Origin of the sequence: Xanthomonas bromi (assembly GCF_900092025.1) — a bacterium.
Taxonomy (GTDB): Bacteria; Pseudomonadota; Gammaproteobacteria; order Xanthomonadales; family Xanthomonadaceae; genus Xanthomonas; species Xanthomonas bromi.
Map to the genome: position 1 here is coordinate 1 of NZ_FLTX01000013.1, position 115,343 is coordinate 115,343.

At 65.6% G+C, this 115,343-nt stretch carries 94 protein-coding genes, 2 other RNA genes and 6 pseudogenes (1 of these 102 running past the window's edge); 56 read left to right on the forward strand and 46 right to left on the reverse strand.

The genetic code is table 11. The features are described 5' to 3' along the window. A partial coding sequence (locus XBLMG947_RS05100) for an acetate--CoA ligase (protein ID WP_065466692.1) occupies positions 1-1,422 on the reverse strand: 1,422 nt, incomplete at its 3' end. Between the two features lie 296 nt (positions 1,423-1,718). Between XBLMG947_RS05100 and XBLMG947_RS05110 the strand changes: the two are divergent. The 3 genes and pseudogenes from XBLMG947_RS05110 to XBLMG947_RS05120 all read left to right on the forward strand — a co-directional run bounded on the left by XBLMG947_RS05110 (position 1,719) and on the right by XBLMG947_RS05120 (position 5,204). Then, positions 1,719-3,093 (forward strand): annotated as a pseudogene (locus XBLMG947_RS05110) (DcaP family trimeric outer membrane transporter). A gap of 69 nt (positions 3,094-3,162) precedes the next feature. Then, a complete protein-coding gene (locus tag XBLMG947_RS05115) occupies positions 3,163-3,480 on the forward strand; it encodes a DUF485 domain-containing protein (protein WP_065466694.1) in 318 nt (105 codons plus the stop codon). Next, a complete protein-coding gene (locus XBLMG947_RS05120; RefSeq protein WP_065466695.1) occupies positions 3,477-5,204 on the forward strand; it encodes a cation acetate symporter in 1,728 nt (575 codons plus the stop codon). The genes XBLMG947_RS05115 and XBLMG947_RS05120 overlap by 4 nt, the downstream gene beginning before the upstream one ends. Before the next feature lie 267 nt (positions 5,205-5,471). On the opposite strand, the gene XBLMG947_RS05125 is transcribed toward XBLMG947_RS05120, so the two are convergent. Next, on the reverse strand, positions 5,472-6,617 hold the full coding sequence (locus tag XBLMG947_RS05125) for an ROK family transcriptional regulator (protein ID WP_065466696.1): 1,146 nt from the start codon (positions 6,615-6,617) through the stop codon (positions 5,472-5,474). Positions 6,618-7,034: 417 nt separating this feature from the next. Between XBLMG947_RS05125 and xth the strand changes: the two genes are divergently transcribed. Together xth and XBLMG947_RS05135 are read left to right on the forward strand one after the other, a co-directional pair. Further along, a complete protein-coding gene (gene xth, locus XBLMG947_RS05130; RefSeq protein ID WP_065466697.1) occupies positions 7,035-7,814 on the forward strand; it encodes an exodeoxyribonuclease III in 780 nt (259 codons plus the stop codon). Further along, positions 7,811-8,248 (forward strand): GFA family protein, encoded by a 438-nt coding sequence (locus tag XBLMG947_RS05135; protein WP_065466698.1) that lies wholly within the window; start codon positions 7,811-7,813, stop codon positions 8,246-8,248. The genes xth and XBLMG947_RS05135 overlap by 4 nt, the downstream gene beginning before the upstream one ends. A 61-nt stretch (positions 8,249-8,309) precedes the next feature. On the opposite strand, the gene XBLMG947_RS05140 is transcribed toward XBLMG947_RS05135, so the two are convergent. Further along, positions 8,310-8,561 carry a GlsB/YeaQ/YmgE family stress response membrane protein gene (locus tag XBLMG947_RS05140; RefSeq protein WP_065466699.1) on the reverse strand — a complete coding sequence of 84 codons (252 nt, stop codon included), beginning with the start codon at positions 8,559-8,561 and terminating at the stop codon, positions 8,310-8,312. A gap of 126 nt (positions 8,562-8,687) precedes the next feature. On the opposite strand from XBLMG947_RS05140, the gene XBLMG947_RS05150 reads away from it, so the two are divergent. Continuing rightward, a complete protein-coding gene (locus tag XBLMG947_RS05150) occupies positions 8,688-9,284 on the forward strand; it encodes a 4'-phosphopantetheinyl transferase family protein (RefSeq protein ID WP_065466701.1) in 597 nt (198 codons plus the stop codon). A gap of 18 nt (positions 9,285-9,302) precedes the next feature. Here the strand turns inward: XBLMG947_RS05150 and XBLMG947_RS05155 are convergent, their stop codons facing one another. After that, positions 9,303-10,874 carry an alkaline phosphatase D family protein gene (locus tag XBLMG947_RS05155; protein WP_065466702.1) on the reverse strand — a complete coding sequence of 524 codons (1,572 nt, stop codon included), beginning with the start codon at positions 10,872-10,874 and terminating at the stop codon, positions 9,303-9,305. Between the two features lie 314 nt (positions 10,875-11,188). Continuing rightward, positions 11,189-12,817 carry an alkaline phosphatase D family protein gene (locus tag XBLMG947_RS05160; RefSeq protein ID WP_065466703.1) on the reverse strand — a complete coding sequence of 543 codons (1,629 nt, stop codon included), beginning with the start codon at positions 12,815-12,817 and terminating at the stop codon, positions 11,189-11,191. A 225-nt stretch (positions 12,818-13,042) separates the two neighbouring features. On the opposite strand from XBLMG947_RS05160, the gene rsmG reads away from it, so the two are divergent. Both rsmG and XBLMG947_RS05170 read left to right on the forward strand, forming a co-directional pair. Further along, on the forward strand, positions 13,043-13,681 hold the full coding sequence (gene rsmG / locus XBLMG947_RS05165; RefSeq protein WP_065466704.1) for a 16S rRNA (guanine(527)-N(7))-methyltransferase RsmG: 639 nt from the start codon (positions 13,043-13,045) through the stop codon (positions 13,679-13,681). 308 nt (positions 13,682-13,989) lie between these two features. Then, complete coding sequence (locus XBLMG947_RS05170; RefSeq protein WP_065466705.1) at positions 13,990-15,789, forward strand: DUF885 domain-containing protein; 1,800 nt, start codon at positions 13,990-13,992, stop codon at positions 15,787-15,789. Between the two features lie 80 nt (positions 15,790-15,869). Here the strand turns inward: XBLMG947_RS05170 and XBLMG947_RS05175 are convergent, their stop codons facing one another. From XBLMG947_RS05175 to XBLMG947_RS21125, 3 genes and pseudogenes are all read right to left on the reverse strand, one after another. Next, positions 15,870-16,382, reverse strand: coding sequence for a hypothetical protein (locus XBLMG947_RS05175; RefSeq protein ID WP_065466706.1), 513 nt, complete (start codon positions 16,380-16,382; stop codon positions 15,870-15,872). A 22-nt stretch (positions 16,383-16,404) separates the two neighbouring features. Then, a complete protein-coding gene (locus tag XBLMG947_RS24015; protein ID WP_306345524.1) occupies positions 16,405-16,935 on the reverse strand; it encodes an XVIPCD domain-containing protein in 531 nt (176 codons plus the stop codon). 36 nt (positions 16,936-16,971) lie between these two features. After that, positions 16,972-17,337, reverse strand: a pseudogene (locus XBLMG947_RS21125) (hypothetical protein); the annotation flags it as partial. A 297-nt stretch (positions 17,338-17,634) separates the two neighbouring features. On the opposite strand from XBLMG947_RS21125, the gene rpmB reads away from it, so the two are divergent. Continuing rightward, the gene (rpmB, locus tag XBLMG947_RS05185; protein ID WP_002809459.1) at positions 17,635-17,871 is read left to right on the forward strand and encodes a 50S ribosomal protein L28; all 237 of its coding nucleotides are present in this window, start codon (positions 17,635-17,637) and stop codon (positions 17,869-17,871) included. Positions 17,872-17,884: 13 nt separating this feature from the next. After that, positions 17,885-18,052: a 50S ribosomal protein L33 gene (gene rpmG, locus XBLMG947_RS05190; RefSeq protein ID WP_002809462.1), complete on the forward strand. Its 168-nt coding sequence runs from the start codon at positions 17,885-17,887 to the stop codon at positions 18,050-18,052. 429 nt (positions 18,053-18,481) lie between these two features. Here rpmG and XBLMG947_RS05195 read toward each other — a convergent pair whose 3' ends face one another. The 3 genes from XBLMG947_RS05195 to XBLMG947_RS05205 all read right to left on the reverse strand — a co-directional run bounded on the left by XBLMG947_RS05195 (position 18,482) and on the right by XBLMG947_RS05205 (position 21,452). Next, positions 18,482-19,504: an amidohydrolase family protein gene (locus XBLMG947_RS05195; RefSeq protein ID WP_065466708.1), complete on the reverse strand. Its 1,023-nt coding sequence runs from the start codon at positions 19,502-19,504 to the stop codon at positions 18,482-18,484. Positions 19,505-19,732: 228 nt separating this feature from the next. After that, a complete protein-coding gene (locus tag XBLMG947_RS05200; RefSeq protein ID WP_065466709.1) occupies positions 19,733-20,788 on the reverse strand; it encodes a 4-oxalomesaconate tautomerase in 1,056 nt (351 codons plus the stop codon). Beyond that, entirely contained in the window at positions 20,781-21,452 is a 672-nt protein-coding gene (locus XBLMG947_RS05205; protein ID WP_065466710.1) for a 4-carboxy-4-hydroxy-2-oxoadipate aldolase/oxaloacetate decarboxylase, read from the reverse strand. The genes XBLMG947_RS05200 and XBLMG947_RS05205 overlap by 8 nt, the downstream gene beginning before the upstream one ends. A gap of 101 nt (positions 21,453-21,553) precedes the next feature. On the opposite strand from XBLMG947_RS05205, the gene XBLMG947_RS05210 reads away from it, so the two are divergent. Both XBLMG947_RS05210 and cls read left to right on the forward strand, forming a co-directional pair. Next, positions 21,554-22,897, forward strand: a complete 1,344-nt coding sequence (locus XBLMG947_RS05210; RefSeq protein ID WP_065466711.1) for a LysR family transcriptional regulator — start codon at positions 21,554-21,556, stop codon at positions 22,895-22,897. A gap of 16 nt (positions 22,898-22,913) precedes the next feature. Continuing rightward, entirely contained in the window at positions 22,914-24,332 is a 1,419-nt protein-coding gene (gene cls / locus XBLMG947_RS05215; RefSeq protein ID WP_065466712.1) for a cardiolipin synthase, read from the forward strand. Positions 24,333-24,342: 10 nt separating this feature from the next. On the opposite strand, the gene XBLMG947_RS05220 is transcribed toward cls, so the two are convergent. Continuing rightward, entirely contained in the window at positions 24,343-24,738 is a 396-nt protein-coding gene (locus XBLMG947_RS05220) for a VOC family protein (RefSeq protein WP_065466713.1), read from the reverse strand. A gap of 167 nt (positions 24,739-24,905) precedes the next feature. Between XBLMG947_RS05220 and XBLMG947_RS05225 the strand changes: the two genes are divergently transcribed. Together XBLMG947_RS05225 and uvrD are read left to right on the forward strand one after the other, a co-directional pair. Continuing rightward, positions 24,906-26,300, forward strand: coding sequence for an FAD/NAD(P)-binding protein (locus XBLMG947_RS05225; RefSeq protein ID WP_065466809.1), 1,395 nt, complete (start codon positions 24,906-24,908; stop codon positions 26,298-26,300). A gap of 428 nt (positions 26,301-26,728) precedes the next feature. Continuing rightward, on the forward strand, positions 26,729-28,915 hold the full coding sequence (gene uvrD, locus XBLMG947_RS05230; protein ID WP_065466714.1) for a DNA helicase II: 2,187 nt from the start codon (positions 26,729-26,731) through the stop codon (positions 28,913-28,915). Between the two features lie 183 nt (positions 28,916-29,098). Here the strand turns inward: uvrD and XBLMG947_RS05235 are convergent, their stop codons facing one another. Then, on the reverse strand, positions 29,099-29,314 hold the full coding sequence (locus XBLMG947_RS05235; protein ID WP_065466715.1) for a hypothetical protein: 216 nt from the start codon (positions 29,312-29,314) through the stop codon (positions 29,099-29,101). 467 nt (positions 29,315-29,781) lie between these two features. Here XBLMG947_RS05235 and XBLMG947_RS05240 point away from each other — a divergent pair, with 467 nt between their 5' ends. Further along, a complete protein-coding gene (locus tag XBLMG947_RS05240) occupies positions 29,782-30,363 on the forward strand; it encodes a sugar O-acetyltransferase (protein ID WP_065466716.1) in 582 nt (193 codons plus the stop codon). A 260-nt stretch (positions 30,364-30,623) separates the two neighbouring features. Continuing rightward, positions 30,624-31,070: a universal stress protein gene (locus tag XBLMG947_RS05245; protein WP_065466717.1), complete on the forward strand. Its 447-nt coding sequence runs from the start codon at positions 30,624-30,626 to the stop codon at positions 31,068-31,070. A gap of 178 nt (positions 31,071-31,248) precedes the next feature. Here XBLMG947_RS05245 and tagK read toward each other — a convergent pair. After that, a pseudogene (gene tagK, locus XBLMG947_RS05250) lies at positions 31,249-31,908 on the reverse strand (transcriptional regulator TagK). A 446-nt stretch (positions 31,909-32,354) separates the two neighbouring features. Here tagK and XBLMG947_RS05260 point away from each other — a divergent pair. After that, positions 32,355-33,089, forward strand: coding sequence for a hypothetical protein (locus XBLMG947_RS05260; protein WP_065466719.1), 735 nt, complete (start codon positions 32,355-32,357; stop codon positions 33,087-33,089). A 247-nt stretch (positions 33,090-33,336) separates the two neighbouring features. On the opposite strand, the gene XBLMG947_RS05265 is transcribed toward XBLMG947_RS05260, so the two are convergent. The 6 genes from XBLMG947_RS05265 to XBLMG947_RS05290 all read right to left on the reverse strand — a co-directional run bounded on the left by XBLMG947_RS05265 (position 33,337) and on the right by XBLMG947_RS05290 (position 42,469). Continuing rightward, positions 33,337-34,236: a DUF1932 domain-containing protein gene (locus XBLMG947_RS05265; protein WP_065466720.1), complete on the reverse strand. Its 900-nt coding sequence runs from the start codon at positions 34,234-34,236 to the stop codon at positions 33,337-33,339. 574 nt (positions 34,237-34,810) lie between these two features. Then, on the reverse strand, positions 34,811-36,115 hold the full coding sequence (locus XBLMG947_RS05270) for a jacalin-like lectin (RefSeq protein WP_065466721.1): 1,305 nt from the start codon (positions 36,113-36,115) through the stop codon (positions 34,811-34,813). A 68-nt stretch (positions 36,116-36,183) separates the two neighbouring features. Next, the gene (locus XBLMG947_RS05275) at positions 36,184-37,485 is read right to left on the reverse strand and encodes a histidine-type phosphatase (protein WP_065466722.1); all 1,302 of its coding nucleotides are present in this window, start codon (positions 37,483-37,485) and stop codon (positions 36,184-36,186) included. A gap of 103 nt (positions 37,486-37,588) precedes the next feature. Then, a complete protein-coding gene (locus tag XBLMG947_RS05280) occupies positions 37,589-40,477 on the reverse strand; it encodes a TonB-dependent receptor (protein ID WP_181093122.1) in 2,889 nt (962 codons plus the stop codon). Positions 40,478-40,871: 394 nt separating this feature from the next. Then, positions 40,872-41,945 (reverse strand): FecR family protein, encoded by a 1,074-nt coding sequence (locus XBLMG947_RS05285; RefSeq protein WP_065466811.1) that lies wholly within the window; start codon positions 41,943-41,945, stop codon positions 40,872-40,874. Beyond that, positions 41,942-42,469, reverse strand: a complete 528-nt coding sequence (locus XBLMG947_RS05290) for an RNA polymerase sigma factor (protein ID WP_065466723.1) — start codon at positions 42,467-42,469, stop codon at positions 41,942-41,944. The genes XBLMG947_RS05285 and XBLMG947_RS05290 overlap by 4 nt, the downstream gene beginning before the upstream one ends. A 341-nt stretch (positions 42,470-42,810) precedes the next feature. On the opposite strand from XBLMG947_RS05290, the gene XBLMG947_RS05295 reads away from it, so the two are divergent. From XBLMG947_RS05295 to XBLMG947_RS05305, 3 genes and pseudogenes are all read left to right on the forward strand, one after another. Further along, positions 42,811-42,886, forward strand: a non-coding RNA gene (locus tag XBLMG947_RS05295) — sX9 sRNA. 43 nt (positions 42,887-42,929) lie between these two features. Then, positions 42,930-43,468, forward strand: a pseudogene (gene ecfK / locus XBLMG947_RS05300) (ECF-type sigma factor EcfK). Then, positions 43,447-45,870, forward strand: a pseudogene (locus XBLMG947_RS05305) (serine/threonine-protein kinase). Before ecfK ends, XBLMG947_RS05305 begins: the two co-directional pseudogenes overlap by 22 nt. A gap of 239 nt (positions 45,871-46,109) precedes the next feature. Here the strand turns inward: XBLMG947_RS05305 and XBLMG947_RS05310 are convergent. Continuing rightward, complete coding sequence (locus XBLMG947_RS05310) at positions 46,110-46,400, reverse strand: DUF2782 domain-containing protein (RefSeq protein ID WP_065466724.1); 291 nt, start codon at positions 46,398-46,400, stop codon at positions 46,110-46,112. 76 nt (positions 46,401-46,476) lie between these two features. On the opposite strand from XBLMG947_RS05310, the gene polA reads away from it, so the two are divergent. Next, positions 46,477-49,278: a DNA polymerase I gene (gene polA / locus XBLMG947_RS05315; protein ID WP_065466725.1), complete on the forward strand. Its 2,802-nt coding sequence runs from the start codon at positions 46,477-46,479 to the stop codon at positions 49,276-49,278. 508 nt (positions 49,279-49,786) lie between these two features. Continuing rightward, positions 49,787-49,927: a hypothetical protein gene (locus XBLMG947_RS23130; RefSeq protein ID WP_167352002.1), complete on the forward strand. Its 141-nt coding sequence runs from the start codon at positions 49,787-49,789 to the stop codon at positions 49,925-49,927. A gap of 210 nt (positions 49,928-50,137) precedes the next feature. Here the strand turns inward: XBLMG947_RS23130 and hemF are convergent, their stop codons facing one another. The 4 genes from hemF to XBLMG947_RS05335 form a co-directional block, all read right to left on the reverse strand. Next, complete coding sequence (hemF, locus tag XBLMG947_RS05320; protein ID WP_065466726.1) at positions 50,138-51,037, reverse strand: oxygen-dependent coproporphyrinogen oxidase; 900 nt, start codon at positions 51,035-51,037, stop codon at positions 50,138-50,140. 294 nt (positions 51,038-51,331) lie between these two features. After that, positions 51,332-51,892: a hypothetical protein gene (locus tag XBLMG947_RS05325; RefSeq protein ID WP_065466727.1), complete on the reverse strand. Its 561-nt coding sequence runs from the start codon at positions 51,890-51,892 to the stop codon at positions 51,332-51,334. Then, on the reverse strand, positions 51,889-52,605 hold the full coding sequence (locus XBLMG947_RS05330) for an SH3 domain-containing protein (RefSeq protein ID WP_065466728.1): 717 nt from the start codon (positions 52,603-52,605) through the stop codon (positions 51,889-51,891). Before XBLMG947_RS05330 ends, XBLMG947_RS05325 begins: the two co-directional genes overlap by 4 nt. A 397-nt stretch (positions 52,606-53,002) precedes the next feature. Then, the gene (locus XBLMG947_RS05335; protein ID WP_065466729.1) at positions 53,003-55,369 is read right to left on the reverse strand and encodes a S9 family peptidase; all 2,367 of its coding nucleotides are present in this window, start codon (positions 55,367-55,369) and stop codon (positions 53,003-53,005) included. Between the two features lie 593 nt (positions 55,370-55,962). Between XBLMG947_RS05335 and XBLMG947_RS05340 the strand changes: the two genes are divergently transcribed. Further along, on the forward strand, positions 55,963-57,306 hold the full coding sequence (locus XBLMG947_RS05340; RefSeq protein ID WP_181093120.1) for an AMP-binding protein: 1,344 nt from the start codon (positions 55,963-55,965) through the stop codon (positions 57,304-57,306). 253 nt (positions 57,307-57,559) lie between these two features. On the opposite strand, the gene XBLMG947_RS23490 is transcribed toward XBLMG947_RS05340, so the two are convergent. The 3 genes from XBLMG947_RS23490 to XBLMG947_RS05350 form a co-directional block, all read right to left on the reverse strand. Next, positions 57,560-57,832, reverse strand: coding sequence for a hypothetical protein (locus XBLMG947_RS23490; RefSeq protein WP_245228106.1), 273 nt, complete (start codon positions 57,830-57,832; stop codon positions 57,560-57,562). A gap of 629 nt (positions 57,833-58,461) precedes the next feature. After that, complete coding sequence (locus tag XBLMG947_RS05345) at positions 58,462-59,469, reverse strand: chorismate transformation FkbO/Hyg5 family protein (RefSeq protein ID WP_065466731.1); 1,008 nt, start codon at positions 59,467-59,469, stop codon at positions 58,462-58,464. Next, the gene (locus XBLMG947_RS05350; RefSeq protein WP_065466732.1) at positions 59,466-60,815 is read right to left on the reverse strand and encodes an NAD(P)/FAD-dependent oxidoreductase; all 1,350 of its coding nucleotides are present in this window, start codon (positions 60,813-60,815) and stop codon (positions 59,466-59,468) included. The genes XBLMG947_RS05345 and XBLMG947_RS05350 overlap by 4 nt, the downstream gene beginning before the upstream one ends. A gap of 302 nt (positions 60,816-61,117) precedes the next feature. Here XBLMG947_RS05350 and xanC point away from each other — a divergent pair, with 302 nt between their 5' ends. The 8 genes from xanC to XBLMG947_RS05390 all read left to right on the forward strand — a co-directional run bounded on the left by xanC (position 61,118) and on the right by XBLMG947_RS05390 (position 67,675). After that, positions 61,118-61,387, forward strand: a complete 270-nt coding sequence (gene xanC, locus XBLMG947_RS05355) for a xanthomonadin biosynthesis acyl carrier protein XanC (RefSeq protein ID WP_005914783.1) — start codon at positions 61,118-61,120, stop codon at positions 61,385-61,387. 37 nt (positions 61,388-61,424) lie between these two features. After that, positions 61,425-62,108, forward strand: coding sequence for a COG4648 family protein (locus tag XBLMG947_RS05360; RefSeq protein WP_167352005.1), 684 nt, complete (start codon positions 61,425-61,427; stop codon positions 62,106-62,108). A gap of 53 nt (positions 62,109-62,161) precedes the next feature. After that, a complete protein-coding gene (locus tag XBLMG947_RS05365; protein WP_065466734.1) occupies positions 62,162-62,911 on the forward strand; it encodes a lysophospholipid acyltransferase family protein in 750 nt (249 codons plus the stop codon). An 11-nt stretch (positions 62,912-62,922) separates the two neighbouring features. Continuing rightward, on the forward strand, positions 62,923-63,210 hold the full coding sequence (locus tag XBLMG947_RS05370) for an ApeI family dehydratase (RefSeq protein WP_065466735.1): 288 nt from the start codon (positions 62,923-62,925) through the stop codon (positions 63,208-63,210). Beyond that, on the forward strand, positions 63,207-64,181 hold the full coding sequence (locus XBLMG947_RS05375; RefSeq protein WP_065466736.1) for a lysophospholipid acyltransferase family protein: 975 nt from the start codon (positions 63,207-63,209) through the stop codon (positions 64,179-64,181). The genes XBLMG947_RS05370 and XBLMG947_RS05375 overlap by 4 nt, the downstream gene beginning before the upstream one ends. Beyond that, complete coding sequence (locus tag XBLMG947_RS05380; protein WP_065466812.1) at positions 64,105-64,752, forward strand: LolA-related protein; 648 nt, start codon at positions 64,105-64,107, stop codon at positions 64,750-64,752. Before XBLMG947_RS05375 ends, XBLMG947_RS05380 begins: the two co-directional genes overlap by 77 nt. A gap of 138 nt (positions 64,753-64,890) precedes the next feature. Further along, a complete protein-coding gene (locus XBLMG947_RS05385; RefSeq protein WP_065466813.1) occupies positions 64,891-67,257 on the forward strand; it encodes an MMPL family transporter in 2,367 nt (788 codons plus the stop codon). Beyond that, a complete protein-coding gene (locus XBLMG947_RS05390; RefSeq protein WP_065466815.1) occupies positions 67,244-67,675 on the forward strand; it encodes a hotdog family protein in 432 nt (143 codons plus the stop codon). Before XBLMG947_RS05385 ends, XBLMG947_RS05390 begins: the two co-directional genes overlap by 14 nt. An 8-nt stretch (positions 67,676-67,683) precedes the next feature. On the opposite strand, the pseudogene XBLMG947_RS05395 reads toward XBLMG947_RS05390, so the two are convergent. After that, positions 67,684-68,232 (reverse strand): annotated as a pseudogene (locus XBLMG947_RS05395) (hypothetical protein). Between the two features lie 182 nt (positions 68,233-68,414). Here XBLMG947_RS05395 and fabG point away from each other — a divergent pair. Both fabG and XBLMG947_RS05405 read left to right on the forward strand, forming a co-directional pair. Continuing rightward, positions 68,415-69,146, forward strand: a complete 732-nt coding sequence (fabG, locus tag XBLMG947_RS05400) for a 3-oxoacyl-ACP reductase FabG (RefSeq protein WP_065466737.1) — start codon at positions 68,415-68,417, stop codon at positions 69,144-69,146. A 59-nt stretch (positions 69,147-69,205) separates the two neighbouring features. Beyond that, positions 69,206-69,281: non-coding RNA, sX9 sRNA (locus XBLMG947_RS05405), on the forward strand. Between the two features lie 3 nt (positions 69,282-69,284). On the opposite strand, the gene XBLMG947_RS05410 is transcribed toward XBLMG947_RS05405, so the two are convergent. Genes XBLMG947_RS05410 through XBLMG947_RS05430 form a run of 5 tightly spaced genes read right to left on the reverse strand, consistent with a single transcriptional unit; the run spans position 69,285 to position 74,181 of the window. Beyond that, complete coding sequence (locus XBLMG947_RS05410; protein ID WP_065466738.1) at positions 69,285-69,746, reverse strand: hypothetical protein; 462 nt, start codon at positions 69,744-69,746, stop codon at positions 69,285-69,287. Between the two features lie 25 nt (positions 69,747-69,771). Next, on the reverse strand, positions 69,772-71,394 hold the full coding sequence (locus XBLMG947_RS05415; RefSeq protein ID WP_065466739.1) for an NAD(P)/FAD-dependent oxidoreductase: 1,623 nt from the start codon (positions 71,392-71,394) through the stop codon (positions 69,772-69,774). Continuing rightward, complete coding sequence (locus XBLMG947_RS05420) at positions 71,391-72,212, reverse strand: glycosyltransferase family 2 protein (protein ID WP_065466740.1); 822 nt, start codon at positions 72,210-72,212, stop codon at positions 71,391-71,393. The genes XBLMG947_RS05415 and XBLMG947_RS05420 overlap by 4 nt, the downstream gene beginning before the upstream one ends. Beyond that, positions 72,209-72,982 (reverse strand): beta-ketoacyl synthase chain length factor, encoded by a 774-nt coding sequence (locus XBLMG947_RS05425; RefSeq protein ID WP_065466741.1) that lies wholly within the window; start codon positions 72,980-72,982, stop codon positions 72,209-72,211. The genes XBLMG947_RS05420 and XBLMG947_RS05425 overlap by 4 nt, the downstream gene beginning before the upstream one ends. Further along, entirely contained in the window at positions 72,982-74,181 is a 1,200-nt protein-coding gene (locus tag XBLMG947_RS05430) for a beta-ketoacyl-[acyl-carrier-protein] synthase family protein (protein ID WP_065466742.1), read from the reverse strand. The genes XBLMG947_RS05425 and XBLMG947_RS05430 overlap by 1 nt, the downstream gene beginning before the upstream one ends. Before the next feature lie 218 nt (positions 74,182-74,399). Here XBLMG947_RS05430 and XBLMG947_RS05435 point away from each other — a divergent pair, with 218 nt between their 5' ends. From XBLMG947_RS05435 to zwf, 5 genes are all read left to right on the forward strand, one after another. Beyond that, entirely contained in the window at positions 74,400-74,660 is a 261-nt protein-coding gene (locus XBLMG947_RS05435; RefSeq protein WP_005994983.1) for a YcgL domain-containing protein, read from the forward strand. Continuing rightward, a complete protein-coding gene (locus XBLMG947_RS05440) occupies positions 74,653-77,973 on the forward strand; it encodes an ankyrin repeat domain-containing protein (RefSeq protein ID WP_065466743.1) in 3,321 nt (1,106 codons plus the stop codon). Before XBLMG947_RS05435 ends, XBLMG947_RS05440 begins: the two co-directional genes overlap by 8 nt. A 26-nt stretch (positions 77,974-77,999) precedes the next feature. Continuing rightward, a complete protein-coding gene (locus XBLMG947_RS05445; RefSeq protein WP_083992876.1) occupies positions 78,000-78,329 on the forward strand; it encodes a low molecular weight protein tyrosine phosphatase family protein in 330 nt (109 codons plus the stop codon). A gap of 63 nt (positions 78,330-78,392) precedes the next feature. Continuing rightward, positions 78,393-80,192 carry a glycoside hydrolase family 15 protein gene (locus XBLMG947_RS05450; RefSeq protein WP_065466745.1) on the forward strand — a complete coding sequence of 600 codons (1,800 nt, stop codon included), beginning with the start codon at positions 78,393-78,395 and terminating at the stop codon, positions 80,190-80,192. Beyond that, positions 80,189-82,015 carry a glucose-6-phosphate dehydrogenase gene (gene zwf, locus XBLMG947_RS05455; protein ID WP_065466746.1) on the forward strand — a complete coding sequence of 609 codons (1,827 nt, stop codon included), beginning with the start codon at positions 80,189-80,191 and terminating at the stop codon, positions 82,013-82,015. Before XBLMG947_RS05450 ends, zwf begins: the two co-directional genes overlap by 4 nt. A 54-nt stretch (positions 82,016-82,069) precedes the next feature. On the opposite strand, the gene XBLMG947_RS23135 is transcribed toward zwf, so the two are convergent. The 3 genes from XBLMG947_RS23135 to XBLMG947_RS05465 form a co-directional block, all read right to left on the reverse strand. Further along, on the reverse strand, positions 82,070-82,261 hold the full coding sequence (locus XBLMG947_RS23135) for a hypothetical protein (RefSeq protein WP_146090474.1): 192 nt from the start codon (positions 82,259-82,261) through the stop codon (positions 82,070-82,072). A gap of 106 nt (positions 82,262-82,367) precedes the next feature. Further along, positions 82,368-84,188, reverse strand: coding sequence for a monovalent cation:proton antiporter-2 (CPA2) family protein (locus XBLMG947_RS05460; protein ID WP_065466747.1), 1,821 nt, complete (start codon positions 84,186-84,188; stop codon positions 82,368-82,370). 210 nt (positions 84,189-84,398) lie between these two features. Continuing rightward, a complete protein-coding gene (locus XBLMG947_RS05465; protein ID WP_065466748.1) occupies positions 84,399-85,226 on the reverse strand; it encodes a carbonic anhydrase in 828 nt (275 codons plus the stop codon). 583 nt (positions 85,227-85,809) lie between these two features. Between XBLMG947_RS05465 and mgtE the strand changes: the two genes are divergently transcribed. The 11 genes from mgtE (at position 85,810) to XBLMG947_RS05520 (ending at position 99,722) form a co-directional block, all read left to right on the forward strand. Then, the gene (gene mgtE / locus XBLMG947_RS05470; protein ID WP_065466749.1) at positions 85,810-87,177 is read left to right on the forward strand and encodes a magnesium transporter; all 1,368 of its coding nucleotides are present in this window, start codon (positions 85,810-85,812) and stop codon (positions 87,175-87,177) included. Between the two features lie 32 nt (positions 87,178-87,209). Next, on the forward strand, positions 87,210-87,863 hold the full coding sequence (locus XBLMG947_RS05475) for a hypothetical protein (RefSeq protein WP_065466750.1): 654 nt from the start codon (positions 87,210-87,212) through the stop codon (positions 87,861-87,863). Between the two features lie 272 nt (positions 87,864-88,135). Then, positions 88,136-90,844: a bifunctional acetate--CoA ligase family protein/GNAT family N-acetyltransferase gene (locus tag XBLMG947_RS05480; RefSeq protein WP_065466751.1), complete on the forward strand. Its 2,709-nt coding sequence runs from the start codon at positions 88,136-88,138 to the stop codon at positions 90,842-90,844. A 106-nt stretch (positions 90,845-90,950) separates the two neighbouring features. Continuing rightward, positions 90,951-91,994, forward strand: a complete 1,044-nt coding sequence (locus XBLMG947_RS05485) for a DUF475 domain-containing protein (RefSeq protein ID WP_039422155.1) — start codon at positions 90,951-90,953, stop codon at positions 91,992-91,994. 1,173 nt (positions 91,995-93,167) lie between these two features. Further along, on the forward strand, positions 93,168-95,669 hold the full coding sequence (locus XBLMG947_RS05490; RefSeq protein ID WP_065466752.1) for a ribonucleoside-diphosphate reductase subunit alpha: 2,502 nt from the start codon (positions 93,168-93,170) through the stop codon (positions 95,667-95,669). 167 nt (positions 95,670-95,836) lie between these two features. After that, positions 95,837-96,880 (forward strand): ribonucleotide-diphosphate reductase subunit beta, encoded by a 1,044-nt coding sequence (locus XBLMG947_RS05495; RefSeq protein ID WP_209437464.1) that lies wholly within the window; start codon positions 95,837-95,839, stop codon positions 96,878-96,880. 39 nt (positions 96,881-96,919) lie between these two features. Next, positions 96,920-97,897, forward strand: a complete 978-nt coding sequence (locus tag XBLMG947_RS22475; RefSeq protein ID WP_139074358.1) for a hypothetical protein — start codon at positions 96,920-96,922, stop codon at positions 97,895-97,897. A gap of 94 nt (positions 97,898-97,991) precedes the next feature. Continuing rightward, a complete protein-coding gene (locus XBLMG947_RS05505) occupies positions 97,992-98,486 on the forward strand; it encodes a flavodoxin (protein WP_065466755.1) in 495 nt (164 codons plus the stop codon). Continuing rightward, a complete protein-coding gene (locus tag XBLMG947_RS05510) occupies positions 98,458-98,784 on the forward strand; it encodes a thioredoxin family protein (RefSeq protein WP_065466756.1) in 327 nt (108 codons plus the stop codon). The genes XBLMG947_RS05505 and XBLMG947_RS05510 overlap by 29 nt, the downstream gene beginning before the upstream one ends. 40 nt (positions 98,785-98,824) lie before the next feature. Further along, positions 98,825-99,277: a hypothetical protein gene (locus XBLMG947_RS05515; RefSeq protein WP_065466757.1), complete on the forward strand. Its 453-nt coding sequence runs from the start codon at positions 98,825-98,827 to the stop codon at positions 99,275-99,277. Between the two features lie 25 nt (positions 99,278-99,302). After that, positions 99,303-99,722 (forward strand): acyl-CoA thioesterase, encoded by a 420-nt coding sequence (locus XBLMG947_RS05520; protein ID WP_065466758.1) that lies wholly within the window; start codon positions 99,303-99,305, stop codon positions 99,720-99,722. Positions 99,723-99,857: 135 nt separating this feature from the next. Here the strand turns inward: XBLMG947_RS05520 and XBLMG947_RS05525 are convergent, their stop codons facing one another. From XBLMG947_RS05525 to XBLMG947_RS05545, 5 genes are all read right to left on the reverse strand, one after another. Then, positions 99,858-100,373, reverse strand: a complete 516-nt coding sequence (locus XBLMG947_RS05525) for a hypothetical protein (protein WP_065466759.1) — start codon at positions 100,371-100,373, stop codon at positions 99,858-99,860. Positions 100,374-100,897: 524 nt separating this feature from the next. After that, on the reverse strand, positions 100,898-101,836 hold the full coding sequence (gene panE / locus XBLMG947_RS05530) for a 2-dehydropantoate 2-reductase (RefSeq protein ID WP_065466760.1): 939 nt from the start codon (positions 101,834-101,836) through the stop codon (positions 100,898-100,900). 116 nt (positions 101,837-101,952) lie between these two features. After that, positions 101,953-102,531, reverse strand: a complete 579-nt coding sequence (locus XBLMG947_RS05535) for a hypothetical protein (protein WP_065466761.1) — start codon at positions 102,529-102,531, stop codon at positions 101,953-101,955. A 1-nt stretch (position 102,532) separates the two neighbouring features. Next, positions 102,533-103,345 (reverse strand): ABC transporter permease, encoded by an 813-nt coding sequence (locus tag XBLMG947_RS05540; protein ID WP_181093116.1) that lies wholly within the window; start codon positions 103,343-103,345, stop codon positions 102,533-102,535. Further along, positions 103,342-104,337, reverse strand: coding sequence for an ABC transporter ATP-binding protein (locus tag XBLMG947_RS05545; protein WP_065466763.1), 996 nt, complete (start codon positions 104,335-104,337; stop codon positions 103,342-103,344). Before XBLMG947_RS05545 ends, XBLMG947_RS05540 begins: the two co-directional genes overlap by 4 nt. A 35-nt stretch (positions 104,338-104,372) precedes the next feature. Between XBLMG947_RS05545 and XBLMG947_RS05550 the strand changes: the two genes are divergently transcribed. Continuing rightward, entirely contained in the window at positions 104,373-105,200 is an 828-nt protein-coding gene (locus XBLMG947_RS05550) for a ferredoxin--NADP reductase (RefSeq protein ID WP_167352003.1), read from the forward strand. 84 nt (positions 105,201-105,284) lie between these two features. On the opposite strand, the gene dmeF is transcribed toward XBLMG947_RS05550, so the two are convergent. Further along, positions 105,285-106,289, reverse strand: a complete 1,005-nt coding sequence (gene dmeF, locus XBLMG947_RS05555) for a CDF family Co(II)/Ni(II) efflux transporter DmeF (protein ID WP_065466765.1) — start codon at positions 106,287-106,289, stop codon at positions 105,285-105,287. A 65-nt stretch (positions 106,290-106,354) separates the two neighbouring features. Between dmeF and XBLMG947_RS05560 the strand changes: the two genes are divergently transcribed. From XBLMG947_RS05560 to XBLMG947_RS05585, 6 genes are all read left to right on the forward strand, one after another. Further along, positions 106,355-106,627, forward strand: coding sequence for a metal/formaldehyde-sensitive transcriptional repressor (locus XBLMG947_RS05560; protein WP_065466766.1), 273 nt, complete (start codon positions 106,355-106,357; stop codon positions 106,625-106,627). 479 nt (positions 106,628-107,106) lie between these two features. Continuing rightward, a complete protein-coding gene (locus tag XBLMG947_RS05565) occupies positions 107,107-107,694 on the forward strand; it encodes a hypothetical protein (protein WP_065466817.1) in 588 nt (195 codons plus the stop codon). Next, complete coding sequence (locus tag XBLMG947_RS05570) at positions 107,691-107,891, forward strand: helix-turn-helix transcriptional regulator (RefSeq protein WP_065466767.1); 201 nt, start codon at positions 107,691-107,693, stop codon at positions 107,889-107,891. The genes XBLMG947_RS05565 and XBLMG947_RS05570 overlap by 4 nt, the downstream gene beginning before the upstream one ends. A 60-nt stretch (positions 107,892-107,951) precedes the next feature. After that, positions 107,952-109,553 (forward strand): alpha/beta fold hydrolase, encoded by a 1,602-nt coding sequence (locus XBLMG947_RS05575; protein ID WP_065466768.1) that lies wholly within the window; start codon positions 107,952-107,954, stop codon positions 109,551-109,553. Between the two features lie 31 nt (positions 109,554-109,584). Beyond that, complete coding sequence (locus tag XBLMG947_RS05580) at positions 109,585-110,331, forward strand: ABC transporter ATP-binding protein (RefSeq protein ID WP_065466769.1); 747 nt, start codon at positions 109,585-109,587, stop codon at positions 110,329-110,331. Beyond that, on the forward strand, positions 110,328-111,521 hold the full coding sequence (locus tag XBLMG947_RS05585) for an ABC transporter permease (RefSeq protein ID WP_065466770.1): 1,194 nt from the start codon (positions 110,328-110,330) through the stop codon (positions 111,519-111,521). Before XBLMG947_RS05580 ends, XBLMG947_RS05585 begins: the two co-directional genes overlap by 4 nt. A 197-nt stretch (positions 111,522-111,718) precedes the next feature. Here the strand turns inward: XBLMG947_RS05585 and XBLMG947_RS05590 are convergent, their stop codons facing one another. From XBLMG947_RS05590 to XBLMG947_RS05600, 3 genes are all read right to left on the reverse strand, one after another. Then, entirely contained in the window at positions 111,719-112,726 is a 1,008-nt protein-coding gene (locus XBLMG947_RS05590) for an energy transducer TonB (protein WP_065466771.1), read from the reverse strand. 138 nt (positions 112,727-112,864) lie between these two features. Then, a complete protein-coding gene (locus XBLMG947_RS05595; protein WP_065466772.1) occupies positions 112,865-114,430 on the reverse strand; it encodes a tryptophan halogenase family protein in 1,566 nt (521 codons plus the stop codon). Between the two features lie 10 nt (positions 114,431-114,440). Further along, positions 114,441-115,343, reverse strand: the 3' portion of a protein-coding gene (locus tag XBLMG947_RS05600; protein WP_065466773.1) for a cupin-like domain-containing protein. Its footprint extends 111 nt past the window's final position; the window shows 903 of its 1,014 coding nt (coding positions 112-1,014); its start codon lies beyond the right edge, outside the window — the gene reads right to left on this strand; it ends in the stop codon at positions 114,441-114,443.

Below are 115,343 nucleotides of genomic sequence, written 5' to 3' on the forward strand. Positions count from 1 at the left end.
GCGCATCTGGCCCGGCCACGAATCCAGCAACACCAGATTGCCCTCGGTGGCGCCTTCCAGGATCTTGCCTTCGGCATCGACCAGCGCCGGCTGCACGCCGAAGAACGGCAGCGTGGCCGACCCCGGCTTGAGATCGACCGCGCCGGCCAGCGGCGAGATCAGGATGCCGCCGGTTTCGGTCTGCCACCAGGTGTCCACGATCGGGCAGCGGCTGTCGCCCACCACTTCGTAGTACCAGCGCCAGGCTTCCGGATTGATCGGCTCGCCGACGCTGCCGAGCAGGCGCAGGCTCTTGCGCGAGGTCTTCTTGACCGGTGCTTCGCCATCGCGCATCAGCGCGCGGATGGCGGTCGGCGCGGTGTAGAAGATGGTGACCTGATGCTTGTCGATCACGTCCCAGAAGCGCGACACGTTCGGGTAGTTGGGCACGCCTTCGAACATCACCGCGGTGGCGCCATTGGCGAGCGGGCCGTAGACGATGTAGCTGTGGCCGGTGACCCAGCCCACGTCGGCGGTGCACCAATAGATGTCGTCCTCGCGCAGGTCGAACACCACCTCGTGCGTGTAGCTGGCAAACAGCAGATAGCCGGCGGTGGTGTGCAGCACGCCCTTGGGTTTGCCGGTGGAGCCGGAGGTGTAGAGGATGAAGAGCGGGTCTTCCGCATTCATGCGCTCGGGTGCGCACGCGGCCGGTTGGCCGTCGACCACATCATGGAACCAGCGGTCGCGCGGTGCCTGCATCTGGACTGCACCGCCGGTGTGACGCACCACCAGCACGGTTTCGACCGTGTCGGTGCCGGGAATCTTCAGCGCCGCATCGACATTGGCCTTGAGCGGAATCTTCTTGCCGCCGCGCAGGCCTTCGTCGGCGGTGATGATCAGCTTGCTCTGGCAATCGATCACACGGTCGGCGATCGAGTTGGCGGCAAACCCGCCGAACACCACCGAGTGCACCGCACCGATGCGCGCGCAGGCCAGCATCGCCACGGCGGCATCGACGATCATCGGCAAGTAGATGGTGACCCGGTCGCCCTTGTTGACGCCCAGGTTGCGCAGTGCATTGCCGAGCTTGCACACGCGCTCATAGAGCTCGCGATAGGTCACCGGGTAGGAGGCGGCATCCGGGCTGTCGGGTTCGAACAGCAGCGCGGTCTTGTCGCCGCGGGTGGCCAGCTGGCGGTCCAGGCAGTTGACGCTGGCGTTGAGCTCGCCATCGCCGAACCAGCGGATGTGGAAGTCGTCCAGCGCGTAACTGACGTCCTTGACCTGGGTGGGCTGTTTGAACCACTCCAGCCGCTGCGCAGCCTTGCCCCAGAACTGCTCGGGGTGTTCGATCGATTCGTGGTACAGCGTTGCATATTGTTCGCGGGTCACGCGCGCATCGGCGGCGAATGCAGGATCGACGGGATAAACATCAGCCATGGCAGCCTCACTTGCGAAGAACGTGTCGGAAGAGGGCGTTGCGGCTGCCCTCGGTAGGCAATCAGTGTGCCGTATCCATTCTGTCCCGGCGGCGAACGACGCCTTAGACCATGGTCGTAACCCGCTGGGAGTGCGCCAGCGCACATCCAAGACGGGTCGCAGTGCGACCATCGGTCATCGTGCGGAATGCTGCGCTGCAGCTACGACCAAAGGCGAATAGGCTCCGGAGCGCGGACTGCCTCACGCTCCGCACAGCATCGCCATCGAGCGCGAGGCCTTCATCGGGGAGCGGGTTCATGAAACACCATATTGCACCGCTGGTGCGCCATCGGTTGGCGGCCGCCTTGTTCGTCGCCACCGTGTTGCCGGGTGTGGCGTTCGCGCAGACGTCAAAGGAAAAGGCACTGGAAGCGCGCATCGCCGAGCTTGAGCGTCAGGTCCAGATGCTGGTCTCCGCGCAGCAACAGCAGCAGGGCCAGATCGCTCAGACACAGACGCAGGTGACCGAAGTGCGCACCTTGCAGGCACAGACGCCGCCTGCACCGGCGGTGCCTGCTGGCAAGAAGCCGATCCAGCTGACCAGCATCACACCGAATGCGTTGCCGGGGACGACGTTCCGTTACGGTGGTTTCATCAAGGCCGACTTCATGACCACCCGCACCAGCGACGGCGCACTGGCGGAAGGCGCGGTTGGGCGTTACCTGTACATCCCGACGCAGACGCCTGTCGGGGGGCAGGCGTCGAGCACCGATACCGACTTCCATGCCAAGTTCTCGCGCTTCAACCTGGGCGTGGACACGGTCACCGAAAACGGCGACAAGCTCACCGGCTTCATCGAACTGGATTTCTTCGGCAACGCGCTGGCCAATCAGGTCAACAATCTGTACGGCGGCACCTTGCGGCACGCCTACATGAGCTGGAACAACTGGCTGGCCGGCCAGACCTGGTCCAACTTCATCGACGCCACCATCCTGCCGGAAGCGGCCGATATCGTCGGGCCGACCGACGGTGCGTTGTTCAGCCGTCAGACCCAGATCCGTTACACCCGCGGCGCCTTCAGCGTGTCGGCAGAAAATCCCGAGACGCTGACCACGCCGTACCAGGGCGGCAACACCATCCTGGCCTCGGACCATGGCGCGATGCCGGACCTGACCGCGCGCTACAACTGGAAGGGCACCTGGGGCACGTTCGGTCTGTCGGCGATTGCGCGCCAGTACCGCACCCGCAGTGCATTGACCAACGACACCGATTTCGGCGGCGCCATCGCCGGCGGTGGACGCTGGATCATCAATTCCAATGCGTTACCAGCTCAGCTACGGCGAGGGCCTGGGGCGCTATCTGGGTCTGGGTAACGGCTCGGATGTGGAAATCGATATGGACGGCAACATCCAGACCGTCAGCACCGTGGCCGGCTGGGTGGCCTGGCGCCACGACTACAACGCCAAGTTGCGCAGCACCATCATGTATTCGCGCGTGGATTACGACCACCGTCTGGCCAATACCGGTGGACTGGCGAGCAAGTCGCAGCAGAGCATCCGCGCCAACGTCTTCTATTCGCCGCTGCCCAAGGTCGATGTGGGTGCAGAGTTGATGTACGGCCGCCGCGAAGCCGAAAACGGCGACAGCGGCGACATCTCGCGTCTGCAGTTCACCACCAAGTACAGCTTCTAAGGCTCATCCCGCCGGCCACCCGCCACATATGTGGGCGGGCTGTGCCGCCCGCACTCCAGGAGACAGACCATGACCGTCTCGAATGACGCGTTGATCGCCAAGATCGATGCCAATCCGAAGTACCACGCACTCAAGCGTCAGCGCAATACGCTCGGCTGGACCCTCACCGTGCTGATGTTGCTGGCCTATTACGGCTACATCGGCCTGATCGCCTTCGACAAGCAATTCCTCGCCAAACCGATCGGTGCCGGCGTGACCTCGATCGGCATTCCGATCGCGATCGGGGTGATGGTGTTCACCATCGTGATCACCGCCATCTACGTGCGTCGCGCCAACAACACCTACGACCAGCTGACCGCGCAGATCCTGGAGGACGCCCGCAAATGAGCAAGACTTCGCGCCTTCTTCTGATTTTGGCCGGGCTGCTGCCGGCCGGCCTCGCGCTGGCCGCCGGTGGCGACATCGGCCAGGTCGACAAGCAACCCACCAACTGGGTGGCGATCGGCATGTTCGGCTTCTTCGTGCTGGGCACCTTGTGGATCACCAAGTGGGCGGCGGCCAAGACCAAGTCGGCCGCCGACTTCTACACCGCAGGCGGTGGCATCACCGGCTTCCAGAACGGCCTGGCGATTGCCGGCGACTTCATGTCGGCAGCCTCGTTCCTGGGCATTACCGCGGCGGTGATGGCCAACGGCTACGACGGCCTGATCTATGCGATCGGCTTTCTGGTCGGCTGGCCGATCCTGACCTTCCTGATGGCCGAACGGCTGCGCAACCTCGGCAAGTACACCTTCGCCGACGTCGCTGGTTACCGCTTCGCGCCGACCGCCATCCGCAGCTTTGCTGCGTCGGGCACGCTGGTGGTGGTGCTGTTCTATCTCATCGCACAGATGGTCGGTGCCGGTGCATTGATCAAACTGCTGTTCGGCCTGGACTACTGGGTGGCGGTGACGCTGGTCGGCGTGCTGATGATGATCTACGTGCTGTTCGGCGGCATGACGGCCACGACCTGGGTGCAGATCATCAAGGCGGTGCTGCTGCTGACCGGCGTGACCTTCATGGCCGTGGCGATCATGTGGCACTTCGACTTCAGCTTCGAGGCGCTGTTTGCCGAGGGCGTGCGGGTGAAGACGGCCATTGCAGCCAACGGCGGTGCATCGCCCGAGGATGCGGCAAAAGCAGGCCTGGCGATCATGGGCCCAGGTGGCTTCGTCAAGGACCCGATCTCGGCGATCTCCTTCGGCATGGCGCTGATGTTCGGCACCGCCGGCCTGCCGCACATCCTGATGCGCTTCTTCACCGTCCCCGATGCCAAGCAGGCACGCAAGTCGGTGTTGTGGGCCACCACCTGGATCGGCTACTTCTACATCCTGATCTTCATTATTGGGTTTGGTGCGATTGCGCTGGTACTGACCAACCCGCAGTTCGCCGATGTCGCCACCGGCACCATCCACGGCGGCAAGGGTGCGGCCAACATGGCGGCGGTGCTGGTCGGCAACGCGGTCGGCGGCAACGTGTTCATGGGCTTCATCTCGGCGGTGGCGTTTGCCACCATCCTGGCGGTGGTCGCGGGCCTGACCCTGTCCGGTGCCTCGGCGGTATCGCACGACCTGTACGCCACGGTGATCAAGAAGGGCAATCCGGCGCCGGGCTCGGAGCTGAAGGTCTCGCGTGCCACCACCCTGGTGCTGGGCGTGATCGCAGTGCTGCTGGGCATCGTGTTCGAGAAGCAGAACGTGGCCTTCATGGTGTCGCTGGCGTTCGCCATCGCCGCCTCGGCCAACTTCCCGGTGCTGATCCTGTCGTTGTTGTGGAAGAACTGCACCACGCGTGGCGCGGTGACCGGCGGTTTCCTCGGCCTGATCTCTTCGCTGGTGCTGACGATCCTGTCGCCATCGGTGTGGGTGGACACGTTGGGCAACGCTGCCGGCTCGGCGCCGTTCCCGTACACCTCGCCGGCGCTGTTCTCGATGACGATCGGGTTTGTCGGCATCTGGTTGTTCTCGGTGCTGGATCGCAGCCCGCAGGCCGCCAACGAACGCGCAGCGTTCAAGGCGCAGCAGATCCGTGCCGAAACCGGCCTGGGTGCCAGCGGCGCTTCCGGGCACTGATCGACCAGCGTCATTGGTGTGGTGATCGCAGACGCCGGCCCAGTGCCGGCGTTCTGCGTTTTGGTGAGACCGCTGCATTGGTGACGCTTCGGCTGGACGATCGCGCGACGGGGCCGGCACCGTCCGGGCGGTGGAGCGGTTCGACGATGGCTGTCGCACACCTGCAACCGCGACATGACACAACGCTTGCTGCCCAGCGAATGCGCGCGTATCCGGAAGGTCGCACGGACCGCCGCCGCCCACGTCATGCGTACGGTGGCCGCGCGCTCAGCGGAAGTAACGCGCCTTCAACGGCAAGGTCGCCGCACCGATGGCACAGGCATCGGCCGGCGCTTCGGCCGGAAGCAGCACTGGCCACGGGCGGGCCTGGCCGCGGCGTGGCAGGTTATCGATCTGCACCGCGGCGATCAGGCGTTGCGCCAGATCGCCCGGAAGGCGGCCGCCGAAGACGATGGCTTCGGGGTCGCACACGGCAGTGATCGCCGAAACGATCAACGCTACCCCGGGTGCGCTGCGGGCGATCCAGCGCTCGATCGCCGGCCAGGTCGGATCGTAGGCTGCCAGCATGCTGCGCACGTCGGCGAACGCCACGCCGTCTTCGGCCAGCAGGTCGCGCAGCGATTCCAGGGTGGCGCGCGCTGTCTGCTGTGCCGGCAACATGCCGGCGAACTCGCCGGCATTCCCGCGTGCGCCGCGCATGACCTGGCCGTCGATGACCAGGCCGCCGCCCAGACCATCACTCAGGAACAGATACGCGAAGGTGCGGTGGCGCTGTCCAACGCCCAGCATCGCTTCGCCAGCAGCGGCGACGCTGCCGTCGTTGTCCATCCACACCGGTTGCCCGAACGCCTCGGCCAGCCACGGGCACAGAGCGATCTGGCCCAGCGCGCGCAGCGGCTCGGGCGGATTGATGAAGGTATCCTCGCCGGTGAAGAACCCGCTGATCGCCACACCGATGCCCAGGCGCGGGCCGACATCGTCCACGCGTACCAGCAGCGCGGCATCGGTGGCCTGCAGTTGGGTGAGCACGCCGTACAGGGTGGTGTCGGTCAGCGCGACCTCGCTGACAGCGAGGACTGCCCCGGAAAAATCCATCAGCGCCAAGGTCAGCGAATCGGTGGCAATGGAGATGCCCAGCGTGTGCCCATACGCCGAATTCAGCGACACCGCGACGCCGGGTTTACCGCGTCCGTGACGCGCCACCGTGTGGCCCATCTGCACCATGCCGCGCGCGTGCAGACCTTCGATCAGGCGAACTGCGGTCTGCACGGTCAGTCCGGTACCCCGGCTGAGGTCGGCACGGGTAAGCACACCGGCCAGACGCAGGCGCTCGAGCATGTCGCGCTCGTTGAGGCTCAGGCCGGGAAAGGTTGGCGAATGCGGCGGCAACGCGACGGCGGCTGATGACGGCATGGCTAGCGGTGCCAGTGAGGTGGCGCTAGCTTACCGACTTCGGTTGAGCTATTTCACATTAAGCGTGTGATCCAATTCATAGTAAGGGGGGTGAGTGGGTCGCGCAGTCGCTTGCAGATGTCCCCGTGGGGCGGTTGCTCGCAGCAGTTGCCTCACCGGCACTTGCCTGCGGGGATGCGCCGGGTCCTCGCCACCGTGCGATGGCAGGCGCCAGTCGCGCCGATCAATCGCGCCAGGCCGTACCGCGGCGCCGAAACAGGTGGCGCATGCGCCGGGATGCCACCAGCCCACCGCCAGCCCTGCATCGCCGGGCGCGCATGCACTGGTTGCTCCCCAGCTCGGGGACGCGTGGTCCCACCGTCCGGAGGCTCGGCGCATGGCGCGGTACCATTGGCGGTTTGAACCACGGTCCGCGCCATGAAGATTGCCTCCTGGAACGTCAACTCGCTCAACGTGCGGCTGCCGCACCTGCAACAGTGGCTCACCGCCTTCGCGCCGGACGTGGTGGGGATCCAGGAAACCAAGCTGGAAGACCACAAGTTTCCGGACGCAGCGCTGGCCGAGCTGGGCTACCGCAGCGTGTTTTGCGGGCAGAAGACCTACAACGGCGTCGCAATCCTGTCGCGCTCGCCGGCGCTGGATGTGCAGATGGGCATCCCCGGCTTCGACGACGTGCAGCAGCGCGTGATTGCCGCCACCGTCGATGGTGTACGCATCATCAATCTGTATGTGGTCAATGGGCAGGACGTAGGCACCGACAAATACGCCTACAAGCTGCGCTGGCTGGCCGCCGCGCACGATTGGATCGCGCAGGAGCTGCAAACGTATCCGCAGCTGGTGGTGTTGGGCGACTTCAACATCGCCCCGGATGCGCGCGACGTGCACGATGCGACGGTGTGGAACGAACACCACATTCTCACCTCGACCGATGAGCGCGCCGCGTTGGAAAAACTGCTGGCGCTCGGCTTGTGCGATGCGTTCCGGTTGCACAACCAGGACGCCGAGCAGTTCAGCTGGTGGGATTACCGCCAGGCCGGCTTCCGCCGCAATCTCGGCCTGCGCATCGACCTGACGCTGGTGTCCGATCCCTTGCGCGCACGCGCAGTGGAATCGGGCATCGACCGCGAACCGCGCACCTGGGAGCGCCCCAGCGATCACGCACCGGCATGGGTGCGGCTGGCGGAGGCGGGCGCATGAGCGAGCGGCATCTGCGGCGTAGCGCGCACAAGATAGGCGAGGTCACGCTGGGGCCGGTACATCGGCTGAGTTGCCATTGCGGTGCAGTGCAAATCGATTTGGAACTGCCGCACGGCCTGCTCGATCCGCGCCGCTGCGATTGCTCGATGTGCCGCCGGCGCGGTGCCATCGTCGCGTCGGTCACGCTCGACGGCCTGCATGTGCGGCAGGGCGAAGACGTGTTGCGGCAGTATCAGTTCAACACGCACACGGCAGCGCATTATTTCTGCGGCGTGTGCGGCATTTACACCCATCACCGCCGGCGCTCCAATCCCAACGAATACGGCTACAACGTCGGCTGCCTGGAAGGCGTCAATCCGTATGCCTTAAACATCGCCGTGCCGGTGGAAGACGGCGTGCACCATCCGGCCGATCGCGCTGTGGCCGAAGGCTGAAACGACAACGCCCGGGCAGTCCCGGGCGTTGAATGACGCGGCGTATGTCCGAAGCCGTGCGTTAGCGCAGGCGACCGCGGGCGACCAGATTGACGATGGCCAGCAGGATCACCGCACCCACCAGCGACCACACGAAGGTCCACAGCGTAATGGCCTGGTTGATGCCGCCGCCAAACAGGAAACCGGCGATCAGCGCGCCCACAATGCCCACCACCACATTGAGGATGATGCCCTGCTGGGCATCGCGACGCATGATGATGCTGGCCAGCCAACCCACGATGCCGCCGACGATCAACCAGATGATAATGCCCATGTTGCGGATCTCCTCATGTGCTTGCACCGGACGTGGTGCACGGGCGCCATTCAACGCAGCCGCGCGTGAAGCAGCTGTCGAGCGCGATGAACGGTATGGCCAAGCGTTTGGCTTGGTGCACAGCGCGTGACGGCGCACACGAGTTGGCGGATTGGTCCGGTGCAGCTGTGGCTGCGCCCGCACTGGCACGGCGAACGCGGCGAGCCGCAGGCGCGTCAGCTGCTGGGCCCGGCGCTGGGCATGGACCCGGCGTTGGTGCCGTTGCAACGCGACGCACGCGGTCGGCCCTCGCTGCAGCCGGCGCTACCCAACCGCGACACCGGCTGGAGCCACAGTGGCGCATATCTGCTGGTAGGGCTGGGCGAGGGTGTGCGCTTGGGCGTGGATCTGGAGCGCATCCGCGCGCGTCCGCGCGTGCTGGAGATCGCGCAACGCTTCTTCCATCCCGACGAAATCGCGTTGCTCACTGCGCTGGCGCCGGACGCACGACACGCGCTGTTCTTTCGGCTGTGGTGCGCCAAGGAGGCCTTGCTCAAAGCGCATGGACATGGTCTGTCGTTCGGCTTGCATCGGCTTGCGTATACACTCATGCCCGACGACGTGCTGCAACTGCAGTGGTGCGATCCGGAACTCGGCAAGGCCGCCCAGTGGCAGCTGCACGAATGGTGGGCTGCACCGGAGTGTCGCGCGGCGCTGGCGTTCTATCCGCTGGCGGGCGCGTAACCCGGCCGCTGCGTGTGGCTAGGCCACACCATGCGGCAGGATCGGCTGACGAAATTGCGCCACGCCGTCCAGGTCGCGCAAGGTCACCGTCATGACGCCGCTACGGCCATCGATCTCGACTTCGCCGAAGAACTGGTAACCGGCCAGCGGCGAGGTGTTGGGTGCCGGCGGTGCCTTTTGAAACACCACGCTCGGGCCGAACGTGGCATCCAATGCATTCGGCCCGAAGCTGCCGGCATTGAGCGGGCCGCCGACAAATTCCCAGAACGGCTCGAACTGCTGAAATGCCGCGCGGTCGGGGTGGTAATGGTGGGCCGCGCAGTAATGCACGTCGGCGGTGAGCCACACCGTATTGCGGATACGCGCACGGCTGATGAAGCGCAACAGCGCGGCGATTTCCTGTTCGCGGCCACGCGGCACGCCGGGGTCGCCATTGGCGATCGCTTCCCAGCGCGGGCGCCCAGACGCATCTTCGCCATCGGGTACCTGCAGGCCGATCGGCATGTCGGCGGCAATCACCTTCCACTGCGCGCGCGCGCCGGCCAGTTCGCGTTGCAACCACGCCAATTGCTCCGGACCGAGAAACGCGGCATCGGGACCGGCCTGCGGTTGCAGGTTGTCGCTGTTGGCGCCGCGGTCACTGCGCATGTCCAGCACAAAGACATCCAGTAGCGGGCCGTAGGCAATCTTGCGGTAGATGTGCCCGTTGCCATCGGCACGCACGCCGCGCATCGGGGCGTATTCCAGGAAGGCCTGGCGGGCACGCGTGGCCAGCACCTCGATATCGCGCCCCTGGTAGCGCGCATCCAGCTGCTTGCCCGGCGACCAGTTGTTGGTGGTCTCGTGGTCGTCCCACTGCCACAGCTGCGGCACCCGCGCATTGAAGCGGCGCACATGGTCGTCGAGCAGGTTGTAGCGGTAGTTGCCGCGGAATTCGTCCAGCGTTTCGGCCACCTTGTTCTTGGCCGTAGTGGTGAGATTGCGCCAGCGCTTGCCTTCTTCGACGGTGAGCTCGGCCGGGATCGGGCTGTCGGCGTAGATGGTGTCGCCGCTGTGCAGGAAGAAATCCGGATTGCGCTCGCGCATTGCCGAATAGATGCGCATGCCGCCGATATCTGGATTGATGCCGAAGCCCTGGCCTACGGTGTCGCCGCTCCAGACAAAGCGCACATCGCGACGCGTTGCCGGCGCACTGCGCAGATGGCCGTGCACCGACGCGCTCAGCACGCCGCTGCCGGCATCTTCGAAGCGCACGCGGTAGAAGATGTCCTGATCGCGCGGCAACCCGCCCAGGTCGATGCGCGCGGTGACATCGTGGGCAGGCAGCGCCATCGGTCCGTCCACGCGCCGCGCCTGGCGCAGGCTCGGGCGCGTGTCCCATTCCACCCGCATCCGCGCCGGGCGATCGGTACGGCTCCATAGCATTGCGCGGCCGTCCAGCACATCGCCGCTCTGCACGCCGTCGGTCACGGTCGGCCGACCCGACGGCGCGGCCAGACTGCGTGCCGGCCAGCTGGCAGCGGCCGGCAGCAACAAACCGGCACCCAGCCCTTGCAGGAGGCGGCGGCGGGCGGGATCGGAGGCGGTCATGGCGTGTCCTTCAGGCAGCTGCGGCAACGTGCAGATGTAGCGCCGCCGTCTTACCGCGATATGTCCATTCCATGCCTGACCGAGAGTAGCTACCAAAACGACTGCGCAGTCGCCGAGCGGACGCGGCCGGTGCTCGGAATCGGCATGCGCCACTCTGACACTGCGGTTATGAGCGCGCCTTCCACGCTCACCTGACGCCTGCTCGCTAAATTCTAGTCGCTGCGCTTGATGCGATGGCCGACACAGTGCGCCGCAATAGAAACACTGCGTGGCAGCATCCGGTCGGTGCAGGGGTGCGGTGCCGCGGCAGCGGCTCAGGCCTCCACCGCGCCGGGTCTGCCGTCTTCCACCACGAAGCGTTTCGTCGTCAATACCGTGGCGTTGCGGTCGCGCCGATCGGAGATGCCTTGCAGCCGCGTCTCCATCTGTCCTGGTGTGACCGTCACCGACACATAGCCGCGCGTTTCGCCGTCGACGTAATGCACATGCGGGTTGGCCGCCATGGTCGCGTGCAGTTCGACATTGCTCTGGCCGTCGGAGGTGATCGAGGTGCCGACGAACTCGGTCGCCAGCGTTGCCGATGCGTCGTCGGCTGGATCGGCCTTCAGGTCGGTGACCCAGTACGAGTGGATGTCGCCGCCCCAGAACACCGGGTTACGCAAGTGCGTCTTCGCAATCGCATCGAGCATGCGCTCGCGCGTGGCCGGGTAGCCATCCCAGCCGTCGGTCCAGTGCCCGACCACGCCATCGCGACCGGACTGCCGCATCGGTGCCACCAGTAGGTCCTGCGCAACGACGTTCCAGCGTGCTGGCGACTGTGCGAAGCCGCCATGCAGCCAGCGTTCCTGCTCCCACCCGAGCATGGTGCGACGCGGGTCGGTGCGTTCGCGGCAGCTGTCGTCCACCACATGGCCGCCGCGCCAGCCATTGGCCTGCGGGCAGGGTTGTTCGCTGCGGTACTGGCGACCGTCGAGCACGTAGAAGCGCGCCAGTTGTCCGTAATCCAGCGAACGGTAGATACGCATGTCCGCGCCATGCGGGCGGTGCCGCGCACGCAGCGGAAAATGTTCGTAAAAGGCGCGGTAGGCGGCAGCGCGGCGGGCCAGGAAGGTGTCGACCGGAATCGATGGGTCTTGCGACCAGCGGTCGGCGTAATCGTTCTGCACCTCATGATCGTCCCAGGTCGCCACGCAGGCGCTGCCGGCATGCAGTGCCTGCAGGTCCGGGTCGGTGCGGTACAGCGCATAGCGATTGCGGTAGCCGGCCAGGTCCAGGCACTCGCCGCTGCCGTGCGGGCGCACGATCTTGTTGGCCGCCTCGCCGTGGTTGCTGTATTCGTAGATGTAATCGCCCAGGAAGAACACCAGGTCCGGCTGTTCCGCGGCCAGGTGGCGATAGGCGCTGAAATAGCCCAGCTCCCAGTGCGAGCAGGACACGAATCCAAAGCGCGCCGTCTCCGGCATGTGATGCGGTGCCGGCAAGGTACGCGCACTGCCGATCGGGCTGCGCGCGCCCAGTGCCTGGAAGCAGTACCAGTAAGGACGATCGGCCGCCAGGCCGGTCAACTCCACGTGCACCGCGTGGCCCCAGGCGGGGCTGGCAGTGGTCTCGCCCTGGCGCACGATGGTGCGCATGGTCGGGTCGCTGGCCACTTGCCAGCGCACCGGCACCGGTGCGCTCAGGCCGCCGCGTCCGTCCGGGTCCAGCGGCCGTGGCGCCAGACGGGTCCAGAGTACGAAGCCATCGGCCAGCGGGTCGCCGGCCGCCACGCCCAGCGTAAAGGGGTCGACGCTGCCGCTGGCGCGCGCGAACGGGCTGAGCAGCCCGGCCGCCGCCAGACTGGCGCCCGCGATGAGGATGCGCCGGCGGCCGGGATCCGGCGGAGCGAGCGTGGCGGCGGAAGCAGTCGAGGGTGAGGCGGAACACGGGTCGATCACAGGCATGGACAATGGGCGGAAAACCGGACACGGCCATGCTGGGACCGCGGCATGTCCGTTTTGTGTCATCTACTGCAGTTCCGGCGCGGATCCATCCAGTCGTGGTGGCTACGGGACATTGGTCGCGTCGCGCAGCAGGTGAATGACGTGCGGAGGCAACCACGCCATCCCTTGCCGCGATGCCTCAATCGTGACGCGCATGCCCGCCAGCCCAGCTGCGATAATCGCGGCATGAACGATGCCGCACTTGCCCCCGATGTCTCCGCCGCGCTCGAACGCGGCCTGCAGGCCCAATCCCTGGATGCGGCCTTCGCCGCGCCACTGCTGCGCTACCTCACCTTGCTGGTGCGTTGGAACAAGACCTACAACCTCACTGCCGTGCGCGATCCGCGCGCGATGGTCACCCGCCATCTGCTCGATTCGCTGGCCATGCAGCCCTACATCGCCAGCGGCACGCTGGCCGACCTGGGCACCGGCCCCGGCCTGCCCGGCATCCCGTTGGCGATCACCCGCCCGCAGCTAGAGGTGACGCTGGTGGAAAGCAACGGCAAGAAGGCGCGCTTCATGCGCGAGGCCCTGCGTCATCTGGAGCTGCGCAACGCCCGCGTGGCCGAATCGCGCGCCGAAGCGCTGGACGAACCGGCCGTCTACGACCACCTCACCGCGCGCGCGCTGGATACCCTGGCCGGCATCATCGCCGTCGGCGGCCACCTGCTGCGCCCGGGCGGCAGCCTGCTGGCGATGAAGGGCGTGTACCCGCACGAAGAAATCGCCGCATTGCCTGCCGGCTGGACCATGAGCGAGGTGCATCCGCTGCAGGTGCCCGGCCTGGATGGCGAGCGGCATCTGGTGGTGGTGCGCAAGGGCTGAGCCAGTCGCTCTCAAAGCGCCCTCACCCCAACCCTCTCCCGCAGGCGGGAGAGGGAGTGAGCAGCTTCACCGACAAGCTCAGCGCCTGCCTTCGCTGGACAAGCACGCCAGTTCCCTTCCCCCGCCCTTGACAAGCACACCAGCTCCCTTCCCCCGCCTGCGGGGGAAGGTGCCCGCAGGGCGGATGGGGGCAGCGCCGACACTCCAGCCATACCCGTGCGCCAGCCCGCGCTGGGACTTCCAGCCCATGGCAGCTCACGCGCGGGCTGCCATGATCGGGCGTTCGCTCCAGATCAGGCTTTCCGCACGTGACCTCTCCGCTCGCCGCCGCACTTTCGCTCGCCCTGCTGGGCGCAGGCTTCGTCGCCACCTCGGCGCAGGCGGCCACACTGACCGCCGAAGCGCCCGCCGACGCGCGTTTCCGCGCCATCTACGAAAAAGAGTGGGCCTGGCGCCAGGCCGAGACCGGCCAGGCCGACGAAGACAGCGACAGCACCGGCGAGAACACGCATCTGCCCGATGTCAGCGCAACCGCGCAGCAGGCGCGGCTGGCCGTGTGGGACGGCGTGCTCAAGCAGCTCGACGGCATCGACCCGACACAGCTCTCGTCCGCCAACCAGATCAACCTTGCGATCTATCGCCCACAGGTGGAAAACCTCGCGGCCGAAGTGCGCCTGCGTGTGTACGAGATGCCGTTCAATTCCGACAGTTCGTTCTGGTCGAACCTGGGCTTCATGGCGCAGCGGCCGATGAAGAGCGCGGCCGAGTACCGCGCCTACATCGCGCGCTTGAACGATGTGCCGCGCTATTTCGATCAGCAGATCGTCAACATGCGCACCGGACTGGCGCGCGGCTTCAGCGTGCCGCGCGCAGTGCTGGACGGGCGCGATGTCTCCATCGCCACCGTGGCCGATGTCAAAGACCCCACCGCATCGGCCTTCTATGCGCCGTTCAAGCAACTGCCTGCGCAGATTCCCGCCGCCGAGCAGGCGCAACTGCGCGAACAGGCCAAGGCCGCGTTGAGCACTGCCGTGCTTCCTGCTTACAGCAAGCTGCTGGGTTTCTTCCGCAACGACTACATGCCCAAGGCCCGCACCACCCTGGCGGCAGAAGCATTGCCCGACGGCAAGGCGTTTTACCGGCAGCAGATCCGCGAATACACCACGCTGGAACTGACGCCCGAGCAGATTCACCAGATCGGCCTGGACGAAGTGGCGCGCATCCAGACCCAGATGAACGCCATCATCAAACAGGTGGGGTTCAAGGGCACGTTCGCCCAGTTCCTGAGCTTCCTGCGCACCGATCCGCAGTTCTATGCCAAGACCCCGCAGGAGTTGCTCGATCGCGCCGCGTGGATTTCCAAGCGCGTGGACGGGCAGGTGGGCAAGTTCATCGGCACGCTGCCGCGCGGGCGCTTCACCATCAAGCCGGTGCCCGACGACATCGCGCCGTTCTGGACCGCCGGGCGTGGCGGCGCGACGACCTACTGGGTCAACACCTACAACCTGCCGTCGCGGCCGCTGTACAACCTGCCGGCGCTGACCCTGCATGAGTCCTCGCCCGGCCATTCCTTGCAGGGCTCGCTGGCATTGGAGCAGGGCGAGCAGCCCGCGTTCCGGCGCGAAAATTACATCTCCGCCTATGGCGAAGGCTGGGCGCTGTACACCGAAAAACTCGGCCAGGAGATGGGCATCTACGAGACCCCGTACGAAGAGTTTGGCCGGCTCACCTACGAAATGTGGCGCGCCTGCCGGCTGGTGATCGACACCGGCGTGCATCACGACGGCTGGAGCCGCGAGCAGGCGCTGGCCTATCTGCGCGACCGCACCGCGCTGAGCGAGCACGAAGTCACCACCGAAGTGGACCGCTACATCTCCTGGCCGGGCCAGGCGCTGAGCTACAAGCTGGGCGAGATCAGCATCGTCAAGTTGCGCGCCGAAGCCGAGAAGGAGTTGGGTGATCGCTTCGACATCAAGGCCTTCCACGACCTGGTGCTGAAGCAGGGCTCGGTCACCCTGCCGGTGCTGGAGCAGCAGGTGCGCACCTTCATCGCCGAGCGCAAGGCGCGCCCGGCAGACACCAAGCCGGCCCGTCGCGCCGCACGGTGATGCCGTGTGGGCAATGACCTGTCGAGGCGATCGGCCCGCAGCGTTTTCAACAAGCAATCAACAATGCGATTTGTCCGCTCTTAAGGCCGCTTTCGTGTCGGGTGATTGGATGGAGCATCCACCAGGATGTAGTCGCTGCCTTGGCTCTTCCAGGTCGGCGTGCTGGTGTCCAGCTTGATGCACGGCCGGCCGCCGCAGGAGGTGATGTCGACATGCTTGGCCGCTTCCTGCACGTCCGCCCGCACGTCCGCCGCCGCCGCACGAGCCCTTGCAGCGTGCAGCTGGTCGTTGGCCTGATTCAGCAGCAAGAAAAACCCCGCCAGCAGCAGAACCAAACACATCGCCAGCGTCGCGATGATCTTCCAGGCCCAAGCAATCCTGGGCAACAGGGCGCTTTCCATCCGCTGTTGCTGCGCCTGGAACAAGGCCACCATCGCCTGCCTGAACTTGGCCTCCTCCTGCTCCCTGCTCCCTGGTGCCTGCATCTGCGCCTGCGCGGCCTGTGTCTGTTGCTGCAGGCTGGCGATCACGGTTTCCAAGCGGCCTGCGGCCAGCGCGATTTGGACAAGCGCGTCGTGCGCGTCGTCGTTCATGTCAATGCACTAAGCGATGGCATCAGCGTGAGAACTCTGGTTGCTGCGGCGCCATCTGCCGCTGCTGGTCTTGGAGCAACGCCTGATCCTGCTGCCGCTGCGTTTCCGCCGTCAGCTGGTGCAAGCTCTGCTCCAGCGGTTGCGTGGTGGCCTGCAGCTTGTCGATCAGCACGCGGTCCATCAACCAGGGATTCTGGTCGGTCGAGGTGGCCAGCAATGCCCGACCGTCCTGGACTGGCGTCAGTGCATCAATGCGCGGCAGCTGGTGCAGCTGGGCCTGACAGGCGACGGCACCAGCGACCTGTTCCATCTGCACGCGATCCAGATATCCGCCCGCCTGCGGCCAGAGCTGTTCCAAGTGCGTCATCGCCTGCCCGAAGAGTGGGTTGTCCCGGCCGGGCAATTGCTGCTGCTTGGCCAACATCCGCTCTTGCGCCGCCGCCAGTGTCTGCTGCCAGCGCTCGGGGGGCGCAGACGCCATTGACGCCGCACGTGTGCCCTGATCGTCGCCGGCTTCCAGGGCGGCATAGAACTGCTCGACCAAGGGGTCCATGCGACGGGGTGCGGTCTGTTCCGATAGCGGCGTGTCGGTGGGGCGGTCAGGAGGCGCGCGCGTGTCGGCCACCGGACCCGGCACCGCTTTCTGTTGCGCGGGCTGAACCGGCTCGGCCTCCCGCACCTGGTGGCGGCCCGGCCCCGTCACCGAGATCGTGCCCAACGTCGGCACCTGCGCCATGGTCGGCTGGCTGAGTTCAGCCTTGGCCTGACGCAGCTCCTCGGAGGTGGTCACTGCGACCTGGTGGGCGATCCGATCCTGGCCGACCTGGTAGTGAACGATGGAACTGTCGTAGCCGTATTGACCCTGCTCATTCGGCCTTAGCTGCTGCATCGTCGGGCCGGTGAGACCTTCTGCCTGTCGCGAGCGAGCGCACGGGCGCAGCACCAACTGGAAATTAGCTACGCCCGGGACTGGGCGGCGGTGGGAGGCATGCCCGACGGGGTGATCACGGTATGCGGTCCGCCAGCCGCTTGCGTCTGCTTTCCCGTTAAGTGCTTGCAGCACAAGGAATTGCCGGGCATAATGCGCGGCTCGCTGTGCCCGGATCGCTCCGGATGGCGGTGCCCAGCGCAATGGGGTTGCCGGCCTGTTCCAGCGTAAATTCTTGATTCCCAACGTTGCGTGACAGCCCTGGCGCTGTCGGGGCCGCCGCTCCCCGGGCTATGGGTGGCAATTCATTTATCGAGGTGCGTAATGTCCCGCGTATGCCAAGTGTCCGGCAAGCGTGTGCAGACGGGTAACAACGTCTCCCACGCGAACAACAGAACCCGTCGTCGCTTCCTGCCCAACCTGCACGAGCGCCGTTTCTGGGTCGCCAGCGAAAACCGCTGGGTGAAGCTCCGTGTCTCCGCGCATGCATTGCGCACCATCGACAAGAACGGGATTGATGCCGTTCTGAAAGAGCTGCGTGCGCGCGGCGAAAAGGTCTGAGGAGTAAGCAGTCATGGCAAAAGGCAAGCGTGACAAGATTCGTATGATTTCCTCGGCCGCTACCGGCCACTTCTACACCACGGATAAGAACAAGAAAAACACTCCGGGGAAGATGGAAATGATGAAGTACGACCCCGTCGTGCGTAAGCACGTGATGTACAAGGAAGGCAAGATCAAGTAATCCCACCGATTACCCGATCTGCATCCAAGCAAACACCCGCCGCAAGGCGGGTGTTTGCGTTTGTGGGAATCGATCGCAGCGTTCTTGATGGATGTGTCGATTATTTTCCGATGGCACCTACCTTCGTCCGCCCGCGTTCCCCTCTCCCTCCGGGGCGAGAAGGTACCGCTTGCGCGCCATTGGCGCGCGTACCTTGGAGCGCCCGCGCTGCTAGCGCGGGCAGGGACGCGGAGCGGGGGCAGGGGCGAGGGTACGGAGCGAAGCAGTCGAAGCGTCACCTTTAAAACCGCGTGGCGATGCATTTGTCGTTCTGGACATTGTCAGATGCTTGAGGCACATCCTCATCCGCCCCTGCGGGGCACCTTCTCCCGATGGGAGAAGAATAGGCAGGCCCGCGCGTGCCATGAGCGCGAGGGAAGTAAGGAATGGCTATAGACCACGCGCACGCAGTTGCGCGTCCAGCCGCGGATACACCCGCCGCGCATTGCCTTCGAATACCTTGCGCTTGTCGGCATCGGAAATCGCCAATGCATCGATGTAGCGTTTGGTGTCGTCGAAGTAGTGGCCGGTCTGCGGATCGATGCCGCGCACTGCGCCGACCATCTCCGAGCCGAACAGGATGTTGTCGATGTCGATCACCTCGAACAGCAGGTCGATGCCGGGTTGGTGATACACGCAGGTATCGAAGAACACATTGCGCATTACGTGCGTGGACAGCGCAGGCTTGCCGAGCATGTCGGCCAGGCCACGGAAGCGGCCCCAGTGATACGGCACTGCACCGCCGCCGTGCGGAATGATGAAGCGCAGGTCCGGAAAATCAGTGAACAGATCGCCTTCGAGAAACTGCATGAAGGCAGTGGTGTCGGCATTGAGATAATGCGCGCCGGTGGCATGGAAATTGGCGTTGCAGCTGCCCGAGACATGCACCATGGCCGGCACGTCGAGTTCGACCATCTTTTCGAAGAACGGATACCAGGCGCGGTCGGTGAGCGGGACGCCGTTCCAATGACCGCCGGAGGGGTCGGGATTGAGATTGCAGCCGACGAATCCGAGGTCGTTGACGCAGCGTTCCAGTTCGGCGATCGAGTGCGCGATCGACACGCCCGGCGACTGCGGCAATTGGCACACCCCGATAAAGGTCTGTGGATAGAGTTGCACCACGCGTGCGATCAGGTCGTTGCAGTGCCGCGTCCACACCTGGCTCACCGCATCATCGCCGATGTGATGCGCCATGGCGCTGGCGCGTGGCGAGAAAATCGTCATGTCGGCACCGCGCTCGCGCAGCAGGCGCAATTGATGCTGCTCGATGCTTTCGCGCAGCGCGTCGTCGGAGATGTGCGGATACACCGGCGCAGGCGCTTGCGCATCGTCGTAATGCGCGATCTGTGCCTTGCGGAACGCATCGTGCGCGGCGGGCGCGGTGGTGTAGTGACCGTGGCAGTCGATGATCATGGCGGTAGTCTGTGTGTTGCAGCGGAAGTGGCGGGCAGGCGGTTGCCCGTGCGCAAGGTGGATCGATCGGGTGCACGGAACCGGCAGGTCCCGGTGTATGTCGTCGTTGCCGCGTGCAGACGTGCACGGGTCGCAGCGCCCGGTATTTCAGCGGCCGTGTCGTGTGTCACAGGCGCAGAGGTAGCGCATTGATAGCGGTCGCTGCCGCGTCGCGATGCATCCGAATGTTCAGCCATACAGCTCGCCATCGAACAATTTGCGCGCCGTGCGTACCACCGCGGCGCGCACCACGGCACCCTGCGCATCGAGATCGATGATGCAGCCGCTTGCGCCACTGGGGTGTTCGACATCCAGCCGTTGGGTGCGTCCGTCGGACAACTGCGCCAGTGCATGTGCGGGCGAGCCGGGCAACAGGCAGGCAGTGGCGACGCTGACCGCGCCCAGTACGCCGATGGAGGCATGGCAGCGGTGCGGGATGAACGAGCGCACGCTGATCGCGCCACCGGCGCGCGGTGCAGCGACCAGCATCATCTTCGGTACCGTGGCTTCGCGCACGTCGCCCAGCCGCATCAACGGGCCGGCGAGCAGACGGAGCGTTTCCAGACGTGCCTTGAGCGCGGTGTCGGCATCGAGCGTGGCGCGGTCTTCGTAACCAATGATGCCGACATCGCTGGCGCGCAGCACCACGCAGGGCATGCCGTTGTCGATCAGCGTGACCTGCAGGCCGTCGAGTGTGTCCACTGCATGCCCGCTCGGCAGCAGTGCGCCGCACGAGGCACCGGCGATCTCCGCGAATGCCAGCGCGATCGGCGCGGCCGTGCCGGGCACGCCGTCGATCCGTGCATCGCCGTCATAACGTACCTGGCCGTCGGGGGTTTGCACGGTGGCGATGGCCAGGGTGCCGGTGTTGCGCATGAAGATGCGCACCTCGGTCTGGCCATCGCGGGTGGCCAGCAAGCCGCGTTCCAGTGCGAACGGGGCAACGCCGGCCAGCATGTTGCCGCAGTTCTGCGCGTCGCTGACTTGCGCCTGTTCCACTGCGACCTGCAGGAACAGATAGTCCACGTCGGCGTCGGCGCGTGTGGAGCGCGACACCACGGCGACCTTGGAGGTCAGCGGGTCGGCGCCGCCCATGCCATCGATCTGGCGCAGATCCGGCGAACCGTAGGCGCGCAGTAAAAACGCATCGCGCGCGGCGGTGTCGGCGGGCAGATCGTCGGCCAGGAAGAAGCCGCCCTTGGAGGTGCCGCCGCGCATCCACATCGCGCGCACGCACTCAGACATAGCGCAGGCCTTTGGCCGCCAGACGTTCGCGCATCGCATAGATGTCCAGGCCCAGTTCGCCCTTTGCCAGGCGCTCGCGCTTGAGCAGTTCGCGTGCCTCGCGCGCCTGCGCTTCGGCCAGCACATCGGCGGCGGTGGCGCGTGGCACCACGCACACGCCATCGTCGTCGGCCACCACCACATCGCCGGGCTGGATCAATTGCCCGGCGCACACCAGTGGCACATTGACCGAACCCAGCGTCTCCTTGATGGTGCCCTGCGCGCAGATGGCACGGCTCCAGGCCGGAAACTGCATGGCGGTGAGGTCGCGCACGTCGCGCACGCCGGCGTCGATGATCAGCCCACGGCAGCCGCGTGCTTGCGCCGAGGTGGCGAGCAGGTCGCCGAAGTAGCCGTCGCAACAGGCGCTGGTCGGCGCGACCACCAGCACATCGCCGTCGTGCAGTTGCTCGATGGCCACATGCATCATCCAGTTGTCGCCGGGCGGGACCGACACCGTCACTGCGGTGCCGGCGATGCGGCAGCCGGCATAGATGGGGCGTAGCCGATGGTGCAGCAGCCCGCTGCGTCCCTGTGCCTCATGCACCGTGGCCACGCCGGCCTGCGCCAGCCCGTCGACGATGACCAACGGCGTGCGCTCGATCCGGGTGACGACCTGGCTCATCCATCCATCCTCGTTAAGGGTGTACCGAGTCTGGCCGGGCAGAGCAAGCTGGCTCAAGATTCATTTGAGGTATGCATATTGATTTTGATTATAGTTAGAGCATGCAGCCGGCTCCCGAACCTAATTTGCGTCACCTTTACGCGCTGGCTGTGGTGCACCAGGCCGGGAGCATCAGCGCGGCTGCGCCGCAGGTGAACCTGTCGCAGCCGGCGTTGACCCAGGCCGTGGCGCGGCTGGAGCAGCAGCTGGGTGTGCGCCTGTTCGACCGGCATCCAGGCGGGATGTCGGCCACCGAGGCCACCCAACTGCTGGTGCCGCGTATCGAGCGGGTGCTGGCGCATCTGGGCCGAGGCATCGGAGTGGCGCGGCGTGCGCTGCGGCTGCCGGCGCGCACGGGCCTGGAACGGCGGGTGTCGCTGGGCCAGTTGCAGGCCCTTGTCGCGGTGGATGTGGCGGGCAGCTATTCGCTGGCGGCGGTGCGCGCCGGTGTCTCGCAACCGGCGATCTACCGCGCGGTGCAATCGCTGGCCGATGTGATCGAAGTGCCGCTGACGGTGCGCCGCGGCAAGACCATGCAGCCCACGCCGGTGGCGGTGCGGCTGTTGCGGCAGGTGCGGCTGGCGCTGGCCGAGTTGCGCGCCGGGCTGGACGATGTCGCCACCTTGCGCTCGCAGCACGCCGGCCGCCTCACCCTGGGGGTGATGCCGCTGGCGCGTGCGATCCTGTTGCCGCAGGTGTTGGCGCGGTTTGCGCGGGCGCATCCCGGGTCCAGCGTCCAGGTGGTCGAAGGCCCGTATGAGGAGTTGCTTGCGCATCTGCGCGAAGGCGGCCTGGATCTGTTGATCGGTGCGCTGCGCGATCCGTTGCCGGTGCGCGATGTGCTGCAGGAGACGCTGTTCGACGATGAGCCGGTGATCGTGGCGCGCAGCGGCCACCCCTTGGCCGGGCAGGCCTACACGTTTGCGCAACTGCTCGATTACCCGTGGGTGATCGCCACCGCCGGCACGCCGGTGCGCGCACGCTGGGAACAACTGTTCCGCGACCACCAGCTGGAGCCGCCGCCGCTGCGGATCGAGTGTGGCGCCGAGCTGACCGTACGCGGGTTGTTGCTGGAAGACGACTGGCTGACCTTGATGTCGCGCGATCAGTTCCTGTTCGAGCGGCGCGCCGGCCTGCTCGACGAGATCGGCAGCGCCGGGCCGCTGCTGCGCCGGCAAATCGGCATGACCACACGCAGCGATTGGTATCCCACCCGCGCGCAGTCGGCGTTCGTGCAGACGTTGCGGCAGGTCTGCGCCGAGCGCGTGCAGCCAGCCGATGCGCAGGGAGGGCCGTTTCGCTATTGCACGCCGACACCAACACCAACACCAACACCAACATCGACATCGACATCGACATCGACATCGTTGCGTTTACGCGCGGCCGGGTCAGAATCGGGCTCCTGATGAAAACGGATCACCGATGCTGCCCGATTGGGTGACAGGCACTTGGCTGCTGGCGCTGGACTGGGCAATTCGCCTGGTCGCGCTGCTGTGGATTCCCTCCCGCACCACGCCGGGTGCGGCGCGTAGCTGGCTGCTGCTGATCGGCTTCGTGCCGGTGGTCGGCCTGCCGCTGTATCTGTTGCTCGGCCAACCCTGGGTGTCGCGGCTGCGCGTGCAGCGGCAGGCCACCGCCTCGCAGGTGATCCGCGAACAGCAGCTGCCCTTGCATGCGCTGCGCTGGACGCCGCAGGCCGATACCTGCAGCGCCGAGGTGGTGCCGCTGATCGAACGGCAGGGCGATTTCATGCCCACCCTGGGCAATGCGGTGGAATTGCTCGACGACTACGCGCAGTCGCTGCAGGCCCTCGTCGCCGCGATCGATGCCGCCGAAAAACGCGTGCACCTGCTGTACTACCTGATGTTCGACGACGCAGTGGGCGAGGCGGTGGTGGCGGCACTGGAACGCGCCAGTGCGCGCGGCGTGCGCTGCCGTGTGCTGTTGGATGCGGTGGGCGCCAAGCGCGGCCTGCGTCGTTACCGCAAGCGCCTGCAGGACAGCGGTGTGGAAGTGCTTGCCGTCTTGCCGGGCGGCCTGCGCTGGCGGCGCAGTGGCCGCATGGATCTGCGCAACCATCGCAAGATTGCGGTCATCGACAACCAGATGGGGTTTGTCGGCTCGCAGAATCTGGCCGAGGCCGGATTCATCGATGGCGTGCCCAATCGCGAATTGGTGGCGCGCGTGCGCGGGCCGGTGGTCAATCATCTGGAAGCGGTGTTCGCCAGCGACTGGTTCACCGAAACCGGGCAGCGCCTGGACGTGTGGCCGGACGCACCGGTGTGCGAGGCCAATATCGCCACGCAGTTGCTGCCCAGCGGTCCGGCGTATCCCTTCGAAAATGCGCGCGATGCGATCAACGCAGTGATCCATCTGGCACGGCGCAAGGTGGTGTTGGTGACGCCGTACTTCGTGCCCGATGAGGCCTTGCTGAGCGCGTTGCGCATCGCTGGGGTCTCGGGTGTGGATGTGCAGTTGATCCTGTCGGAGAGCAACAACCAGCGTTTGGCCGCCTGGGCGCAGGAAGCCTATTTCGAAGAGCTGCTGCGCTGCGGAGTGAAGATTGCGCTGTATCGCCCGCACTTTCTGCATGCCAAGCACCTGAGCATGGACGAGGACATCGCGCTGGTGGGCTCGATCAATCTGGACATCCGCTCGTTCGCGCTCAATGCCGAGATCGGCATGCTCTGCTACGACACCGGGGTGGTGCAGCGGTTGCGCGAGATCGAGCAGGACTATCTGGCCAATGCACGCCAACTGGAGCTGGAACAGTGGCGTCGTCGCCCAGCCTGGCGCCGCAGCCGCGAGGGCATTGCGCGGCTGGCCGATGCGTTGATGTAGGGCGCTTGCGTCAATCCAGGCGCATGACCTGGAAGACGTTGCCCTCCGGGTCGCGGCCGTCGTACATCTGGTACGCAAACCCGGCGTAACGCTTGAGTTCGCCCACGTGCACGCCGGCGTGCTGCAGTCGCTCGCGATGCGCGGGCAGATCGGCAGTGATTGCGAACACCAGCTTGGTGGTGGCGTGGGCCGCATTCGCTGCAGCGTCTACCGCATGCGCCGCCGGTGGTTGCCGGTAGGCTTCGCCCACCCGGTGCAGCGCCAGCTCGATGCCGCCGGCGGCGAGCACCACCCACTCGTCGGCGATCTCCGCGGTGACGGGGAGCGCGAAGTGGGCCTGGTAGAACGCCTTGACCACCGCCACATCGCGGACGTAGAGGATGAGCCTGACCAAGGCGATGGACATGGTGCAGGCCTCCCGGGGCATGTGCCGATGCTGAGCGGCCGATCGTAAGCGCTTGCGATGCCGTGCGTGTGGGAGGCATTGACCCACGCCGCGCTCGCGGCGCTGTGGCACGACAATCGCGCAGCTAACGACGATGGGTCTTGCAACGCATCGCCTACAATGCCGGCATGAATGAACTGCGTGAGTCCGGCGATGCAGTGATCGCCATCGTCGGTGGCGGCGCCTCCGGTGTGCTGGTCGCGCTGCAGCTATTGCGTCAGGCCGTGGCGCCGTTGCAGATCGTCATCATCGAGCCGCATGCGGTGCTCGGTGAAGGCGTGGCGTATTCCACGACGCGTGCCGAACACCTGCTCAATGTGCCGGCCGCGCGCATGAGTGCGCTGGCGGAGCTGCCGAACGACTTTGTCGATTACCTGCGTGCGAACGCCAGTTGCCTCGCACTGGACGAGACGCCGTTGCCGCAGCAGTTCGTGGGGCGCCGGCATTACGCACCGTATCTACGCGGTCGCCTGCAGGCGGCGCAGACGCGGAGCCCGGCATCGCTGCGCGTGTACACCGCACGCGTGCAGACCCTGCAACCCACTGTCGGCGGCGCGCTGGTGCAGCTGGACGATGGACAGGTGTTGCAGGCCACCGCAGTGGTGCTGGCAGTGGGCAATGCGCTGCGGCCGCTGCCGCTGCGGGGTGCCGCCGGGTTGTCGCGCGCGCAGCGGGTGGAGGCCTGGGACACCGCGGCGGTGGCAGCATTGCCGCAGGACGCGGCGGTGTGCATCGTCGGCTCCGGCTTGAGCATGGCCGATACGGTGGTGGCGCTGGCCGCGCAGGCGCATCGCGCGGCGGTGCATGTGGTGTCGCGGCATGGGCTGTTGCCGTTGTCGCAGGCGCACGGCGGCGTAGCGGCGTTCGATCCGCAACCGCTGCTGACAATGCCGCTGCGCGCGCGCATGCGCACGCTGCGTCGGCATGCGCGTGATGCACTGGCGCAGGGTTTGCCTTGGCAGAGCGTGATGGAGCGCATCCGGCCACTGAGCCAGGTGCTGTGGCAGACGCTCTCGGTCGCCGACCAACGCCGTTTCCTGCGACATGTGGTGCGCTACTGGGACGTGCATCGGCATCGCATCGCCGCACCTGTGCATGCCCAGCTGCAGGCCATGCAGGCGCGTGGGCAGTTGCAGGTGCATCGTGCGCGGCTGGATGTGGCCTTCGAGGTGGGCGCTTGCGTGCGCGTGAGCGCCGGAGCCGCCAGTGCCGGACATGCCTTGCAGCTGGATGTGCAGACCCTGGTCAATGCCACCGGTGTGGAAATGCGCGTGCAGGCCATGCGTAACCCGCTGCTGCAACACCTGCTGGGGCAGGGCGTCGCAGTGGCCGGGCCGCATGGAATCGGGGTGGACACCGACGCCGATGGCGGCCTGATCGATGCCGATGGTCGCGCCAATCGGCGGCTGCGCGTGATCGGAAGTCTGCGCATCGGGTCGTTGTGGGAGAGCCTGGCGGTGCCTGAATTGCGTGAGCAGGCGGCGGCGATTGCGCGGGATCTGCTGGTGCTGCTGGGGCGTTGATCGGTGTGCCGGGAGCGGGAAACGAGCGGTGTTGGCTTGTCCCGCTGCGACAGTGGCCCCTGCAAGGGACGAAGGTGACGCATAGCGCCGGATGCGGGTGCGGGCGAAGCCTCGGAGACCCACATTTGTCGTGGCTACGCCTCGCGCCCTCACCCCAACCCCTCTCCCGCAGGCGGGAGAAGGGTTGGGGTGAGGGCGAGCATCCGCCTGCCTTCTCTTGCAGGCGGCAGAGCAACCAACGTGCTGCCTTCTCTCGCAGGTGCCAAAGCAACCAATGCCCTGCCTTCTCTTGCAGGCGCTAGAGCAACCAACGTGCAGCCTTCCCCCGCTTGCGGGGGAAAGTGCCCGAAGGGCGGATGGGGGCAGCAATCCCAGCCCTTTCATCGCAATCTCAGCCGCAGCGACGCCACAACCGGTAAAATGCGCCGGTGGATGTCTCTCATTTGCTCGATCATTTAAACCCCGCCCAGCGCGAGGCCGTTTCCGCGCCGCCGGGGCATTACCTCGTGCTGGCCGGCGCCGGCTCCGGCAAGACGCGCGTGCTGATCCATCGCATCGCCTGGCTCAACGAAGTCCAGGGCGTGCCCAACCACGGCATCTTCGCGGTGACCTTCACCAACAAGGCCGCCGGCGAAATGCGCCACCGCACCGACCTGCAACTGCGCAACGGCAGCCGCGGCATGTGGATCGGCACCTTCCATGGGTTGGCCCATCGCCTGTTGCGTCTGCATTGGCAGGATGCGCGGCTGCCGGAAGGCTTCCAGGTCATGGACAGCGACGACCAGCTGCGGTTGGTCAAGCGCGTGGTGCAGGCGCTGGAGCTGGACGAAAGCAAATATCCGCCCAAACAGATGAGCTGGTGGATCAACGAACAGAAGGACGAAGGCCGGCGTCCGCAGCACATCCAGCCCGAGCCCAACGACGATTGGACCGAGGTGCGCCGGCAGGTGTACGCCGCCTACCAGGAACGCTGCGACCGCTCCGGCCTGCTGGATTTCGCCGAGTTGCTGCTGCGCGCGCATGAGCTACTGCGCGACACGCCGGCATTGCTGGCGCATTACCGCGCGCGTTTTCGCGAGATCCTGGTGGACGAGTTCCAGGACACCAACGCCATCCAGTACGCCTTCGTGCGCGTGCTGGCCGGCGAGACCGGCCACGTGTTCGTGGTGGGCGACGACGACCAGGCCATCTATGGCTGGCGCGGTGCCAAGGTCGAAAACGTCCAGCGCTTCCTGAAGGATTTCCCCGGCGCGCAAACCGTGCGGCTGGAGCAGAATTACCGCTCCAGCGCCAACATCCTGGGCGCGGCCAATGCGGTGATTGCGCACAACCCGGACCGCATCGGCAAGCAGCTATGGACCGATTCCGGCGATGGCGACCCGATCGATCTGTATGCGGCCTACAACGAAGTGGACGAAGCGCGCTATGTGGTCGAGCGCGCACGGCAATGGGTGCGCGATGGCGGCAGCTACGGCGAAGTAGCGGTGCTCTACCGCAGCAACGCGCAATCGCGCGCGCTGGAAGAGGCGCTGATTTCCGAACAATTGCCGTACCGCGTGTATGGCGGCATGCGCTTCTTCGAACGCGCCGAAATCAAGGACGCGTTGGCGTATCTGCGTCTGCTCACCAACCGTAGCGATGACGCCGCCTTCGAGCGCGCGGTCAATACGCCCACGCGCGGCATCGGCGATCGCACGCTGGATGAAGTGCGCCGGTTGGCGCGCGCCAATGCGCTGTCGTTGTGGGAAGCGGCGATGCTGTGTACGCAGCAGAACACGCTGGCCGCACGCGCACGCAACGCCTTGGCCACCTTCCTCAGCCTGGTCGGTCAGCTGCATGCCGAAACCGGTGAAATGGAACTGGCCGAACGCATCGATCACGTGCTGATGCGCTCGGGTCTGCGCGAACATTGGGCCAAGGAAAGCCGCGGCGGGCTGGATTCGGAATCGCGCACCGAGAACCTGGACGAACTGGTCTCGGTGGCCTCTCGTTTCACCCGCCCCGACGATGAAGACAGCCAGGGCATGACCGAGCTGGTGGCGTTCCTGGCCTACGCCTCGCTGGAAGCCGGCGAAGGCCAGGCGCAGGCCGGCGAAGAAGGCGTGCAGCTGATGACGCTGCATTCGGCAAAAGGCCTGGAATTTCCGATCGTGTTCCTGGTCGGGCTGGAAGACGGCTTGTTCCCGAGTGCGCGCTCGTTGGAAGAGAGCGGGCGGCTGGAAGAAGAGCGGCGCCTGGCGTATGTGGGTATCACCCGCGCGCGCCAGAAACTGGTGCTGTGCTACGCCGAATCGCGCCGCATCCACGGCCAGGACAACTACAACGTGCCCTCGCGCTTCCTGCGCGAGATTCCGCGCGATCTGCTGCACGAAGTGCGCCCCAAGGTGCAGGTCTCGCGTACGGCCTCGCTGGGCGCGGCGCGTGGCGGCCCGGTGCATGGCGTGGTGGAAGCGGCGCCGATCAAGCTCGGCGCCAATGTCGAGCACCCTACCTTCGGTGGCGGCGTGGTCGTCGATTACGAAGGCGCCGGCGCGCATGCGCGCGTGCAGGTGCAATTCGATGAGGTCGGCGCCAAGTGGCTGGTGATGGCCTACGCCAATCTGACGGTGGTGTAGTCAGGGGCTCACTCGCCTGCGATTGCGTGTTCTGCAGGGGGCGGGGACAGCGTGCGAATGCATTCTGCGTGGGGCAATAGGAACCAACCGCTGGTGCACGTCATGCGTCGAGCGAGATCGCGTGACCGCCTTGCGGCAGATGGTAGGTGGATGAAGCGTCGTCTCCGTTGCTTTGTCGTGCGCTCACATTTCCCAACTGAAGGTTGAGTTGATCTGCTTGCCGTTCACGTTGAGTGTGGACGTGTTTGCGAGCACGACCAGGGTAAAGGGCGGAACACGCTTGTCGCCTCCGGCGTAAATCAGGCGGAGGATTCGGCGCTTGGTATCGAACGTCTTGACCTGGAAGTCGCTGCGCAACACCACCCCCTTGCTGTCGCCCGGCGCGTAGAAATGGAACACTGGCGATGACGGGACGAGGATCGCCGCCGACTTCGAAGGTCATCGCGTATCCGCCGCCTTCGAACGAAAGTGAGGAAGTTGCACGAGCAGGTGTGCTGAGGCATGCCAATAGCAACAGTGCAACGCAGGCGATTGCAAATCGTGTCATGACGTCATCCTTGAGCGTGGTCGTGCCGGAATGGCGTGATCGGGAGTATCGATGCTCGCACAGCGGCATTGCAACGGATGCGGCACGCATTGGAATGGCGACGCAGCCGTCACGCGGGTGAGGCCGGCGCTCGACAATCCGCTTTGGCTGTTGCCACCTCGGTGGTGAGCGCGCCAGTCGCTTCAACTCATCATCTGATCGCGACGTTCCGCAAGCCGCTTTGAGTCGGCAATCGGGGCCATTGGTGCGTCGCTCGATGCGCGCGGTGCCACATCCATGCCACCCTGGCACCACTTCATTGCAATGAGCGCGCGACGGCATGCAGACGGAAAAACAGAAAATGCTGGCAGGCGAACTCTACAGCGCGGCCGATGCGCAACTGCAGGCCGATCAGGCGGCGGCTGCGGAGTGGATGATGCGCTACAACGCCACCACTGCGCAGCCCTCCGCGCAGCGGCATGCCTTGCTGGTCGAGCGTCTTGCCGAGGTAGGCGCCGGCGCGGTGATTCGGTCGCCGTTTCATTGCGATTACGGCTACAACATCCGCCTGGGCGCCGGGGTGTTCCTCAACTTCAATTGCGTGATTCTGGATATCTGCGAGGTGCACATCGGCGACGGCACGCAGATCGGTCCCGGCGTGCAGATCTACGCTGCCGATCACCCACGCGATGCCGCCGGACGTGCCAGCGGGCTGGAGTTCGGGCGGGCGATCCGCATCGGGCGCAATGTGTGGATCGGTGGCGGGGCGATCCTCCTGCCGGGTGTCAGCATCGGCGACGATGCGCTGATCGGTGCCGGTGCGGTCGTCACCCGCGATGTGCCGGCCGGTGCGACCGCGGTCGGCAACCCGGCGCGCGTGCGCGAACCCCGGCACGCTCCCGATGCCGTGCCCATCGACTGAAGGCAACGCAGCAGAGCAGCTGACAACGCGCCTGCACAGCCGGTAGGCGAGCGCGGCCGGTGCGCTGCGAAGGCCGCGCGCGGCCAATGCGTTTGAATGCGCCGCCAGCAACTACCTGGCAAGCGCTCGCCAGGTTGGGTGAGCCGCTTCCAGCGCTGCCGTCCGCCAGCTGTCTGATTGATCCGTATCAAGATGTGTGATGCTGAGTGCCGCCAATCTGAAGTCGCCGGCGAGGCCGCCGGTCCATCCGGGAGGTCATCATGTACAAACGAATCCTGATCGCCATCGATGCATCCGAGCTGTCGCACCGCGGCTTGTTTCAAGGCCTGGAGCTGGCGAAGGCGACCGCTGCGAAAGTGGATATCGTCACCGTGTCCGAGCCGTGGGCGATGGGCATGTACGACGCAATGGGCTGGAGCGTGGGCGACGAAGCCAGCCCCGAATACCGCACCGAGCGCGAAGCGGCGGCCGAAAAGATCCTGCGTCCGGCACTGGAGTTGGCCGCTGCTGCCAATATCAAGGCCACGCCGCGGCATGTGCTGGATCGCTTCGCCGCCGAAGGCATCGTGCAGACCGCCGAGGAATGCAAAAGCGACCTGATCATCATGACCTCGCACGGTCGCCGCGGCGTGCGGCGCATGCTGCTCGGCAGCCAGACGGTGGAAGTGCTCACCCACAGCACGATTCCGGTGCTGGTGATTCGCTGATTCGTGTCGCCGTGTCGCCGTGTCGAAGCGGCCTTGCGCCCTGTTGGCCGATCGCTACGGCGCGGCATCTTGGTCAGGACTCGCGTTCATCGCGATGCTGCGCCGACAGCGACGCGGTGCGGCGATTGTTCACCGATCGCTGCAGCGGTGTTCGTAAGCGCTTGGTAGCGAGCAATGGCTACCGATCCGCGGACTCCAGCTCGATCGCACGCGCACGCAGCGGCCGGCCAGGACGACGCAGCGCTTCGGTATGCGCGAGCGGAGCGCCCTGCAGCGGCAACATGCCGGCGCGCACCGGAACGTCAACGCGTTGGGTGTGCGGGCTCAGTTCGCGCATGAAGCGCCACATCGGCACATGCTGGCCACGTCGCGGCGTGGGCGCGTGCGGTTTGGCGCGGCACTGGCGACGCCATTGCATCGGCGGCATGCCAAAGCGTTGCTGGAAGGCGCGTTGAAACTGCCGCTCCGATGCAAAGCCCATTTCGTACAACAACCACGTCAGGCTGCAATCCGGTAGGCCTGCAGATAGCGGTGCGCCGTGCATAGCCGCTGTTCGCGGATATAGCTGGCCACCGCACCACGCGACTGGAACAGGCGGTACAGCGACGCGCGCGATAACGCGAATGCCTGCTGCAACGACTCGGTATCCAGCTCCGCCTCGCCGATGTGCCGCTCGATGTAGGCCAGCAGGTCGATCATCAGCGGCGCATGCATCTCGACGGCCGAGGATGCTTGCGGAACGATGGCACTGTAATAATCGGTGTTGCTCATGCGCTGTGTTGCCTGCGGCCCACTCCCCGGGGCCTGTCCCTTGGTCAACCGAGAAAAGCATCGCCAATCCATCACGTCTGTTTCGCAAAGTTGGCGCTCGATCACGCAAGCGTTCCTGTGGGGTCCCGCACGGCGACGTGGCCTGCAAACGGCATCCGGCAATCGCCAGAAGCTGAACTTGGGCCAACGCCTGATCGGTTATGAGCGCCAGCCGAGCCCGCAGGCGTGTATGCGGGCCATCTACGTGCGCGATAGCACCCGCGCCCATGCCACGATGCAGAGCGCCACCGATTTCATACAAGCTGCCGAGTGCGCGGTCGTGCAGGCCTGCCGCTAGCTAGCGCGGCCTTGAGCTGGCGCATGGGCCAGAAAGGCACGATGAGGAGGATCGATGCAAAGGCGTGAAGGGGCTTGGTCCAGGTGGGGCGAGTGGGGTTGATGGTCTACACCTGACTCGCCTGGCGTCGCCGCGATGTCGCACACTTGCGCGCTGGTCGAACACAGGACGAGGCGATGGCACGGCGATATGGATGGTGCGGGACACTGGTGTGGCTGGTGACGTTCGGCGCGGTGGCGGCCGGTCCGATGCCCGGCGAATACGGCACCAAGCAAGGCTGGGGCAGCTTGCAGGTCAGCGACAAGGGTGGGGCGCGCCAGTTCAAGATTCACACTGTGGGCGCCAACGGCCACAGCTGTTCGCTGTCGGGAACCCTGCAGGGCGACAGGGCGGAAGTGAGCGAAGTTGTCGACGCGCCCTGCAAGCTCTCGTTCACGCCGGTGGCGGGCGGCTTCACCATCGCCGCACTGACCCAGGACAGCTGCCGCGATTACTGCGGCGTGCGCGCCGGCTTCGAAGGCGACTATCTGCAACTGCCGGCCGGCTGCACCTCCGCTGCCAGCAGCCGACGACGTGAAGCGTATCTGCGGGACTATCGCGGCAAGCGCTATGCCGAAGCACTTGCCGGCATGCAGGCGTTCGCAAGCGAGTGCGGCGAGTTCCTCAACTGGCGCGATCGCGACCGCTTTGCCAACGACCGCGCCCTCACCCTGCTGCGCCTGAACCGCCCGCAGGAGTGTCTGGCGGCGCTGGACGGCAGCATGGCGGGTCGCAGCCACGACGAGGACGCGTTCCAAGCCGAGCTGGATCAGAACAGCACGATGCTTCCGCCCAGCGACTGGGACACGTACCTGCCCATCGCCAGGTCCACCTGGTTCAATCGCAAACTCTGCGAGGCAGCCAAGCGCTGAGCGTGGGTGGCCTGTGTCGCTGCGCGCAGGTAAATGCCGGCAGACGGAATGGCGCCGTTGGTCGTTCGTGTGAGACCGAGAGCGCTGGAATGTCGGTGGTCATTGCGCTCACTGATCGATCACGGCTGTCGTTGCCTCGGGCGGCTGTGAATGGATAGCGGAGTCAAGTCTGGATCGACCAGACCGTCGCGGAGCGATCATCCAGCCCACTCGCTGCGGTCGGCAAGGCTGGCGGCCGGTCCAGCCGTTACTCCACCGATGGCAAGCGCCGCAGCATCGCGGAGAGATGGTCCAGGCGTGGAAGCAACTGGTCCTCGCCCGCGTCCAGGCCGAGGTGGCCGATGCGGTCTTGCCATGCGGCGGTGGCCGTGGCCATGTCGGCAGGCAGTCCGAGCGCGGCGACGGTGACGGCCACTTCGCGCATTTCTGCTGCGCGACGAATGCCGTGCACCATCATGCGTTCCATGTTGTAGCTTGCCTGGGTGCCGAAGTCGCGTTGCGTGACGGATGCATTGAGCGAGGCGATCACCTGGTCTTCGACGCCGGCGCGGCGTGCGGCGATCAGGCATTCGGCGCAGAGCGCTTCGATCCCCTTGACCATCACCGAGCGCAGCATCTTGATGGACGAGGCCTGTCCGACGGTCTCGCCGGCTGGTTCCGGGCGCATGCCGAGCGCTTGCAGTACGCCAAGCGCGTCGTCGGTGTGCGGGCCGCTGATCAGCAGTGGCACACGATGCCGTTGGGGCAGCACAGGCGCCATCACGGCGACATCGACGTAGCATGCGTTGGCGGCTTCGATATCTGCGGCGGTCGCCTTCTTGGTGTCCGGTGCGCAGGAGTTGCAATCGAACCACAGCGCGCCGGCACGCAGCGACGGCGCCGCGCTACGCGCCGCGGCATGCGCGCAGTCGGCGGTGACCAGGCTGAAGACGATATCGGCCTGCGCCACTGCCGCAGCGGCCGTGTCGCATCCGGTGACGCCGTGCTGTCGATAGCGGTCGAGCATGGTCTGGCGTGTGTTGGCCTGATCGCTCTTGATGTCGTAGGCCCTGATGCTCGCAGGATCGTCCACGGCCCAGCCTTCGAGAAAGGCGCAGGCCGCTTCGCCGAAGCCGATGAAGGCGATGGAGCTGCCAGGTGTAGCCATGCAATCACTCCTGCGCGAAGGGTTCGATGGCACGGGCTGCCCGATGGGACGCACTACCAGGCGAGCGACATCCGGGCGCTATCGTTACAGAGCTGACACGACGTCGCCGTAAGCATCGCACTGCCAAAGACATCGTTGCCGAGGTCACCGGTGTGCGCACCTGCATCGCTTTAGCTGCCGGCAACCGTTGCGTACGCGGGCGATACCATCCGCCGACACTTCAGCATGCACGCAGGCAGACCAGCGGCCGTGACGCGAATGGATGCGCGCTGCGGCGAATGCAACGCGCCGGAACGGCGGCATGCGGATGTGCGCGTCAATACGTCAACGCGGCCAGCCGATGGCTGCTTCTGTCGTGCGTCGTGTCGGCGCGGCTGCATGGAGTGGTGGCCGTCCTGCAAACGTGCAACGACTCCGTCGTTTCGCAAGCAGGACATCACGTCGAGCATGCCGATAGCTGGCGATGCGTCAAATGCACCGCTTACCGCCGCATGCAACGTGCATGTGCGGCCAGGACAGCACGGCGTTGTGCATGCCGTGCTGTCCTGGCGTCCGCAGTGGTGCAACCGGTCGTTCAATCCTTCCTGTAAATCACACCCAGCTTGTCGATTTCATCGCCAGCGCGGCCGGTGAAACCTGCGATATGCCAGCCGGTGGGCGCGGTGAGCGTGTAGCGCTCGCTGGTCGGGGTACCGGCGGCGATGCTGCGGCCCTGGTTGGTGGCCAAGCTCAGCGAGAACAACCGGATGCGGCCGTTGTACTGGCCAAGCGTGACGGTGGCCGAGGTCAGCGTTTCGCCGCTGCGCAAGGCCAGGGTGGTGGCGGTTCCGCCGTTGCCGCCGTGGGCCAGGGTGGCGCCGTTGTCCAGGCTGGTGGCCACCGCATCCAGGCGCTCGGCACCGCGCAGGGTGACGCTGCGCAGTTGGCGCTGGTGGGCGCCACCGGCCACGTCGTTGAACGGCACGCCATGCGGTCCGCCGACGCTGTCGCTGGTGCGCACGTCGGTGCCTGCCGCCCAACCGAACTGCGTATACAGCGGATAGTGATCCGACAGCGGCTTGCCGGCGCTGTCGTAGAAGTTGCCCGGATCGAGCTGGTAGAGGTTGGCGGCCAAGGTCAGCTGCGGGGCGGCGCGGTACAGGATCTTGTCGACGACCTCGCAGGGATTGGTCGGCGGCGTACCGCACAACAGCGGCGCCGCACCGGCGGTCGGGGCGTTGCCCTTGATCAGTTCCACCCACGGGTCGATCAGATTGTTGCTGGCGATGAGCTCGCGGATGTTGTCCTCGCTGCGGGTGTAGCGCGTGTTGGAATCCATCATCACCAGCACGGCGTTGCCGGCCGACCAGGTGCGGATGAATTGCGAGAGCTGGGTGATGTTGGCGCGGCGGGCGGCCAGGTCGGCGGTTTCGGTACCGGCATTGGGATGGGCGTTGTAGACGTCCAGCAGGACGCCGTTGTCCAGCCGCACCTGCATGTAGCTGAAGCCCTTCGGGGTCAGGCAGTCGGTGCCGTTGCACTTGTCCCATTCGACCCGGGTGAAGTCGTTGAAGGGGTAGTTGCTCAGCGTGTTGAGGCCGTCGTCGATGGCGGCGCCGCCACCGGTGGGTGTGCGATACGGGTGGTTGTCGCCGGCGTAGAGCGTCGCGTGGTAGTTGAAGTCTTCCTGCACGTGGACCAGCGCATACGGCGCCAGCGTCGGTGCCAGCAGCGAGGTGTTGGTGGCAGGATTGCCGCTGGAGATGCCCTCGGGCAGGCCGGCCACGTTGTAGGTGAGCACGTCGAGGACGCCGACGCTGGATTGCGCGTGGGCGACGCCGGCGCAGGCCAGGGTCAGACCGATTCCGACGCTGAGCAGAGAACGAAGATGCTGAAGCATGATGACCTCGTGCGGTTGGGTACTGCGGATGGACGCAACGCGTTGGGCCCAGCGCGTCGCGTGGGGGATCACGGGTCCATGGCGAGCGGGTCCAGCGCGGCCTGGACGAGGTGGGCGAACTGCGGCAGCGGGCAGTCGTAGGCCGGCGTGGCGGTGCCGCAGCCGGGAATGAAGATTGCCGCGCTCGGCGGCGGTGCCTGCAGCGTCAATGGCTGTCGTTCGCGCAGTTGCGCAAGGCTCTGCGCGGTATAGCGCAGGCGGATGACGCGCTGGCCGTCGGCGCGTCGCCAGCGCTCGAACACCAGTGCGCCGCCGGGAACGGTCTGGTCGGGCTGGTAGCCGGGCAATTGCCAGTGCAGATCGAACATGCCGGCCAGCAGGGTCAGCGTGCCGTCGTGGCCGGACATCACCACCAGGCGTGCATCGCCGCCGATGGCGTCGGCAGAGGAGGCGCCATCGCTGCCTTGCTGCAGGGTCGCCAGCAGACGTGCGGCCAGCGGCGTGCTGGCCAGGCGCGCGACGGTCGGGGCGCGCAGACGCAGCGCGAATTCGGCCTGGTGCGGGGCGAACACGCGCAACAGCGTGGTCTGGTCCAGGCCTTGCCACCCCAACGCAGCGAAATCCTGCCCATCGGCCCAGCCCATCAGCAGGCTTTCGGTGATGCCTGAAGCGGCCGCGGCCGGACCATCGATGCCGGGAATCGCCGGTCCGGCATCGTCCAGCCCGGCCGGCACCGTGGTCAGGCGCAGCTTGCCGGGCGCAGCCTGCGCTGGGCAGGGGCGTTGTGCGCATTGCAGCAGCAGGTGTTCAAGCGTGTCGATCGCATCGGCGTGGGCGGCGTTCCAGGCACGGGCGTCGCCGCCGATGCGGCCGGCGATGGCCGCCTGCATGCGCGCACGCGCGTCGGGCCGACGCAGCGCGGCGGTGCCATCGAACAGCACATCGGAACTACCGGAAGCCACGCTGTGCACCGGGTTGGCGCAGCCAGGCGTCAGCCGACTGGCCAGCGCCTCGGCCGAGGCGATGGTGCGTTGGGTGCGGTTGGCCCAGTAATAGGCCTGGCCGCAGCCATCGTCGGTCAACAGGCCCAGGGCGGTGTAGCGCGCGCGGTAGTAGTCGCCGAACAGGCGCTCCAGCTGCGCGCCGTTGGCGGTGAGGTGACCGGCCGGCACGGCGAAGTGCGGCCATGGGTGCAGCGAATAGCGGCCGAGCTGTTCGGGGCTGGACATCGCCGCACGCACGCCATGGCGCTTGAGGATCACCACCTTTTCCAGCGTGTCGGGCGCCGCGTCGGTGGCGTGGGCAGGGGAGAGCGGCACGAGTGCGAGCCCGAGCAGGGCGGCAGCGCGTCGGCAAAAACGCAGAAGCATCGGCAAATCCAGTGCGAATGAAGCGGTGGGACGAAACCATCAGCGCAATGCGCTGGCGGCCGCGCGCGAACGCGACGACCGCCACCGCGGCGTGCAGACCCGCTTAGAAACGGGCGCGCAGACCCAGCGACCAGGTGCGGCCGTAGTCGGTGTAACCGCCGAACAGGTGGTCACCGACGTATTGCCGTTGCACCTGGCCGGTGAGGTTGATGGCGTTGACGAACACCGACAGGGTGTCGTTGACCTTCCAGGCGACATTGGCGTCCAGGCTGCCGAAGGCATCGCTGTTGAGCGTGGCGACGTTGGCGGTGCCGACCGCGTTGACGATGTTGTCGCTCCAGCTGTAGCTGGCGCGCGCCATCAGCGGGCCCTTCTCGTAGAACAGCACGGCGTTGTAGGTGTTCTTGGCCACGCCTTCCAGGCTGTCGGTGAAGCGGCCCGTGCCGTCGCGGTAGGTCGCCTGGCTGTCGGTGAAGGTGTAGTTGAGCTGCATGCCCAGGCCGTCCAGCGGCGCCGGCAGGCCGGTGAACACCTGCTGGTAGGCCAGCTCCACGCCCTTGACGCTGGCCTGGCTGCCGTTGGTCTTGGACGAGAGCAGATAGGTCTGGCCCTGGTAGTCCAGGTAGGACAGCTGGGTCTGGATGAAGCTGGAAATGTCCTTGTAGAACACGCCACCTGTCAGCGCCGAGGTGCCGTCGATGTACCACTCGAAGGTCAGGTCGTACTGCCAGGCCTCGAACGGCCGTAGCGCCGGGTTGCCACCGCTGGCGGTCAGCACTTCGCCGCTGGAGTTGAAGGTGAGCTTGGACGACAGGTCGGTCAGATCCGGGCGGGTGATCACCTTGGCCGCGGAGGTGCGCAGCACCATGTCGTCGCGCACGTCCCAGGCGGCGTTGAACGACGGCAACGCGTTGGTATAGCTGCGCTCGAAATGCACCGGCTGGGCAGCGCCGTCGAGGTCGGCGTGGCCGTCGGTGGTCTGCTCGGTGCGCACCAGCCGTACGCCCAAATTGCCGCGCAGCTCGCGTCCGGCCAGGGTGCCGCCGAAGTCGGTCAGCGCATACGCCGAGCCGATCTTCTCGCGCACCTCGTAGGAGTTCTGCAGGTCGGCGCTATTGGGCGTGTCGCTCAGGTCGGCGGCGGTCGGCCAGTTGCCCCAGAACGGCGCTTCGATCGGCGCCAGCCAATGCCGCGGCAGGGCACCCTTGCCATCGACCAGCATGTCGCTCACCGGCAGCGCGGTGAAATAGCTGGCCGGAAATTGCACGCCGGCGATGCGGTTGAACAGCAGGTCGGCGCGATCGTAGGTGCGCGAGCGTTGGCGGTACTTGGCGCCGAACTTGATGTCGCGCAGCCAGCCGTCGCCGAGCGTGCGCTTGGCGTCCAGCTGCAGCGCGTCTTCCTTGTCGCGCGCATTGATCTCGCGCCATTCCAGCCGGCGCCCACTGACGCTGCCCGGGTTGGTCGGATCGAAGCCGTTGGTGAAGCTCCAGTTCGGCACGTTGTCGTCGTCGGCCTGCGGCATCTCCACCCGCATCGACAGGTTGCTGGGGCTGCGCAAGCGCGTGCGGCGGATCGGGTCGGAGTCGTAGCTATGCGCCTGCGAGTGGAATGCCACCACACCCAGCGTCCACAGATCGCCGTTCCAGGTGCTGGACAGGCGCGCGCTGCGGTTGTCGTCGGTGATGCCGGAGGTCTCGCGCGAGACCTGCACCTGGCCATTGCGATAGTCGAAGCCGGTCACCCCGCCGTGGTCCACGCTCAGATTGCTCATCTTGGCCACGCCGTCGAAGCCCACGCCCAGGCTGTATTCGTCGTAGTGCACCGTCTGCCTGGCATACAGCAGGTCCAGATTGGTTTCCCAGGCCGCGCTGGGGCGCCATTGCAGCGAAGCGGCCACGCCGGTGCGCTCGCGCTCTTCCAATTCCAGCGTCGGGCGCAGCCCGGTGGGCAGGTAGGACGCACCCGGCGCACCGGGCACGCCATTGGGGTAGTAATCCCAGCTCACTTCGTTGACGCGGTCCTGGCGCAGGCTGCGCTGGGCGTAGGCGCCGGACACCAGCATGCCGAAGGTGCCATCGGCATTGACCCAGTTGAACAGGCCGGACACCCGCGGATCGCTGGCGTGCGTGCGCTGCGCCTGGCTGGATTCCAGCGAGGTGTTGAGCAAGGTCTTGCCCAATTCCAGCGGGCGGAAGGTGCGCACGTTGACGATGCCGCCGATGGCGCCTTCGTCCAGATCGGCGGTGGGGCTCTTGATCACATCCAGGCCGGAGACCAGTTCGGCCGGCAAGGTGTCGTAGCGAAACTGGCGGCCGGTCTGGCCGGAGGTGCGCACGTTCTCGTTGACCGCCATGGTCTGGCCATTGAGCGTGGTCACCTGGAAATTCGGGCCCAGGCCGCGCACGCGCACATACACGCCTTCGCCGCGGTCGCGCACGATCGACACGCCCGGCACGCGCTGCAGGGCTTCGGCCACGTTCTGCGCCGGCAGCTTGCCGATGTCTTCGGCGGCGATCACGTCGACCACGCTGTCGGCATAGCGCTTCTGGCGCAGCGCGGCGCTGAGGCTACCGGCATAGCTGCCCAGTACCTGGATGCTGTCCAGTTCGCGCACGGGCGCACCGGCGGCGATCGGCGTGCCGGTTGGCGCAGCCGGCACTGCTGCAGCGGGCGCTTCGCTGATCGCCGTGTCCGCTTCGATCGTCACCGTGGTGGGCGTGAGATAGCGGTAGCGCAGGCCGGTGCCATCGAGCAGTTGCTGCAATGCCTGCTCGGGCTCTACGCCAGCGGTGGTGCCGCGACTCTGGCGCTCGGCGCCGATGCTGGCCGCGTAGACGAACTGCAAACCGGTCTGGCGCGACAGCGTGTTGAGTGCGCGTGCCAGCGGTTGGGCGGGAATGGCAGTGACCGCGACAGCCGGCGTTTGAGCGCCGGCAGTGCCGACATGCAGGGCGAGGGCAACGGACAGAAACAGGCAGCAGCGCATCATCACTTCCAGGGAGAGGGAGAAGGGGCGCCGCACAGGCCCGGGGGCCGATGCGGCGACTACCCCATCTACGAGGCGCGACGAGCCGAGTCGGGCACCGTTTTTCGATGAATTTTCTGTGACACGTGCAAAGCGATGGATTGCATGTGCAGGGGATTGCGCTCTGGCCAAGGATGGCGCGTAAGAAATGGAGCCATCACTGCCAGCCGCCGATTGCGTTGGTCGTTGTTGCGCACCGTGTTGCGTCAGCCAGACCACACGAGGCGAAAACGCAGGGGAGCGGGACACAGCGGCGTATTGGCGCGCGGCAAGTACATGCCGCGCGGTGCTGCGGCGTGTGCAGCAGTCAGGTGCGCACACGTTGGCGCAAGCGAGGTGGTCCCGTTGGCGGCGTGCGCTATCGGATGGCGGTCGCCGGTGGTGCGCGGCTGACGATGTGCAGCGCATCGGATCGCTGCTCGAGCCGCAGGTCGGGCTGCTGCGCGAGAAACGCCCGTAGACCGGCGAGATCGTCGCTGCGCAAATTGCCGGTCAGGCGCAGCGCGCCAGCGTGGGCATCGTCGATGTGCAGCTGGAGGCGATTGAGGCGGTTGAAGTCTTCGGCCACGTTGCGCAATGGCTCGTCGCGAAACACGATGCGCTGCTGTTGCCACGCCTGCATGGTGGCGACATCTTCATTGCTCAATTCGACCCGGCCGGCGCCATCGATGCGCGCGCTCTGGCCTGCGCTCAGGTTGGCCAGCATCGGCTGCGCCGGGCGGTCGGCACGCCAGACATGCACGCGACCGGCAGACACGTCGATACGTGCCTGTTGTCCATGCAGTGCGATGTCGAAGGCGGTGCCGATGTCTTCCACGCGCAGGTCCAGCGCCCGCACCTGCAGCGGACGCCGGTCCGGTGCGACCGCGAAGCTCGCCTGGCCGCGCAGCAACTGCAGACGGCGCGACCACGGCGTCATGGTCGCCTGGATGCGCGTGTCCGCATTGAGATGCACCACGCTGCGGTCGGCCAGTTGCACGCGGCGCTGCTCGCCGTGCGCCGTTGCATAGGTCGTGGTGCGCGGCCAGGCCCAGCCGCCGACGACGGTCAGCAGCGCAAGCATCGCTGCTAGCCCGACCTGCCAGTGGGGCCGGCGTGCCACCGACCGCGGCCGACGGGTGCGCGTTGCCGCGTCCGCTGCGCCACGCGGCGGCAATGGCAGTGCCACCACATTGCGTGCCGGCCCGGCGTCGCGCTGACGATCGGCCAGCAGCAGCGCGTCGACATCCAGTGCCATGGCACCCAGCGCCTCGCCGAGCGCACCGGCCACCTGCGCCACCGCCAGATATTCGCGCACATGCGCCGGCGAGGCGGTCAGCCACTCCATGAAACGCGCTTGCTGGTCGGCGTCCAGCGGCTGCATGCGCTGTAGCGCGTGCCAGTGCGCCGCTTCCTCGGTCAAGCGGCGTGTCGCCCACGACGAGGCGCTCACCACCACGGTTCCCCACTCTCGGCCAACGCCTGTCGACAGGCCGACAGCCCACGCACCACATGTTTCTTGACCATGTGCGAGGACACGCCCAAGCGCTCGGCGATCTGCTTGTAGCTCAAGCCGTCGCGATACTGCATCACCAATACCGCGCGGACGCGTTCGGGCAGCCCGGCCAGCACGGTCTGCAGGCGTTGCTGGCGCTGCTGCCGCTGGGCGCTGTCTTCGACATCGTCGCCAGCCACCAGCCGTTGCGCGAACTGCTCCATGTCCTCGATGCACAGCGGTGCCTGCTTGCGCCGCGCCGCCTGCTCGCGCGCCAGGTTGACCGCCACCGTGTAGAGATAGGCTTCCGGATTGGCGATGGCCTGGCCAGGTTGTTGATGCGCACGCAGCAGGCGCAGATAGGTTTCCTGGACCAGGTCTTCGGCGTCTTCGTTGGCCCCGCGGCGCACGAAAAACCCGCGCAGTACCGGACCGTGCTCGATGAACAGACGTGCCCAGGCGCGCTTGGGATGTGCAGACACCCGAACCTCCGGCCGATTGGAGGGGCGCAGGCTAGCGGTGGCGTATGACGTCGCGGTGACGCGGTCGGCGTCGATGCCCGGGCGCCGACCAAGCAGAAGGGTGGCGACAGCCTCTGCAGCTGCTGCGGGCGATTGACACTGCTGCAGCATCCCAAGACGACGCTTGGCTCGGCCACAACAGGCCGGGGCGCAACGTGAGACAGGGCGTACAGCCAGCGACAACCCACCACCTGCCCGGGCTCCTCTGCGCTGCCGACCGCCGCAGTGGGCGGGGACTTAAGAGCAGCTAACAAAACTACTGCGCGGCCGTCAGGCGGGCGCGGCCGGTGCTCGGAATCGGCATGTACCACTCGTACACTCCGGTTCCTCCGCGCCGTCCGCACCCACCTGACCACCGCTCGCTACGTTCTGTCGGCGCCAATGCGGGATACTGCGCTTCCACGCAGGCGAGATGGACCGGATGTCCGAGCTGCCGATCACCGAGTTGTTGCAGGCCTGGCAGCGCGACGAACCCGGCGCCGGCGACGCATTGGCGCGCCAGGTCTACGAGGTGTTGCGGGCCACGGCGCTGCGCGAACTGCGGCGCGATGCGCGTGCCGGGTTGCAGGCGACCGAGCTGGTCCATGAGGCATGGATGCGGCTGGAACAGGGCCAGCAACACTTTCGTTCGCGGGCGCATTTCTATTCGGTGGCTGCGCTGCAGATGCACCATCTGCTGGTGGATCTGGCGCGGCAGCAGGCCAGCGCCAAGCGCTTGGGACAGGCGGTGACCCTGACCGTCAGCCTGTCCGATGGCGCCGCGCGGCCGGAGGCATTGATGCTGGTGGCCGATGCCTTCGACAAGCTGGCCCAGGTGGACGAGCGCAAGCCAAGGCATTCGCGTTGACCGAACTGGTGGGCTTCAGCGTGGCCGAGGCCGCCGAGCAGCTGGAGGTGTCGGTGCCGACGCTGGAGCGCGATCTGCGCTTTGCCCGGGTGTGGCTGGCAGCGCAGTTGTGAGCCCTGCGGCCACCTCCTGGCAGCGCCTGGAGGCCTTGTTCCATCGGGCTTGCCAATTGCCTGCCGCCGAGCGCGAGGCATTCGCGCGTGCGCAGGCCGGCGACGATGCGGTGCTGCGCGACCAGTTGCTGGCGATGCTGGCGGTGGAAGCGCAGGCCACCTTGTGCGTGCGTGCGCCGTTAAAACAGGTCGCCGCTGCATTGCGCGGACCGTTGCCGGAACTGCCGGCCGGCACGCGCTTCGGTGCCTGGGCGATCGACCGCCTGATCGGCGTCGGCGGCATGGGTCAGGTGTATCTGGGCCATCGCGCCGATGGTGCGTATGAGCGCGAGGTGGCGATCAAGCTGGTGGCTGCCGACGCGCTGGATGCGCAGCGCCGTGCCTTGTTCGAATTCGAATGCCGGCTGTTGGCGCAGATGGTGCACCCGGCGATCGCGCAGATTCACGACGTCGGCACCGATGCGCACGGCCGGGCGTATCTGGTGATGGAATACCTGCGCGGCGAACCGATCACCTGGTGGTGCGACGAACACCGCCTGTCGCTGCATGCGCGCGTGTTGCTGATGCTGCGGGTCGGCGAGGCGGTGCAGCACGCGCATCAGAAAGGCGTGATCCATCGCGATCTCAAACCCAGCACGTGCTGGTCAGCGAGATCGATGGGCGGCCGATGCCGGGCGTGATCGACTTTGGCATCGCCATCGATGCAGCCAACCCCGGCATGACGGCCGCGCACGAGCGCGGCACGCCGGGCTACATGAGCCCGGAGCAGGCGCGCGGCGCGCAGGACGTGGACGCGCGCAGCGATATCTACGCCTTGGGTGCGATGTTCTACGAGTTGAGTTGCGGGCTGGCGCCGGTGGCCGGGCGCGATGCCTTGCCGCAGCGGCCGTCGCAGCGGGTGGCGGCGGTACCCGCCGATGCACGTGCGCGCATCTGCGCGGCACGCGCGACCACCCACGAGAAATTACACGCACACCTGCGCGATGGGCTGGATGCGATCGTGCTGTGCGCGTTGCACCGCAGCCGGGTGCGCGCTACGCATCGGTGTCCGCACTCCTGGACGATCTGCATCGCTGGCTGGACGGCTACCCACCGCGCGCCTTGCAGGTGAGCGGCTGGCTGCGGTTGCGCAAGTTCACCCAGCGTCATCGCAGCGGCGTGCTGGCCGGCGGCCTTGCCGCGATCGCCGTGGTGGCCGGCCTGGGCGCCACGCGGTGGTCGTTGCAGCAGGCTGCGCGCGATGCGCAACGCGCGCGGGTGACCGGCGAGTTCATGAGTTCGTTGTTGTCCAGCGTGGACCCAGGCGTTGCGCGGGACCTGGACAAGACCCTGATGCTGCGCGTGATGCAGCAGGCTTCGCAGCGTGCGGCGCGCGAGCTGGCCGACCAGCCCGACGCGCGCACCGAGGTGGAAATGACGCTGGGCCGCACGCTCATCGCGCTGGCCGATTATCCGCAGGCGGTGGCGCATCTGCGGCTTGCACAGACGTTGGCGCAGCAGACCGCCGGCACAGGCAGCATGCCGGCGTTGAAGGCGGCCTCCATGCTGGGCCAGGCGCTGACCGCTGCCGGTCAGCCCGGCGATGCCGAGCGCGTATTGCGCCAGAGCATGACGCAGGCGGCGCGGGGCGATGCGCAACACCGGGCCATGGGCCACGCGTTATGCGCGCGGTTGGCGTGGGCGCTCCGCGAGCAGGGCCGCCTGCGCGATGCGTTGGCAGAAAGCCGACAGGCCTATGTCGCTGTGCTGGCCAATGCATCCAGCAGTGCGGACCAGCGCATCGATGCGGGTAACAGCTACGCCGCCATGCTGGCCGATAACGGACAGCTGGCGTCGGCGATCGCCTTGCAGCGTAGCCTGCTGCGCGAACGCATGGCCATGCGCGGACCGGAGCATCCGCTGGTGATATCGATGCGCAACAGCCTGGCGGTGTTCCTGCTGATGCAGCGCGACTTTGCCGGTGCCGAAGCCGGCTCGTCCCGCTGCTACGCGTCTCGCGCACGTTGTATGGCGATAACGCCGCCGACACCTTGATGATCGAAGGCAACCTGGCCGGCGCGTTGCGCCAGCAGGGCAAGCTAACCGAAGCCGGGCCGTATTACCGCAGCGCGATGGAGCGTGCACGCGCCGCCTTCGGTAACGATGCCCCGGCCACCATCACCTATCGCAGCAACCATGCATTCTGGTTGCTGGACGACGGTCAGGTGGAGGCATCGCTGGCCGAACAGCGCGCCGCGCTCATCGCATCGGAGCGCGTGCTGGGGCGCGCGCATCCGCAAACCGCCGAGATCCTGCGCGGCATGTCCGAGGCCGAGCGCAGGCTGGGCCAGACCCTGGCGCTGGCCACGCCACCGGCCGATACCGCCGAGGCAGAAACCGCCACCTCGGTGGCGCAGCGCTGAGACGCGGACTGATGCTGTCGCTGCGGCCCGAGCACGGCGGTTTGCGCCACCGGCTCTACGCCCGCAAGACCGCAGCTCTGCACCAAACGAGCGGGCCCCGCACCACGCTGGCGAGCCGCTGGCTGCGGCGTCCGTCAGCCACTGTGCGAGATCTGCAGCTGCGTGCTGCCACCCTGGCAGCACGCACGGCACCGCAATCCCGGTGGAGGCCGCTGCCGCCCCAATCCCCAATCCCCAAATCACCAGCGATACAGCTGCCAGTACACCTTGTTGACCTTGTTCTTTTCCGCATCGGTATGCCCGTCGTGGTCGCGGTCGTACAGGAAGTAGGGCGCGCCGCGCGTTGGCGTGACCCGCACCATTTCCAGCTGGCCGTTGACGCGGTATTCGTCGACCTTGTCGCCGTTGCCCATGGTCTTGCTGGTGACATCTGCGCCAGCCGGGACATCGCCACCGGTGCGGTCGCCGCCACTGGTGGCACAGCCGCCGAGCAGCAGCAATGGCAGCAGCAAAAGACGTGCTCTCTTCATTGTCGTTATCCGTGTTGATCGCCGGTCAGTATGCGCTGGCGCAGTGTGCCGTGAGCGTGCAGCGTAGAATTGGGCCATGAGCAGATTAGTCTTGATCGATGGGTCCAGTTACCTGTACCGCGCGTTCCACGCGCTTCCGCCGCTGACCAATGCGCAGGGCGAGCCCACCGGCGCCTTGTTCGGCGTGGTCAACATGCTGCGCGCCACCTTGAAGGAGCGCCCGGCCTACGTCGCCTTCGTGGTGGATGCGCCCGGCAAGACGTTCCGCGATGACTTATATGCCGATTACAAGGCCAACCGCCCGTCGATGCCCGACGACCTGCGCGCGCAGGTGCAGCCGATGTGCGACATCGTGCATGCGCTGGGCATCGACATCCTGCGCATCGAGGGCGTGGAGGCCGACGACGTGATCGGCACGCTGGCGCTGCAGGCCGCTGCCGATGGGTTGAGCGTCACCATCTCCACCGGCGACAAGGACTTCGCGCAGTTGGTGCGCCCGGGCATCGAACTGGTCAATACCATGAGCGGCAGCCGCATGGATTCGGACGCGGCGGTGATCGCCAAGTTCGGCGTGCGGCCCAACCAGATCGTGGACCTGCTGGCGCTGATGGGCGATGCCATCGACAACGTGCCCGGCGTGGAAAAGTGCGGCCCCAAGACCGCCGCCAAATGGCTGGCCGAATACGATTCGCTCGACGGCGTCATCGCCAACGCCGGCAAGATCAAGGGCAAGATCGGCGACAACCTGCGCGCTGCGTTGCCGCGCCTGCCGCTCAACCGCGAACTGGTCACCATCAAGACCGACGTGGTGCTGGCCAGCGGCCCGCGCGCGCTGGATCTGCGCGAGCCCCACACCGAAACGCTGGCGGTGCTGTACGCGCGCTACGGGTTCACGCAGGCCCTGCGCGAGATGGGCGGCACGCCGGCGCAGGCCGGTCTGTTGTCCGAGCCGGTGGCGCTGGTCGCTGCCGCTGCCATCGCCCGTACCGAGCCGGGCCGCGCGCGCGGCACCGGCTTCGTCTCGGGCCCGGCCAGCGCGCCGGTGGAGATCGATCCAGCACTGGCCGCGCCCGGCGAATACGAGACCCTCCTCACCCAGGAACAGCTCGACAGCTGGATCGCGCGCCTGCGCGCCGCCGGCCAGTTCGCCTTCGATACCGAAACCGACAGCCTGGACCCGCTGCAGGCCGATCTGATCGGCCTGAGCGTGGCCGCCGAGCCCGGCAAGGCCGCGTATCTGCCGTTCGGCCATAACTTCCCCGGCGCCCCGGCCCAGCTCGACCGCACCCACGCGCTGGCGCAACTGGCGCCGCTGCTCACCGACCCTGCGCTGCGCAAGCTCGGCCAGCACGGCAAGTACGACCTGCACGTGATGCGCCGCCACGGCGTGGAGCTGGCCGGCTATGCCGACGACACCTTGCTGGAGAGCTTCGTGCTCAACTCCGGCAGCGCCCGCCACGACATGGACAGCCTGGCCAAGCGCTACCTGGGCTACGACACCGTCAAGTACGAAGACGTGTGCGGCAAGGGCGCCAAGCAGATCCCGTTCGCCCAGATCAGCCTGGAAGACGCCACCCGCTACGCCGCCGAAGACGCCGACATCACCCTGCGCCTGCACCAGGTGCTAGGCCCCAAGCTGGCCGCCGAACCGGGCCTGGAGCGCGTCTACCGCGACATCGAAATGCCGCTGGTGGAAGTGCTGGCGCGCATCGAAGCCAACGGCGTGTGCGTGGACGCGGCCGAACTGCGCCGCCAGAGCGCGGACCTGTCCAAGCGCATGCTCGCCGCCCAGCAGAAGGCCACCGAGCTGGCCGGGCGCACCTTCAACCTGGATTCGCCCAAGCAGCTGCAGGCACTGCTGTTCGACGAGCTCAAGCTGCCCGCCGTGGTCAAAACGCCCAAGGGCCAGCCCTCGACCAACGAAGAGGCGCTGGAAGCCATCGCCGACCAGCACGAGCTGCCGCGGGTGATCCTGGAATACCGCGGCCTGACCAAGCTGCGCAGCACCTACACCGACAAGCTGCCGGAGATGATCCACCCGCAGTCCGGGCGCGTGCACACCAGCTACCACCAGGCCGGCGCCGCCACCGGGCGCTTGTCGTCGTCCGATCCCAACCTGCAGAACATCCCGATCCGCACCGAAGACGGCCGCCGTATCCGCCGCGCCTTCGTCGCCCCGCCCGGGCGCAAGCTGATCGCCTGCGACTACTCGCAGATCGAACTGCGCATCATGGCCCACCTGTCGGGCGACCCCGGCCTGGTGGGCGCGTTCGAGTCCGGTGCCGACGTGCACCGCGCCACCGCCGCGGAAGTCTTCGGCCGCACCATCGACACCGTCAGTGGCGACGAGCGCCGCGCCGCCAAGGCGATCAACTTCGGCCTGATGTACGGCATGAGCGCATTCGGTCTGGCCCGCCAGCTCGGCATCGGCCGTGGCGAAGCGCAGGACTACATCGCGCTGTACTTCAGCCGCTACCCGGGCGTGCGCGATTTCATGGAGAGCACCCGCCAGCAGGCCCGCGACAAGGGCTATGTGGAGACCGTGTTCGGCCGCCGGCTGTATCTGGACTTCATCAACGCCGGCAGCCAGGGCCAGCGCGCCGGCGCCGAGCGCGCCGCCATCAACGCGCCGATGCAGGGCACTGCTGCCGACATCATCAAGCGCGCCATGGTCAGCGTGGATGCCTGGATTTCCGATCACGCACAGCGCGCGCTGATGATCCTGCAGGTGCACGACGAACTGGTGTTCGAAGCCGATGTCGATTTCGTCGACACGCTACTGAGCGAGGTCACCACGCGGATGGCCTGCGCAGCTCAATTACGCGTGCCGCTGGTGGTCGATTCCGGCGTGGGCGTCAACTGGGATGAGGCGCACTGACGCCGCAAATGCCATTGCCATGCTGAATACGTAGATCAGCAAAAGTCGTGCGGACATAATCCGGATTCGGCTGATTTAAGGGAATGAATAAGCGCTAAATTCTACATTTTTTTTACAGTTATCTTCACGGTCCATCAATGTAAGAAGTGGTGTTATATACCTCGACGGGCGCAACGCCTGTCGGCAGATCTCTCCCATCCCCTGGAGCAGATCTCGGAGCGGAAACTCCTCCCCAAGTTTCCGTTCCCCTGGCCCCGCCGACCTCCCCCTGGTCTGCGGGGCCTTTTTATTTCTGTCTTCCCACCACGTGCGTCCGTCGCGATGCTGCTTGCGCTGGAGAGAGCATGCATCGAGGACACAAGGCAGACCCGCCATGCAGGCCACTCTGCGCGTGCGGCCAGCCCCAACGACATGCCGCGTAACTGCCCGCCCGATTCAGACGGCGCCGGCATGCAGGCGTGATGCCGTGACGATGGCAGGGTGGTCGCGCTACTGATTCAGACTCATAATGCATGCCGCCGCCCGCATGCGTCTACCTCCTGCCTGGCGTTGCGTCGGCATCTGGTGCTGCGAGGCGGCTGAGCTGCGGGTGCTGATTGCCGAGGACGAACCGTCGATCGCCGGCGCCGTGCTGATGCCGGTGTTGTAATGGCAGCCCTGCGCGAGCTCGGCGGGTTATCGGCGCCGATGCCTGTACGGGTCGGCGACTGCATTCTGCTAAGAAACGGTGCGCCGTTGCGCACCGGTGACGCGCGGTCGATCAACCCGCAAGCGGCAACGCACTCGCTCGCGACGCGCGACGCAACAGGTTCGCTCTCCCACGGCTTGCGTGGACGTGCGCAAGGACCTCACGCTGGATTTAACCCAGCCAGTCGCGGGGGATCAGGTAATCGGCCAGGCGCGCTTCGGCGCTGCCTGGCTCTGGCGTAAAGCCGTACTCCCAGCGCACCCGTGGCGGCAAACTCATCAGGATGCTCTCGGCGCGCCCACCGCTCTGCAGTCCAAACAGGGTGCCGCGGTCGTAGACCAGATTGAACTCCACGTAGCGCCCGCGGCGGTAGAGCTGAAACTCGCGTTCGCGCTCGCCGTAGGGCGTGTCCTTGCGGCGCTGCACGATCGGCATGTAGGCATCCAGAAGGCCATTGCCCACCGCCTGCTGGTAGGCGAAATCGCGTTCGAACTCCTTGCCCAGATCGTCGAAGAACAGTCCACCCACGCCACGCGTTTCGTTGCGGTGGCGCAGGAAGAAATACTCGTCGCACCAGCGCTTGTGCGCGGCATAGCGCTCCTCGCCGAACGGCGCGCACAGCGCCTGCGCAACGCGATGCCAGTGCTGCACGTCTTCGTCGAAGGGGTAGAACGGGGTCAGATCGAAGCCGCCGCCGAACCAGGCCGCGACCACCTCGCCATCGTGCTCGGCGCGGAAGTAACGCACGTTCATGTGCGTGGTCGGGATGTACGGATTGTGCGGATGAAACACCAGCGACACCCCGCATGCACTCCAGGTGGCACCGGCAAGTTCGGGCCGGTGCGCACTGGCCGACGGCGGCAGGCGCGTGCCGGAGACGTCCGAAAAACCGATGCCGGCCTGCTCGAACACCGCACCGTCGCGCAGGATGCGGGTCCGACCGCCGCCGCCCTCGTCGCGCTTCCACAGATCCTCGGCGAACCGCGCTTTACCGTCGGCAGCTTCCACGGCGGCGCAGATCCGGTCCTGCAGGTCGGTCAGATAATCGCGTACACGGTCGAATTCGTTCATGTCCCAATTCTAAGCCGTGCACTGCACGTGGCGCATCCATGCCAGCGCGCCGGTTTGTTGCAGTGCGATGCGTGGGATGGAGGACAGCGCAGCGACCATCGGTGGGCAAGGGACCAGTCGAGATGGTCGGTATGCCAGTGCAACCGACAGGCGACGTTCGCTCGCGATGCAGCGCCGCCTGCATATCACGGGCCGCTCCCATCAAACTGCCGACCTGATGTTCTGCGGTGAGGGCATCGCGCCCTCGACGTCGCGTTTGCTGCCGGGCGCGTGCGCATGCCCAAGGCACTAATGCTAAGAAAATTCCGCGCGGACGGCGGGCGTGCATAGCCGCCACACCAGTGCTGCGTGGACGCAGCCGATGGCCAGTGCCCCCAGGCCGGTGAGGACCAGCGCCATCTGCTGGGTTGCCTGCAAACGCGCCTGCATCTGCGGCCACTCCGGGCTTTGCAGCACATCGGCGGGCAACATCGCCTGCACACCGTCGAACAATGGCCCGATCAACGCCAGCGCGCCGAAATTGAGTAGCCCGGTCACCAGCAACACCGCGACGAAGCCGATCCTTGCCCACTCGCGCCGCTGTAGCAGCGACCAACTCAGCCAGGAGAAAGCGGCAGAGAGCACCACGCCGGCGACAGATAACGACAGCGCGTGGTCGATCAGCCATTGCCAGGAGTGGGGCAGGCTGATGCCTTCGGGCAGTCCTAACGATGCTGCATCTGGCGTCACCGCGATCATTGCGATCTGCACCAGATTGGCCAGCACACCGACCACCCCCAGCAACAACGAGACCCACGCCAACGGGGTCACCAAGCCGCCGCGCTGGCGTGCCGACGCTGGCTGCACGGCGCTCATTGCAGCGATGCGATGTGGGCAGCCACCATCGCCTGGCCGGGGGGATCCAGTGCAGGTTGCAGTTGCGCGTACCACTCAGGCAGCGCATCGGCTGGCAGGCATTCGCACAACAGCGGCGTGCTGCGCTCAAGAAAGGCTTCGAGAAACGGCAGCCCGCGCACGTGCAGGAAATGGCTGTCGGTGATCGACATTCCTGCGTATGCCTCGCGCAGCCATTCCAGATGCGGCAGCGCGTGCGCACCGTGGCCGGCGCGGGTGAGTGCAGTGAGAAAGCTGGTGCGTGCGACAGCGGGCGAGGTCGATCGCTCCTGCGCGTTTAGGTCGTCGAAGGTCAGCAGCCACTGCTCGCCACGATCGATCTCGTTGCACATCACCGAGGTGGTTGCCAGCTGCAGCGCGTTATGTGCGGTGGGCTCCAGCGCGTACAGCGCCAGCCAGTGCGGGTAGGCCTCGCGATAGCGGTCCAGCGCGCTCAACGACAGGGCGCACAGGCGCTGCGCGTCCGCACCGAGGTGCAGCTGCGCCTGCGCAGCGTTATACGCACCGACATGGTCGCCGCGCTGAAACGCGGCCAGCGCCGGCTGTAATGCGGGGTCGATCTCGGCAGCCGCCTGGTCGATATCGTCGGCAGGTGCCGGCGCTACGGTGGGTTCTGCACGTGGCGGCTTCGCCACGGCGGTCTTGCGTCCAAACAAGCGGTCCCACAGGCCCATCGCGTCTACCTTGTGTGCGCCAGCAATGAGTGGAAGGTCGCCGCCAGGCCGGCGGCGCACCGGTCCTGCGGCAGACCGGTGCAGAGGGCGAACGCACGAATCCTCTGACGGTCCTGCATCAAGCTTAGAGCCACTTGCGTAGGGAGAGGTGAGTGAACCGCAACCAGTCTGCGTGATGGCTGCGCGGCGTGTTGCAGCCGGTCAGATCTGCGCAGGCGGTTGCATGCTGCGGCGATCGCTTCCTGACGAAGCGGCGGAAGCGATCGCCCACAACACACTTCAAACGCGCATCTGTGACTTCGCCAGCAACGTGGCGCCTGGAAACGCTGCGCCCGACACGGCAGCCACCCGTAGGTGTCGGTGCCGGTAACGGTCGTCTTGCGGGCGCATGTGACGGTCAGCGTTGTGGCTTCACCTGCTCGTTGAACAGCTTGAGGATGCGCTTGTACTCGTCCAGCCACGAATCGGCACGCGTAAAGCCGTGGCGTTCCAGCGGATACGGCGCCACCTGCCAGTTGTCCTTGTGCAGCTCCATCAACTTCTGGGCCATGTCGACCGAGTCCTTGAAGAACACGTTGTCGTCGATCATGCCGTGGGCGATCAGCAGATGGTCCTGCAGCCCGTCGGCGTAGTTGATCGGCGATGAGGTCTTGTACGCCTGCGGATCGAGCTCGGGCGTGTTGAGGATGTTGGAGGTGTACTCGTGGTTGTACTGCATCCAGTCGCCGACCGGACGCAGCGCCGCGCCGGCCTTGAAGGTGCCTGGGCTGCGGAACAGCGCCATGTAGGTCATGAAGCCGCCGTACGAGCCGCCATAGATGCCGGCACGTGCGCGATCGCCCTGCTTGGTGGCGACCAGCCAGTCCAGGCCGTCCAGATAATCTTCCAGCTCCGGGTGGCCCATGTTGCGATAGATCGCGGTGCGCCAATCGCGGCCGTAGCCTTCGGAGGCGCGGTAGTCCAGATCCAGCACGATGTAGCCCTGCTGCACCAGCAGGTTGTGGAACATCTCCTCGCGGAAATACGGCGTGTAGCGTTCGGAGACGTTCTGCAGATACCCGGCGCCATGCACGAACATCACGATCGGATACTGCTTGCCCGGCTCGGGCGTCTGTGGGCCGTAGTACTTGCCCCAGACCGTGCCGGCGCCGTGTTTGGAGGGCACCTGCACGTACTGCGGTGCGATCCACGGCTGGGCCTTGAAGGCCGGCGTGCGCGTGTCGGTGAGCACTTTGGCCTGGCCGCCCGCCGCCGGCACCACCGCCAGCTGAGGCGGCAGATAGCTGCCGGAGTAGCGCACCAGCAGCTGCTGCCCATTGGGCGACAGGCTGAAGCCTTCCACGCCGTTCAACGCCGTCACCTCGGTGAGCCGATCGTTGCGCAGGTCGAGCTTGCAGACTTCGTAATCGCCCGGCCATTTCTGGTTGCACAGGAAGAACATGCCGCTGCCATCGGCGCTGGGGACCGGCATCGATACTTCCCACTTGCCGTGCGTGCGCTGACGCGGTTTACCGTTGCCTTCCACGGTGTACAGCTGCGAATAACCGGATTCTTCGGACAGCAGCCAGAGCGTGCGGTTGTCGGGCAGCCAGCCGAAATCGTTGAAGTCCCAGTTGATCCAGGCGCTATCGCTCAGGCGGTGACGCGGCTGCAGCTTGGCGTTGTCCAGGTCCACGCTGGCGATCCAGCGGTCCTTGTTGTCCACCGCGCGAATTTCCACCGCCACGTTGCGGCCGTCATCGCTCCAGTGCACTGCCGGTCCGCTGCCGTCGCCATCGCTTTCCACGCGTACCGCACGGTTGCCCTTGAGTGCGTCGCGCTTTGCTGACTTGCGCAAGGCGGCCAGTGGGTCGGTGGCTATGCCGGGGAGTGGATCGAACGACAGCGACCTTGCCGTGCCGGCACCGACATCCACCAGCCACAGCGCGTGCGCCACCGGTGCATTGCGGCCGACGCGGGTACGCACTTCCTGGACTTCTTCGTAACCGGACTCGGTCACGTATTTGGGCATCTTGCCGGCCTGGCCTTCTTCGGCGTTCTTGGCCTGTGTCACCACCAGCAGATGGCGGCCATCCGGCGACAATGCGCTGTCGACGATCTCCACCTCATCGCCCAGATAGACCGGCGCTGGCGCACGTGTGGCATCGGCGCGGCGCCAGGCGTCTTCCTGCGTGCGCAGCGTGTCGCGTTGCTCGCGATCACGGCGCAAGGTGGCCAGCGTGGCCAGTTGCTGCTCGCGCAGCACATCGGCCTTGGGAGCCGCGTTGGGGTCGCGCTCGGCGTTGACCACCGCCACCTGCGCGGTGCCGCCATCGGCACGCCAGTGGTACCAGTTGTTGCCCGCGCGCCAGATCGCACCGCCGTCGCTGGCGAACTGCGGACGCGATTCGATCTCGTTGCTGCGGGTCAGCTGGGTCAGTGCACCGGAGCGCAGATCGCGCAGGAAGATATCGCCGTTGCGTGCGAACAGCATGCGCTCACGGGTTGCATCGTAACTGGGGTTTGCCGCATCCAGGCCGGCGCGCGCGGTGTCGGCCACACGCTCGGCAGTGCCGCCGCCAGTGCTCTGACGATAGGTGTCGTGCACCGGACTGCCATCGCGCTTGAGCAGGTATTGCACCTGTTTGCCGTCCCATTGCCACCACGCCTGCTCGACCGATGGCCCGATCCAGTCCGGGTCGGCCATCACCTGTTCGATGGTGAGCGTGGCGGCAGATTGCGCATGCGCAGTGGCGGCCAGCAGCAGAAGGGTCAACGGCAACAATCTGGGCATCGGACACGGCTGGACGCAAAGGAGAGCGCGCAGCCTAGCAGTTCGCCTCCTTGGCGGGCTTTGGGCCACAGGTCATGCATGCATGGCTGCGTGCAACGCCAGGCAACAACCAACAGCTGGCGATGAGCGGGCACGACCATTTTGGCGCTGTGCAAGGTATTCAGCTGCCGGTGGCAGCGGTGCGCGGCATCAGCCAAACGCGATACGACAATTGAAAAATGAACTCCACGTCCAAGGCACTGGCGAGGCCCCACGCACGTGCGTGGGGCTGACAAAAAGTGCAGACGATGCCGCAGGAACATGCGAAACGCAGCTGTGCAGAGGTACCGCACGACAGCCATCCACACTTGCAGCGAGCCGGTGTCTCGCAGCGGCAGGCGCGGGCACGCCGGGGAGCGATCGCCGATCGGCGAGATGATGATTTGCCGCACCGCGCAAGGCGAGCGGCGCACACGCAACTGCGCCAGCCGCCCACATGCCAAGTCCTCGCGTCGATCGATGCGGTTGTCGTAGAGGAAACCTCCCGACTTGCCAGCAGCGCGGGTGCCGGCCAAGCTAGCGCGCTTTTGCGACCCTCGGTGTCCATGTCCAGCCAGCCTGCTCCTGCTATTTCCCATCCGATGGCCGTTGGTGCGCTCGATCGGCCCGTGGCTTGGCGAGCGGGGCAGTCGGTCGATCTGGCAACCTTCATCGCGCATGTGCGCGGTCTGGCGCAGCAGCTGCCCGAGGGACGCCATGCGGTGAATCTGTGCGAGGACCGCTACCGTTTCATGGTGGCGTTTTACGCGTGTGCGCTGCGCGGACAGGTGTCGCTGCTGCCGTCGTCGCGCGCACCGGTGGTGGTGGGCGAAGTGCAGGCACGCCACGCCGATGCGTATTGCCTGGGCGATCTGGCATTGGAGTTGGCGCCGCCGCGCTATTGGCAGCTGCCGGCGGAGTTGCCGCAGGCCGAGGGCCCGATTCCGCAGCTGGCCGACGACGCGCTGGTGGCGATCGGTTTCACCTCCGGCAGCACCGGCAGCCCGCAGCCCAATCCCAAGACGTGGGGCAGTTTCTTGACCAGCACCCGCCAGGATCTGGTCGCGCTGGAAAGCCTGTGGGCACACACCGACGCCGTGCCGCACGTGGTCGCCACCGTGCCGCCGCAGCACATGTACGGCATGGAGTTATCGGTGCTGCTGCCGATGGTGACCACGCTGGCGGTGCACGCCGGGCGCCCGTTCTTCCCGGACGATGTGGCACGTGCGCTGACCGATATTCCCGCACCGCGTATCTTGGTGACCACACCGGTGCATCTGCGTGCGCTGGTCGAATCCGGGGTGGCGTTGCCGCCGCTGGCCGGCATCGTGTCGGCCACCGCACCGCTGGCGCCGGAGATCGCCGCCGCGGCCGAAGCGCGTTTCGGCGGTGAGGTGCGCGAGATGTTCGGCTCCACCGAAACCTGCGTGTTCGCTGTGCGTCGCACCGCATTGGCAGCGGCGTGGACGCCCTTGCCCGGCGTACGCCTGGAAACGCAGGCCGCAGGCACGCTGGTGCATGCGCCGCATCTGGCCACGCCGGTGCTGCTGGCCGACATGATGGACGTGGCCGACGACGGCCGTTTCCAGGTGCGCGGCCGTCAGGCCGATCTGCTGGAAATTGCCGGAAAACGCGCATCGCTGGCCGACCTCACCCGGCGTCTGCTCGCCATTCCCGGCGTGGTCGACGGCACCATCGTGCAACTCGTGCCCGATCCAGGCCAAGCGGTTGGCCGCATCGCCGCGCTGGTGGTCGCCCCCAGCCTCGACGAAGCCCAGGTGCTGGCCGCACTGCGCGTCAGCGTGGACCCGGTCTTCCTGCCGCGCCGCCTGCGCAAGGTCGCCGTCCTGCCACGCAACGAAACCGGCAAGCTGCCGCGCGATGTGGTGCTGGGGTTGCTCAACGGGTGAGTATGCGACTGTGCCGTTATGTTTAATATCTTTGAATAAAAATCTGTAGCGATAGCAGTCTGCGATCTTCGCAATCTTAGTGAGCAAGGAATGCTCGTATCTCGGTGCGGATTTAGCTTTTCCCGCTCAATCGAGCGCAGCCGCTATCCATCAACCTTACGAATTCGCTCGCGTCATTGAAGTAATTTCGAAATGCTGTTCTTACTTCTTCGCTTGAATCAGCGCGGACTAATACGATGTCATTTTCGGGCATTTATTTTTCAAGGTCGAATAAATCGCGAAGAGCATCAGTAGCATCTCGGTAACTTTTTACTATAAGTTTGCCTTCGGGGCTAAAAATCAAAATACTATTCTTCTTATCAGATATGTCACTCTTTGCTTGATGAAGTTCGCGAAGGGTTGGCATAAGGTTCAAGCCTTCGTCCAGCTTGATAAATTCCTCAAGAACTTCGCGATCAGAAAGTGAAGGGAGTGGGCCCTTTGAATCTTCATGCGCTCGGGCCAGAATCTCACTTGCATAGGCCATCGCATGGTTGTAGCGCTCGTCTCCCTTCTCAAACTTGGGTTGACTTTCCGTAATGAAGCCTACTACTTCTACAGCTGTTGCCCAAGCGTGTTGTACTAGAGTCCGGTACTGAATTTCTATGTAAAGGCCTTTTAGGCCCTCTCCGGACTTGGAGTTGACATCGTACTCGTATATGTCATGGATGCCGCGATAACCGGTCTTTTGGGTTGAGCGATATAGTTGTATTTTTCCGGGGGGTTACGCATTTTGTGGTTAAAGCGCGCTTTATGAAATTCGCTTCTGAATAGAATCAAATCTTTAATATCTTAGAAAATCAGACGGCATCCAGCAGCATCATCCATGCGAGCTAGCTGCATTCCTGGAATGCCGCGTCAACTTGTCGAAAATTGTATTCTTACGCTTGTGCCGTTGAGCGACAATTACATCCTTTCCACGTGTCCTGCCGCGGAGGACTGCCTGAAAAGTATTGAGGACAGCTCGGTGTGCTGCACGCCATGCTTCAATAACCTCCAAATCTTCATGAGTCAAAGTACTGCTTCGGACAGCTTCGCCCGCGCGATTGACGCGAGACTTGGACCCGCCTGGGTATGTCGTATTAGCAGCTGTTGGTTCTTTATGCGGTCCTTTACTCACCCATGCACCCCATCGATCTCCACCGCCAGCTCGTCGCGGCAGATCACCGCATGCAGCAGCAGGCGCGGGACCGCTTCGCCGAAGCGGGCATCCAGTGCCTGCGCGACCTTGGGCAGGTCGTCGCGTTCGCGCACGTAGACTTTCAGACGGGTGCCGGCGCCGAACTGCACGGGTAAGGCCGGCGTATGTTGACGCGCGGCGCCGAGCAAGGCGTCGAAGTTGGCGAAGGTTTCTTCCAGCTGCGCCAGCAATTGGCCGGTATGCATCGAGGCGTGGCCCACCACGGCGGCGGTGCCTGACAGCAGCAACGGCATGTCGCTGCCCACCGGCGGCAGCATGGCGCGGGCGAAACTGGGCGACTGTGGGCCGTACTGGCGCGGGTAGTTGTAGGCGCTGATCTGGCGCGGGTTTTCCAGCGGCGTGCCGGCGTCGGCGGCGGCCAGCCAGTAGATCTGGATGATGCGCTCGGCATCGCAGCGGCCCACCGCGGTGGCGGCCGGCAATTGCGCGGTGTCGAATGCGCCCAGTCCGCGTGCACGGCCCACGCAGAACTGCCGGTAACGCTCGCGGTCGCCGCTGCCCAGGGTGATGGCATCCAGGTAATTCCAGATACGCAGCAGCCGCGGCGTCTGGCTGTCGCTGACGAAGGCGGTGATTTCCGCATAGGCCTTGGCGGCGGCTTCTTCGATGTCGACATCCTGCTCGTCGATTTCGATCACGCCGAACTGCAGATGCCCGTCGCTGGACCAGGCGATATTGCCGTCGCGGCCGCTGCGCACTGGCGCATCGGTGCGCCACACTTCCAGCACGCGGGCGTGATACGGCTGCAACGGCACGCGCAGATAGCGCGGGTCGTGCAGGCGCGGCGCCGCATCGCCGAAGCCGAACACGGCCAGCACCTGCGGATCGGTCAGCAGCAAGGCGGGGTCGGTCTGATCGACATAGTCGATCTGCAGGCGGGGATGGCGCACTGCGTGCGTGGTCTGGGCCTGGGAAGCGGTCATTGAACGTCTCGTTGTCGCGTGTCGCGTTGCAAGGTGTCGCCGTCGAAGCCGAGCTTGGCCTGACGCCGGCGGTGGCGCCATGACTGCCAGGCGCGCGGCATCATCGACAAGGTGGTAAGCGCGTACAGGGCGCGGAAGGCGCGCAGGCGGATGCGGACTTTGGGGCTGTCGAAGACATCGCCGGCCAACATCGCCACCACTGCCTGTTCCACCTGCCAGGTATTTTGCGGCTGCGCGAACAAGGCGCGCATGGTGGGCGAGGTGAAGCGGTAGATGAACCACTTGAATTCCGCGACGCCGCGCGTCAGTTCGCGTTTCAACGCGCGCTGCAGTTTGGCCTCCGATTGCGGTGCGCGCAGTACCGCATCCACCATCGCCGCGCCGCGCTCGGCGCTGTGCATGGCCAGAAACACGCCGGAGGAAAACATCGGGTCGACGAAGGTATAGGCATCGCCCAGCATCAACCAGCGCGGCCCGGCCATGCGCGTGCATTCGTAGGCGTAATTGCCGGTGGCATGCACCGGTGCCACGCGCTCGGCGCCGAGCATGCGTACGCTGAGCTCCGGATTGAGCGCCAGCGTACGCATCAAAAAGCCCTCGCTGTCGCCTTTGCGGGTCTTCATGTATTCCGGGTAACAGACCGCGCCCACGCTCATGATGTCGTCCGGCAGCGGAATCAGCCACATCCAGCCATGCGCATGGCGATAGATGCTGATGTTGCCGGCATCCTCGCCCGGGCGTCGGGTCACGCCACGGAAATGGCTGAAGAGCGCGGCGGATTGATGTTTTGCATTGGCGCGCTTGAGCTTGAGGCGAGTGCCCAGAAAGGTGTCGCGGCCGCTGGCATCGAGCAGATAGCGCGGGCGGAAGTGCTGCACGCCGCCGTCTGCCGTGCGTGCCTGCAGCGCGGGTTGGTCGCCGTCGAACGTCACCTGCTCCACGCTGACCTGGTCGCGCGCATCCACACCCACCGCACGCGCACGCTTGAACAGCACCTGGTCGAATTGCGCACGTGGCACCTGGAAGGCGAAATCGGCCTTGGCATCGAGCGCGTGCGAAAACCGGAACGTGTTGTAGCCGCCGCTGTCGTTCGGAAAATCCGCGCCACGCTTGAGCACCCCGATGGCGCGCACGTCTTCGAGCACACCCAGGCGTTCGAGAATCGGCATGTTCATCGGCAGCAACGATTCGCCGATATGGAAGCGCGGGTGCTGCTCCTTCTCCAGCAGGGTGACCGACCAGCCGAGCTCGGCAAGCGCGATGGCCGCAGCGCAGCCAGCCGGTCCGCCGCCGACGATCAGGACGTCCGGACACTCCGGTCCGGGGGCCGGCCCGGCTGCCGGCATGGCGATCGGGGTGTGGCGAACAGCGTTGGAAGTCATCCTGGAACGAACCTGCAGCGGGCGAGCGTTATGCAGTTATGATAGCCTGACAGACAGCCCAGCTTGCGGGCCACCGATTCCTATGTGAAGAACGACCGGCAGCACCGTGCAGGCGCCGGCCAGACCGCGCGGCAAATGCTCGGATTGGCAGCGGCGGCAACGTACACTACGGTCCGCGCGACGCCCCATGCACTTCGATGGTCGCCCGCGCTGTTGGTTGCTTGTTCTCACCCTTGTTGCCCGACCCTGACCTGTGGAAATCCTGGATGTCCTCGCAAACCGCTGCCGAACGTGAACTGGCCGAACTCCTTGTCGAAAGTCTGAACCTGGAAGACGTCCAACCCGCCGACATCGATCCGGAGGCGCCGTTGTTCAATACCGGGCTGGGGTTGGACTCGATCGATGCGCTGGAACTGGCGCTGGCCATCAGTAAGCGCTACGGCTTCCAGCTGCGTTCGGACAACGACGAGAACCGTCGCATCTTCGCGTCGCTGCGCGCATTGTCGGCGCATGTCCAAGCCAACAAGACCGTCTGATCTGCACACTGCACCATCCCCCGACGCACCCGCGTGGGTGCTGGGGCTGGGCGTTCTGCTGGCGGTGGCGTATTCGCCGTTGGCGCATTGGGCCAACGCCAGTCACCGCCCGGAGTTGGCCGTCATCGCCGGTGGGTTGCTGGTGTTGATGGTGTTGATCGAACCGATGGTTGCGCGCCGGGCCTGGGCCTGGGCGCTGGCACTGCTGATGCTCGCCGGACTGGGCGCGCTGTGGCAGTCGCAGTATGCGATGTTGGTGTTGGCGGCGCCGCCGGTGGTGTTCACCGGTTGGGTTGCCTGGTTCTTCGGGCGCAGCCTGCGGCACGGGCGCACGCCGCTGATCACGCGCATCGTCGAAGGCCTGTATGGCCAGGCCGGCATGCCGATCACCCCCGAACAACGCCGCTATACGCGCCGTCTCACACTGGCCTGGACGATGCTGCTGTGCGGCCTGACCCTGGCCAATCTGGTGCTGGGCCTGTGCGCCGAACCCAGCGGCGTGCTGTCGCAGTTGGACTACGCCTCGCCGCTGCCGATCAGCGATGCGCGCGCCTCGTTGTTCGCCAATCTGCTCGCCTATGGGGTGATTGGCGGCTTCTTCATTGGGGAATATCTATTGCGCGGCCGCTGGTTTCCACAGCGCCCCTATCGTAATCTGCCAGACTTCTTGCGTCAGATGGCGCGGCTCGGGCCGGACTTCTGGCGCGATCTGCTGCGCTGAGTGCGTGGCCAGGGATAGCGACGTACGTGCACAGTTTCGGGGACAAGACAAAAATGCCGTTGGCAAGGATGCCGTCGCGCCTGGCGTGGGCTGTGTTCAATCTGTTGCAATTGGCGTTCACGCTGGTCTTCACCGCGGGCGGGATCGTCTACGCGTTGGTCGTGCTGGCGATCACGCGCGATCCCGAGCGGATGCTGCGCATGGGCAGCTGGATGTGGTCGCCGGTACTGTTCTGCGGTGCGGGCGCCACCGTCATCGTGGAAGGGCGCGAGCGGGTGGATTGGTCCAAGAACTATCTGTTCGTGAGCAACCACCAGTCGATCATCGACATTTGCGCGCTGTTCCATGCCTTGCCGGTGCCGCTTCGCTTCCTGCTCAAGGCAGAAATGCTCAAGGTACCGTTCGTGAACTGGTATGCGCGCGCCACCGGCATGCTGTTTCTGGACCGGGATAGCCGCAGGGCGGGGGCCCAGGTGCGGCGTCAGGCGGCCGCATTGCTGCGCGAAGGCAAACAGTTGTGCCTGTTTCCCGAAGGTACCCGCAGCCGCAGCGGCGCATTATTGCCATTCAAGGCCGGGCTACTGCAGGCCGCTATCGATGCTGGCGTGCAGGTGGTTCCGGTGGCGCTGGACGGCTGCGGCAAGGTATTGCCGGTCGATGGCCTGTTCAGGGTGCGTCCCGGCATCATCCGCGTGCGTATCGGCGAGCCGATCGCGGTGACCGGGCCGGATGCGCCAGACCGGCAACAATTGACCGAGCGGGCACACAAGGCTGTGGCTGCATTGCTTCAACCCAGGATCTGAGTTCCACGCTTATGGATTTCGTCGTGCCGCATGATCATCCCTGCCTGCCCGGACACTTCCCCGGCCGCCCCGTGGTGCCTGGCGTGGTCGTGCTCGACCATGTGCTGCAGGCGGTGGAAGCACTGTATGGTCCGCGCGCAGCCGCGCGCCTGCCGCAGGTGAAGTTCGTGCAGCCCTTGCTGCCCGGTCAGACCGCCTCGGTCACGCTGGAAGGCGATGGCCCGCGCTGGCGCTTCCGCGTGCAGCGCGCCGATGCATTGCTGGTCAGCGGCGAACTGGTGGCGGAGGCGGCGACATGAGCAGGCACTGGAAGCAGCGCCCGGAAGGCGGTGGGCGTTTTGCGTTGTGGCTGATCCGCGGGATCGCCCGGCACGGCGGGCGTGCGGTGGGGCGCGCGCTGCTATATCCGATCACGCTGTACTTCCTGCTGGTGCGTGTGCCCGAGCGCGCCGCCTCGCGTGCCTATCTGGCGCGGGTGCTGGGCCGCCCTGCTACGCTGCGCGATGTGGCGCGGCACATTCACACCTTTGCTTCGACCATCCTGGACCGCGTGTACATGCTGTGCGGGCAGATGCAGCGCTTCCGCGTGGACATCACCGGCCTGGATCAACTGCACACGCAAATGGATCGCGGCCGCGGCGTGCTGATCTTCGGCTCGCACCTGGGCAGCTTCGATGCGCTACGCGTGCTGGCCACCGAGCGCCCGGACGTGCAGGTCAAGGTGGTGCTGGACAAGGCGCACAACCGCGCCATGACCGACCTGCTGGGCGCGCTCAACCCGCAGCTGGCTGCCAACATCATCGACGCCAGCATGGATGCGACCTCGATCGTCATGGCGATCAAGGAAGCCACCGATGCCGGTGCGCTGGTGGCATTGCTGATCGATCGCCCGCGCGAAGGCGATCCGGCGCTGCCGGCGACGTTCCTCGGCCGCAATGCCATGTTCCCGACCTCGCCGTGGCTGATCGCCGCTGCGCTCAAGGTGCCGGTGGTGCTGGCCTTCGGCCTGTATCGTGGCGGCAATCATTACGAGCTGGCGTTCGAAACCTTCAGCGAAGGCCTGGACGTGCCGCGTCGTCAGCGCGCCCCCGTGTTGGCGGTACTCATGCGCGATTACGCTGCCAGGCTGGAACATTACACCTGCTACGCGCCGTACAACTGGTTCAACTTCTACGATTTCTGGAACACCCACCATGCCGATGCGCCGCACCCTGCCGTGGATGCTGATACTGCTGTTCAGCGCCGCACCGCTATGCGCCGCACCGCCTGAGACGCTGGACGTCGGGCAGGTGCTGCAGCGCCTGGCGCGCCCCGCACCGGTCAGCACCGAATTCGTCGAACTGCGTGGCTCGGCCTTGCTGAAGACGCCGTTGCGCGTGGAGGGCCACTACCGTCGCCCGGATGCGCAGACGCTGGTGCGCGACGTCAGTGCGCCGTACCACGAAACCACCACGCTGACCGGCGACGAAGGCGTGCTGGAGCGCGAAGGCAAATCGCCACGCCGTTTCTCGTTGAGCCGCGTGCCCGAACTGGCCGGCTTGAAGTCCGGCTTCGGCGCGTTGCTGGCCGGCGACCGCGCGCTGCTGGAGCAGCACTACCGTGTCAGCGGGCAGGGCCAGCCGCAGGCCTGGCAGCTGACGCTGCAGCCCAAGGACCCCGCCGTGGCCAAGCAGGTGCGCGAATTGCGCCTGTACGGACGCAACGACGAATTGCGCTGTATCGAAAGCGTGCCCGCCAAGGGCGACGTGCAGCGCACGCTGCTGGCCGGCGCGGCCCGCGCGGCGGCCAACGTGACCGATGCCGCGGCGCTGACAACGCTCTGCCACGGTCCGGGCGCGTGACCGCGCGCGGGATGGTTGCGCCGGTCGTTTCCAGAAACATCACAACACTCGCCGCCGGAAAGCGCACATTGCAGATGACGCCCGTTGCCGCGCCCGCTGCCGGTGAACATGCGGCCACTGCAGCAGGACATGCCCACCATGGCGCTTGAATTGAATGCAAACCGCCGCATCGGCCTGGCGTTGCTGTGGCTGGCCTTGCTGGCAGTGGCCGGATTCTGGTTGAGCGAGACGCTCAAGGTCACCGGTGATCTGCGCAAATTCATGCCCGCCCCGCGCACGCCGGCGCAAAAACTCTTGATCGAAGAACTCGGCGAAGGCCCTGGATCGCGGCTGCTGCTGATGGCGTTGTCCAACAGCGACCCGGTCACCTTGGCCGAGCAGTCGCAGCAACTGCAGAAAGCGCTGTCCGCCCAGCCGGACCTGTTCGAACTGGTCGGCAACGGCGGCAATGCCGGGCTCGAGGCCATTCCGAAGCGCTTGCTGCCGTATCGCTATCTGCTCAGCGACAGCTTCGACAAGACCCCGCTCGACGCGCCGACGCTGGAAGCGGCGTTGCAGGCGCGTGTGCAGGACCTGGGCTCGCCAGCGGCGGCCATGGTGGAGCCGTTGCTGCCGCGCGACCCCACGATGGAAACCCTGCACCTGGCCGAAACCCTGCAGCCGGCAGCGATGCCGCAGACGCGCAATGACGTGTGGTTCGATCGTGCCGGCACCTCGGCGCTGTTGCTCGTGCAGACACGCGCCGCCGGCTTCGACCCCACTGGCCAGCAGCTGGCCTACGACGCCGTGCAAGCGGCCTTCGCGACCATCAGCAAGGGCACCTCCACGCGCCTGACGCTGACCGGGCCGGGCGCATTCGCAGTGGAAATCACCGCGCGTACCCAAGGCGAGGCGCAGTGGATCGGCACGCTGGATACGGTGGGCCTGGTGCTGTTGCTGCTGGTCGCCTACCGCAGCTGGAAGATTCCGGTGCTCGGCGTGTTGCCGCTGGCCAGTGCAGGTCTGGCCGGCTTGGGCGCTGTCGCACTGCTGTTCGACGGCGTGCACGGCATCACCGTGGCGTTCGGGTTCACGCTGATCGGTGTGGTGCAGGATTACCCGATCCACCTGTTCAGCCATCAGCGCCCCGGTCTGGATCCGCGCGAAAACGCGCGGCATCTGTGGCCGACGCTGGCCACCGGCGTGGTTTCCACCTGCATTGCGTATGTGACCTTCCTGTTTTCCGGTGTGGATGGCTTGCGGCAGTTGGCGGTGTTTACCATTGCCGGCCTTGCCACCGCCGCGGTAACCACGCGTTGGCTGCTGCCGGCCTTGATCGATCCGGCGCCGCGCGACCATGCCGATTCGCGCCGGCTCGCCGTGCTGTGGCGTGGCATCGCGCGCCTGCCGCGGCCACGCATCAGCCTGGCGGTGATGGCGGTGGTCGGCATGGCGGTGATCGTGTTTGCGCCGGGGCAGTTCTGGCAGAACGATCTGTCGAAGCTGACGCCGGTGCCGCCCAAGGCATTGGCGCAGGACACGCATCTGCGTCAGGAACTGGGGGCGCCGGATGTGCGTTACGTGCTGGCGCTGCCGGCCGCGAACGATGAAGCGGCGCTTCAGGCCAGCGAGCAATTGCGTCCGCGCCTGGATGCGTTGGTGCGCGATGGTGCGCTGCTCGGTTACGACATGGCGGCACGCTATCTGCCTAGCGCCAAGACCCAGCAGGCGCGGCAGGCGGCGTTGCCCGACGCCGCACAGGCGCATGCGTTGACCGAGACTGCCGTCGCCACCACGCCGTTCCGCAGCGATGCGTTTGCGCCGTTCCTGCAGGATCTGGACGCCGCCAAACGCGCCGCACCGCTGCTTCCGAAGGATTTGACCGGTTCGCCGCTGGCCACGTCGGTCGGTGGCTTGCTGCTCGGCCGTGGCGATCGCAGCACCGCACTGGTGTCGTTGACCGGCTTGCGCGATCCGGCGGTCCTGGCCGCCGCCGTGCAAGGCAGCGGCGCGCAATTGCTGGATCTGAAGGACGCCTCCGAATCGCTGGTGGCCGCCTACCGCGGACGCGTGCTCGGTGCGCTGGTACTGGCCGCCTTGTTGCTGGCGGCGACCGTGGCAATCGCACTGCGCCGCCCGCGCCGTATCGTGCGCGTGCTGCTGCCGATGGCGCTGACCACGGTGCTGATTCTGGCGATCCTGCGCGGTACCGGGGTGGAGCTCAATCTATTCCATCTGATCGCGCTGATCCTGGCCGCCGGCCTGGGCCTGGATTACGCGCTGTTCTTCGATCATGCCGGCGACGATCATGCCGACCAGCTACGCACGCTGCATGCATTGATCGTCTGCAGCCTGATGACGCTGCTGGTGTTCGCGTTGTTGGCCGCTTCCAGCATCCCGGTATTGCGTGCGATCGGCAGCACGGTGGCGCTGGGCGTCTTGTTCAATTTCATCCTGGCCTTGCTGGTGTCGCGCGAACCGGCGCTGGAACGCACCGCCAATGGAGAGCCGCATGCAGCGACGTGACGCGATTGCCAAGCTGATTCCGCACCAGGGCGCCATGTGCCTGTGGGAAGAAGTGATCGAATGGGATGCGCAGCGCATCGTGCTGCGCAGTCACGCCCATCGCAGCGATGCGCATCCGTTGCGCTGCAACGGGCGCCTGCGCGCGCTGCATCTGTGCGAATACGGCGCGCAGGCCATGGCCGTGCATGGCGGTTTGCTGGGCCGCTGGTCCGGCAAGCCGGTACGCCTGGGCATGCTGGTGGCGCTGCGTGGCGTGGAGTTGCACGTGACCTATCTGGAAACGCTGCCGGATGCAATCGACTGCGAGGCGCAGGTGCTGGCGCAGGGCGAGGACAGTCAGCAATACAGTTTTCGCCTGACCCATGGCGAGCAATTGCTCGCCGAAGGGCGCGCTACGGTGATGCTGCGCGCGCCCTGAAATCAGCTTCAGGAGGCGGCGGGTGTCTTGGTTGCAATCAGCGCGCTCAGGTTGGCGACGCTGGGCAGGCGGTGCGTATACAGCCGCGCGATGTCGCCGCCGCTGTGTAAATGTTCGAAATGCTCCAACCCGATAGAGAGGAACTCGGGATTATCATCGCGCGCCGGCTTGATCTCGCCGACTTCGAGTGCCTTCAATGCGCTGATCCAATGGAAGGACTGACCGGCATCCTGGCGATTGAAGTAGGCGTACCAGACCGGAATGCGGAACAGCCGTTCGAACGTCACCGCACGTTTGAGCTCGCTCTCGTACGGAAGGCTGTAACAGGCCTGATTGGCGTGTTTGAACTAGACGTAGTTCTTGACGTCAATGGCGATCAAGCCGATGGACTCCAATAGCAGCAGGAAGTCCGGTCGTTTGACCGCTGTGCCGAATAAGGGCGCGAAGGTGTCCGGCGCTTGGCAAATAGCCACATAGCTGAAGTCATGCAACTGCAGCCATGCATTCATCGCGTCCTCGCCTTGCTTGCCAAGGCTCGCCAAGTTCGCTGCACTCATCTCGTGTCGTTCATCGCCGCCCGTGTCCGGAAGCTACCAGTCAGATTCGAAAGGACTCAAGCGGCAGCGGTCGGATGTGCGGCATGGTCAGGCAAATACGCGATAGGTGCCAAGAGTCCGTCCCTCAGCGGACAGCTTGATTTACGATAACGCTCCTTCTTTGCTCATATGGTTCGTGGCTTATGAACTCAGTTGCACGACGCGCCCTCGTCACCGGCGGCAGCGGCGATCTTGGCGGTGCAATCTGCCGTCACCTGGCCGCGCAGGGCCGGCATGTGATCGTGCATGCCAATCGCAATCTGGCCCGTGCGCAAGAGGTGGTTGCCGCGATCGTGGCCGAAGGCGGCAGTGCACAGGCGGTGGCCTTCGATGTGGCGGATGCGCAGGCAAGTTCGGCGGCGCTGGAGACCCTGCTGGAAGCCGGCCCGATCCAGATCGTGGTCAACAACGCCGGCATCCATGACGACGCACCGATGGCGGGCATGAATGCCGAGCAGTGGCACCGCGTCATCGATGTCTCGCTGCACGGTTTCTTCCACGTCACCCAGCCCTTGCTGCTGCCGATGGCACGCACGCGCTGGGGGCGCATCGTCAGCGTGTCGTCGGTGTCGGCAGTGCTGGGCAATCGTGGGCAGACCAACTACGCCGCCGCCAAGGCGGCGTTGCACGGCGCCAGCAAATCGCTCTCGCGCGAAATGGCCAGCCGCGGCATTGCAGTGAATGTGGTCGCGCCGGGCGTGATCGAAAGCGACATGGTCGGCGACAGTTTTGCGCCGGAAGTGATCAAGCAATTGGTGCCGGCCGGCCGCGTCGGCAAACCCGATGAAGTGGCCGCGCTGGTCGCCTTTCTGTGCTCGGAAGCGGCCGGCTACATCAATGGCCAGGTCATTGGCGTCAATGGTGGGATGGGCTGAGGGCGACTAACAAAACTACTGCGCAGTGCCAGGCGGGCGCGGCCGGTGCTCGGTGCGGCATGTACCACTCGTACGCTGCGGTTCTGAGCGTGCCGTCCATGCCCACCTGACGACTGCTCGCTACGTTTGGTAGTAGCTCTAAATCGCATCGAAGTTGATGTAGCGACATTCCCCACGCATCACGGATGCCTTGGTGATGAGCACCTCATCACCAGCGCGACTGAGCGTATGGATGTACTCCAGCTTTCCTGAGGATGTCTTAAGAAAGGTGTAAACCTCGGCAGTCTTCCCTGGATAAACAACCAGAATGGATAAAGAACTGATGCCCCGGCTTAGAAGCGTTATCTGTGCTCCTTCCTCGCGAGCTGACACTATCTCCTTCCGAACATCTACATAGATCAGGTCGTAATCATCTCCCTGTCTTGAGAGTTTGGTCAGACCGCCGGTGATCCTTTCATCGTTCCAGCCGCTGTCTTTTGCCGTGATGATGCCTGTTTCGGCGTAGTAGCCTTTCCCTGCGGGATTTGAGCATGAGGCGATCTCCGCAGCATAAGTCGGTGTGCTAAGCGCAATCAATATAGCGAAACAGATAAGTTTCATAGCGCACACCTAATTCTGGCAGGCCTCACGCCGCGTCCGCGTACCAAGTCGCGGTAAGAATCGCCTCGCCATTGGCGCCGGCCGTCAATGCGTCCAGGCCGTAGTCGGGCAGGTCCGGGTAGCGTTGGCGTGCCTGTTGCAGGATCTCGCGCGCCAGGACCGCCATCTGCGCGACGTTCCCATGGATGCGTGCGAGAAAGGCGTCGTTGTCGAGCGTGTCGTTCAAGGCGCCGTTGAGTTCGTTGAACCAGCCGATCAGGTATTGGTCCAGCAGCCGGCCGTTGCCAGTGGCGATGCCCTGCGCGGTATTGCGCATGCCCCAGTCGTGCAGCACCTGCTGCATGGCCAGATTCATGTCGCGCGCATACAGAAAGTCGTTTTTCATGCGCGACAGCAAACTGAGATCGGCGATGCGTCTGCTGCAGAACAGCGGTGCCAGCAACGACCAGTAGTAGGTGTAATCCCAGATCACCTTGACCGGCATGACCTGCTCGTCGCCAAACAGCGCGTACTGATCCTGGTACAGCGTCAGCGTGTTTTCGTAGAACGAGAAATACAGCTGCTGGTACAGCTCCACATACGGGCTGAGCGACTTGCCGGCGCGGTCGCGGCCGATCAATTCGCAGATATACGTATTGGAGATGGCGATGAAGTCGCTGCCGGGCGAATAGAACGGGTCCAGGAACACGCCCGCTTCGCCGGTCAGTGCCCAGCGCTGCGGCGAGAACACCTGCTTGCAGCCGTAAGAGAAATTGCGCAGGAACAGGAAGTCCTGCAGCCGGTAGTCGGCCTGGTCGAGGGTGGCGGCGACCTGCGGCTGCTGCGTGCGCAGCCAGGTCATGGCCTTGTCATGGGTGTTCATGCTTTCCAGCGGATGCATGTCTGCATCGCAGACGATACCCAGCGAGTGCGCACCCGACGACAGCGGAATCAACCAGAACCAATAACCCGGCCCGCACATGTGGTTGGTGGAACGCCAGCGGTCCGGCGGCGTGCAACGCTGCAGCCAGCTGCTGTCCTGCGACCAACCGTTCGGGTCGATCAGGCCTTCCACGCGCCACCACACTGCGTTGGCGTTGTGGTCGTTGTCCTGTGCCAGGCCGAGCTTACGCTTGAGCAGGCCGGCGCGGCCGCTGGCGTCCACCACCCAGCGTGCGCTCAGCGTGCCGGCTGTGCCATCGCGTTCGAAGCGCACCGCATGGTCGGTGTCGTCCTCGGACAACGCAACGCCCTTGACGCTGCAGCTGTCGACAAAGCTAATGCCCTGCGCGCGGGCGCGTTCGCCCAGGAAATTCTCGAAGCGGCCGCGGTCGATCTGCCAGGATGGCGTGGGCAGGATCTTGCTCACGCCCAGCTCGGTGCAGCGGTCGATGTCTTCGCGCTTGTCGGAGAAGAAAAAGCGGAAGCCGAACTTGCGGATCTGCTCCGTCTCCAGATGCTCGCGCAGGCCAAGCACGTCGGCAAAATAATGCGCGCCGATTTCCACCGTGGATTCGCCGACCTTGAACGCGGCCTCGCGGACCGGATGCGCACGCCGTTCCAGCACGGTGATCGCCAGTGCGGGATCGCGTTGCTTCAACTGCAACGCCAGGCTCAAGCCGGCCAGGCCACCTCCGGTGATCACGACATCGGCGCGCTGTGCATTCATGAGGACGGGTTGCTCTTGGTGACCGCAGGCACAGTAGCAAATTCGCCGTCGGCATCGTCAACGACCACCGGATTGGCGCGCACGCGGCGGTATTCGCGCCAGACATGGCCATACGCCCAGACCTGTTTGACCACGTGCGAGGTGATGTTCCACAGGTCGCGCCCCAGCCGGAAATGGCTCTTGCGAAAGGTACCGGGTGAGGTGCCGGCATAGCGGGTCTCGATCGGCACCGCGACCACGCGCGCGCCGGCCTGGCGTGCGGCCGAAATCAGCAGCTGCGCTTCGAACACGAAGCCTTCGCCGGGCACCTCGGGCAGGGTGAACACCGAGGCCGGATACAGCCGTTGGCCGCTCTGGCTGTCCACCAGCTGAAAGCCGCAGGCCCAGGCGATGCCCCAGTCGCCGAAATCGTTGCCGATCCGGCGGATGGTGGGCTGGGTGGCGCGCTTGCGCATGCGCGCACCGATGATCACGCAGCCGGGGTGGCGGTTGGCGGCAGCCAGCAGGCGCGGGAAATCGGCTGCCTTGTGCTGGCCATCGCCGTCCATGGTCATCACCGCGCGCATGCCGAGCCGCTGCGCTTCGGCAAACCCGCTGCGCAAGGCGGCGCCCTTGCCCATGCGCTGCGGGTGGCGGATCAGCATCACTGGCATGCCGGCGATGCATTCGGCGGTGCCGTCGTCGGAGCCGTCGTCGATCACGATCACGTGCGAGCAATAGGTCAGCGCGTCGGTGACCACTTCGCGGATGCGTAGTGCCTCGTTCAAGGCCGGCACCAGGATGGCGGTGTCGTCGCCGCTCAGCGGTTGCCGGCTCATCGCTGGATCTCCACGCGCAGCACCCGGCCCGGGCCGGCATACAGCGCCACGCTGTCGCCACTGCCGGCCAGCAGATCGAACAGCGGTAGCATCGGCGCCATCGCATTGTTGGCGACGTGACGTGCCAGCGCGCCATCGCCGGGCGAGGGCGTGCCGTCGTCCAGCTGCGCGTGCAGCTGCGGCTTGCTGGCCTGGCCGGGCGTGCCCAGCACCAGCGCGGCACCGAGCAGGCCCTGGCTGGGGGCGACCCGACCCAACGGCCCGACCGAGCGGGCGTCGTAGCTGGCGAGTAGCACTGCCTCTACGCCGGCAGCGCGCTGCGCCAGCGCTTCCAGCAGGCCCTGCGCGAAGCTGCCCAGGCTGGCGCTGATCGCGGTGGCCGGGGTCCTCGCGCCAGCGCCGATGGTCCAGTAGCCGGCAGCGGCGTTATGCACCGAGTTATGGAACTTGGTCGGCGAGATCGCCAACGGCTCGCTGGCCAGCGTGGTGCACATGTAATCGGAGATGGCCAGATCGCCGTACGCTGAGGTAAAGATCGATGGCAGGCTGGCCGGGTCGCGGCCTGCGGCGTGACAGGCGGCCAGCGCGGCCTCCAGCGACACCGCCACCGTGTCCGGCGCACGGCGGCGTTCGTTGGCGGCCAGCAACTGCGGCGCCGGGCGGGCGGGGGTTTCCTGCAGCTCGCCGCCGCGCGCGAACGCGCTGGCAGCTTCCCAGTTGGGCAGCCCCTGGGTCCAGAAGCCGATCCCTTCGATGGTGGCGGTCAGCATCAGCGGGCCCGCCCGAACAGCAGCGAACAGTTGTTGCCGCCAAAACCGAAGGAGTTGTTCATGGCGTAGTCGATCCGGGCATGGGCGTTGTCGAAGCGGATCTGCGGGCCGCAGGCCGGGTCGGGCACGTCGCTGTTGAGCGTGCCGGGCAGCACGCCGTCGCGCAGCGCGAGCAGCGCAATCACCGAGTCGACGATGCCGGCCGCGCCCAATGTGTGGCCGGTCCAGGCTTTGGTCGAGCTGGCGTGCAAGGTGCTGGGGAAGATCGCCGCCACGGCGGCGGCTTCCACGCTGTCGTTGGCCGGCGTAGCGGTACCGTGCAGATTCAGGTAACCCACCGCGGCTGGCTCCAGGCCGGCACGTTCGAGCGCACCGTGCATCGCCAGCTGTGCGCCCAGGCCTTGCGGATGCGGCGTCGACATATGGTGTGCGTCGCTGGATTCGCCGTAGCCGTAGAGCCACAGCGCCGCATTCGGTGCGGCGGCCGGGCGTTCCAGCAGCGCAAAGCCGCCCGCCTCGCCAATGCTCAGGCCGACCCGGCGCGCATCGAATGGTTGGCACATCTCCGGTGCGACCACCTGTAGCGAGTTGAAGCCGAATAGCACGCTGCCGCACAAGGTGTCCACACCGCCGACCAGCGCCGCGTCGATCACGCCGGCATCTATCAGCCGGGCCGCCTGGGCGAACACCTTGGCGCTGGATGAACAGGCCGTGGCCACGGTCACGCACGGACCCCGCAAGCCGGTGGCCTGCTGCACGAAGTCGCCCGGCGAATGCGGGGTGTGCACAATCCGACAATTCAGATCCTCGGGGAAGCGCGCGCCGTCGGCGTCTTCGACCAGCCGCGTATACGCTTCTTCGCTGGCGCCGATGCTGGAGGTGGAGGTGCCGATGATCACCGCCACGCGCTCGGCGCCGTAGCGCTGCGCGGCCGCTTGCACCGCCTGCGCCATGCCGTCCTGCTGCAGGGCCAGCCAGGCCAGGCGGTTGTTGCGGCAATCCCACTGTTGCAGGGCATCGGGTAGCACCACCGCTTCCACGCCATCGACGCGGCCGACCCAACAGGGCAGCCGCGGTTGCGGGCCGAAATCGTTGCGACGCAGCCCGCTACGGCGTGCGATCAACGCGGCGGCCTGGGCGGCAAGCCCGGCGCCGAGCGCGGTAGTGGAAGTGAACGCGGTGACGGCGACCGGGGCCATCTGGGACGAATGCTGCGCTTGGCTCACGATGGTCTGGCTGGCGAAAAGTGCACTCAGTATATCGATGGCGTGCGCCAGCCCCGTGGATGGCGCAACTGAACGTGCCAGTCATGTCGCTGACGCGGCTGGGATTTTTCGCGCAGGCCGTGCTTTCGCCGTCGCCGCAATTGCGACACAATCCTGCGACCCACTTCTCTTTCGAGCGCGACCACGCGCGCATGCACGCCTACGTCTATAAAAGCCAACGCAAGCAGGACACCTTCGTCTATCTCGCCACGCGTGACGATTTCTCCGGTCTTCCTGCTGCGGTGCACACGCAGTTGGCGCCATTCGCATTCGTGCTGGAGGTGGCGTTGACGCCTGAGCGCCGGCTGGCGCAGGCCGATGTGGCAACCGTGCGCGAAGCGCTCGGCAAGCACGGCTTCTACCTGCAGCTGCCCAAGACGGTGGTGCTGGCGGGCGAGTGCGACTATGACTGAGCCTGCGCGTGGCGCACGGATGCGCGCCGCGGCGCTGGCCGGTGCGGCCGGCGTGGTGCTGTGCGTGCTCGGTGGCGTTGGCGGTGTGGTTGCTGCGCTGAGCTTATGGCTGGCGCAGCCGGCGTTCGCCCTGGCGGTGTCGTGGGCGCGTGGCACGCGCGCCTTGCCGAGCCAGCCGCGCGCCATCGCGCAGGCGCTGCCGCCGTTGCTGGCGATCTGGGGCGTGGGCCTGCTGGCGCTGGCCGCACTGATCAGCTGGCCGCTGACCGCGTTACGCGACAGCGGCAGCCTGGCCGCCGCGCTGGCGTTAAGCGTGGCCGTCAGCGCCGCCTTGCTGGGGCTGTGGCGGACCTGGCCCTTGTGGGGCGAGGTGGAACGCGATGGCGGCGCGCTGGCGCCACGCTGGCACGCGCTGGCCACGCAGGAATTGCATGCTTGGCGCGGCCTGCTGGCTGCGGCACTGGTGCTGGCGGTGTGCACCCTGGTGGTGGCGCTGGCCTGGCCGGGCTGGTTGTCCGGTGGTCTGCGCTGGGGCCTGGCGATTGCCGCCAGCGCGCTGCTGCCCGCCGCCCATCTACTGTTGCAACGTACCGCCGCGCCACTGCGCAGCGATGCGCCGGTAGCACGCCAGGCGGCCGATTTCTTCTCCGAAGCGGCGGCCGAACCGCGCCCGCTGGAGCCGGTCGCCCAGCATCAGCTGGTGCCCGAACTGTTCGAAGCTGCGCGCAGCGGCCGGGTGGACCGCGCGCTGCAGCTATTGGAGGCCGGCGCAGACCCGCAGGCGCTGCCGCTGCCGGAATGGCGCGATCAACGCAGCCTGCCGGCGCTGGCGGCGGTGCTGCCGGATCTGCGCCTGCTGCGCGAGTTGATCGTGCGCCGCGTCGACGTCAACCAGCCGCACCGCGGCATGACCCCGTTGCTGGCCGCCACCCGCGACAGCTGGCATGGCCGCCCCGATGCGGTGATGACCTTGCTGGCCAATGGCGCCGACCCGCGCGCCAGCGACAACGACGGCAATACGCCATTGCATCATGCGGTGCGCAGTTCCGACCCGGGCGTGGCCGCGCTGCTGCGCGACGCGGCCGCCGAACTGGACGCGCTCAACAACGAAGGCCACTCGCCGCTGGCGATGGCCTGCCAGGTCGGCAACTGGCGGCTGGCCAAATTTCTGCTGGAGCGCGGCGCACAGTCCGAACCGGACGGTGGCGCACCAGTACTGCTGGCAGCGGCCGGTACCGAAGAAGACGACCCGGCCGGCGTGCAATTGCTGCTCAAGCACAAGGCGCGCGTGGATGCGCGTGATCGCCAGCGCCGCAGTGCCCTGCACGAAGCCGCGCTGGCTGGCCACGGCGACATCGTCGAGGCGCTGTTGTCGGCCGGCGCCAATCTGGAAGCGCGCGATCTGCTCGGCCGCACCCCGTGGCTGGATGCCGCCCGTCAGGCGCGCAGCGCGGTGCTGGAACGCCTGGTCGCGCGCAAGGCCGATGTGCTGGCCATCGATGGCGACGGCCGCAATGCGTTGATGCTGGCCTGCGCCGCTGACAGCGTGTCGCCGGCGCTGATCCGGCGCTTGCTCGATCTGCAGGTGCCGGCCGATGGCGTCGATGTGCATGGCCGTCGCGCGGTGGACGTCGCCGCCGAAGCCGGGCGTTGGGCGATCGTGCAATTGCTCGATCCCGCGTACCCCTTGCCGGCCGCCGTCAGCGACGGGCATGGCGACACCCCCGGCGTTGCGGTGCTGCCCGATCGCCCGCCGCTGGTGTTGCTGCGCGAAGGCCTGCACTTCGGTCAACGCGATGGCCTGGATGCGCTGGCGCGACTGTGCGGCCCGGAAGAACTTGGCGGCCTGCTGCACGATGCGCATCTGGCCTTGAACGCCGATGCGGTCGACTGGCTGCTGCGCCACGGCGCCGATGCCGAAGTGCGCGATGCTTGCGGCGATGTACCGATGTTCGCGCTGCTCTCGCGTGGCGTGGAGGCGGTGCCGGCCTTGCAGGCATTGCTGCGGCATGGCGCCTCGCCGGCAGGCGCCGGTGGCCTGACCCGGTTGCTCAGCGCGTGCGTGCAGCACGACGCCGCATCGCGCGGGCTGGAACAGTTCGCACTGGAATTGCTCGAACGCGGCGCCGATCCGTTCGCGCCGTCGGCCGCGGGCGATCCGCCGTTGTCGCTGGCCGTACGTCTTGGCTGGCTGCGCCTGCAACAGTGGTTGCTGGAACATGGTGTGGACCGCGAAGCGCGCGACAGCCACGGCATGACCGCGCTGCATCTGGCCACCGCACTCGGCCGCGACGCGTCGCTGAAATTGCTGGTCAAGCAGGGCGCCTCGCCGGAAGCGCGCGCTGCCGACGGGCAGACCCCGCTGGGTGTGGCGCTGTCGATCGGCCGTCGCGATCTGGCCGACTGGCTGGATTGGCGCATCTGGTCGCTGCCGCGCCGCACGCTGCGCGAAGCCGATGTGCCGGCCGCCGCGATGGTGGGCGATACCGATGCGGTGCGTCGCCTGATCGACCTCGGCCTGCCGGTCGACGCCGTCGACGCGCAAGGCTGCACCGCACTGCTGCGTGCGGCCGGTGGCGGCCATCTTGGCGTGGTCGCGCATCTGCTTGGCCGTGGCGCCGATCCGCAACGTGCGGCCAATAGCGGCGCCACGCCGTTATCGGCGGCGGTGAGCATGCGCCAGACCGAGATCGCCGCCGCGTTGCTGCAGGCCGGTGCGCAGATCGAACATCGTCTGCCGGGCGGCGTGACCGTGCTGATGCTGGCCTGCGCGCTGGGACTGCCGGACATCGTGGCGCGTCTGCTTACCGCCGCGGCCGACGTGCACGCCACCGACAATCAGGGGCTGGCGCCGCTGCATTGCGCCGCGTTGTACGGCTTCACCGCGCGCGACAAGAGCCGCTTGCTGGCGTTGCTGGACACCTTGCTGTTGGCTGGCGCCGATCCGGAATGCCTGGCCGGTGGCCGGGTCAGCCCGTTGCTGCTATTGCTGGGCGCGCGAGCCGAACCGGGCACCACTTGCGACGAGCAGGTGGTGCTGGCCGGCGTCGAACGCCTGCTCGACGAAGATGTCTCGCTGGACGTGGCCGACCAGCGCGGCTTCGGCCCGCTGCATCTGGCCGCATTGCACGGCCTGCCGTTGCTGGTGCAGCGCTTGCTGCGGGCAGGCGCTGACGCCGACCGCCGCGATGCGCTCAACCGCACCCCGCGCGAGATCGCCATCATGCGCGGCTTCATCGATGTGGCCGGCCAGTTCGAACCGGCGCTACCGGGTGTTTCCTCGATGGCGCGCTTCCTGCGCGACGGCCGCTGAGCCAGCGCGGCGGGCAACCGCTGCGGGTGTTGTTCGTGTGCAGCCGCAACCGCCTGCGCAGCCCCACTGCCGAGCGCGTGTTCGCCGACTGGCCCGGCGTGCAGGCGCAATCGGCCGGGCTGGCCGTAGATGCCGAGGTGCAGGTCACCCCGGAGTTGCTGCAGGAAGCGCAAGTGGTGATGGTGATGGAACCGCGTCATCTGCAATTGCTGCGCAAACGCTTCGCTGCGCACCTGCGCCATTGCCGGCTGATCTGTCTGCAGATTCCCGACGACTATGCGGACATGGACCCGGCACTGGTACGCCGCCTGGAACACACGGTGCCACCCTTGCTGCGTCTGCCGGCGCAGTCCTAACCTGATCCCGACACGGCGCATGCAAGACTGCGCGCTCTTTCGCCGGAAGGAAGCGCCCGACCAATGAGCGTGCGTATCGAGGACCACGCCATGCTGGGCAACTGCCACAGCGCGGCCCTGGTCGACCACCGCGGCACCATCGACTGGCTGTGTCTGCCACGCTTCGATTCCGACGCGGTCTTCGCATCCTTGCTGGGCGACGAACAACACGGTCAATGGGCGTTATCGCCGGCCGACGACTTCCGCACCGAGCGCGCCTACGAAGACGATAGTCTGGTGCTGTGCACGCGCATGATCACCGACAGCGGCACGGTGGAACTGGTCGACTTCATGGTCGCCAGCGAAAACACCGAGGTCCACCAGCACCTGGTGCGGATCGTGCGCTGCGTGCAGGGCAGCGTGCCGATGCACATGCGGCTGACCTTCCGTTTCAACTATGGCCGCACGGTGCCCTGGGTCACACGCATCGATGGCGGTATTCGCGCCATTGCCGGCCCCGATCAACTTGCCTTGCGTTCGCCGCAAACACTGCGCGGCCAAGACATGGGCACCGAAGCCGACTTCACGTTGCGCGAAGGCGAAAGCACCTGGTTTCTGCTCAGTCACGGCGCTTCGCATCTGCCCACGCCGCCTTTGATCGACGCCGAGCAGGCACGACAACGCACCGCCGCGTTCTGGCATGGCTGGGCGCGCCGCTGCACCGACGTCGGGCCGTGGACCGAGCAGGTGCGCCGCTCGCTGGTGGTGTTGAAAGGGCTGAGTTATCTACCCACCGGCGGCATCGTCGCCGCACCCACCGCCTCGCTGCCGGAGCAGCTGGGCGGCACGCGTAATTGGGATTACCGCTACTGCTGGTTGCGCGATTCGGTGTTCACCCTGATTGCGTTGCTGCAGGCCGGTTATCGCGATGAGGCAGCCGCGTTTCGCGATTGGGTGCAACGCGCCATTGCCGGCTCGCCGGATCAATTGCAGGCGCTGTACGGCATCGCCGGCGAACGCCGCTTGCAGGAATGGGAAGCGCATTGGTTGCCCGGCTATGAAGATTCCGGCCCGGTGCGCATCGGTAATGGCGCGGTGGATCAGTTTCAGCTCGATGTCTATGGCGAGTTGATCGGCGCCTTTCATTACGCACGCGAAAAAGGCGTGGGTTCACCGTCCGACGACGATGGCTCGTCCGCGTCGCTGCTGGAAAACATCCTGGATACGCTGGAAACGCTGTGGCGTCAGCCAGACGAAGGCATCTGGGAAATCCGCGACGAGCGCCGCCACTTCGTCCATTCCAAGGTGATGGCCTGGCTGGCGTTCGATTGCGGCGCGCGCGACGGCATCACCAATGCGGACGCCGAAAAACGTGCGCATTGGAGCCGCATTGCCGAAGAAATCCATGCCGAAGTCCTGGAAAAAGGCGTGCACCCGGATGGCCACTTCGTGCAGAGCTACGGCTCGGACCAGCTGGATGCCTCGCTGTTGCTGATTCCCATCGTGGGCTTTCTGCCGGCGGACGATCCGCGTGTTGCCGCCACTGCCGATGCGATCGCGCGCGAGCTGACCATCGATGGCCTGGTCGAACGCTATCGCGCCGACGACAGCGCCGATGGCCTGCCGGCCGGCGAGGGCACCTTTCTGGCCTGCAGTTTCTGGCTGGTGGAAAACTATGCGTTGATCGGCCGCACCGACCAGGCGCGTGCATTGCTCGAGCGCCTGCTTGGGTTGTGCAACGACGTTGGCCTGCTTGCCGAAGAATACGACCCGCGTACAAAACGCATGCTTGGCAACTTCCCGCAAGGGTATTCCCACGTGGCCCTGGTCAATGCGGCATTGCGCCTGCATGGACGCATGGGCGAAAAGGAAACGCATCCATGAGTGAGCAAGCAACGACCCCGCCGTGCATCATCGTGGTGTTCGGCGCACGCGGCGATTTGACCAAGCGCCTGGTGATGCCGGCGCTGTACAACCTGCGCCGCGCCGGCGCGCTGGGCGAAGAGTTCGCCATCGTCGGTATGGACCACGGCGACATCAGCGAGCGCGCTTGGCGCACCAACATGGGTCAGTCGATGACGGAGCTGCTGAGCAGCCGCGATGCCGAATTCCAGACCGATGCCTTCGACAACGCCACCTGGGATTGGCTGCGCGAGCGCATGCAGTACCTGCGCGGCGACTTTACCGACCTGGGCGCGTATCAGGCGCTAGGCGGCTTATTGGAGAAACTGCACAAGCGCTACGGCACACAAGGCAATGTGCTGTTCTATCTGGCCACCGCCGCGCGTTTCTTCGAGCCGGTGTTGCTCAACCTGGGCGAAGCCGGTCTGGTCAAGCAGCGCGAAGGCGAGGGCTGGCGTCGCGTCATCGTGGAAAAACCCTTCGGCCACGATCTGCCCAGCGCCAAGCATCTCAATGCCACTGTCGCCAAAGTGCTGCACGAAAATCAGGTGTTCCGCATCGATCATTTCCTGGGCAAGGAAACCGTGCAGAACATTCTTGCGTTCCGCTTCGCCAACGGCTTGTTCGAGCCGGTGTGGAACCGCGACCGCATCGATCATGTGCAGATCACCGCCGCCGAAACCATCGGCGTGGAAGGGCGCGGACGCTTCTACGACCCCACCGGGTGCCTGCGCGACATGGTGCCCAATCACTTGTTCCAGTTGCTGGCGATGATTGCGATGGAACCGCCGGCGGCCTTCACCACCGAAGCCATGCATCGCCGTCGCGCCGAAGTGATCGAAGCGGTGCGTCCGATCAAACCCGAAGACGTGGTGCGTGGGCAATACGCCTCCGGTGCGGTGAGCCGCAGCGCGGTACCGGGCTATCGCGAAGAAGACACCGTGCCGGAAGATTCGGATACCGAAACCTATGTGGCGATGAAGCTGCAAGTGGACACCTGGCGCTGGGCCGGCGTGCCGTTCTACCTGCGCACCGGCAAGCGCCTGCGCGAACGCACCACCGAGATCGCCATCCGCTTCAAGCCCGCGCCGCTGGCGCCGTTCCGCAGCACCGAAGTCGGCGGCTACGGCCCCGACTGGCTGGTGCTACATATCCAGCCCGATGAAGGCATCTCGCTGCAGTTCGACGTCAAGCGCCCCGGCGCGCAGGTGGCGCTGGCGCCGGTACGCATGGATTTCCGGTACCGCGACTGGTTTCCGAAGGAATACACCGTGGGTTACGAGCGCCTGCTGCAGGACTGCATGAACGGCGAAGCCGGCCTGTTCCAGGATGCGGCCATGGTGGAAGGCGCCTGGCGCATCGTGCAGCCGATCCTGGATGCATGGAAACAACCGCCGAGCGACTTCCCCAATTACGCCGCATGCAGTGCCGGCCCCTCGGCCGCCGACGCCTTGCTGGCGATGAATGGCGGACACGCCTGGCGCGCGCTCACCCCTGGACGCAAACCACCGCCACGCCGTCCGCCCGAAGTGCGTGCTGGTGCGACGCCGGTGAAGAAAGCCACCAAGAAAGCAGCGAAGAAGACGACCAAGGCGCCAACCAAACGCGCATCAACAGCGGCTTCGGCATCGAGTGAAGGCACAGCCGGTGCGAGCCGCAAGGTCGCCAAAAAAGCAGTCATTAAACGCGCAAGCAAGCATGTTCCAAACGTTGCGGCGAAGCGCGCGAGCAGCGCAACGGCAGGCCATGGCGCTGCCAAAAAGTCGGCAAGCAAACGAACGTCTGGGCGCACGGGACGTAGCTAAGGCGGCTGCACGCGCCAGCCGCGTTGCGCGGCTGGCGCTGTCCGCTTGGATCGATCACTGGCGGGGCGCGATCCAAGGGTTGGTTGTTTGGCGCTGCAATGCATTTTTAAGACGCTGAAACGTCAACGCAAACGCGTCCATGCGCCACCCACTGCGGATGCTTGATGCATCCGCCTGGTCGCTGGACGCGGCAAGCGCAAAGTAGCGCTGACGTCGATGCTGCGTTGAAGCCATCTTCAACGACACTGCGCGGGCGTAATGAAGCGTCTTCGCACTCGATTTTCTCGATCGCGCGCTATTTCATGATCGTCGCGGCCGACGCTGCACATTGGCGCTACGAATGCATCAGCACTCAGGTGTCCCGCGTTGCCGACACCACCGTCTCATCATCCCCATCCACATCCGCCTTGACGTCGGCTTCGAACAGGTTCATCAGGTCGGCGCGGGCGTCGCGCGAGGTCTGGATCACCTTGGCTTCGTCGTCGTAGACCAGATGCTGGCGCCGTAGCAGGTCTTCGTCGTGCTGGCGGAAGCGTTTGACGTGATCGTGTGCGAGCGCCTCGCCCAGGCCGAGCGAGGTCAGCACGCGTTCGCTCAGTTCCAGGCTGGAAGCGAACACTTCGCGGAACGGTTCTGCGCCCAGGTCCATTAGTTTCCAGGCGTGTTGGCGGTTGCGTGCGCGTGCCAGCACGGTGGCTTGCGGGTACAGGCGACGGATCAGTCGCACCGTCTTGATGTTGGTTTCCGGGTCGTCCACCGCGATCACGAACACCTTGATGCGCTCGGCACCGGCAGCGCGCAGCAGCTCGGGGCGGGTGGGGTCGCCGTAATACAGCTGGCTGCCGAAACGGCGCAGGTCTTCCACGGTGTCGGGGTTGTGTTCCAGTGCTACGAACGGTACGTGCCGTGCGGTCAGCAAGCGCGCGACCACCTGGCCGAAGCGGCCCATTCCGGCGACCAGGACCTTGGGCGTCTGCGCATCGATGGTGTCGAACGGGCGATCGGTGTTGGGCGCGCGCACGCGCAGCGGTCCGTTGAGGATGCGTTGCATGCCGAGCAGCAACAGCGGCGTCAGTGCCATCGACACGCCGACGATGGCCACCAGCCGGTCGTGATTGGCCGGCTCCAGCAGGCCCACATGATCGGCTTCGTTGAACACCACGAACGCAAATTCGCCGCCCAGCCACAGCACGCTGCCCAGCATCAGGCTGCTGCGCAGCGGGAGTTTGGCCACGCTGCCGATGCCGACCAGCAACGAGAACTTCACTACCAGCAGAATCGCCACCCCCGCGGCAATCAACCACGGCTCGGCCACCACGCGGTTGAGATCGATGCCCATGCCCACCGAGATGAAGAACAGGCCCAGCAGCAAGCCTTCGAACGGTTCGATCTGCGATTCCAGTTCGTGGCGAAATTCCGAATCGGCCAGCAACACGCCGGCGATGAACGCGCCCAGGCTGGCGCTCAAGCCGGCTTCCTGCATGATCCAGGCGGTGCCCAGCACTACCAGCAAGGCGCTGGCAGTGAACACTTCCGGCATCCGCGTGCGCGCCACCACGTTGAACAGGTGACGCAGCACAAAGCGGCCGCACACGATCACCAGCGCCAGGGCCGCGATGGCCTTGGCCACGTCCTGCCATTCCAGGGTTGCGTTCTTGCTGCCGCCGAGCAGCGGGATGGCCGCCAGCAGCGGGATTGCGATCAGATCCTGGAACAGCAAAATGGCGAACGCCAGCCGCCCGTAGTCGCTGCCCAGCGCCTTGCGTTCGGCCAGCAATTGCAGACCCACCGCGGTGGATGAGAGCGCCAGCGCCACGCCGACGATCAGTGCGCTCTTCCAGCCCAGGTGGGCTGCCATCAGCAGGCCGCCCAGGATCACCGCAGTCACCAAGACCTGGGTGGCGCCGGCGCCGAACACCGAATGGCGCATCACCTTCAGGCGCGCCGGCGACAGCTCCAGCCCGATCACGAACAGCAGCATCACCACGCCGATCTCGGCCGCGCCGCTGATGCGTTCGGCATCCTGCACCACACCCACGCCGTCCGGGCCGAGCACCACGCCGGCGACCAGATAGGCCAGCACCGCACCCAGGCCGAAGCGCTTGAACACCGGCACCGCCACGATGGCGGCCAGCATCAGCACCAACGCCAGTTCCAGACCACCGCTATGCATGCGTACTCTCCGTTGAGGGTCGCATTATGCCGCGCCGGTCCGTTGGCCTGCGCGCGCGCCATAGGCACGGCGGCGATGCCGTGCTGCGCGATGTGCGCCCGGCACCTATCTGCGTAGGTGTGTACTGATCAGTCCGGCAACGCCTGCGCCTGCAAGCTCAGTGCGCATGCAATGCATGGCACCGAGCCTTGGTCGACACAGTGCGCGCAATCAGTGACTTTTAAGCAGAAAACGCCGATCCAGCGGCTGCAGCGGGCGTGCATTGAACGGGTACACGCGTTCGAATGCGTTGATCTGCGCCTCCGACACCTGCACCGGCTGGCTGAGCACCACCCAGTCCACCGTTTCGCTGCACGGCGGCGTGGTCAGCGAGCCTTCGTAGCGATAGAAGCTGCGTTGACTCTTCGGCGGAAGGAAGTCGCTGGCGTTGACCGTGGCGTTGGAGACCTGCCGGGTCTGATCCTTTTCCTTGGGCATGGCGTCGAGCACACGTTGGAACGCCGGGTTGGCCTTGCCGGTTTCGAAGAAGATCGCCAGCACGCCCAGCGTTCCGTCCGGGCCCTGATGCACCAGGTGCGCTTCCATCGGGAAACGCCGGCCGTTCAACAGGTGCTCGCTTGGGTGGTGGAAGTGCAGTTGCAGCGCTTGATACTGCTTGCCGCCGGTCGCCATGGTGCCGCCGTCGTGCAGGTCCAGCTGGATGGAATGGCCGGTGTTGCGCACGACCATCGGCACGGCGCTGTAGTTCAGCAGCAGCGTGCCCAGGTTGGCGTCGATGGCGCCTTTCAGATCGATGGGGCTGTTCTGCTGGCCACTACCGCACAGCGCATTTTCCTCGGCCAGGTCGGCCCAATGCTCGGCACCTTCCGGACCGGTATAGCCCCATTCGTGCCCGGTGTGCGGCGCGGTCTCGTGCGCCTCCACCGGCTTGCTCTCGGGCAGCGCGGTTTGCGCCATGCCCACCGCGCCCCAGCCGGCGGCGATACACAGGCACAGCGGACTGATCCGACGTAACAGAAGCGACCTGGAAGAGGGCATGCACAAACTCCGGAAGAAAAACGCACTGCGTGGATGCGATGGCCGATGCCATGGCGGAAAGCAACGCACCAGGCGTTGCGGGAAGCGGACTGTAGCAATGAACTGTGGCTCTCGGCACGACACGGCGACAGGCGTTGACGCGGCTCCGTCTCGGCGGCCAAGGGCGCCACGGCAACGGCGTATCAACACCTGCCAACCCGCTGGCCCTGCAGGCTATGGCGTATCGCGCGCGCAGCCTGGCCGCGACGCTTCGCCACACCCCGTGCGCAGGCATGCTCCACATTGCGCCGCTGCCGGGCTGTTTATCGAAGGCCTGCCTGGTGCATGTCCGGTGCAGGCCTGTGCCGCCGGGCTTCAGGAAGCCCACTTAAGCGAGCGACGCGCAGGGCATTGACCAAGCCGACGCAGACGCGCAGACTGCGCCGCGCCACCGCCCGGATCACCGGCCGGGACGCACCTTTGGAGCCCTTACCCATGTCCAGCGACAGTCACCCTAGACCCGGGTCGATGACCCAGCTGGCGCGCGCCTGAGGCTCAGGTTCGCCGGCTGTCATCGACGACGGTCGTCACCAGGCGAACCACCATGTACGACGAAACCCTGCGCCTTGCCGAAGGCGTCGATGCACTGACCGCACCCCTGGCCGAGCTCAACACGGCCGATGCGGTGGAATATCTCAACACCCTCGACCGCGACGAAGCGGCACAAGTGCTGGCCGCGTTGCCGCCGCCACGTGCGGTGAAGGTGCTCGAGCAACCGGAATTGCGCGATGCCAGCATGCTGGTGGCCTTGCTGCCGGCCGAGCAGGCCGCGTCGCTACTCGGGCAGATGGCCGACGACCGCGCCACCGACATCTTCCATGGCCTGGATGCCGAACAGCGCCAGCCGCTGCTGTGGCTGCTCAGCGCCGAGGCGCGGCTGTCGATCCAGGCGTTGATGCGCTACCCGCCCAATACCGCCGGCGCGCTGATGACCACCGAGTTCGTCGCCGTACCGTCCGACTGGACGGTGGGCCGGACCCTGCAGCACATCCGCGAAGTGGAGCGCAGCCGCGAGACCGTCTACGCGATCTATCTGCTCGACCCGCAGACCCGCGTGCTGCAGCAAGTGGTGACCATGCGTCGGCTGATCACCGGTGCACCGGAGTCACCGATCCTGGAGGTGGCGCAGGTCAATCCGCCGATCACCGTGGACCCGGCACTGGACCAGGAAGAAGTGGCCCGGCTGATCCGTCGCCACGACTTGCTGGCGATTCCGGTGGTGGATCGGAATGGCCATGTACTGGGCATCGTCACCGTCGACGACGTGCTGGATGCGCTGATCGCCGAATCCACCGAGGACGTGCACAAGTTCGGCGGCATGGAAGCGCTGGACAAGCCGTACATGCACATCGGCTTCGGCCAGATGATCAAGAAGCGTGCGGGCTGGTTGAGCGTGCTGTTTCTGGGCGAAATGCTCACCGCCAGCGCGATGCAGCACTTCGAGGACGAACTGTCCAAGGCCGTGGTGCTGACCTTGTTCATCCCGTTGATCATGAGCTCGGGCGGCAACTCCGGTTCGCAGGCCACCTCGCTGCTGATCCGCTCGCTGGCGCTGCGCGAAATCCGACTGGGCGACTGGTGGAAGGTGGCACTGCGCGAATTGCCCACTGGCCTGACCCTGGGGACGATCCTGGGCGTGCTGGCGATCGTGCGCATCACCATCTGGCAGACCGCTGGCCTGTACGACTACGGCCCGCACTGGCAGATGGTGGCGTTGACCATCGGCGCCGCGCTGATCGGCATCGTCACCTTCGGCTCGTTGTCCGGCTCGATGCTGCCGTTCGTGCTGCAACGCTTCGGCTTCGACCCGGCCAGCGCCTCGGCGCCCTTCGTGGCCACCTTGGTGGATGTCACCGGGTTGGTGATCTATTTCAGCATTGCGGCGGCGATCTTGAGCGGCACGCTGTTGTAAGGTTTGCCAACACAGACGTTAAGGAGATCGCGATGGGCAACAAGGCGCTGCGGCATTTACTTGGGGCGGGTGCGTTGCTGGTCGCCATGTCGCAGCCAGGATGGGCCGAACAGGCCCATCCACCGGCCTGCGCCTATGATCGCGCCGCCATGCTGGCGCTGGACGAAAACGCCTTCGATCAAGACATGCAGGGCGGCTGGCGCACCATTGCCGACCGCCCCGGTTGCACCGTGGTGGCCGCCAACCTGCTACGCGACTACCGACAGGCGCACGCGATCACGGGCGGCATCGTGACCTGGCACGAAGGGCAGATGCGTGCAGAGGCCGGGCAAACGGCGTGGGCGATCGCGCTGTTCGAACAATCGTATGAGCCAGCGGCCGAGGATCTCGCCGGCTGGAATCCGTATGTGGATGCGATGCTCGCGTTCCTCAAACGCGACCGCGCCGGTCTGGAGGCCGCACGGGCGCGGCTTGCAGCGGTCCCGTATCCGAAAGACAAGGGCATGCCGCCCTTGCAGGATGGCTATGTCGTATGGCCGGCCACGAGCGGACGGTCTGAGATGAAGATGCGCTGGCCACCAAACCTGGATGTCGTCGATGGCCTGATCAAATGCTACGACGAACCTTATTCGGTGGCCTACGGCGCCGAGCGTTGCCGTACATCGACCTCGACACTTTCAAAGTAGGCAGGCGGCGGCAGGCCGCGCTGCAGCATGACCACGCTGTAATCCTTGCTGCGCTGAGCAGTCGAACACATCACCAGGTCGAAAGCGCTCAAGCGGAACGCGCGTCGATCGACGACGACACGCCATCGTGCAAGGCGCCGGTGCCGAATACCTGGTCGCAAGGCGCGCACCAGGCAGGCGGCACAGGCATCGCGCTTTCGCCCACGCCAGCCCATGCCCTGAAACCCCCAGGGCGTGTACCGTAGCGCGATGGCATGCGCGTCCCCGGTCCGATGAGTACCTACCACCTGCAGCAGGTCTTTCGCCCCGGCACCGTGGCGGTGGTCGGCGGCAGCCCGCGCGAGCGCTCGGCCGGGCGGGCGGTGGTGCGCAATCTGCGCGCGGCCGGGTTTCCCGGCCAGATTGGTTGGGTGAGCCCGCGCTATCGCGAGATCGACGGTGTGCGCACGGTGGCGCGGCTGACCGATCTGCCGTGGGTGCCGGACCTGGTGGTGATCACCGCGCCGGCGCGCATCGTGCCGCGTATCGTGTCCATCGCCGCGCGGCGTGGTGTTGCCGCGGCGATCATCCTCACCGCAGGCCTCGGCAGCGGTCCCGGCTCGCCGGCGGCGCGCATGGAAGCCGCTGCGCGTGCCAAGGGCATGCGTATTCTCGGCCCGCACTGCCTTGGCGTGATCGCCCCGCATGCGCGGCTCAATGCCAGCATCGCCGCGCATTGCCCGCAGGCCGGTGATCTGGCGTTGATTTCCGAATCCAGCGCCATTGCTGCCGCCTTGGTGGAGTGGGGCGTGGCGCGCTCGGTCGGCTTTTCGGCGGTGGTGTCGCTGGGCGATACGCTGGATGTGGATTTCGGCGATCTGCTGGATTACTTCGCCACCGACTACCGCACCCGCGCGATCCTGCTGTACGTCGAACGCATCGGCGATGCGCGCAAGTTCATGTCGGCCGCGCGTGCCGCTGCGCGTGCCAAGCCGGTGGTGGTGGTCAAATCGGGGCGCCAGTTCCGCATCAATCCCAATGCCGACACCCATGCCCAGGCGCTGGCCGGCTCGGATGCGGTGTATGGCGCCGCCTTCGCACGTGCCGGGTTGTTGCGCGTGGGTGCGCTGGACGAATTGTTTGCCGCCGCCGAAACGCTGGGCCGGCTCGGCAGTTTTCCCGGCCGGCGGCTGGCCATCCTGAGCAATGGCGGCGGGGTGGGGCAGCTGGCGGTGGATCAGCTGGTGCTGCGCGGCGGCACCCTGGCCGAGTTGTCGCCCAAGACGCTGGACCGGTTGGATCAATCGCTGCCGGAAGGGTGGTCGCGCAGCAATCCGGTGGACATCATTGTCGACGCCGACGGTGCGCGCTATGCGGCGGCGATCGAAGCGTTGCTGGACGATCCGGAGAACGACGCGCTGCTGGTGGTCAATGTGCCCACCGCGTTCACCTCCTCGGCCGACGCGGCCAAGGCGCTGAACCGCGCGCTGGACCAGCGCAACCGCTACCAGCGCGACAAACCGGTGTTTGCGGTGTGGCTGGGCCAGGACGATGCGGCCATCGCCGCGCTCAACGCCGCGCGCGTGCCCACCTATGCCACCGAATCGGATGCGGTGCGCGGCTTCACCCACCTGGTGCGCTACCGCGAAGCGCAGGCGGCGTTGATGGAAACCCCGCCCAGCCTGCCGGAAGACTTCGTGGTGGATGCCGGCATCGCGCGTGCGCTGGTGGAAGAGGCCCTGGCTGCCGGCCGGCGCTGGCTGGATCCGCTGGCGACCAATCGCCTGCTGGCCGCCTACGGCATCCCGATCGTGCCGTTGCAGGTCGCCGCCACCGCCAACGAGGCCGCATTGCTGGCCGACCCGTTACTGGCCGTCGGCCGCACGGTCACCTTGAAAGTGTTGTCCCGCGAGATCGCGCACAAGTCCGATGTGGATGGCGTGCGCCTGAACCTGTCCAGCGTGGCGGCGGTGCGCGAAGCGGCCACCGGCATCCTGGCGCGCGCACGCGCCGCGCACCCCACTGCGCTGATCGAAGGGGTGATCGTGCAGCCCACCGTGCTGCGGCCCAAGGCGCGCGAACTGATCGCCGGCATCGCCGACGACCCGGTGTTCGGCCCGGCGATCGTGTTCGGCCGTGGCGGCACCGCGGTGGAGGTCATCAACGACCGCGAGCTTGCGCTGCCACCGCTGGACCTGCGCCTGGCCCACGAGCTGATCGGCCGCACCCGCGTCTCGCGCATCCTCAAGGCCTACCGCGACGTGCCGGCCGCCGACGAGCGCGCGGTGGCGCTGGTGCTGGTCAAGCTGGCGCAGCTGGCTGCCGACATCCCCGAAATCACCGAGCTGGACATCAACCCGCTGCTGGCCGACCGCGAGGGCGTGATTGCGCTAGACGCCCGCGTGGCGGTGGCGCCGCTGCGCAGGCTGCACAAAGGTCGCGGCCATCCGCGCTTTGCGATCTTTCCGTATCCGAAGGAATGGGAACGCCAGATCGGCCTGGGCGATGGCACCCATGCGCTGGTACGCCCGGTGCGCCCGGAGGACGATGCGCTGTTCCGCGCGTTCTTTGCGCGGGTCACCGACGAAGACCTGCGGCTGCGCTTCTTCCAGTCGGTCAAGCATTTCAGCCACGAGTTCATCGCCCGCCTGACCCAGCTCGATTACGCCCGCTCGATCGCGCTGGTGGCCATCGACCCCAGGACCGGCGACATGCTCGGCGCGGTGCGCCTGCATGCCGACGCCGATTACGCGCGTGGCGAATACGGCATCCTGATCCGCTCCGACCTCAAGGGCCACGGCATCGGCTGGCAGCTGATGCGCATCATGATCGAGTACGCGCGCTGGCTGGGCCTAAAGCAGATCGAAGGCCAGGTGCTGCGCGAGAACCGCACCATGCTGGCGATGTGCCAGAGCCTGGGCTTCGGCGTGCGCCCGGATCCGGACGATGCGACCCTGATGGCGGTGACACTCCCTATAATGGGCGAGCCGCGCCCGGCCTGACGTTACGTCACGCCGCGGTCCCCCATCCTCCACCGCACGCCGGATCTGCCGGGCCTTGCCCTGGCCCGTTGCTCCGGCTGTCGTCTCGGCCCGCCTGGGAGTGTCAATGTTTCGCGAGTTCAGAATGTCGTTGTTGGTCGCCGCCGTCTGCCTGGGCGTCGCCGCCTGGTGGGGCCACACCACCTCCATGGGCCTGTGGCAGGCATTGTGGCTATGCCTGGTGCTGAGCGTGCTGGAGGTATCGCTGTCGTTCGACAACGCGGTGGTCAACGCCGGTGTGCTCAAGCACATGAACGCGTTCTGGCAAAAGTTGTTCCTGACCGTGGGCATCCTGATCGCCGTATTCGGCATGCGCCTGGTGTTTCCCATCGTGATCGTGTCGGTGGCCACCGGCATGGGCCTGGTGCCGGTGATGCAAATGGCGCTCAAGGAGCCGGAACGCTACAGCCAGGTGCTGACCGACAACTACCCGTCCATCGCCGCCTTCGGTGGCATGTTCCTGCTGCTGGTGTTCCTGAACTTCCTGTTCGACCAGGAGCGCAAGCTGCACTGGCTCGGCCCGGTGGAGCGGCTGGTCGGCAAGCTGGGCAAGGCCGACGCGATGTCGGTGATCGTGGCGGTGACTGTCCTGCTGTGCACCAAGCTGTTCCTGCCAGAGGCGATTTTCCAGAGCGTGCTGTTCGCCGGCCTGGGCGGCATCCTGCTGTATCTGCTGGTGGGCAGCGTGGATGCCTTGTTCGAGTCCGAAGAGAGCGAAGACGGCAGCATGGGCCCGGCCAAGCGCTCGGGCATCGCCGCGTTCCTGTACCTGGAAGTGCTGGACGCTTCGTTCTCGTTCGACGGCGTGATCGGTGCGTTCGCGATTACCCGCGATGTGGTCATCATCATGCTGGGCCTGGCGATCGGCGCGATGTTCGTGCGCTCGATGACGGTCTACCTGGTGCACAAAGGCACGCTGGACGAGTTCGTGTTCCTGGAACACGGCGCCCATTACGCCATCGGCGTGCTGGCGATCATCATGCTGGTGGGCACCGTCTACCACGTGCCGGAGGTGCTGACCGGCCTGATCGGCGTGGCCTTCATCGCCGCCTCGGTGTGGTCGTCGATCCGCTACCGCAAGCGCCACCATCTCGGCCCGACCGAGATCTGATCCGCGCGTGGCCGCGCTCAGGGCGTAATGCTGTTCACTTGATAGCGGCTGACAGCGCCTCCGTGGCCATCAGGCAGCACGCTGGTCGGTGGATTGGCTGCATTGCCCTTGCACGCCCAACCTCGACGCTGCGAGTTTGCTGCAGGGCCCCCTTGCCCGCCCACCATCGTGGAACACGCCGCAAGTACGTCCCTGTAGGCTCTGGCGCGGCATCCATGCCGCTCAAGGTCCCGCGACGGTGGGCGGGCAAGGGCCCGTCGAGATGGTCGGGGCGCATGGAAGAGCAGTGCTGGATGCGGCCTGTTCGATCATGACGATTGGCTCCATGTCTGAGGGGCGCCGCACGACAGACAGCTTTTCGAACGAGCGCCGACCAACTGTCTGGTGCGGTGTCCTCGCCGCTTGCGGGACCGTGTGGCGGCATGGATGCCGCCACCGAGCCCCCAGGGATGGGTTCACGGCGTGTCCCGCGAGCGGTGAGGGCACCGCGCACTCGACCAATATTGGCGGTGGCAAGCTCTTCCTGTCGCTGGCGCGTGCTGCGGGCATGCCACCGTGCCAAGCGTGCAATGCCTCCCAGAGCGGTCGCCGCCAACTGTGACCTGCTTCGGCATCGCTACGTGCCGCAGCTACCCCAACCGGACCCAACCAATTCGCAAACGTGCCGGTTTGGGCCTTGACTGCGCAGTCCACTTGGACGGGTTCGCACCCTTCGGACGACCGTTCGTCAGACAGTGCTTTGCGCCACAAGGGTTTGCGGGGTTTTCCCACATTTGGTGTTGACCCTCCACCTGGACCCCACTATCTTGGGGCAGTCGGTGGTTGGTCGCACAAGGTGGCCGGACCAATGGGAGCACGTATCGCGGCAGGGTCGCGATCGAAATGGCCTCCCTGCCGCGGTCGCATTTATGACTACAGTCATCCGGGCATTGCCTGGAGTTGGCGGCGTGGTCTTCGTGCGCCACGGTCGTTTCGCCACCGACCACCGCGCGACAGCACACCGCGCGGTGGTGGCCGTGGAATCTCCGGTGAGGAGATGGCTGGTGATGGCGATGCGCCGCAGACCGTGGGTCTTGCGTGCCGCTCGTCCCGCACCGCCATCGCTGTCCAGGGAGTCCGGATCCGGTCGCAGCCCGTCCCGAGCGGGTCCGTGTGCCTACGCATGGAGGACGCATGACCACCAACGACACCCTTGCCGCGATCGCCGCCGGTACCTTGACCACCCCCCCCAGCGTTCCCGCCAGTGTCAGCGCGCCTGGTAGCGGCGCGCCGGAGTTGACCGACCCGTCGGATATCGTGCCGCCCCCCCGCCAAGCCATTGCAATGCACGCACAGACCATCGAAGAACAAACCGTCTCCACCTGGATCACCAAGGAAGCCGGCAACCGCAAGATTCCGTTCGAGGCCGGGCGCCTGGACCGCGCGATCGACCAGATCCATGCCGAGTTCCCGCAGCTGGACGTGGCCGATTACAAGCGCTCGGTGTTCGGCTTTGTCGAGCGCAAGGACAGCGTCAACGCCGACGACCTGGTCGACCACCTGATCCGCGAGGCCGAAGCCCGCGTCGATCTGACCACCCCGGAGTGGGAGCACTTCGCTGCGCGTCTGTACCTGCGCCGCCTGTACAAGCGCGCCAGCCGCAACCGCTTCTACGACGCCAGCCAGAAGTACGGCTCGTTCGTGGGCCTGCAGGAAAGCCTGGCCGACCGCAATGTCTATTCCAACGACATCCTGCGCCGCTATTCCAAGGACGAGCTGATCGAAGCCGGGAAGATGATCGAGCCCGAGCGCGACAAGCTGTTCGCCTATAACGGCCTGTACCTGCTGGCCACCCGTTACCTGGCCACCGACAACTCGCGCGGCGTGTTCGAGCTGCCGCAGGAGCGCTGGCTGACGATTGCGCTGTACCTGATGCAGGACGAGATCGGCACCGGCAAGGGCAGCCGCGAGCGCCGCATGCAGCTGGTGGGCGAGGCCTACTGGGCGCTGTCCAACCTGTACATGACCGTGGCAACGCCGACGCTGGCCAATGCCGGCAAGGTCGGCGGGCAGTTGTCGAGCTGCTTCATCGACACCGTCGACGACAGCCTGCAGGGCATCTACGACTCCAACACCGACGTGGCGCGCGTGTCCAAGCACGGCGGCGGCGTCGGCGCGTACCTGGGCTATGTGCGTTCGTCCGGTTCGGCGATCCGCGGCGTGTCCAATTCCTCCGGCGGCGTGGTGCCGTGGATCAAGCAGCTCAACAACACTGCGGTGTCGGTGGATCAGCTGGGCCAGCGCAAGGGCGCCATCGCGGTCTATCTGGACATCTTCCACCGCGACATCGAGTCGTTCCTGGATCTGCGCCTGAACAACGGCGACCAGCGCCTGCGCGCGCACGACGTGTTCACCTCGGTGTGCATCCCCGACCTGTTCATGGAAGCGGTCGAGCGCCGCGGCGACTGGTACCTGTTCGATCCGCACGAAGTGAAGCGGATCAAGGGCTGGTACCTGCAGGACTTCTACGACGAGAAGAAGGGCGACGCCAACAGCAGCTTCCGTCGCAAGTACGAAGAAGTCGTCGCCGACGAGCGCATCACGCGCAAGACCGTCAAGGCGATCGAAATCTTCAAGCGCATCATGGTCAGCCAGCTGGAAACCGGCAACCCGTTCATGTTCTATCGCGATGAAGTCAATCGCAAGAACCCGAACAAGCACGAGGGCATGGTCTATTCGTCCAACCTGTGCACCGAGATCCTGCAGAACATGAGCCCCACGCGGATGATGCAGGAGATCATCAGCGGCAATCAGATCGTCACCACCAAGAAGGCGGGCGACTTCGTGGTGTGCAACCTGTCCTCGATCAACCTGGGCCGCGCGATCATCGCGCAGGACGACCAGGCCGATCTGCTGGGCGCCGACGTGCTGGAGCGGTTGATCCCGATCCAGGTGCGCATGCTCGACAACGTGATCGATCTCAATCAGCTCCCCGTGCCGCAGGCCACCATCACCAACCAGAAGTACCGCGCCATTGGTCTTGGCACCTTCGGTTGGCATCACCTGCTCGCGCAAAAGGCCATTCATTGGAATGCCAAGGAAGCCGAGGACTACAGCGACGAGCTGTACGAGCGCATCAACTACCTGACCATCCAGGCGAGCATGGAGCTGGCCAAGGAAAAGGGCACCTACAGCGTGTTCCGCGGCAGCGACTGGCATAACGGCGAGTACTTCCGTGCGCGCGACTACAACAGCCCGCAGTGGCTGGAGTTGTCGGCGCAGGTGTCGGTCAATGGCGTGCGCAATGCGTGGATGCTGGCCGTGGCGCCGAACATGAGCACCGCGCAGATCGCCGGCTCCACCGCCTCGATCGACCCGATCTACAGCGCGTTCTACTACGAAGAAAAGAAGGACTTCCGTCGTCCGGTCGCAGCTCCCGGTTTGTCGCTGGAAACCTGGCCGTACTACGAAAAGGGCGCCTACAAGGTCGACCAGTTCGCCAGCGTGCGCCAGAACGCGCGTCGCCAGCGTCACGTGGACCAGTCGATCAGCTTCAACTTCTACGTGCCCAGCACCATCCGTGCCAGCACCTTGCTGGATCTGCACATGACCGCCTGGCGCGAAGGCCTGAAGACCACGTACTACGTGCGTTCCAACGATATCGACATCAGCGAATGCGAGTGGTGTTCGAGCTAAAGCGCAGTCGCGCTTTCGCTCCCCACGGTTCGCGTTGCGAACCGTGGGCCCCGGCTCATTAGCTCCCACACCCCGCGCCTTCGGCGCGCCCCCTGACTCAGGGGGCTTTGCTCCAGCACGTTTAGCGCCGTCATTGGCGCAATGAAATTCGAGAAAGAACAATGGCCCTGTCCGCAACACCGCTTGAGCGCATCAAAATTCTTGAGCCGCGTCACCCGAACCGTTCGACCAGCATCATCAACGGTCAGACCTCGGGCATCCTCAACTGGAACGACATTCCGTATCCGTCCTTCTATCGGGCCTACAAGGAACTGTCGACCAACTTCTGGATCCCCGACGAGGTGGACATGAAGGGCGACGCGCGCCAGTACAACGAGCTGTCGTCGCGCGAAAAGAATGCCTACGATTCGATCATCGGCTTGCTGGCCACGCTGGATTCGCCGCAGACGCGTTTCATCTACAACGTCGCCGAATACATCACCGACCCGGCCGCGCATGCCAATGCCGCGATCATCGGCCAGCAGGAAGTGATCCATAACGAGAGCTACAGCTACGTGCTGGCCTCGATCACCGGCCTAGCCGACCAGAACCGCGTGTTCGAGATCGCGCGCACGCACCCGACCATCATCAAGCGCAATGCGCCGATCATGGGCGCCTACGAAGACTTCATGCGCGACAAGACGGCCGAAACGCTGATCCGTTCGCTGATCCAGTCCTCGATCCTGGAAGGCATCAACTTCTATTCCGGCTTTGCGTATTTCTACAATCTGGTCCGCCAGAACCGCATGACCGGCACCGGCAAGATCATCAGCTTCATCAACCGCGACGAGCTGGCCCATTCGAAGTTCATCAGCGAGCTGATTCGCGCCATCATCGGCGAGAACCAGGCGCTGCAGGGCGATGAGCTCACCGATTACGTGCACAAGGCGTTCGAGCACGCGATCGACCTGGAAACGGTGTGGACGGCCGAAGTGCTGGACGGCATCGACGGCATCGACGTCGACGAGATGATCCGCTACGTGAAGTACCGCGCCAACAAGATGGCCGGCATGCTCGGCATCGAGAAGCTGTACGAAGGCGCCAATGACAACGTGATGCCATGGATCAAGGCCTACGCCGACAACTTCACCGAGACCAAGACCGACTTCTTCGAGATGCGTAATGCGTCGTACAAGAAGACCAATTCGGATAACGGTTTCGACGATCTGTAATTGAATGGGTGTCCCGCGCTCTTCTAGGAGCACATAAAAATGCTTCTAAATCCTCGCAATTATCTCGAGACTGAATCTCAGCCTTGGTCTCGTGAACAAATCGAGAGGGCTTACTTCGCTGATTTTGTGAGAACTTCCGAGGTCATCGAGGAAACGGTAGGAGGTCATCTATGGCGTTCGCTAAATGAACTCCAAGACACGCTTTGGATTTTCCAGCAGTCAGTCGCTGAACTTTTTGATGAAATAATTTTGTTCTCGGAGCGGAGCACAGGCCCCGGATTCTGGAATGAAGTGAACGTAGAGCTGGCTGCTGGGCACACTAGGGCGGTAAAAAGGGGCATCTTCAATTGCACCTCATCTGTAATGGCTCTTGTTGATCATGCTCGCAGATTCAAAGAAAAATATCCAACTGAAGGATATGAAGAGAATCTTGTGAAGATGTTTCCCAAAAATGGCCTCCACGAATTTCTTCAACGACTTAGAAACTACAACACGCACTGGCGCATTGCTGAAGCAAACTGGGTCATCACTAACGACTTTGAAAGAGGGGTTCGTGAGGCATCTTTTGTAATTGAAAAGAAAGAGCTGCTTCGATGGGATGATTGGAACGCTGGAGCACGGGCTTACTTGGCCGATGCGCCGGACACCATCAATATCCGCCAAGTTTTTTCTGATTACCGAAAGTCGGTTCAGAATTTTTATGAGTGGCATCGCGGCGAAGTCATTTCGCAATACGCAGATTCCTATCAGCCTTACCTCGAGTACAAACGTATTGTTAGTGGGATTCGTAAGAGAATTCTTTGGAATGATGTTCTCTCCCAGTCCCGAGTCACTTCCAATTCTTACGTCCAACTCGCTAAGTACATCCCCAAGCACCAAGTCGAAAACCTCTTGGCTCTATATGGTCGGATCGACAAGCAGGTCGAGTTACTCATAGAGATGCTATGTTTGCAAGAATTTTGCGACTCAGACCTGAGGGGGAAGGCCCTCGCGTTCTTTCAGAGAAAAATTGACTAGAAACGGTTATGTGGGGAGGGTCAGGGTTAGAGTTGGTTGTCGCGGAGTCCTTGTCGCAGCCTGACATTCATTGATCGAACCAAAGTCTGACCCCATGCACATCCTGCTCGCCCATACCTCGCTCAGCGGCAATACGCGTGACGTCGCGCGTGCAATCCGTGCGCGCTGCGAGGAACTTGGCCACGCGGTAACCTGGATCGATGCCGACATCCAGACGCTGGCGCAAGCATGCCCGGACAGCGCCGAGCACGATCTCTACATCCTCGGCAGCTGGAGCATCAACGCCGGGCGTACGCCGCCGGAGATGAAGCGCTTCATCGAACAGCTCGTCAACGCGGTCGGCAAGCCGGAATGCCTTGCAGTATTCGGCACCGGAGAGACGCAGTGGGGCGAGGAGAACTATTGCGGTGCAGCCCGGCGCATCGCTGCGTTCTTCGGTACGCGCTACCCGCGGCTGGAGATCGAACAGATGCCGCACGGCGAACGCGACGCCACCCAGATCCAACGCTGGACAGACCACATTCTTGCCCTCACCGATACACCGTTCGAGAACACCCCCCATGCAGACGCTCCACGCCACCACCCCTGACGACTACGCCGCTGCCCTGGCGGCGCATCCGCGCTTACTGGTCGACTACTACAAGGACAATTGCCCGGGCTGCAAGATGCTCGACATGTCGCTGACTAAGTTCGCTGCGAGCGAGGATGCCGCGGGCGTCGCACTTCTCAAGGTGAAGTTGGAGGTGGTGGGCGAAGACTTCTTCCGCGAACTGGGCCTGCGGCAGACGCCGACCCTGGCGTTGTTCAAGGACGGTGCCGAAGTGACGCGCCTGCCGGGTTTCCAATCGCCGGCGCAGGTCGAAGCGGCGGTTCGTAGCGGGCTGTGAGCATGCCGGCCGTCCATGGCGGCCGCGCGGGCGCCCGGCGATGAACGCAACCGTCACCATCATTGCCTGGAGCTTCCTGCTGGCGGGGTTGGGTCTGTTGACCGGTGCGGCGCTGATGCCGGATCAGGCGCGTTGGATCCTGCTGCTGTTGGGCGTGGCGTTCGGTGGCATGGGGGGCGGCATCCTCGGCCGTCGCGTACGGCATGCGCGGCGTGCTGCGTGGTTGCGCGAGCGTGGCACGGTGGTGGAAGCGAGCTTCGTTGAGGTTGAGCTCAATCCCTCCCTGGAGGTCAACGGAAAGCATCCATTCCGCATCCTCGCCCATCGTCACGACCGCATCCACAACACGTTGGCGGAGTATCGCAGCGATAACCTGTGGACCGATCCGCAGCCATTCCTGGCAGACGGGCAACTGCTGCGGGTCTTCGTCGATCCGCAGCGGCCATCGCGTTACCACATGGACCTGAGTTTGCTTCCGACGCTGCAACGCTGATTGCCCCTTGCTTGACGGCCTCCCTATGACGAGTACCACCACCGTCCCACCGATCGAAGCCCGCATGGCCGAGATCGTGTTCCCCAACCACACCAATCACATGGGCACGCTGTTCGGTGGCCAGGCGCTGGCGTGGATGGACAAGGCCGCGTTCCTGGCCGCCTCGCGTTATGCGCGGCGTGCGGTAGTCACCGCGCGCTCGGAGCAGGTGGACTTCAAGCTGCCGATCCGCCAGGGCCAGATGGTGGAAACCATTGCGCGCGTGGTGTCGGTGGGGCGCAGCTCGATCAAGGTGGAAGTGGAACTGATCGCCGAAGACCTGCTCAGCGGCGCACGCGAGCTGTGCACGCGCGGGCACTTCGTGATGATCGCGCTCGATGCCGACGGCAAACCGACCTCGGTGCCGCCGCTGTCAACTGACGCTGACCGGGCTGAGAGCGACTGATAAGAATGATGGTGCTGCTGCGAAACAAACGCGGCCAGCACTCGGAAAATCGACATGTGCCATGCGTCAACTGCGTTGCTTCGCAACGCCTGCACGCCTCCCTGACGACCGCCAGCGGCGGTCTGTCTGCCGCGATTATTCCTGCACCTCGCGGTCTTCGCGCTTGGTTTCTTCCATCGCCTCAGGTTCCAGCTCTTCGGCGCTGCGATTGAGTTTGACGAACACGCCCCAGGCGATCAGCAGCAATGCCGCACACATGCCCACCGCAGCAGCGTATGGCAGCTTGGCCGGGTCGTCGTGCATCAGTTCGAAGATCGACACCAGCGTTTCGATCGCCAGCGCGATCACGATCACCACGAAAAAGCGTGACAGGTAGCGGCGCACGCGCGTGGGCCCGCTAACCTTGACGTCGCGCAGGATCTCCTCTTCGAAGATGGTCTGGCCCAGTTCCAGCGTGACCAATGCCACCGTCAGCAGGCCGATGGCCTCCAGCACCACGTTGAAGCGGTCGCGTACCACCATGTCGCCACCAGGTGTGAAGCCATGCCACAACTCCAGCCCGGCCATGCCCACCAATCCCGCTGCGCACAGCACAAAGAACGCCAGGATCACGAAGTGACCGGCACGGAACAGGTGGCTGAGCAGCTTCATGATGACGACGGCGAGTGAGGGATGCAGAGCATCGTGTGCATGGCGTCGTGGCGGCGCGAAGGCTGCGCCAAGTAGACGCGCCCTCATCCGGCGCTTCGCGCCACCTTCTCCCGCGTGCGGGAGAAGACGTCTGCGGGGAGCAAACGGCGGAGTGGTCAGGAGGTCGCTGCGGCGGTGCGCAGGCTACGCCAAGCGGACGCGCCCTCATCCGGCACTTTGCGCCACCCTCTCCCGCATGCGGGAAAGGGGATATACCGGAGCTATGCGGTGGAGTGGCAAGAAGGTCGACACGGCGGCGCGAAAGCTACGGCGAGCACACGCACCCTCATCTGGCGCTTCGCACCACCTTCTCCCGCACGCGGCAGAAGGATCTGCCAGGGCCAAACGGCGTAGGAGTACGCAGGCCGCTCGGCCAGTCATGCAGCGGTAGCGACGACTCCCTTCCCCGCCTGCGGGGGAAGGTGCCCGAAGGGCGGATGGGGGCGAGGCATGCGTCGCATGCGCACGGCCGCCCACCATCCCCATCAGCTATGCCGCAACACCTGATACGCCTGCAGATGCACGTTGGCGGCCATCAGCAGCGGCGCGTTGCGGCCGGTCTCGCGCACGCGCTTGAGCATGTCGCCGACGATCTGCGCCGCTTCCACCTCCTGGCCGGCTTCCAGATCGCGCAGCATCGAGGCTTTCAACGGCGAGTCGACCTGCAGCAGCGTCTGCAACGCCTTGGTGCGCGCAGCTTCCGGAATCGATTGCCCGGCCGCATCGGCCGCCCACAGACATTCGTTGTACAGGCCGTTGATCAGCGCACGTCCGTCGTCGGTGGCCACGATCGCACCGACCGGTGCGCGCATCAAACAGGTGGCCGCCGCCAGCGCGGTAAGGAAGCTGTATTTGATCCACTGCTCCTGCGCGATCTGCTCGCTCGCCACATGGGCGATACCGGCCTGCGTGCACGCGGCAGCAAATGCCTGCACGCGCGCCGAGTCGGGGCTGCCATCGCGCTCGCCAAAGGTGATCGCCGCCGGCTTGCCCAGATGCAGGATCTCGCCGTGCTTGCCCTTGGTCGCGCTGATGAAGCAGAGCCCGCCCAGCACGCGCGCCGCACCGAAGCGCTCGTCCAGCGTCGCGTAATGGCGCAGCCCGTTGAGGATGGGCAGCACCGTGGTGTGCTCGCCCACGGCCGGCGCAATCGCCTCGATCGCGCTGTCCAGGTCGTAGGCCTTGCAGCTGAGCATCACCAGATCGAACGGCCGCTGCGCCACCAGGGCCGGCAACGCCTGCGCGGTGACATGCGCCACCGGCAACTGCGCATCGCCCAGCGGGCTGCGGATACGCAAGCCGTCGGCCTGCAACTGCGCGGCGCGCGCATCGCGTACCAGGAAGGTGACATCCACGCCGGCCTGCGCCAGACGCCCGCCGAAGTAGCCGCCGGTGCCGCCGGCGCCGAGGATGAGGATATGCATGGAAAATTCCTTTCAACTTAATTCGAACGCGCAGACGTCAGCTATTATTTCTGCCGGATCGGGGATTCTCGGTCGGCATCAGGCTCTGGCGGAATCGCCGGGGCCTTTTGTTTGGGTCAGTAGATTTGACTAGCTCTGCCAAGGATATCCATCGGGAAATCGTGGCCGAGCTTTCGCAAGCTGGCTTGATTCATGTGGCGTATGATTTTTTCCATGTTCTCCACAAATCGACGCGCTTCTTTCGGCCTCGCCTGCTTAGCCCAAGGCGGATCGGTGCTAGGAGTGAGCGGCCTAACCCCTTTCCATGTGGCCTTCTCGTCTTCGCGCGCATACGGCTTTGGATGAGCGACTTTGTTGCGGAAATCGAAGAGTTCATTCACTGTCTTAAGTGAGACGTGCTCCATTGTGAGATCCAACGTATCAATTAATTCCAGAAATTTCTGATCAGGCGCTTTGCACTCAAAGTCCTTGATGGCTTCAAGTTGTGGAATCATTTGACGTCCGTGCAACGCATGGCCGAGCTGGTTGAAGTAGGCCTCTAAAGCAAAGCAACACATCATCATGGCGCCCAGCGCGAAGTGGTTAGGTTGCTCCTCTGCGGCATCTTCGCTTTTCTCAAGGAAAGAGCGCGCCGCGTTCGCGAGAAGTGCGTGCGAATAACCTTCCACGCTCTGCGTCACGTGCTTGCGATCCATGTCAGCTCCGCAAGCCCACGCCACGCCGCAGCAGCCACAGCGCCAGCGCGCTGAGCACCGCGACAAAGCCCAGCATCAGTGCGTAGGCCACCCAGATCGGCACGTCGGAGCTGCCGAGCAGGCCGTAGCGGAAGGCGTTGACCATGTAGAAGATCGGGTTGGCATGGGTGGCCGCCTCGGCCCAGCCGGGCAGCAGCTTCACCGAATAGAACACGCCACCCAGGTAGGTCAGCGGGGTCAGGATGAAGGTCGGCACGATCGCCACGTCATCGAACTTCTTGGCGTACACCGCGTTGATGAAGCCGGCCAGCGAAAAGATGATCGCGCCCAGCAGTACCGTGGTCAGTGTCACCAATGGATGCGGAATGCGCACCGGGGTGAAGAACATCGCGATGATCAGCACCAACGCCCCGACCATCACGCCGCGCAGCACTGCGCCGGACACATAGCCCCACAGGATCACCCAGTTGGGCATCGGGCTGACCAGCAATTCCTCGACGTGACGGCCGAACTTGGCGCCGAAGAAGCTCGAAGAGATGTTGCCGTAGCTGTTCTGGATCACGCTCATCATCACCAGGCCGGGCACGATGAACTGCATGTAGCTGTAGCCACCCATGTCGCCGACGCGCGAGCCGATCAGCCCGCCGAAGATCAAGAAGTACAGCGTCATGGTGATGGCCGGCGGCACCAGGGTCTGGCCCCAGATGCGCAGGATGCGCTGCACTTCGCGGCGCACGATGGTGCCCAGCGCAATCCAGTTGCGTTGGCGGGGTGTTGCAGGCGTGGCGGACATCGACGGCTCCGAAGGACTCATGGGTGACCTGCCGGGCGCACGGGCGCTGCAGCAGCAGGGGTCGGGGCGGCAGGATTCTCGCCGGGCCCGGTCAGACGAACGAACAATTCTTCCAGCCGGTTGCTCTTGGTGCGCATCGAGCGCACGCGGATGCCGGCATCGCCCAGTGCGGCGAACACGCGGTTGAGGTCCATCGCGCGCGGCATGTCCAGATCCAGCGTATGGCCGTCGATGGCGGTGAGCGTGGTGCCTTCGATCGCCGGCAGCTGGGCAGGCAGCTCACCGTCGATGTCGAACAGGAAGCCTTCCACGTCGAGCTTGGCCAGCAGCTCGCGCATCGGCCCCTGGGTGACGATCTGGCCGTGGTTGATGATGGCCAGGTTGCGGCACAGGTGCTCGGCCTCTTCCAGGTAATGGGTGGTCAGGATGATCGTGGTGCCGGCGGCGTTGATGTCCTTGAGCACGCGCCACATGTCGCGGCGGATCTCGATGTCCACACCGGCGGTGGGTTCATCCAGGATCAGCAGGCGCGGCTGGGTCATCATGGCGCGGGCGATCATCAGCCGGCGCTTCATGCCGCCGGACAACGTGCGGCTCATCACCTGGGCCTTTTCCCACAGGTGCGCGCGGCGCAGTTCCACTTCGGCCAGCTGCTCGGCCTGCCGGCGCGGCATGCCGTAGAAACCGGCGTAGTTGACCAGGATGTCGAAAGGCTTTTCGAACAGGTTGAAGTTGATTTCCTGCGGCACCAGGCCGATCAGGCGCATCGCCTCGCTACGGTGGGCGACCAGGTCGGTGCCGAACACCTCCACCTGCCCGCCGGACAGGTTCACCAGCGAGCTGATGATGCCGATCAGGGTGGATTTGCCCGCGCCGTTGGGGCCGAGCAGGGCGAAGAAGTCGCCCGGCACCACGTCCAGCGACACGCCCTTGAGCGCCTGGGTGCCGTTGTCGTAGGTCTTGCGCAGATCGCACACGCGCAGGGCGGGTGCACTGGGAGATGGTGAATTCAAGAGGATCCTTCGCGCCAGGGTGCCGGCGCAGCGAGTTGCAGCCCGTTATTATAGAAGCCCGTGGGGGTTCGCCCCGATCACAGACTGTCCCAAATACGTTCGTGCCCGTTCAATTCCCCCTCAAGCTTGTCGACCGGCGCATGATTGCGCCCACCGTGGCCCATTGCCAGTTCGTGCGTGATGACGGGCAGCTGCTGGATTTCCAGCCCGGGCAGTTCATCCAGATCCATTTCGACTACGCCGATGGCACGCCGACCAAGCGCAGCTATTCGCTGGCGACCATCCACGACCACGCGCTGGGGCCGGGCGAGGCGGTGGAGATCGCGGTGAGTTTCGTGCCCGGCGGCTCGGCCACCGCGCTGTTCGAAGGCCTGGAGATCGGCGACCGGTTGCAGGCCAGCGGGCCCTACGGCCGCTTCTGCCTGCAGCCGGGCGACCACAACCGGCGCTATCTGCTGATCGCCACCGGTACCGGGGTGACGCCGTACCGCTCGATGCTGCCGTTGCTGGCCGAGGCAATCGCCACCCGCGGCGTGCAGGTGGTGTTGCTGCAGGGCGCGCGCACCCCGGCCGAGCTGCTGTATGGCGACGATTTCCGCGCGTTTGCCGATGCGCATCCGCAGTTCCGCCACGTGCCGTGTTTTTCGCGCGAGTTGCCCGCCCAGCCGCATGCCGATGTGCGGCATGGCTATGTGCAGCAGCAGCTGGCCGAGTTCGCCCCCGATGCCGCGCACGATATCGCCTACCTATGCGGCAACCCGGACATGGTGGACACCTGCCTGGAAGCGCTGAAAGCAGCCGGGCTGCCGAGCGCGCAGATCCGTCGCGAGAAGTACGTCAGTTCGACGCCGCCCAAGGTCTGAGGGCAGCCTGCGGGCCGCGCGTTCGTGCCGCCTATGCCTGCCTGTGTGCTGTGGCCTTCAGCGCGGCGCGGAGTCGCTGCGGTATTAGGCCGCAGGCGTTAGGAGTGCCGGGCGCTGCAGCTCGACCGTGACATGCACCAGTTCTTCGTGGATCTGCAGTGCGCGGCGCACCAACTCCGCATCGATGTCGGCTGCAGTGACCAGGCTGAGGACGCAGGCATAACGTTCGCCGCCGACGCGCCAGACATGCAGGTCGGCAATATCGATCGCATGCGGAAGTTCGGCGATGACCTGCTTCACTTCGGCCACGACCGGTGCGTCCATCTCCGCATCCAGCAACACGCTGCCGGTGCTGCGCAACAACCCCCAGGCCCAGACGGTCACCAGCACCGCGCCGACGATGCCCATGATGGGGTCCAGCCAGGTCACGCCCCAATGCATGCCGGCAACCAGCGCGACGATCGCAAGCACGGAGGTTGCGGCGTCGGCCACCACGTGCAGATACGCCGCGCGCAGATTGAGATCGCTGTGCGCATCGTGATGACCATGACCATGACCATGACGTTCGTGGGTATCGGTGTGCGCATGGCCGTGACCGGCATGCCCGTGGGAGTGACCGTGCCCATGTCCGTGGGAGTCGCGCAGCCACCACGCGCAGATCAGATTGACCAGCAGGCCGATCACCGCAATGACGGTGGCCTCCTGATACTGGATGGGCTTGGGCGTAAACAAGCGTTCCACCGACTGGAAGGCCATCAGCCCGGCCACGCCCAGCAACAGGATCGCACTGGTGTAGCCGCCCAGCACCTCGACCTTCCAGGTGCCGAAGGCGAAGCGCATATCGCCGGCATGCTGTCGCGCGAAGCGGTAGGCGAACAGCGCCAAACCCAGTGCCAGCGCATGCGAGCTCATATGCCAGCCGTCGGCGAGCAGGGCCATGGAATTGAGCGTCCAACCGCCCACGATCTCCACCACCATCATGAGCACGGTCACGATGACCGCCTTGCGGGTGCTGCGCTCGGCAAGCGGATTGGCGCTGGCAAAGGTATGCGACTGCGCGCAATGCGGCGCGGCGTGCGTGGTCGACATCGGTGGTGGCTCTGGCTAAGGTACCCCCACAGGGTATCCTAAATACCCCTGGGGGGTATACGGCAGTGGCGCATCTCAATCAGGACAGATCCAAGCTGCTTGCGCGCGTGCGCAGGATCCGCGGGCAGGTGGAAGGGTTGGAAAAGGCGCTGGCGCAGGACGTGGAATGCACCGCGTTGCTGACCCAGGTGGCCGCGTTCCGCGGCGCGGCGCAGGGCTTGATGGTCGAGTTGCTCAGCGAGCATCTGAAGCACCATGTTGCCGCACCGCAGGCACTGGGCGAGCGCGAGCTGGCAGTGGATGACATCACGGCCATTCTCAAGACCTATCTGAAGTAGAGCTCGGAGCCTGGGCGATAGCGCTCATCGTCAGGCACGCGCGGTCTACGTTGGGTGCGGCAGGCATACGCCATGTCACGCATGCAAGGGCGTGCGGGGCTACGCGTGACAGGACATGCACCACGCATCTCGGCAGCGCTGTGCTCAGGCACATCGCCCGCTGGAATGGCGAGCATGCAGGTGGCACGGCGCTGACGCAGCCACTGCAGTAGCTGACTGCCTGTTCCGCACAACGTCTGCCAGGCAATGCATGAGAATGCAGAAACGCTCTTCTTGATGTGTAAAGGGTGCTTGACAGCAAGATCCGGTGAGCGCATCTTGCCTGTCAAGCGTACTTGACAGGCGACTGAGATGCGGCGGCAGCGTCAGCAACGGGAATGCAGGCATGACCGCGCAACGCACTGCGCCGTGCGAATGATCGCCGGGCGTGTGCGCAGCGGTCGTCTGGCGTGGGCAATCGCCGCGCCGAGGCGGTGCACATGACACGCTGCAAACGCAAGGCGCTGCTGGTGTTCTGCCTGGGAATGGTGCTTCTCGGCATCGGTCTGCTGGGTCTGTGGCAGGTGTTGCCGTTGGACGATTACATCGCCGGGCTCAGCGCCGGCATCGGTGGGTCGTGCATGCTGCTGTCGGTGCCGATGTGGCTGGCGCGCGGCGAGATGCGCGACAGCACCCGCCCGCTGTTGGCGCGTCGGTATCACCGCGAATTCGGCATCCCGATGCTGTTGTACGTGGTGGTGATGCTGTTCTGGCGCTATCTGCTTGCGCATGTCGGCCCGAACTGGGCGCGGGTGTTGATCGCGTTGCTGCCGGCCGTGCTGGTCGTGCTGGTGATTCGTGCGGTGGCGCGTTATGTGCGCGATTCGGACGAGATGCAACGGCGTATCGAACTGGAAGCGATCGCCATTGCCGCCGGGCTGGTCAGCGCTGCATATATGACCGCCGGGTTCGTGCAGGCCGCCGAGTTGATCGATGTTCCAGCGAGTGCGGCGATGCTGTGGGTGTTTCCGTTGTTGTGCGCCATCTACGGCATCACCAAAAGCATCCATGCGCGTCGTTTTGAATGAAGAGCCGCGTGCGCGAATTGCGCGAGGCCAATGGGTGGTCGCAAGGGGAGCTCGGCGAACGGCTGGGTGTGTCGCGGCAGACGATCAATGCGCTGGAAACCGGCAAATACGATCCCAGCCTGCCGTTGGCGTTTCGTATCGTGCGTTTGTTTGGGGAATCGATCGAGCACGTGTTTCTTTACGAAGATGGGCAGTAGGTGCCGCGGTCACATGTGGCCGTATGCAATGTCATGGAACAGGCAATACCAGGAGATAGGGTGACGATGGTCAAGCAATCCACAATGGTGGCGGCAGCACTGATCGCAGTGCTGGCCGCCGGATGCCAACGCACAGCAGCGCCTGCCGCAGGAAACGACGTTGCAGGAAAGTCTGCCGCGTCCGCGTCCGGGACGTCTGCGCAGCAGCCCGCTGGAAAAACGCCGCCCGGTAGCGCCGCAGGCAATCGTTACGGCACGCTGCGGTTCACGCCATGCACGCTGAGCGCTGGCGGTGCGGCCGGTAACAGCGAAGCGCAATGCGCGCGCCTGCGCGTGCCGGAAAATCCAGCCGCGCCGAGCGGGCGCAGCATCACGTTGAAGATTGCCTGGCTGGAAAGCGAAGCCGGCGGCGGCAGCGCGCCGGACCCGGTGTTCTTCATCGCCGGTGGGCCCGGGCAGTCGGCAACCGAAGTGGCGGCCATCGTGGACATGGGCCTGCATGAAGTCCGCAAGCAGCGCGACATTTTCCTGGTCGATCAACGCGGCACAGGTGGCTCGCATCCGCTGGAGTGTCGCGATGCGGCCGGCAAGCCGCTGGCGCTGGAGAACAGCAGCGAGGCCACCGCCGCGCAATTGACCGACTATGCGCAGCGATGCGCCGACGGCCTGCGTGACGATGCCGACCCGCGTTACTACACCACCCACGAAGCCATCGGCGATCTGGATGCGGTACGCGCGGCATTGGGCGTGCAGACGCTGAATCTGATCGGTGCATCGTATGGCACGCGTGTGGCCCAGCACTATGCCGCGCGCTATCCGCAACACACGCGCACTGTGGTGATCGATGGCGTGGTGCCGAACGATCTGGTGATCGGCGGCGAGTTCGCACGCACCTTCGAAGACGCGATCGCGTTGCAGTCCACGCAATGCCGTCAGCAGCCTGCATGCGCCAGGCGTTTTCCGGTCGATACCGGCACGCAGTTGCGCCAGGTGGTCGAGCGCCTACGGCAGGCACCGGTGGCGGTGGATTACCGCGACCCGCGCACCGGCGTCTTGCGCCACGAACAGGTCACTGCCGATACCGTGACGGGTCTGGCGTTCGGTTTCTCGTATGCACCCGAAACTGCGTCGCTGCTGCCGCTGGTGTTGGACGAAGCGGCCGCAGGCCGTTACGCCGCGTTGATGGCGCTGGCGCAAATGAGCGCATCGGGCATGTCCGATCAGATGAATCGCCTGATGCAATGGTCGGTGTTGTGCAGCGAAGATGCCGGGCGTTACCACGCACCAGAGCACACCGACAGCACGTTGCTGGGCAACGAGGTGGCCGACATGTTCTTCGCGCCGTGCAAGGTGTGGCCATCCACGCCGGCGCCAGCTGCGGCGAGCGCACCGTTCCGCTCGACACTGCCGGTGCTGCTGCTCTCCGGCGAACTCGATCCGGTCACGCCGCCACGCTACGCGCAGCGGGTGCTGCAGGGCTTGCCGAACGCTCGCCATGTCATCGCGCCAGGGCAGGGGCATGGTGTGTTCCGCCTGGGCTGCATGCCCAAGGTACTGAGCCAGTTCCTGCAGAGCGCCGATGCCAAGGCGCTGCAGACCACCTGCGTTGCCAGCCTCAACACCGTACCGGCCTTCACCTCGTTCAACGGATGGGAACCATGAGCCGCATCGCCCACGCCACGGAGGCGCTCGCATGATCGTCGTCGATACGTTGCATAAGTCGTTCAAGACCAAGGCCGGACTGGTGAAAGCCGTCGACGGGGTCAGCTTCAGTGCTGCCGATGGCCAGATCACCGGCCTGCTCGGCCCCAACGGTGCCGGCAAAACCACCACCTTGCGCATGCTCTACACGCTGATGTCGCCCGACCAGGGCAGCGTCACTGTGGATGGCGTGGATGCCGCCCGCGACCCGGTGACAGTGCGCCGCGCACTCGGCGTGTTGCCGGACGCACGCGGCGTCTACAAGCGCTTGACCGCACGCGAGAACATCGCCTATTTCGGTGAGTTGCACGGCATGTCGCGCACGCAGATCGCGCAACGGACGCACCTGCTGGCCAATGCGTTGGATATGGACGACATTCTCGACCGTCAGACCGAAGGCTTCAGCCAGGGCCAGCGCACCAAGACCGCGATTGCGCGGGCATTGGTGCACGACCCGCGCAACGTGATCCTGGACGAGCCCACCAACGGTCTGGACGTGATGACCACCCGCGCCATGCGTGGCTTCCTGCAGCAGCTGCGTGCGGAGGGGCGCTGCGTGATTTTTTCCAGCCACATCATGCAGGAGGTGGCTGCGCTGTGCGATCGCATCGTCATCATCGCCAAGGGCACGGTCGTGGCATCCGGCAGCGCCGACGAACTGCGCGCTGCAACTGGTGGACACAATCTGGAAGACGCCTTCGTCAAGGCGATCGGCTCGGACGAGGGACTGCACGCATGAGCACCACATCCTTGTTGTCAACGCTATGGACGGTGCTGCGCAAAGAATTGCGCGATATCTCGCGCGACCGACGCACCCTGGCATTGGCGTTGCTGCTATCGCCGTTGCTGTACCCGATCCTGATCCTGGGCATGGGCGCCCTGAGCGAAAGCCGGGTGCGTACGCAGATCGACAAGCCGCTGGATATCCCAACGCTCGGCCGCAGCAATGCGCCGACTCTGGTGCGTTTTCTGGCCGCGCAAGGGCTCAACGCAGTGGATGCGCCAGCCGATCTGACGGCGGCGATTCGCAACCAGGATGTCGACGTGGCACTGCGCATCAGCGATAGCTACGCAGAGGATTGGCGCGAAGGCCGGCCGGCGCTGGTGGAAATCATCAAGGACAGCACCCGCCGCGAGGCCGATGTGCCGAGCCTGCGCTTGCAGGCCGCGCTCACCGGCTACAGCCAGCAGGTCGGCGCATTGCGTCTGCTGGCACGCGGTATCGACGCGCAGGTTTCCAGGCCCCTGGAAGTCGCCGCGCAAGACCTGGCCACGGCCGAAGCCAAGCGCGGCCAGATGATGGCGATGCTGCTGCCGGTGTTGCTGGTGATCACCTCGTTTCTGGGTGGCGCCTCGTTGATTCTGGACGCCACCGCCGGCGAGCGCGAACGGCAGTCGCTGGAACCGTTGCTGGCCACACCCGCGCCACGCAGCGCCATCGTCAGCGGCAAGATCGCTGCGGCCTGCGTGATCGGCATGGTGTCGTTGTTGCTCACCTTGCTGGCGTTCAAGCTGAGTGCGCAGCTGTCCACGTCCAACCTTGGCCGCCAGCTCAATGTCGGTCTCATGCCGATGCTGCAGATGCTCTTCATCCTGGTGCCGATGCTGTTCGTCGGCACTTCGCTGCTGACCTATCTGGCTGCCGCCGCCAAGAGCATGAAGGAAGCGCAGGCGCACATGACCTGGTTATTGCTGCTGCCGATGCTGCCGGGCTACGCATTGATGGCCTATCCGCTGAAGACGCAGTTGTGGCACTTTGCGGTGCCGTTTCTGGCGCAGAACCAGATGTTGTTGAAGGTGATCCGCCACGAGCCCATCAACCTGCAGACCTGGGCGGTGTATCTACTGGCCGGCTTCGGTGTGGCGGCCTTGCTGTGGTATGCGGCAGTACGGCGGTATCACCAGGAACGTCTGGCGATTTCGGGGTGATGTTGCTTGTCCCATCGGGAGAAGGTGGCGCGCAGCACCGGATGAGGGACGCGACTCGCGTGCAGGTTCAGCCGCACAGGCGTGCACGACGCGTTCTCAGGGCATAACGCTACGCAGCGCCACTGGCTTATCCGCCACAACGCAAAAGCCCGCATCGCTGCGGGCTTTGCTTTTTCATGCCATCAACGATCCAGGCATCAACCGCCTGGATTGAACGACAGCGTACGCCGGGTGGTCACCGGTGTGGCCACCGGCTCGAAACGCCAGCGCTTGACCGCGTTGAGCGCTTCGCGGTCGAACACGCGCGGCGGGTTGGCGCGCAGCACGCGCGAGGCGGTGATCGCGCCATCGGTACCGACCGTGAGTTCCACCAGCACTTCGCCGGAGGTGCCGGCACGCAGTGCTTCGGTTGGGTAGCGCGGTGCCGGGGTGCTGATCGGGCGCAGCGACTGCGCGGCGACCGGTGCGGCAGCCGCCGCAGCCGCGGGTGCCGGACGCGCCGGTGCCGGCGCCGGCGTTTCGGCCTGACGACGCGCAGCGGCCTGGCGCTCGGCCTCGGCAGTCTGCTGGCGGGCCGCTTCCTGCTGCGCGGCAATTTGCTGCGCAGCGGCGGCTTCGCGGGTCTGCTGCTCGGCCAGACGCTTCTGCTCGGCGGCCTGCTTGGCCTTGTCATCGACCAGCTTCTTGGCCTGTTCGGCATCCTGCTGGGAGCGGTTGGCGGCGGTCTTCATGCCGGTTTCCAGTCCACTCTTCAGGCGCGGCAATGCCGGTGCCTTGGGATCGACCTTTTCGATCAATGCAATCAAACGCTGCGCTTCGGGAAATTCTTCGCGGCTGATGCCTTGTTCGGCGGCGATCAGCGTATACGGCAGCAGATCGGTCAGCGCGCTGTTGACAGTGGCGTCCTGCGGCTGCTTTTCACGCAAGGCCAGGTAGTACTCCACCGCGTTGTCGCCGGCCGGGGCGTACATGCGGTTATCCTGCAGCGCCTTGGTGGCCGATGCGCGCAATTGGTCGGCAGCCATCGACTGCACTTGCGGCGAGACCGCCGTAGCAGGCGTGAGGACCGATGCCGCCGGCGTCGCGCCGTTAGCGGGTGCGGTGGTAGCGCCGGTGTCTTCCTGCTTGGAGCAGGCGGCCAGGCCAACCAGCAAAATGACCGGCGCGATCCGGCGTGCCATACGGCCCTGTGTCAGATCCAACATGCGTCTCCCTTACCCCGAGTGCGAAAGATAACGTTGCTGCGGCGAGCGCCGGCCATTGTTCCCGCAATGGACGGCAATGCCGCAATCTAGCATTGCTGGGGTGGTCTAAGCCAAGGGTGCGCCGCAGACCGCTGAAATTTATCCCGCCGGGGTCGCCACCACCGTCGGGGCCGGCACGCGTGCGGCCGGCTCGGGCGGCGGCGGTGCAGGGCAGTAGTGCCGCAGGAAGTCCGCATGCGCGGGCAGCCGCACCAGCGCCGCCTCCACCCGGGTGCGGATGGTGTCCAGGAAGCGGCGCAGCTCCGCATCGCCCATCAGGTCGGCCACCGGATGATGCTGTTGCGGCACGACGCCCTGGCCCAGCATCACCTGCACCCACGAGTTCTCGGCAAACAGCTCGTTGGCCTGATGGAACACGCGCCCGCTCTGGCGGAACAACTCCACCCGGTGGCGCAGCGAATCGGGGATGTCCATGGCCGTGCAGTCGCGCCAGAACGGCGTGTCGCGGCGATCGGTGGCGTGGTAATGCAGGATCACGAAATCGCGGATGTGCGTGATCTCCTGGGCTGCCTGGCGGTTGTACTCGGCGATGTCGGCCGCGTTGATGACCTGCGGAAAGGTCTGCAGCAGGCGGATGATGCCGCGCTGGATCAGATGGATGTTGGTCGATTCCAGCGGTTCCAGAAACCCGCTTGCCAGGCCCAGCGCCACGCAGTTCTTTTCCCACACGCGGTGGCGCTGGTTGGGCGTGAAGCGCAGCGGCCGCGGCTCGCTGAGCGCCCGCCCGGTGAGGTTGCGTTCCAGCACCGCGCGGGCGCCATCCTGGTCCATGTAGCGGCTGGAGTACACGATGCCGTTGCCCACCCGGTGCTGCAGCGGAATGCGCCACATCCAGCCGGCCTGATCGGCGCGCGAGCGGGTGTAGGTCGCCGGCGGGCCCACCGATTCGGTCTGCACCGCCAGCGCACTGTCGGCGAACAACCACTGCGACCAGTCCTCGCTGCCCACGCCCAGCGTCTTGCCGATCAGCAGGCCGGCAAAGCCGGTGCAATCCAGGAACAGGTCCCCTTCCACCCGCGTGCCGTCCTGCAGCGTCAGTGCGGTCAGAAAACCACTTTCTGCATCGGTTTCCACCTGGCCGATACGGCCTTCGATGCGCTGCACGCCGAAGCCTTCGCTGAAGCGGCGCAAGAAGCGCGCGTATAGCCCGGCGTCCAGGTGATAGGCGTAATTCATGCCGCCATTGGGCAGATGCGCAAAACGGCCTTCCTGCGCCGCACGCAGTTCCAGGCAGTAGTCGCCGAAGTCGCGCGCCACGCCGCGCTGTTGCCCCTTCAACCAGAAGTGCTGGAACCCGGCACTCCAGTGATCGGTGCCGGCATGGCCGAACGAATGGATGTAGTGCCGGTCCACATCGCGCCAGTGTTCGAAGGCGATGCCGAGCTTGATGGTGGCCTGGGTGGTGGCCATGAAGGCGGCCTCGTCGATCTCCAGCAAACGATGGAAGGTGACCAGGCTGGGGATGGTGGCTTCGCCCACGCCCACCGTGCCGATCTCGTCCGACTCCACCAGGGTGATCTGCAGGTGCCTGCCCAGCAACTTCGACATCGCCGCAGCGGCCATCCAGCCGGCCGTGCCGCCACCGGCGATGACGACGCGGCGTACCGGGCGCGGTTGCGGGTCCGAAGGCGTGGTGTCGGGCATGGCGAAGTCCTCAGCGATTCAAGCGTTGCAGCAGCCGTGCGCGCAGGCTGCGCGCGCGGGCGTCGTCCATCGGAGCCAGCACGCCGCGCGCGGCATCGGGCAGATGCGCGGCGGTGCTGGCGTCGGCCTCGAAGACATAGTGACGAAACACCTCCTGCCAGGTGGCGCGTTGTTCGGCCGGCAAGTCGCGGATGGTCAGCAGCGCCAGCATCAGCGCGTTCATCGGCGAATCCATGTAGGCCGGGCTCTGTCGCCACCAGAAATTCACCAGTACGTTGAAGCTCTCCAGTGCCTCGATGTGATGCCACCACATGCTCGGAATGAACACGGCATCGCCCGGCCCCAGCTCGGCGACGAGCGCATGGTCCAGCGCCTGCGCATAGCGCGGAAAGCGCTGCAGATCCGGTGCGGCGATATCCACCAGGCTGACCGGTTGCCCGGCCGGGGTCAGATCCAATGGGCCGATGTAGAGGTTGGCCAGCTGCTCGGGTGGAAACAACGTAAAGCGGCGCCGCCCGGCGACCACGCACGCCAGATTGTCGGGCAGGTCCTGATGCGCGGCGATGCGCGTGCGGTTGCCGATCCAGATGCTGGCCAGCGGCTCGCTTTGCGGTAGCGCGATCGGGTTGGCTGCGCGCAGGCCGGGCAGGTAGGTCTCCAGCGTAGTGGAGCCGACATAGATGGCCGGTGGCTGCGCGTTATCGAGGTCGCGCAACAAGGTGTCCAGCACCACGCTCAAGGGCACGCGCTCCGGGCGGAAATTGAAGCCGCTCATGTCCGCGTTGTAGAAGAAACGCCCGCCGATCTCCGGTGGCCCCACCTGCGCGACCACCGCTTCGCCACGGTCGAAGCCACGTAGATAGGCGGCAGCGGCCTGGGCGGAACGCGCGCCGGCCTGCGCCAGCGGCCAGTC

Coding starts and splice junctions, on each gene's coding strand:
- XBLMG947_RS05115 (WP_065466694.1), top strand. CDS start 3,163: ATGACCGTCTCGAATGACGCGTTGATCGCCAAGATCGATGCCAATCCG.
- XBLMG947_RS05120 (WP_065466695.1), top strand. CDS start 3,477: ATGAGCAAGACTTCGCGCCTTCTTCTGATTTTGGCCGGGCTGCTGCCG.
- XBLMG947_RS05125 (WP_065466696.1), bottom strand. CDS start 6,617: ATGCCGTCATCAGCCGCCGTCGCGTTGCCGCCGCATTCGCCAACCTTT.
- xth (WP_065466697.1), top strand. CDS start 7,035: ATGAAGATTGCCTCCTGGAACGTCAACTCGCTCAACGTGCGGCTGCCG.
- XBLMG947_RS05135 (WP_065466698.1), top strand. CDS start 7,811: ATGAGCGAGCGGCATCTGCGGCGTAGCGCGCACAAGATAGGCGAGGTC.
- XBLMG947_RS05140 (WP_065466699.1), bottom strand. CDS start 8,561: ATGGGCATTATCATCTGGTTGATCGTCGGCGGCATCGTGGGTTGGCTG.
- XBLMG947_RS05155 (WP_065466702.1), bottom strand. CDS start 10,874: ATGACCGCCTCCGATCCCGCCCGCCGCCGCCTCCTGCAAGGGCTGGGT.
- XBLMG947_RS05160 (WP_065466703.1), bottom strand. CDS start 12,817: ATGCCTGTGATCGACCCGTGTTCCGCCTCACCCTCGACTGCTTCCGCC.
- rsmG (WP_065466704.1), top strand. CDS start 13,043: ATGAACGATGCCGCACTTGCCCCCGATGTCTCCGCCGCGCTCGAACGC.
- XBLMG947_RS05175 (WP_065466706.1), bottom strand. CDS start 16,382: ATGAACGACGACGCGCACGACGCGCTTGTCCAAATCGCGCTGGCCGCA.
- XBLMG947_RS24015 (WP_306345524.1), bottom strand. CDS start 16,935: ATGGACCCCTTGGTCGAGCAGTTCTATGCCGCCCTGGAAGCCGGCGAC.
- rpmB (WP_002809459.1), top strand. CDS start 17,635: ATGTCCCGCGTATGCCAAGTGTCCGGCAAGCGTGTGCAGACGGGTAAC.
- rpmG (WP_002809462.1), top strand. CDS start 17,885: ATGGCAAAAGGCAAGCGTGACAAGATTCGTATGATTTCCTCGGCCGCT.
- XBLMG947_RS05195 (WP_065466708.1), bottom strand. CDS start 19,504: ATGATCATCGACTGCCACGGTCACTACACCACCGCGCCCGCCGCGCAC.
- XBLMG947_RS05200 (WP_065466709.1), bottom strand. CDS start 20,788: ATGTCTGAGTGCGTGCGCGCGATGTGGATGCGCGGCGGCACCTCCAAG.
- XBLMG947_RS05205 (WP_065466710.1), bottom strand. CDS start 21,452: ATGAGCCAGGTCGTCACCCGGATCGAGCGCACGCCGTTGGTCATCGTC.
- XBLMG947_RS05210 (WP_065466711.1), top strand. CDS start 21,554: ATGCAGCCGGCTCCCGAACCTAATTTGCGTCACCTTTACGCGCTGGCT.
- cls (WP_065466712.1), top strand. CDS start 22,914: ATGCTGCCCGATTGGGTGACAGGCACTTGGCTGCTGGCGCTGGACTGG.
- XBLMG947_RS05220 (WP_065466713.1), bottom strand. CDS start 24,738: ATGTCCATCGCCTTGGTCAGGCTCATCCTCTACGTCCGCGATGTGGCG.
- XBLMG947_RS05225 (WP_065466809.1), top strand. CDS start 24,906: ATGAATGAACTGCGTGAGTCCGGCGATGCAGTGATCGCCATCGTCGGT.
- XBLMG947_RS05240 (WP_065466716.1), top strand. CDS start 29,782: ATGCAGACGGAAAAACAGAAAATGCTGGCAGGCGAACTCTACAGCGCG.
- XBLMG947_RS05245 (WP_065466717.1), top strand. CDS start 30,624: ATGTACAAACGAATCCTGATCGCCATCGATGCATCCGAGCTGTCGCAC.
- XBLMG947_RS05260 (WP_065466719.1), top strand. CDS start 32,355: ATGGCACGGCGATATGGATGGTGCGGGACACTGGTGTGGCTGGTGACG.
- XBLMG947_RS05265 (WP_065466720.1), bottom strand. CDS start 34,236: ATGGCTACACCTGGCAGCTCCATCGCCTTCATCGGCTTCGGCGAAGCG.
- XBLMG947_RS05270 (WP_065466721.1), bottom strand. CDS start 36,115: ATGCTTCAGCATCTTCGTTCTCTGCTCAGCGTCGGAATCGGTCTGACC.
- XBLMG947_RS05275 (WP_065466722.1), bottom strand. CDS start 37,485: ATGCTTCTGCGTTTTTGCCGACGCGCTGCCGCCCTGCTCGGGCTCGCA.
- XBLMG947_RS05280 (WP_181093122.1), bottom strand. CDS start 40,477: ATGATGCGCTGCTGCCTGTTTCTGTCCGTTGCCCTCGCCCTGCATGTC.
- XBLMG947_RS05310 (WP_065466724.1), bottom strand. CDS start 46,400: ATGAAGAGAGCACGTCTTTTGCTGCTGCCATTGCTGCTGCTCGGCGGC.
- polA (WP_065466725.1), top strand. CDS start 46,477: ATGAGCAGATTAGTCTTGATCGATGGGTCCAGTTACCTGTACCGCGCG.
- XBLMG947_RS23130 (WP_167352002.1), top strand. CDS start 49,787: ATGCATGCCGCCGCCCGCATGCGTCTACCTCCTGCCTGGCGTTGCGTC.
- hemF (WP_065466726.1), bottom strand. CDS start 51,037: ATGAACGAATTCGACCGTGTACGCGATTATCTGACCGACCTGCAGGAC.
- XBLMG947_RS05325 (WP_065466727.1), bottom strand. CDS start 51,892: ATGAGCGCCGTGCAGCCAGCGTCGGCACGCCAGCGCGGCGGCTTGGTG.
- XBLMG947_RS05330 (WP_065466728.1), bottom strand. CDS start 52,605: ATGGGCCTGTGGGACCGCTTGTTTGGACGCAAGACCGCCGTGGCGAAG.
- XBLMG947_RS05340 (WP_181093120.1), top strand. CDS start 55,963: ATGTCCAGCCAGCCTGCTCCTGCTATTTCCCATCCGATGGCCGTTGGT.
- XBLMG947_RS23490 (WP_245228106.1), bottom strand. CDS start 57,832: ATGGCCTATGCAAGTGAGATTCTGGCCCGAGCGCATGAAGATTCAAAG.
- XBLMG947_RS05345 (WP_065466731.1), bottom strand. CDS start 59,469: ATGACCGCTTCCCAGGCCCAGACCACGCACGCAGTGCGCCATCCCCGC.
- XBLMG947_RS05350 (WP_065466732.1), bottom strand. CDS start 60,815: ATGCCGGCAGCCGGGCCGGCCCCCGGACCGGAGTGTCCGGACGTCCTG.
- xanC (WP_005914783.1), top strand. CDS start 61,118: ATGTCCTCGCAAACCGCTGCCGAACGTGAACTGGCCGAACTCCTTGTC.
- XBLMG947_RS05365 (WP_065466734.1), top strand. CDS start 62,162: ATGCCGTTGGCAAGGATGCCGTCGCGCCTGGCGTGGGCTGTGTTCAAT.
- XBLMG947_RS05370 (WP_065466735.1), top strand. CDS start 62,923: ATGGATTTCGTCGTGCCGCATGATCATCCCTGCCTGCCCGGACACTTC.
- XBLMG947_RS05375 (WP_065466736.1), top strand. CDS start 63,207: ATGAGCAGGCACTGGAAGCAGCGCCCGGAAGGCGGTGGGCGTTTTGCG.
- XBLMG947_RS05380 (WP_065466812.1), top strand. CDS start 64,105: ATGCCGATGCGCCGCACCCTGCCGTGGATGCTGATACTGCTGTTCAGC.
- XBLMG947_RS05385 (WP_065466813.1), top strand. CDS start 64,891: ATGGCGCTTGAATTGAATGCAAACCGCCGCATCGGCCTGGCGTTGCTG.
- XBLMG947_RS05390 (WP_065466815.1), top strand. CDS start 67,244: ATGCAGCGACGTGACGCGATTGCCAAGCTGATTCCGCACCAGGGCGCC.
- fabG (WP_065466737.1), top strand. CDS start 68,415: ATGAACTCAGTTGCACGACGCGCCCTCGTCACCGGCGGCAGCGGCGAT.
- XBLMG947_RS05410 (WP_065466738.1), bottom strand. CDS start 69,746: ATGAAACTTATCTGTTTCGCTATATTGATTGCGCTTAGCACACCGACT.
- XBLMG947_RS05415 (WP_065466739.1), bottom strand. CDS start 71,394: ATGAATGCACAGCGCGCCGATGTCGTGATCACCGGAGGTGGCCTGGCC.
- XBLMG947_RS05420 (WP_065466740.1), bottom strand. CDS start 72,212: ATGAGCCGGCAACCGCTGAGCGGCGACGACACCGCCATCCTGGTGCCG.
- XBLMG947_RS05425 (WP_065466741.1), bottom strand. CDS start 72,982: ATGCTGACCGCCACCATCGAAGGGATCGGCTTCTGGACCCAGGGGCTG.
- XBLMG947_RS05430 (WP_065466742.1), bottom strand. CDS start 74,181: ATGGCCCCGGTCGCCGTCACCGCGTTCACTTCCACTACCGCGCTCGGC.
- XBLMG947_RS05435 (WP_005994983.1), top strand. CDS start 74,400: ATGCACGCCTACGTCTATAAAAGCCAACGCAAGCAGGACACCTTCGTC.
- XBLMG947_RS05440 (WP_065466743.1), top strand. CDS start 74,653: ATGACTGAGCCTGCGCGTGGCGCACGGATGCGCGCCGCGGCGCTGGCC.
- XBLMG947_RS05450 (WP_065466745.1), top strand. CDS start 78,393: ATGAGCGTGCGTATCGAGGACCACGCCATGCTGGGCAACTGCCACAGC.
- zwf (WP_065466746.1), top strand. CDS start 80,189: ATGAGTGAGCAAGCAACGACCCCGCCGTGCATCATCGTGGTGTTCGGC.
- XBLMG947_RS05460 (WP_065466747.1), bottom strand. CDS start 84,188: ATGCATAGCGGTGGTCTGGAACTGGCGTTGGTGCTGATGCTGGCCGCC.
- XBLMG947_RS05465 (WP_065466748.1), bottom strand. CDS start 85,226: ATGCCCTCTTCCAGGTCGCTTCTGTTACGTCGGATCAGTCCGCTGTGC.
- mgtE (WP_065466749.1), top strand. CDS start 85,810: ATGTACGACGAAACCCTGCGCCTTGCCGAAGGCGTCGATGCACTGACC.
- XBLMG947_RS05475 (WP_065466750.1), top strand. CDS start 87,210: ATGGGCAACAAGGCGCTGCGGCATTTACTTGGGGCGGGTGCGTTGCTG.
- XBLMG947_RS05480 (WP_065466751.1), top strand. CDS start 88,136: ATGAGTACCTACCACCTGCAGCAGGTCTTTCGCCCCGGCACCGTGGCG.
- XBLMG947_RS05485 (WP_039422155.1), top strand. CDS start 90,951: ATGTTTCGCGAGTTCAGAATGTCGTTGTTGGTCGCCGCCGTCTGCCTG.
- XBLMG947_RS05490 (WP_065466752.1), top strand. CDS start 93,168: ATGACCACCAACGACACCCTTGCCGCGATCGCCGCCGGTACCTTGACC.
- XBLMG947_RS22475 (WP_139074358.1), top strand. CDS start 96,920: ATGCTTCTAAATCCTCGCAATTATCTCGAGACTGAATCTCAGCCTTGG.
- XBLMG947_RS05505 (WP_065466755.1), top strand. CDS start 97,992: ATGCACATCCTGCTCGCCCATACCTCGCTCAGCGGCAATACGCGTGAC.
- XBLMG947_RS05510 (WP_065466756.1), top strand. CDS start 98,458: ATGCAGACGCTCCACGCCACCACCCCTGACGACTACGCCGCTGCCCTG.
- XBLMG947_RS05515 (WP_065466757.1), top strand. CDS start 98,825: ATGAACGCAACCGTCACCATCATTGCCTGGAGCTTCCTGCTGGCGGGG.
- XBLMG947_RS05520 (WP_065466758.1), top strand. CDS start 99,303: ATGACGAGTACCACCACCGTCCCACCGATCGAAGCCCGCATGGCCGAG.
- XBLMG947_RS05525 (WP_065466759.1), bottom strand. CDS start 100,373: ATGAAGCTGCTCAGCCACCTGTTCCGTGCCGGTCACTTCGTGATCCTG.
- panE (WP_065466760.1), bottom strand. CDS start 101,836: ATGCATATCCTCATCCTCGGCGCCGGCGGCACCGGCGGCTACTTCGGC.
- XBLMG947_RS05535 (WP_065466761.1), bottom strand. CDS start 102,531: ATGGATCGCAAGCACGTGACGCAGAGCGTGGAAGGTTATTCGCACGCA.
- XBLMG947_RS05540 (WP_181093116.1), bottom strand. CDS start 103,345: ATGAGTCCTTCGGAGCCGTCGATGTCCGCCACGCCTGCAACACCCCGC.
- dmeF (WP_065466765.1), bottom strand. CDS start 106,289: ATGTCGACCACGCACGCCGCGCCGCATTGCGCGCAGTCGCATACCTTT.
- XBLMG947_RS05565 (WP_065466817.1), top strand. CDS start 107,107: ATGACACGCTGCAAACGCAAGGCGCTGCTGGTGTTCTGCCTGGGAATG.
- XBLMG947_RS05570 (WP_065466767.1), top strand. CDS start 107,691: ATGAAGAGCCGCGTGCGCGAATTGCGCGAGGCCAATGGGTGGTCGCAA.
- XBLMG947_RS05580 (WP_065466769.1), top strand. CDS start 109,585: ATGATCGTCGTCGATACGTTGCATAAGTCGTTCAAGACCAAGGCCGGA.
- XBLMG947_RS05585 (WP_065466770.1), top strand. CDS start 110,328: ATGAGCACCACATCCTTGTTGTCAACGCTATGGACGGTGCTGCGCAAA.
- XBLMG947_RS05590 (WP_065466771.1), bottom strand. CDS start 112,726: ATGTTGGATCTGACACAGGGCCGTATGGCACGCCGGATCGCGCCGGTC.
- XBLMG947_RS05595 (WP_065466772.1), bottom strand. CDS start 114,430: ATGCCCGACACCACGCCTTCGGACCCGCAACCGCGCCCGGTACGCCGC.